General features: G+C 70.7%; 100 protein-coding genes, 3 tRNA genes and 2 pseudogenes (2 of these 105 running past the window's edge). 56 read left to right on the top strand and 49 right to left on the bottom strand.

Features of this window, described 5'->3' with window-relative positions:
* Both BIV23_RS11170 and BIV23_RS11165 read left to right on the top strand, forming a co-directional pair.
* A protein-coding gene (locus tag BIV23_RS11170) for a site-specific integrase (RefSeq protein WP_071380627.1) crosses the window boundary here: on the top strand, positions 1-647 show its 3' portion. 637 nt of this gene lie to the left of the window's left edge; only the last 647 of its 1,284 coding nucleotides appear in the window; its start codon lies beyond the left edge, outside the window; it ends in the stop codon at positions 645-647.
* 105 nt (positions 648-752) lie between these two features.
* Positions 753-947 carry a DUF1918 domain-containing protein gene (locus tag BIV23_RS11165; RefSeq protein ID WP_071380712.1) on the top strand — a complete coding sequence of 65 codons (195 nt, stop codon included), beginning with the start codon at positions 753-755 and terminating at the stop codon, positions 945-947.
* Positions 948-1,041: 94 nt separating this feature from the next.
* Here BIV23_RS11165 and BIV23_RS11160 read toward each other — a convergent pair.
* Both BIV23_RS11160 and BIV23_RS11155 read right to left on the bottom strand, forming a co-directional pair.
* A tRNA-Arg gene (locus BIV23_RS11160) sits at positions 1,042-1,114 on the bottom strand.
* A gap of 202 nt (positions 1,115-1,316) precedes the next feature.
* Positions 1,317-1,407 (bottom strand) — tRNA-Ser (locus BIV23_RS11155).
* Between the two features lie 163 nt (positions 1,408-1,570).
* On the opposite strand from BIV23_RS11155, the gene BIV23_RS11150 reads away from it, so the two are divergent.
* Together BIV23_RS11150 and BIV23_RS11145 are read left to right on the top strand one after the other, a co-directional pair.
* Positions 1,571-2,083, top strand: a complete 513-nt coding sequence (locus BIV23_RS11150) for an SSI family serine proteinase inhibitor (RefSeq protein ID WP_071380626.1) — start codon at positions 1,571-1,573, stop codon at positions 2,081-2,083.
* Positions 2,084-2,422: 339 nt separating this feature from the next.
* Complete coding sequence (locus tag BIV23_RS11145) at positions 2,423-6,598, top strand: hybrid sensor histidine kinase/response regulator (RefSeq protein WP_079173076.1); 4,176 nt, start codon at positions 2,423-2,425, stop codon at positions 6,596-6,598.
* 74 nt (positions 6,599-6,672) lie between these two features.
* Here BIV23_RS11145 and BIV23_RS11140 read toward each other — a convergent pair whose 3' ends face one another.
* The 8 genes and pseudogenes from BIV23_RS11140 to BIV23_RS11105 form a co-directional block, all read right to left on the bottom strand.
* Complete coding sequence (locus BIV23_RS11140; RefSeq protein WP_071380625.1) at positions 6,673-8,328, bottom strand: long-chain fatty acid--CoA ligase; 1,656 nt, start codon at positions 8,326-8,328, stop codon at positions 6,673-6,675.
* Between the two features lie 166 nt (positions 8,329-8,494).
* Positions 8,495-9,088 (bottom strand): SigE family RNA polymerase sigma factor, encoded by a 594-nt coding sequence (locus tag BIV23_RS11135; protein ID WP_071380624.1) that lies wholly within the window; start codon positions 9,086-9,088, stop codon positions 8,495-8,497.
* Positions 9,089-9,369: 281 nt separating this feature from the next.
* Positions 9,370-10,536, bottom strand: coding sequence for a lipid-transfer protein (locus BIV23_RS11130; protein WP_071380710.1), 1,167 nt, complete (start codon positions 10,534-10,536; stop codon positions 9,370-9,372).
* Entirely contained in the window at positions 10,533-11,036 is a 504-nt protein-coding gene (locus BIV23_RS11125; protein WP_071380623.1) for a MaoC family dehydratase, read from the bottom strand. Before BIV23_RS11125 ends, BIV23_RS11130 begins: the two co-directional genes overlap by 4 nt.
* Positions 11,026-12,060, bottom strand: coding sequence for an acyl-CoA dehydrogenase family protein (locus tag BIV23_RS11120; RefSeq protein WP_425443474.1), 1,035 nt, complete (start codon positions 12,058-12,060; stop codon positions 11,026-11,028). The genes BIV23_RS11125 and BIV23_RS11120 overlap by 11 nt, the downstream gene beginning before the upstream one ends.
* A 1-nt stretch (position 12,061) precedes the next feature.
* Positions 12,062-13,021, bottom strand: a complete 960-nt coding sequence (locus BIV23_RS11115; RefSeq protein WP_071380622.1) for a bifunctional MaoC family dehydratase N-terminal/OB-fold nucleic acid binding domain-containing protein — start codon at positions 13,019-13,021, stop codon at positions 12,062-12,064.
* Positions 13,018-13,914 (bottom strand): annotated as a pseudogene (locus BIV23_RS11110) (acyl-CoA dehydrogenase family protein). The gene BIV23_RS11115 and the pseudogene BIV23_RS11110 overlap by 4 nt, the downstream one beginning before the upstream one ends.
* Positions 13,915-14,132: 218 nt before the next feature.
* Positions 14,133-14,444 carry a hypothetical protein gene (locus BIV23_RS11105; RefSeq protein WP_071380621.1) on the bottom strand — a complete coding sequence of 104 codons (312 nt, stop codon included), beginning with the start codon at positions 14,442-14,444 and terminating at the stop codon, positions 14,133-14,135.
* Positions 14,445-14,801: 357 nt separating this feature from the next.
* On the opposite strand from BIV23_RS11105, the gene BIV23_RS11100 reads away from it, so the two are divergent.
* A complete protein-coding gene (locus BIV23_RS11100; RefSeq protein WP_071380620.1) occupies positions 14,802-15,674 on the top strand; it encodes a bifunctional DNA primase/polymerase in 873 nt (290 codons plus the stop codon).
* 67 nt (positions 15,675-15,741) lie between these two features.
* On the opposite strand, the gene BIV23_RS11095 is transcribed toward BIV23_RS11100, so the two are convergent.
* Both BIV23_RS11095 and BIV23_RS11090 read right to left on the bottom strand, forming a co-directional pair.
* Positions 15,742-15,828 (bottom strand) — tRNA-Ser (locus tag BIV23_RS11095).
* A gap of 360 nt (positions 15,829-16,188) precedes the next feature.
* Positions 16,189-17,649, bottom strand: a complete 1,461-nt coding sequence (locus tag BIV23_RS11090) for a S1C family serine protease (protein WP_071380619.1) — start codon at positions 17,647-17,649, stop codon at positions 16,189-16,191.
* 260 nt (positions 17,650-17,909) lie between these two features.
* Here BIV23_RS11090 and BIV23_RS11085 point away from each other — a divergent pair, with 260 nt between their 5' ends.
* From BIV23_RS11085 to BIV23_RS11075, 3 genes are all read left to right on the top strand, one after another.
* Positions 17,910-18,749 carry a glycerophosphodiester phosphodiesterase gene (locus tag BIV23_RS11085; protein ID WP_071380618.1) on the top strand — a complete coding sequence of 280 codons (840 nt, stop codon included), beginning with the start codon at positions 17,910-17,912 and terminating at the stop codon, positions 18,747-18,749.
* Positions 18,750-18,811: 62 nt separating this feature from the next.
* The gene (locus tag BIV23_RS11080; RefSeq protein ID WP_079173075.1) at positions 18,812-19,462 is read left to right on the top strand and encodes an ATP-binding protein; all 651 of its coding nucleotides are present in this window, start codon (positions 18,812-18,814) and stop codon (positions 19,460-19,462) included.
* Positions 19,463-19,627: 165 nt separating this feature from the next.
* Positions 19,628-20,590, top strand: coding sequence for a DUF5926 family protein (locus tag BIV23_RS11075; protein ID WP_071380616.1), 963 nt, complete (start codon positions 19,628-19,630; stop codon positions 20,588-20,590).
* 266 nt (positions 20,591-20,856) lie between these two features.
* Here the strand turns inward: BIV23_RS11075 and BIV23_RS11070 are convergent, their stop codons facing one another.
* Complete coding sequence (locus BIV23_RS11070; protein WP_071380615.1) at positions 20,857-21,498, bottom strand: hypothetical protein; 642 nt, start codon at positions 21,496-21,498, stop codon at positions 20,857-20,859.
* Positions 21,499-21,672: 174 nt separating this feature from the next.
* Positions 21,673-22,338: a bifunctional DNA primase/polymerase gene (locus tag BIV23_RS11065; protein ID WP_071380614.1), complete on the bottom strand. Its 666-nt coding sequence runs from the start codon at positions 22,336-22,338 to the stop codon at positions 21,673-21,675.
* A 488-nt stretch (positions 22,339-22,826) separates the two neighbouring features.
* Here BIV23_RS11065 and BIV23_RS11060 point away from each other — a divergent pair, with 488 nt between their 5' ends.
* From BIV23_RS11060 to pdxR, 3 genes are all read left to right on the top strand, one after another.
* Positions 22,827-24,374: a PP2C family protein-serine/threonine phosphatase gene (locus tag BIV23_RS11060; protein WP_177239842.1), complete on the top strand. Its 1,548-nt coding sequence runs from the start codon at positions 22,827-22,829 to the stop codon at positions 24,372-24,374.
* Positions 24,375-24,525: 151 nt separating this feature from the next.
* Positions 24,526-26,010 (top strand): aminopeptidase P family protein, encoded by a 1,485-nt coding sequence (locus BIV23_RS11055; protein ID WP_071380612.1) that lies wholly within the window; start codon positions 24,526-24,528, stop codon positions 26,008-26,010.
* A 67-nt stretch (positions 26,011-26,077) separates the two neighbouring features.
* Positions 26,078-27,451, top strand: a complete 1,374-nt coding sequence (gene pdxR / locus BIV23_RS11050; RefSeq protein ID WP_071380611.1) for a MocR-like pyridoxine biosynthesis transcription factor PdxR — start codon at positions 26,078-26,080, stop codon at positions 27,449-27,451.
* Between the two features lie 58 nt (positions 27,452-27,509).
* Here the strand turns inward: pdxR and BIV23_RS11045 are convergent, their stop codons facing one another.
* The gene (locus BIV23_RS11045) at positions 27,510-27,968 is read right to left on the bottom strand and encodes an ATP-binding protein (RefSeq protein ID WP_071380610.1); all 459 of its coding nucleotides are present in this window, start codon (positions 27,966-27,968) and stop codon (positions 27,510-27,512) included.
* Positions 27,969-28,203: 235 nt separating this feature from the next.
* Between BIV23_RS11045 and BIV23_RS11040 the strand changes: the two genes are divergently transcribed.
* The 9 genes from BIV23_RS11040 (at position 28,204) to BIV23_RS11000 (ending at position 38,236) form a co-directional block, all read left to right on the top strand.
* Complete coding sequence (locus BIV23_RS11040; RefSeq protein WP_071380609.1) at positions 28,204-29,067, top strand: hypothetical protein; 864 nt, start codon at positions 28,204-28,206, stop codon at positions 29,065-29,067.
* A 139-nt stretch (positions 29,068-29,206) separates the two neighbouring features.
* Positions 29,207-29,944 (top strand): YcnI family copper-binding membrane protein, encoded by a 738-nt coding sequence (locus BIV23_RS11035; protein WP_071380608.1) that lies wholly within the window; start codon positions 29,207-29,209, stop codon positions 29,942-29,944.
* A gap of 118 nt (positions 29,945-30,062) precedes the next feature.
* Positions 30,063-30,719: an SCO family protein gene (locus tag BIV23_RS11030; RefSeq protein WP_071380607.1), complete on the top strand. Its 657-nt coding sequence runs from the start codon at positions 30,063-30,065 to the stop codon at positions 30,717-30,719.
* Positions 30,716-31,207 carry a copper chaperone PCu(A)C gene (locus tag BIV23_RS11025; RefSeq protein WP_071380606.1) on the top strand — a complete coding sequence of 164 codons (492 nt, stop codon included), beginning with the start codon at positions 30,716-30,718 and terminating at the stop codon, positions 31,205-31,207. Before BIV23_RS11030 ends, BIV23_RS11025 begins: the two co-directional genes overlap by 4 nt.
* A 13-nt stretch (positions 31,208-31,220) precedes the next feature.
* Positions 31,221-33,218 (top strand): copper resistance protein CopC, encoded by a 1,998-nt coding sequence (locus BIV23_RS11020; protein WP_071380605.1) that lies wholly within the window; start codon positions 31,221-31,223, stop codon positions 33,216-33,218.
* A gap of 8 nt (positions 33,219-33,226) precedes the next feature.
* Positions 33,227-34,510 (top strand): iron uptake transporter deferrochelatase/peroxidase subunit, encoded by a 1,284-nt coding sequence (gene efeB / locus BIV23_RS11015; protein WP_071380604.1) that lies wholly within the window; start codon positions 33,227-33,229, stop codon positions 34,508-34,510.
* 126 nt (positions 34,511-34,636) lie between these two features.
* Positions 34,637-35,569 carry a prephenate dehydratase gene (gene pheA / locus BIV23_RS11010; protein WP_071380603.1) on the top strand — a complete coding sequence of 311 codons (933 nt, stop codon included), beginning with the start codon at positions 34,637-34,639 and terminating at the stop codon, positions 35,567-35,569.
* Between the two features lie 592 nt (positions 35,570-36,161).
* A complete protein-coding gene (gene serS / locus BIV23_RS11005) occupies positions 36,162-37,439 on the top strand; it encodes a serine--tRNA ligase (protein WP_071380602.1) in 1,278 nt (425 codons plus the stop codon).
* Positions 37,436-38,236 carry an HAD family hydrolase gene (locus tag BIV23_RS11000; RefSeq protein WP_071380601.1) on the top strand — a complete coding sequence of 267 codons (801 nt, stop codon included), beginning with the start codon at positions 37,436-37,438 and terminating at the stop codon, positions 38,234-38,236. Before serS ends, BIV23_RS11000 begins: the two co-directional genes overlap by 4 nt.
* 336 nt (positions 38,237-38,572) lie before the next feature.
* Here BIV23_RS11000 and BIV23_RS10995 read toward each other — a convergent pair whose 3' ends face one another.
* The 5 genes from BIV23_RS10995 to BIV23_RS10975 all read right to left on the bottom strand — a co-directional run bounded on the left by BIV23_RS10995 (position 38,573) and on the right by BIV23_RS10975 (position 42,424).
* Positions 38,573-38,824 carry an SGM_3592 family protein gene (locus BIV23_RS10995; protein ID WP_071380600.1) on the bottom strand — a complete coding sequence of 84 codons (252 nt, stop codon included), beginning with the start codon at positions 38,822-38,824 and terminating at the stop codon, positions 38,573-38,575.
* An 80-nt stretch (positions 38,825-38,904) separates the two neighbouring features.
* A complete protein-coding gene (locus BIV23_RS10990; protein WP_071374973.1) occupies positions 38,905-39,624 on the bottom strand; it encodes an ABC transporter permease subunit in 720 nt (239 codons plus the stop codon).
* Positions 39,625-39,634: 10 nt separating this feature from the next.
* A complete protein-coding gene (locus BIV23_RS10985; RefSeq protein ID WP_071380599.1) occupies positions 39,635-40,546 on the bottom strand; it encodes an ABC transporter ATP-binding protein in 912 nt (303 codons plus the stop codon).
* The gene (locus BIV23_RS10980) at positions 40,543-41,451 is read right to left on the bottom strand and encodes an ABC transporter permease subunit (RefSeq protein ID WP_071380598.1); all 909 of its coding nucleotides are present in this window, start codon (positions 41,449-41,451) and stop codon (positions 40,543-40,545) included. Before BIV23_RS10980 ends, BIV23_RS10985 begins: the two co-directional genes overlap by 4 nt.
* The gene (locus BIV23_RS10975; protein ID WP_071380709.1) at positions 41,441-42,424 is read right to left on the bottom strand and encodes an ABC transporter ATP-binding protein; all 984 of its coding nucleotides are present in this window, start codon (positions 42,422-42,424) and stop codon (positions 41,441-41,443) included. Before BIV23_RS10975 ends, BIV23_RS10980 begins: the two co-directional genes overlap by 11 nt.
* A 255-nt stretch (positions 42,425-42,679) precedes the next feature.
* On the opposite strand from BIV23_RS10975, the gene BIV23_RS10970 reads away from it, so the two are divergent.
* The 7 genes from BIV23_RS10970 (at position 42,680) to BIV23_RS10940 (ending at position 49,393) form a co-directional block, all read left to right on the top strand.
* Entirely contained in the window at positions 42,680-43,522 is an 843-nt protein-coding gene (locus BIV23_RS10970) for a M24 family metallopeptidase (protein WP_071380597.1), read from the top strand.
* A gap of 32 nt (positions 43,523-43,554) precedes the next feature.
* On the top strand, positions 43,555-45,309 hold the full coding sequence (locus BIV23_RS10965) for an SDR family oxidoreductase (protein WP_177239848.1): 1,755 nt from the start codon (positions 43,555-43,557) through the stop codon (positions 45,307-45,309).
* Between the two features lies 1 nt (position 45,310).
* Complete coding sequence (locus tag BIV23_RS10960) at positions 45,311-46,258, top strand: MerR family transcriptional regulator (protein WP_071380596.1); 948 nt, start codon at positions 45,311-45,313, stop codon at positions 46,256-46,258.
* Positions 46,259-46,379: 121 nt separating this feature from the next.
* On the top strand, positions 46,380-46,940 hold the full coding sequence (locus tag BIV23_RS10955) for an RNA 2'-phosphotransferase (protein WP_071380595.1): 561 nt from the start codon (positions 46,380-46,382) through the stop codon (positions 46,938-46,940).
* 58 nt (positions 46,941-46,998) lie between these two features.
* Positions 46,999-47,457: a hypothetical protein gene (locus BIV23_RS10950; protein WP_071380594.1), complete on the top strand. Its 459-nt coding sequence runs from the start codon at positions 46,999-47,001 to the stop codon at positions 47,455-47,457.
* Between the two features lie 42 nt (positions 47,458-47,499).
* Complete coding sequence (locus BIV23_RS10945; protein WP_071380593.1) at positions 47,500-48,411, top strand: LLM class flavin-dependent oxidoreductase; 912 nt, start codon at positions 47,500-47,502, stop codon at positions 48,409-48,411.
* A gap of 94 nt (positions 48,412-48,505) precedes the next feature.
* A complete protein-coding gene (locus BIV23_RS10940; protein WP_177239840.1) occupies positions 48,506-49,393 on the top strand; it encodes a Cof-type HAD-IIB family hydrolase in 888 nt (295 codons plus the stop codon).
* A gap of 128 nt (positions 49,394-49,521) precedes the next feature.
* Here the strand turns inward: BIV23_RS10940 and cydD are convergent, their stop codons facing one another.
* From cydD to BIV23_RS10925, 3 genes are read right to left on the bottom strand one after another with little or no spacing between them, the layout of a single operon-like run.
* On the bottom strand, positions 49,522-53,031 hold the full coding sequence (gene cydD, locus BIV23_RS10935) for a thiol reductant ABC exporter subunit CydD (protein ID WP_071380592.1): 3,510 nt from the start codon (positions 53,029-53,031) through the stop codon (positions 49,522-49,524).
* Between the two features lie 59 nt (positions 53,032-53,090).
* Positions 53,091-54,095 (bottom strand): cytochrome d ubiquinol oxidase subunit II, encoded by a 1,005-nt coding sequence (gene cydB, locus BIV23_RS10930; protein WP_071380591.1) that lies wholly within the window; start codon positions 54,093-54,095, stop codon positions 53,091-53,093.
* A 15-nt stretch (positions 54,096-54,110) separates the two neighbouring features.
* Positions 54,111-55,619 (bottom strand): cytochrome ubiquinol oxidase subunit I, encoded by a 1,509-nt coding sequence (locus tag BIV23_RS10925; protein ID WP_071380590.1) that lies wholly within the window; start codon positions 55,617-55,619, stop codon positions 54,111-54,113.
* Between the two features lie 208 nt (positions 55,620-55,827).
* On the opposite strand from BIV23_RS10925, the gene BIV23_RS10920 reads away from it, so the two are divergent.
* Positions 55,828-56,211: a cyclophilin-like fold protein gene (locus BIV23_RS10920; protein ID WP_071380589.1), complete on the top strand. Its 384-nt coding sequence runs from the start codon at positions 55,828-55,830 to the stop codon at positions 56,209-56,211.
* A 15-nt stretch (positions 56,212-56,226) separates the two neighbouring features.
* Here BIV23_RS10920 and hisC read toward each other — a convergent pair whose 3' ends face one another.
* Positions 56,227-57,306, bottom strand: a complete 1,080-nt coding sequence (hisC, locus tag BIV23_RS10915) for a histidinol-phosphate transaminase (RefSeq protein ID WP_071380588.1) — start codon at positions 57,304-57,306, stop codon at positions 56,227-56,229.
* Between the two features lie 431 nt (positions 57,307-57,737).
* On the opposite strand from hisC, the gene BIV23_RS10910 reads away from it, so the two are divergent.
* The 3 genes from BIV23_RS10910 (at position 57,738) to BIV23_RS10900 (ending at position 61,283) form a co-directional block, all read left to right on the top strand.
* Positions 57,738-58,850, top strand: coding sequence for a LacI family DNA-binding transcriptional regulator (locus BIV23_RS10910; RefSeq protein WP_079173074.1), 1,113 nt, complete (start codon positions 57,738-57,740; stop codon positions 58,848-58,850).
* Between the two features lie 284 nt (positions 58,851-59,134).
* Positions 59,135-60,238 carry a metallophosphoesterase gene (locus BIV23_RS10905; RefSeq protein ID WP_071380586.1) on the top strand — a complete coding sequence of 368 codons (1,104 nt, stop codon included), beginning with the start codon at positions 59,135-59,137 and terminating at the stop codon, positions 60,236-60,238.
* Between the two features lie 181 nt (positions 60,239-60,419).
* Positions 60,420-61,283, top strand: a complete 864-nt coding sequence (locus BIV23_RS10900) for a hypothetical protein (RefSeq protein ID WP_071380585.1) — start codon at positions 60,420-60,422, stop codon at positions 61,281-61,283.
* Positions 61,284-61,915: 632 nt separating this feature from the next.
* Here the strand turns inward: BIV23_RS10900 and BIV23_RS10895 are convergent.
* From BIV23_RS10895 to BIV23_RS10880, 4 genes and pseudogenes are all read right to left on the bottom strand, one after another.
* Positions 61,916-62,404, bottom strand: coding sequence for a hypothetical protein (locus BIV23_RS10895; protein ID WP_071380584.1), 489 nt, complete (start codon positions 62,402-62,404; stop codon positions 61,916-61,918).
* A gap of 169 nt (positions 62,405-62,573) precedes the next feature.
* Positions 62,574-63,845: a DUF4241 domain-containing protein gene (locus BIV23_RS10890; protein WP_071380583.1), complete on the bottom strand. Its 1,272-nt coding sequence runs from the start codon at positions 63,843-63,845 to the stop codon at positions 62,574-62,576.
* Positions 63,846-64,032: 187 nt separating this feature from the next.
* Positions 64,033-64,164 (bottom strand): annotated as a pseudogene (locus tag BIV23_RS53180) (thiamine biosynthesis protein ThiC); the annotation flags it as partial.
* Between the two features lie 8 nt (positions 64,165-64,172).
* On the bottom strand, positions 64,173-64,571 hold the full coding sequence (locus BIV23_RS10880; protein ID WP_071380582.1) for a winged helix-turn-helix transcriptional regulator: 399 nt from the start codon (positions 64,569-64,571) through the stop codon (positions 64,173-64,175).
* Between the two features lie 94 nt (positions 64,572-64,665).
* On the opposite strand from BIV23_RS10880, the gene BIV23_RS10875 reads away from it, so the two are divergent.
* A complete protein-coding gene (locus tag BIV23_RS10875; RefSeq protein WP_071380581.1) occupies positions 64,666-65,604 on the top strand; it encodes an NADP-dependent oxidoreductase in 939 nt (312 codons plus the stop codon).
* Positions 65,605-65,694: 90 nt separating this feature from the next.
* Here BIV23_RS10875 and thiC read toward each other — a convergent pair whose 3' ends face one another.
* Positions 65,695-67,497 (bottom strand): phosphomethylpyrimidine synthase ThiC, encoded by a 1,803-nt coding sequence (gene thiC / locus BIV23_RS10870; protein ID WP_071380580.1) that lies wholly within the window; start codon positions 67,495-67,497, stop codon positions 65,695-65,697.
* 242 nt (positions 67,498-67,739) lie between these two features.
* Here thiC and BIV23_RS10865 point away from each other — a divergent pair, with 242 nt between their 5' ends.
* Entirely contained in the window at positions 67,740-69,248 is a 1,509-nt protein-coding gene (locus BIV23_RS10865) for a YibE/F family protein (RefSeq protein ID WP_071380579.1), read from the top strand.
* Positions 69,249-69,388: 140 nt separating this feature from the next.
* Here the strand turns inward: BIV23_RS10865 and BIV23_RS10860 are convergent, their stop codons facing one another.
* The 4 genes from BIV23_RS10860 to BIV23_RS10845 form a co-directional block, all read right to left on the bottom strand.
* Positions 69,389-69,826 (bottom strand): SsgA family sporulation/cell division regulator, encoded by a 438-nt coding sequence (locus BIV23_RS10860; protein ID WP_071380578.1) that lies wholly within the window; start codon positions 69,824-69,826, stop codon positions 69,389-69,391.
* 99 nt (positions 69,827-69,925) lie between these two features.
* Positions 69,926-70,660, bottom strand: a complete 735-nt coding sequence (locus BIV23_RS10855) for an IclR family transcriptional regulator (RefSeq protein ID WP_425443476.1) — start codon at positions 70,658-70,660, stop codon at positions 69,926-69,928.
* A 529-nt stretch (positions 70,661-71,189) separates the two neighbouring features.
* On the bottom strand, positions 71,190-71,402 hold the full coding sequence (locus BIV23_RS10850; RefSeq protein ID WP_069779871.1) for a DUF5326 family protein: 213 nt from the start codon (positions 71,400-71,402) through the stop codon (positions 71,190-71,192).
* A gap of 162 nt (positions 71,403-71,564) precedes the next feature.
* Complete coding sequence (locus BIV23_RS10845; protein ID WP_071374950.1) at positions 71,565-71,882, bottom strand: cupin domain-containing protein; 318 nt, start codon at positions 71,880-71,882, stop codon at positions 71,565-71,567.
* A 59-nt stretch (positions 71,883-71,941) separates the two neighbouring features.
* On the opposite strand from BIV23_RS10845, the gene BIV23_RS10840 reads away from it, so the two are divergent.
* The 5 genes from BIV23_RS10840 to BIV23_RS10820 all read left to right on the top strand — a co-directional run bounded on the left by BIV23_RS10840 (position 71,942) and on the right by BIV23_RS10820 (position 75,654).
* Positions 71,942-72,319, top strand: coding sequence for a phage holin family protein (locus tag BIV23_RS10840; RefSeq protein WP_071374949.1), 378 nt, complete (start codon positions 71,942-71,944; stop codon positions 72,317-72,319).
* A 7-nt stretch (positions 72,320-72,326) separates the two neighbouring features.
* Positions 72,327-72,818, top strand: coding sequence for a low molecular weight protein-tyrosine-phosphatase (locus BIV23_RS10835; RefSeq protein WP_071380577.1), 492 nt, complete (start codon positions 72,327-72,329; stop codon positions 72,816-72,818).
* Positions 72,815-73,963 (top strand): cystathionine gamma-lyase, encoded by a 1,149-nt coding sequence (locus tag BIV23_RS10830; RefSeq protein ID WP_071380576.1) that lies wholly within the window; start codon positions 72,815-72,817, stop codon positions 73,961-73,963. The genes BIV23_RS10835 and BIV23_RS10830 overlap by 4 nt, the downstream gene beginning before the upstream one ends.
* A 216-nt stretch (positions 73,964-74,179) precedes the next feature.
* Positions 74,180-75,085: a LysR family transcriptional regulator gene (locus tag BIV23_RS10825; protein WP_071380575.1), complete on the top strand. Its 906-nt coding sequence runs from the start codon at positions 74,180-74,182 to the stop codon at positions 75,083-75,085.
* An 86-nt stretch (positions 75,086-75,171) separates the two neighbouring features.
* The gene (locus BIV23_RS10820; protein WP_071380574.1) at positions 75,172-75,654 is read left to right on the top strand and encodes an NUDIX domain-containing protein; all 483 of its coding nucleotides are present in this window, start codon (positions 75,172-75,174) and stop codon (positions 75,652-75,654) included.
* A 21-nt stretch (positions 75,655-75,675) separates the two neighbouring features.
* On the opposite strand, the gene BIV23_RS10815 is transcribed toward BIV23_RS10820, so the two are convergent.
* Both BIV23_RS10815 and BIV23_RS10810 read right to left on the bottom strand, forming a co-directional pair.
* On the bottom strand, positions 75,676-76,884 hold the full coding sequence (locus BIV23_RS10815; RefSeq protein WP_342746360.1) for a globin domain-containing protein: 1,209 nt from the start codon (positions 76,882-76,884) through the stop codon (positions 75,676-75,678).
* A gap of 391 nt (positions 76,885-77,275) precedes the next feature.
* Positions 77,276-77,908, bottom strand: coding sequence for an HAD family hydrolase (locus tag BIV23_RS10810; protein WP_071380573.1), 633 nt, complete (start codon positions 77,906-77,908; stop codon positions 77,276-77,278).
* Positions 77,909-78,058: 150 nt separating this feature from the next.
* On the opposite strand from BIV23_RS10810, the gene BIV23_RS10805 reads away from it, so the two are divergent.
* Positions 78,059-78,925: a GNAT family N-acetyltransferase gene (locus BIV23_RS10805; protein ID WP_071380572.1), complete on the top strand. Its 867-nt coding sequence runs from the start codon at positions 78,059-78,061 to the stop codon at positions 78,923-78,925.
* A 125-nt stretch (positions 78,926-79,050) separates the two neighbouring features.
* Here the strand turns inward: BIV23_RS10805 and BIV23_RS10800 are convergent, their stop codons facing one another.
* The gene (locus BIV23_RS10800; protein ID WP_071380571.1) at positions 79,051-79,470 is read right to left on the bottom strand and encodes a GlcG/HbpS family heme-binding protein; all 420 of its coding nucleotides are present in this window, start codon (positions 79,468-79,470) and stop codon (positions 79,051-79,053) included.
* A gap of 126 nt (positions 79,471-79,596) precedes the next feature.
* Positions 79,597-80,805, bottom strand: coding sequence for an MFS transporter (locus BIV23_RS10795; protein ID WP_071380570.1), 1,209 nt, complete (start codon positions 80,803-80,805; stop codon positions 79,597-79,599).
* A 142-nt stretch (positions 80,806-80,947) separates the two neighbouring features.
* Between BIV23_RS10795 and BIV23_RS10790 the strand changes: the two genes are divergently transcribed.
* Together BIV23_RS10790 and BIV23_RS10785 are read left to right on the top strand one after the other, a co-directional pair.
* Positions 80,948-81,406 (top strand): MarR family winged helix-turn-helix transcriptional regulator, encoded by a 459-nt coding sequence (locus tag BIV23_RS10790; RefSeq protein WP_071380569.1) that lies wholly within the window; start codon positions 80,948-80,950, stop codon positions 81,404-81,406.
* A gap of 9 nt (positions 81,407-81,415) precedes the next feature.
* A complete protein-coding gene (locus BIV23_RS10785; protein ID WP_071380568.1) occupies positions 81,416-81,868 on the top strand; it encodes a GNAT family N-acetyltransferase in 453 nt (150 codons plus the stop codon).
* Between the two features lie 69 nt (positions 81,869-81,937).
* On the opposite strand, the gene BIV23_RS10780 is transcribed toward BIV23_RS10785, so the two are convergent.
* Both BIV23_RS10780 and dnaB read right to left on the bottom strand, forming a co-directional pair.
* On the bottom strand, positions 81,938-83,323 hold the full coding sequence (locus tag BIV23_RS10780) for a serine hydrolase domain-containing protein (RefSeq protein WP_071380567.1): 1,386 nt from the start codon (positions 83,321-83,323) through the stop codon (positions 81,938-81,940).
* 356 nt (positions 83,324-83,679) lie between these two features.
* Positions 83,680-85,158, bottom strand: a complete 1,479-nt coding sequence (gene dnaB / locus BIV23_RS10775) for a replicative DNA helicase (protein WP_071380566.1) — start codon at positions 85,156-85,158, stop codon at positions 83,680-83,682.
* A 481-nt stretch (positions 85,159-85,639) separates the two neighbouring features.
* On the opposite strand from dnaB, the gene BIV23_RS10770 reads away from it, so the two are divergent.
* The gene (locus tag BIV23_RS10770; protein WP_071380704.1) at positions 85,640-86,977 is read left to right on the top strand and encodes an MATE family efflux transporter; all 1,338 of its coding nucleotides are present in this window, start codon (positions 85,640-85,642) and stop codon (positions 86,975-86,977) included.
* 143 nt (positions 86,978-87,120) lie between these two features.
* Here the strand turns inward: BIV23_RS10770 and rplI are convergent, their stop codons facing one another.
* The 4 genes from rplI to rpsF form a co-directional block, all read right to left on the bottom strand.
* Entirely contained in the window at positions 87,121-87,567 is a 447-nt protein-coding gene (gene rplI, locus BIV23_RS10765) for a 50S ribosomal protein L9 (protein WP_071380565.1), read from the bottom strand.
* A gap of 18 nt (positions 87,568-87,585) precedes the next feature.
* Positions 87,586-87,822: a 30S ribosomal protein S18 gene (rpsR, locus tag BIV23_RS10760; RefSeq protein ID WP_003949403.1), complete on the bottom strand. Its 237-nt coding sequence runs from the start codon at positions 87,820-87,822 to the stop codon at positions 87,586-87,588.
* A 42-nt stretch (positions 87,823-87,864) separates the two neighbouring features.
* Entirely contained in the window at positions 87,865-88,461 is a 597-nt protein-coding gene (locus BIV23_RS10755; RefSeq protein ID WP_071380564.1) for a single-stranded DNA-binding protein, read from the bottom strand.
* 78 nt (positions 88,462-88,539) lie between these two features.
* A complete protein-coding gene (gene rpsF, locus BIV23_RS10750; RefSeq protein WP_005482942.1) occupies positions 88,540-88,830 on the bottom strand; it encodes a 30S ribosomal protein S6 in 291 nt (96 codons plus the stop codon).
* Between the two features lie 271 nt (positions 88,831-89,101).
* Between rpsF and BIV23_RS10745 the strand changes: the two genes are divergently transcribed.
* The 3 genes from BIV23_RS10745 (at position 89,102) to BIV23_RS10735 (ending at position 91,779) form a co-directional block, all read left to right on the top strand.
* Positions 89,102-89,419, top strand: a complete 318-nt coding sequence (locus BIV23_RS10745; protein WP_071380563.1) for a hypothetical protein — start codon at positions 89,102-89,104, stop codon at positions 89,417-89,419.
* 123 nt (positions 89,420-89,542) lie between these two features.
* A complete protein-coding gene (gene femX / locus BIV23_RS10740; protein ID WP_071374928.1) occupies positions 89,543-90,664 on the top strand; it encodes a peptidoglycan bridge formation glycyltransferase FemX in 1,122 nt (373 codons plus the stop codon).
* Positions 90,665-90,747: 83 nt separating this feature from the next.
* Positions 90,748-91,779, top strand: coding sequence for an alanine racemase (locus BIV23_RS10735; protein ID WP_071374927.1), 1,032 nt, complete (start codon positions 90,748-90,750; stop codon positions 91,777-91,779).
* Between the two features lie 99 nt (positions 91,780-91,878).
* On the opposite strand, the gene BIV23_RS10730 is transcribed toward BIV23_RS10735, so the two are convergent.
* The gene (locus BIV23_RS10730) at positions 91,879-93,423 is read right to left on the bottom strand and encodes a glycosyltransferase family 87 protein (protein ID WP_177239836.1); all 1,545 of its coding nucleotides are present in this window, start codon (positions 93,421-93,423) and stop codon (positions 91,879-91,881) included.
* Positions 93,424-93,552: 129 nt separating this feature from the next.
* Positions 93,553-95,826, bottom strand: coding sequence for a transglycosylase domain-containing protein (locus tag BIV23_RS10725; protein ID WP_071380702.1), 2,274 nt, complete (start codon positions 95,824-95,826; stop codon positions 93,553-93,555).
* A gap of 786 nt (positions 95,827-96,612) precedes the next feature.
* Between BIV23_RS10725 and BIV23_RS10720 the strand changes: the two genes are divergently transcribed.
* The 4 genes from BIV23_RS10720 to BIV23_RS10705 all read left to right on the top strand — a co-directional run bounded on the left by BIV23_RS10720 (position 96,613) and on the right by BIV23_RS10705 (position 100,445).
* Positions 96,613-97,296, top strand: coding sequence for a PadR family transcriptional regulator (locus BIV23_RS10720; protein WP_071380562.1), 684 nt, complete (start codon positions 96,613-96,615; stop codon positions 97,294-97,296).
* A gap of 43 nt (positions 97,297-97,339) precedes the next feature.
* Complete coding sequence (locus BIV23_RS10715) at positions 97,340-98,422, top strand: inositol-3-phosphate synthase (protein WP_071380561.1); 1,083 nt, start codon at positions 97,340-97,342, stop codon at positions 98,420-98,422.
* Positions 98,423-98,524: 102 nt separating this feature from the next.
* Positions 98,525-99,787 carry an MFS transporter gene (locus BIV23_RS10710; RefSeq protein ID WP_071380701.1) on the top strand — a complete coding sequence of 421 codons (1,263 nt, stop codon included), beginning with the start codon at positions 98,525-98,527 and terminating at the stop codon, positions 99,785-99,787.
* A 130-nt stretch (positions 99,788-99,917) separates the two neighbouring features.
* Positions 99,918-100,445, top strand: coding sequence for an LppU/SCO3897 family protein (locus tag BIV23_RS10705; protein ID WP_071380560.1), 528 nt, complete (start codon positions 99,918-99,920; stop codon positions 100,443-100,445).
* 111 nt (positions 100,446-100,556) lie between these two features.
* On the opposite strand, the gene BIV23_RS10700 is transcribed toward BIV23_RS10705, so the two are convergent.
* A complete protein-coding gene (locus BIV23_RS10700; protein ID WP_071380559.1) occupies positions 100,557-101,999 on the bottom strand; it encodes a CCA tRNA nucleotidyltransferase in 1,443 nt (480 codons plus the stop codon).
* A gap of 295 nt (positions 102,000-102,294) precedes the next feature.
* Here BIV23_RS10700 and BIV23_RS10695 point away from each other — a divergent pair, with 295 nt between their 5' ends.
* The 7 genes from BIV23_RS10695 to trxA all read left to right on the top strand — a co-directional run bounded on the left by BIV23_RS10695 (position 102,295) and on the right by trxA (position 112,151).
* The gene (locus BIV23_RS10695; protein ID WP_071380558.1) at positions 102,295-104,676 is read left to right on the top strand and encodes a DUF6049 family protein; all 2,382 of its coding nucleotides are present in this window, start codon (positions 102,295-102,297) and stop codon (positions 104,674-104,676) included.
* 45 nt (positions 104,677-104,721) lie between these two features.
* Complete coding sequence (gene murJ / locus BIV23_RS10690; RefSeq protein WP_071380557.1) at positions 104,722-107,115, top strand: murein biosynthesis integral membrane protein MurJ; 2,394 nt, start codon at positions 104,722-104,724, stop codon at positions 107,113-107,115.
* Positions 107,116-107,233: 118 nt separating this feature from the next.
* Positions 107,234-108,955: a protein kinase family protein gene (locus BIV23_RS10685; RefSeq protein ID WP_071380556.1), complete on the top strand. Its 1,722-nt coding sequence runs from the start codon at positions 107,234-107,236 to the stop codon at positions 108,953-108,955.
* Between the two features lie 26 nt (positions 108,956-108,981).
* Positions 108,982-109,707: an RNA polymerase sigma factor SigM gene (sigM, locus tag BIV23_RS10680; protein ID WP_071380555.1), complete on the top strand. Its 726-nt coding sequence runs from the start codon at positions 108,982-108,984 to the stop codon at positions 109,705-109,707.
* Positions 109,704-110,645: an anti-sigma factor family protein gene (locus tag BIV23_RS10675; RefSeq protein WP_071380554.1), complete on the top strand. Its 942-nt coding sequence runs from the start codon at positions 109,704-109,706 to the stop codon at positions 110,643-110,645. The genes sigM and BIV23_RS10675 overlap by 4 nt, the downstream gene beginning before the upstream one ends.
* Positions 110,646-110,801: 156 nt before the next feature.
* Complete coding sequence (gene trxB / locus BIV23_RS10670; protein ID WP_071380553.1) at positions 110,802-111,770, top strand: thioredoxin-disulfide reductase; 969 nt, start codon at positions 110,802-110,804, stop codon at positions 111,768-111,770.
* Positions 111,771-111,818: 48 nt separating this feature from the next.
* Positions 111,819-112,151, top strand: coding sequence for a thioredoxin (gene trxA, locus BIV23_RS10665; RefSeq protein WP_071380552.1), 333 nt, complete (start codon positions 111,819-111,821; stop codon positions 112,149-112,151).
* Between the two features lie 74 nt (positions 112,152-112,225).
* Here trxA and BIV23_RS10660 read toward each other — a convergent pair whose 3' ends face one another.
* From BIV23_RS10660 to BIV23_RS10650, 3 genes are all read right to left on the bottom strand, one after another.
* Entirely contained in the window at positions 112,226-112,843 is a 618-nt protein-coding gene (locus BIV23_RS10660) for a GNAT family N-acetyltransferase (RefSeq protein WP_071380551.1), read from the bottom strand.
* A gap of 321 nt (positions 112,844-113,164) precedes the next feature.
* The gene (locus BIV23_RS10655) at positions 113,165-114,268 is read right to left on the bottom strand and encodes a ParB/RepB/Spo0J family partition protein (protein WP_071380550.1); all 1,104 of its coding nucleotides are present in this window, start codon (positions 114,266-114,268) and stop codon (positions 113,165-113,167) included.
* On the bottom strand, positions 114,265-114,939 hold the 3' portion of the coding sequence (locus tag BIV23_RS10650; RefSeq protein ID WP_079173073.1) for a ParA family protein. Its footprint extends 399 nt past the window's final position; 675 of the gene's 1,074 nt are visible here — the last part of the coding sequence; the start codon falls outside the window, past its right edge; its stop codon occupies positions 114,265-114,267. Before BIV23_RS10650 ends, BIV23_RS10655 begins: the two co-directional genes overlap by 4 nt.

The raw sequence follows: 114,939 nt of genomic DNA, 5'->3' as shown, positions 1-114,939 counted from the left end.
GTCAGCTCCTGTCGGCGGCCCGCGACAACCGGCTATGGGCCGCGTACGAGCTGGCTGTGCGCATCGGTCTGCGGCGGGGTGAGGTGCTGGGGCTGCGCTGGTCGGACGTGGATCTTCACGAAGGCGTCCTCACCGTCCGGCAGGCCCTACAGCGGGTCGGCGGCGAACTGCTGATCGTCGCGCCGAAAACTCAGCGATCGGCCCGCCGCGTCGCCCTGCCGGCCGAGTGCGTGACCGCGCTCCGTGCCCAGCGCGCCCAGCAGATAGCCGATCGGAAGGCCGCCAGTGTGAGCTGGAAGGGGACAGGACAAGGCCTCGTCTTCACCACGAAGAACGGGACTCCCATCGAGCCGCGCAACCTGAACCGGTCCTTCGAGGCTCTGTGCGCCCGTGCCAGCGTCCGCAAGGTCCGCTTTCACGACCTCCGCCACACCTGCGCCTCGCTCCTCCACGAACAGGGAGCCGACGCCCGCATGATCATGGAAGTCCTGGGCCACAGCTCCATCCGCGTGACCATGGACATCTACACGTTCGTACGGCTGGACTCCCAGCGCTCAGCCTTCGACCGCGTCGGGGACGCGCTCAGGGGTGACGACAGCAGGCCGGACGATGACGACGGCGCGGGCGGCGTCCTCGTAGCCGTTTGATCAACCCGCACTCACCGGTTAGGTCGAACTGACGGCGCCCCTCGTTCCGACCCGGCGATTCGTGGGAAGGGCTGTGGAGGACAGCGCGACAGAAGGGTGGAGAGCGTGCGTGCCATGGTTGGTGACAGGATTCTTGTCCATGGTCGAACGGTGGGGCAGCAAGATCGCCAGGCAGAGGTCATCGAGGTGCTCGGGCCGGATGGGACGCCTCCCTACCGGGTCCGTTTCGAGGACGGGCACGAGACACTCATGAGTCCAGGCCCGGACACCGTCGTCCGTCACATCGCAGAAGACGCCTAGGCAGCGCTCGGACCCGGCGGTTGCCGTCAAAGACTGCCGTCAAAGCAAAAGCCAGAGGCCCTGTGGATCACTCCACAGGGCCTCTGGTCTGATGTGCACTCGGCAGGATTCGAACCTGCAACCTTCTGATCCGTAGTCAGATGCTCTATCCGTTAAGCTACGAGTGCTTGTTCTTTTGTTCTTGTCTTCGTTTCGGCCCTTTCGGCCCGTCCCGGCGACAGGAAGAACATTACATGACTGCCGCCGCCATGTGAAATCCGTTCCCCGCACCCCTTCTGACCTGCGAAAACGCCAAACAGGGGCAGTGGGCGGCGATGATCCGGGAACACCGAAGCCCCGGTCCTGAGGACCGGGGCTTCGGGATCGGTGCGGAGGCGGAGGGATTTGAACCCTCGATGGGCTTTAAGGCCCAAACCGCATTAGCAGTGCGGCGCCATAGACCGGACTAGGCGACGCCTCCAGCACAACCGCTCACGCGAGCGCGCGAGTGGTGCGTGCAGATGATGACACAGCCTCGCGGCCCGTCACCAATCGAGCTCCACGGTACTAGGCACGGGGGCCGCAGGGCAAAGGGCTTCCGCGGCGGGGCGCAACGTCCTGACGACACAGCCGTTGGGCAGGGCATGGTCTTTCTCTCCCAGCGGGGGGCCGCGCGCGTCCTCCTCCGGCACGGGCGCCGCGACGGCGCGCACACCGCCCTCGCCGTGTCCTCCCTCACCGCCGTCTCGGCCCTGGTCTCCCTCGCCGCCGTACCCGCCGTCGCGGCGCCCGCGGGGCCGCCGCCCGTGCGGCCCGAGGACCGGGCCGGGGAGCATCTGACCGTCGCCGTGGCGCACACCGGGTCCGGGAAGGACGGGACGTACGAACTGTTCTGTCATCCGGACGGCGGAAGCCACCCGGACCCGGCCGGGACCTGCCGGGCGCTGGACGGGACGACGGAATGGGGGCGCGACCCCTTCGCCCCGGTGCCCCCCGGCTCCGTCTGCACCATGATCTACGGCGGTCCGGCCACCGCCCATGTCACCGGCACCTGGGCCGGCCGGCCCGTCGACGCCGTGTACGACCGCAGCAACGGGTGCGAGATCGGGCGGTGGGACCGGATGGTGCCGCTGCTGCCCGGTCTGGGACCGGCGTAGCTGCCCGCCGGCGGCCCGGCGCGCGGGCGGAACGCGGAAGTCTCCGCGGTGCCCGCCGTGCCTCCCGGCCGGATCACCCCCGCATCGCCCAGGCCGTAAAGGTCCCGCGAAGGTCTTGCGGAGCCGCGCCGGAGCCAGAGGCGGAGCCGGGGCCGGAGTCGGGGCCCCGGTCGGTGGTCGTGCACAGGTTCGATGTCACTTCCTCGTGGGACCTCCCTCTCATCCGGCGCCGCGAGCGCAACACGTGCGCATAGACTCCCTCGCGTGACACGTCGCGGGCCGGTTGGCAAGATGGCCCGAGCGGTCGGCAAGGTGCGGTAACAGGGAGGAAGGCGTCTCGTGAGCAGCAGGCCATCCCGAGGCGCTGCTCGCCTCGCAGCCATACTCGACGCTCTGCCGGACGCGTTGGTCCTGGTCAACGCCAACGGAACCGTCGTCAACGCCAACACCATCGCGCTCGAGGCATTCGAGGCGCCGGGTACGGCTCTCGTGGGGCGTGGGCTGCTCGATCTGCTGCCCGAGTTCGACTCGCGGCTGATCCCGGGTTCGATGCGGCGGCCCGATCACATGGACCCGCACGGTCGGACCAAGCCGGCCCGGATGCTCGCCCGGCGGACCGACGGCTCGTCGTTCCCCGTCGAGGTCACGAGCGCGAACCTGGAGAACGGGCAGCAGGCGTACGATGGTTACGGCTACACCGGCGACGAGCTGCTGATGATCGTCGTCCGGGACCTGTCGGGGACCGTGGACACCGAGGCGGAGCTGGCGCGCTCGCAGCGGCAGACCGAGATGATCCTGCGCGCGGCCGCGGAAGGTGTCGTCGGCACCGACACCGACGGGCGGATCGTGCTCGTCAACCCGGCCGCCGCGCAGATACTGGGTTACCGGGCCGGCGAGCTGGGCGGCAAGGAGCTGCACGGCCTCGTGCTGCACTCGCGCGGCGACGGCACCCCCTTCCCGTACGAGGAGTCGCCGCTCGCCGACACCCTGCGCTCCGGGCGCAAGCACCGGGTGCGCGGGCAGGTGCTGTGGTCCAAGGGTGACCAGAAGGTCTCCGTCGACCTCACCACCGCTCCCGTGCGCGACGGGGACCAGCTGGTCGGCGCCGTGATGACCTTCACCGACCGGCGGCCGTACGAGGCGCTGGCCGAGGAGAAGGCCGCCCAGGAGAAGGCGCACACGGAGGAGATCGAGCGGCTCTCCGAGGAGCACGCCTCCGATCTGACCGCGCTGCGCCAGAAGCACGTCACCGAGGTCGAGGAGCTGCGCGAGGCGCACGCGGAGGACGTCGCGTCGGCCGAGGAGCGGTACGCGGCGCTCGCCGAGCGCGAGAAGGACCGGTACGAGGCGCTCGCCGGGCGGCACGACCAACTGCTGACCCTGCTCGGGCAGTCGCTGCGCGGGCCGCTGGACGAACTGCGGCGCGAGCTGTCCGCGCTGGCCGCGGACGACGCCGGGCAGCTGTGGCCCGAGGCCAACCAGGTGCTGCACCACCTGTCCGCCGGGTACGCGCGCATCACCACCCTCATCGACAACGTCCTCGGCTACCAGCTGCTGGACGCCGGCAGCGAGGACATCACCCGGACGAAGGTGATGCTGGACGCCGTCGTCGCCGCCGGTGTCGACGGCGCGGTGGAGCTGATCGGCCCCGGCCGGGTGCAGTTCGCCGTGCACGCGCCGCCCATCGAGGCCGAGGTCGACCCGCGGCGGCTCGCGACCGCGCTCGCGCACCTCGTGGCGGACGTGGCCGGCGTCGACGCCACCGGCAACGCGCCCGCCTCCACGGGCGGTTACCTGGACAACACGGTCGTGGTCGCCGCCGCCCAGCGCGGTGAGGTCGTCCGCATCGAGGTGCGCGGTCCGTACTCCGGGGGAGACCCGGTGCACGAGCCGATCGTGCGCGGGATCGTGCGGGCCCACGGCGGGGTGCTCCAGACGCACGAGGTGCCGGGCATGAGCGGCAGCGCGTATGTGCTGGAGGTGCCGATCGGCGGTGGCGCCGGATCCGTGGCCGCCCTGCCGGCCGTGGCCGACACCGCCGCGGAGGAGAGCGGCGCGGCCGACGGGCACACGGTGGGCAGTGGCGGACGGCGGCGGGCCCGGCGGGCCTCCACGGACGCCTTCCTGGAGAGCGGTGACGTGCCCGGCACGGCCGACACCGGTGCGGCGGAGGCGCCCGCGCCGACCGGTCGGCGGCGCCGGCGTGCCGCCGCGCCCGCCGAGGAGACCGCCGTCGCCGTGGTCCCGGCCGAGGGCGAGCAGACGGCACCGGCATCGGTTTCGACACCGGCACTGGCATCGGCATCGGCATCGGCATCGGCATCGGCATCGGCATCGGCATCGTCCAGCGGCTCCGGACGGCGCCGTGGCCGGCCCGCCGAGAACGGCGCCGGTGACGCCGGTGACGGTGCGGGCGTCAGCGAGGGTGCCGTGGTGACCGCGGCGGAGCACGCCGCGGGCGCGGCCGCCGCCGGTACGGGACTCGGCGCCGCCGTACCGCCGCAGGGCGTGCCCGTCCGCCCCGACGCCGGGGCACCGGCGCAGGCCGCGCTGCCGGCCGCGCTCCCGGCCGGGAGCGGCACGGGGCAGCAGGCTCCTGGTGCCCCGCAGGACACCCCGGAGGACGCCCCGGGCGAGGGCGCGCAGCCGACCGGGCGGCGCCGGCGGGCGCTGGCCGCCGCGGCCGAGCGCGCCGCCGCGCAGGAGGCGGCCGGCCCGCGTCCGGTCTTCGCCCTGCCGCCGGCCGAGGCCGACCGCGCACCGCAGTCCGCCGAGCCGGTGAGCCCCAAGGCCCCGCCGCAGCCGCAGCCGCACGAGGCGGCACCCGGTGACGCCGGCCGGCACGACGCCGTACCGCTCGACCAGTCCGAGGACCACACCCCGCCGCAGCCGCACCCCACCAGTGCGCCGACCGGCCGGCGCCGCCGTGCCGTGGCCCCGCCGACCCAGGGTGCGCCCGCGCCGGAGACCGCGCAGGCCCAGCCTGTTCCCGCCCCCGTGCCTGCCCCCGTGCCGGTGCCGGCCCAGCCGGTCGCGCCGGGGAAGGCGGCGTCCGGTACGCAGCCGGGTGCGCAGGCCGCGGCACCGGTTCGGGGAGGCGCCGCCACGGCCACGCCCGCCGTACCCGGACAGCCGCTGCCCGCCCGGGCGGCCCCGGCCCCGGCGCAGACCCCGACCCCGCCCAGTGGTACCCCGGCCGTGCAGCCGCTGCCCGCCGAGGCCACCGCGGCGGCCACCGCCGGTGCCCGACAGGCTCCGGCGCCCGCGGCCGCCGTCCCTCAGCAGTGGCCCGGTGCCGACGACACGTCCGGCGCGGGTACCCCCGTGGCCGACGCGGCGCGGGCCGCGCAGCCGTTGCCCGCCGAGGACGCCGCGGCCGACGCGAACTCCACGCAGGGGCGGGCGATCAGCGTCCGCACCCTCGGCCAGGGCGTGCCGTTCGCGCGGCAGGCGGCGCAGGTGCAGCAGCCGGCGCAGACGCAGACCCCGCCGCCGCACGCGCCCGGCGGTTCCGGCCGCCGGCGCAAGCTGGGCACGCCTCCCGACCCGGCGGCCCGCCCGGAGCCGGCGGCCGAGGCGGCGACCGCGCAGCCGGCCGTGGCGCAGCCGTCGCTCGGCGGACAGTCCCGGCCCGCGCCGGGCACCGAGGGCGCCGGACGGTCGTACGCCATAGGCGCCCCGGACGCCGACGCCGCCGAGGGGCCCGAGCCGCTGGACGGTCCCGGCGGGGCCGTCGAGGTCGCGGACCCGCCGCGGCCGCAGCCGATGGACGACGAGCTGCCCCCGGAGCCGCTGGACAACCCGCGCCGGCTGCTGGTGTGGCCCGCGCCCGACGTGACGACCCAGCAGGCTCTGAGCGACCGCGGCTACCGCCCGGTGATCGTGCACTCCCGTGAGGAGGTCGACGCGCAGATCGCGGCCTTCCCCGCCGCGCTGTTCGTGGACCCGCTGACCGGGCCCATCACGCGTACGGCCCTCCAGTCGCTGCGCCAGGCCGCCGTGGCCGCCGAGGTGCCGGTGCTGGTCACGGCCGGACTCGGGCAGGCGACGCGCGAGGCGGCGTACGGCGCCGATCCCGCCGTGCTGCTGAAGGCGCTCGCGCCGCGCGACAGCGAGCAGCACCCGCCGCGCGTCCTGCTCATCGAGGAGCACGCGGAGATCGCGCTGGCGCTGACCGCGACGCTGGAGCGGCGCGGCATGCAGGTGGCGCGCGCCGCGAACGACAACGACGCGGTGACGCTCGCGGGGCAGTTCCGGCCGAACCTCGTGGTGATGGACCTGATGCAGGTGCAGCCCCGGCAGCCCGGAGCCGGGTTCGCCGGGATCATCGACTGGCTGCGGGCGAACAGCCGGCTCAACCGCACCCCGCTGGTCGTCTACACCGCCGCCGTCGACCAGGCCGACCTGCCCCGGCTGGCCTCGGGCGAGACGGTGCTGTTCCTCGCGGAGCGGTCCACGAGCGCGGACGTGCAGAGTCGGATCGTGGACCTGCTGGCGCGGATCGGCACCAACTGACGTAACGCCGGACACGTCACCGGCCGGGCAGGAACCGTTCGTTCCTGCCCGGCCGGTGTATCCGCCCCGCGGGGTCAGAGGCGGGTGACGTCGAGGGCGCCGTCCGCGTACTGCCTGCGCAGCACCTTCTTGTCGAACTTGCCCACGCTCGTCTTCGGCACCGACTCGACGATCGTCCAGCGCTCGGGGAGCTGCCACCTGGCGATGTGGCCCTCCTCGGCGAGGAACGTGCGCAGGGTCGTGAAGTCGGCGTGCGCGCCCTCCCTGAGGACGACCGTGGCCAGCGGGCGCTCGCCCCACTTCTCGTCGGGTACGGCGACCACGGCGGCCTCGGCGACGTCCGGGTGGGACATCAGCGCGTTCTCCAGCTCCACGGAGGAGATCCACTCGCCGCCGGACTTGATGACGTCCTTGGCGCGGTCGGTGAGGGTGAGGAAGCCGTCGGGGGAGATGGTGCCGACGTCGCCGGTCTTCAGCCAGCCGTCCTCGCTGAACTTGTCGGCGGGGCGCAGCGGTTCGGCGTCCGGGCCGTTGTAGTAGGCGCCGACGATCCAGTTGCCGCGCACCTCCAGCTCGCCCGCCGACTCCCCGTCCCAGGGCAGGCGCTCGCCGTCGGGGCCGCTGAGCCGGGCCTCGACGCCGGCCGGGAAGCGGCCCTGGGTGAGGCGGTAGGCGAACTCCTCGTCGGTGCCGACCGCATGGGCCGGCGGGCGGGCCACCGTGCCGAGCGGGGAGGTCTCCGTCATGCCCCAGGCGTGGCAGACCCGCATGCCGAGCCGGTCGAAGGCCGTCATCAGGGAGGGCGGACAGGCCGCGCCGCCGATGGTGACCTGGGTGAGGGCGGAGACGTCGCGGGGGCGGGCGGTCAGCTCGGCGAGCAGCCCCTGCCAGATGGTGGGCACGGCGGCCGCGTGGGTCGGCCTCTCGCCCTCGATCATCTCGGCGAGCGGGGCCGGCTGCAGGAAGCGGTCCGGCATCAGCATGTTGACGCCGGTCATGAAGGTGGCGTGCGGCAGGCCCCAGGCGTTGACGTGGAACTGGGGAACCACCACCAGGGAGGTGTCCTGGTCGGTCAGGCCCATGGACTGGGTCATGTTGACCTGCATGGAGTGCAGGTAGATCGAACGGTGGCTGTAGACCACGCCCTTGGGGTCGCCGGTCGTGCCGGAGGTGTAGCACATGGCGGCGGCCCGGCGCTCGTCCAGCTCGGGCCAGTCGAACGTGGTCGGCCGGTCCGCGATCAGTTCCTCGTACTCGTGCACCCGCGCACCGGCACCGGCGAGCGGGGAACGGTCGCCCGGACCGGAGACCACGATGTGCTCGACGGTCGGCAGCGAGGACAGCAGCGGCGCGAGCAGCGGGATCAGCGAGCCGTTGACGATGACGACCTTGTCGGCCGCGTGGTTGACGATCCACACGAGCTGCTCGGCGGGCAGCCGCAGATTGAGGGTGTGCAGCACGGCGCCCATGGACGGGACCGCGAAGTACGCCTCGACGTGCTCGGCGTTGTTCCACATCAGCGTCGCGACCCGGTCGTCGTCCCGGACGCCCAGCTCGTCCCGCAGGGCGTTCGCCAGCTGTACGGCGCGCGCGCCCGCCTCGGCGAAGGTGCGGCGCTGCGGCTCGCCCTCCCCGGTCCAGGTGGTGATCCGGGACTGCCCGTGGATCCTCATCCCGTGTTCGAGGATCCGAGTGACGGTCAGCGGTACGTCCTGCATGGTGCTCAGCACGGCGGTCCTCCCGGGGCGGCGTTGCCCTGCGCGGCAGTAGGGGTAGGGCAGATTCTGCTCACATACCGCGCGGTATGTCACTAGGGAGTACGTCACCACGAGAACGGGAACCCGACGCCGGCGGGGTGCCGGCCGGGGAGTGCGTGGGGTGCGCGTGGGGTGCCGGCTAGCGGATGAGGCCCAGCTCGGTGTTTTCCCGCAGCTTGCCGAGCGCACGGGACACCGCCGACTTCACCGTGCCCACCGATACGCCGAGCACCTCGGCGGTCTGGGCCTCGCTGAGGTCCTCGTAGTACCGCAGGACGACCATCGCCCGCTGCCGCGCCGGCAGTTTCGTGATCGCCCGCCACATGGCGTCGCGCAGTGCCTGCCGCTCGGCCGGGTCGTCGTCGCCGGGCACCGGCTCCGGCTCGGGCAGCTCCTCGCAGCAGAACTCGTCCACCCTGCGCTTGCGCCACTGCGAGGTCCGGGTGTTCAGCAGCGCACGGCGCACATAGCCGTCCAGCGCCCGCTGGTCCTCGATCCGGTCCCAGGCCACGTACGTCTTGGCGAGCGCGGTCTGCAGCAGGTCCTCGGCATCGCTCGGGTTCGCGGTCAGCGAGCGTGCGGTGCGCAGCAGGACCGGCTGGCGGGCCCGGACGTACGAGGCGAACGACGGGTACGTGGGGGCAGCGCCGCCCTGGCGCACTCGGGCGTGGGGGAGGGTCTGTCCCGCTGGTGCGGCGGCAGCCGAGGCGCTGGTGCAGACGGGTGTGGTCATGGCTCCACGCTAGGAGCGGGAGCCGCCCCGGCGGATCGCCCGCAGGTCCCGAAGCGGCGTCCCCCTCAGGTTGTAGGGGTGGGGCGGGCTCCACCTCCTGAAGGTGGAGTACGGGTCCACCCGGTCTGCGGGTTCGACCCTGAGGCGGACCCCGAGGCGGGGCGGGGGCGCTCGCACGGGTACGGCGGTCTCCGCCCGTGGCCCCCACCGTGACCTGCGGCAACCGGCCCGTGGCCGGCGGTCGCCGGCACCCCGGCCCGCGGTCACCGGCGTCCCTCGGCTCAGCCGTCCGATGTCAGGACCAGCCCCGACGTCGGGACACCTGTGCCGGCCGTCACCAGGGTGCGGGACGCGCCCGGTATCTGGTTGACCGCCGTGCCGCGCAGTTGGCGTACCGCCTCCGCGATGCCGTTCATGCCGTGCAGATACGCCTCCCCCAGCTGGCCTCCGTGCGTGTTCAGCGGCAGCCGCTCGTCGGCGACGAAGCCGGCCGCCTCCCCTCTGCCGCAGAAGCCGAACTCCTCCAGCTGCATCAGCACGAACGGCGTGAAGTGGTCGTACAGGATCCCCACGTCGATGTCGGCCGGGCCGAGGCCGGAGGACCGCCACAGCCGGCGGGCCACCACGCCCATCTCCGGCAGGCCGGTCAGCTCGTCCCGGTAGAAGCTGGTCATCTGCTCCTGCGCCCGCCCGGCGCCCTGCGCGGCCGCCGCGATCACGGCCGGGGGACGCCGCAGGTCCCGGGCCCGCTCCACCGAGGTGACGACGACCGCCTGCCCGCCGTCGGTCTCCTGACAGCAGTCGAGCAGTCGCAGCGGCTCCACGATCCAGCGGGACGCGGCGTGCTCGGCGAGGGTGAGGGGGCGGCCGTGGAAGTACGCCGCCGGGTTGGTCGCCGCGTACTTACGGTCCACCACGGCCACGTGCCCGAACACCTCGGGTGTCAGTCCGTACGCGTACAGATACCGCTGGGCCGCCATCGCGACCCAGGAGGCCGGGGTGAGCAGCCCGAACGGCAGCACCCAGCCGAGCGCCGCCCCCTCCGCCGACGGCTCCCGGTGCTGCACGCCCGCGCCGAATCTGCGGCCCGAGCGCTCGTTGAAGGCGCGGTAGCAGACCACCACCTCCGCCACGCCCGTCGCCACCGCGAGCGCCGCCTGCAGGACCGTCGCGCAGGCCGCGCCGCCGCCGTAGTGGACCCGCGAGAAGAAGGACAGCTCGCCCATCCCGCAGGCCTGGGCCACGGTGATCTCCGGGCTCGTGTCCATCGTGAACGTCACCATCCCGTCCACGTCGGCCGGCGCCAGGCCCGCGTCGTCCAGCGCGGCCCGCACCGCCTCCACCGCCAGCCGCAGCTCACTGCACCCCGAGTCCTTGGAGAACGCGGTGGCCCCGATCCCGGCGATCGCCGCGCGGCCGCCCAGGGTGTCCCGAGTCCGCGCGCTCATGACGCGCATCCGCCGGGAGAGATGTCCACGCCGGACGACGCGCCTGTGCCGGGAGACTCACCTGCGCCGGGAGACACGCCTGCGCCGGGGAGGGTGACCGTCACCGTCCCGGTCACATGCCGGCCGATGCCGTTGGCGCCGACGACCCGCACGGTCGCCGTGGCACCGTCGTCGTCTTCGACGACGTCCTCGATCCGGCCGGTCAACACCATCGTGTCCCCCGGGTAGTTGGGTGCTCCCAGCCGGATGGCGACCTTGCGCAGCACCGCCGTCGGCCCGAAGTGGTCGGTGATGTACCTGCCGACGAGGCCGTTCGTCGTCAGGATGTTCATGAAGATGTCCGGCGAGCCCTTCTGCCGGGCCAGCTCCGCGTCGTGGTGCACGTCCTGGTAGTCCCGGGACGCGATGGCCCCTGCCACGATCAGCGTGCGCGTGACCGGGATCTCCAGCGGCGGCAGCTCGGCACCCACCCTCGGCTCCGCCGCGACCTCACTCGCCATGTGCGATCAACTCCCCCAGTTCATAGAGCACTTCTGCCCCGCAGCCCGGATACGCGTCCAGCTGCCGGCCCGTGCGGCCGCACTCCCCCACTCTCGGCTTCGCCCGAGCGGGGACCTCAGCCCCGCCTCGGACGCCCACCAGGCGGCGGTCAGCGCGCGCGTGGCGTGCGGCGGCCCGGCGTGCCGCCGCCAGGCCGCCTCGCAGGCCGTCACCCGGATCGCCTCGGTGTCCATGGGGGCGTCGGCGGCGCGCAGTCGGACGGTCTGCCGGGTGGCCAGCGGGCGCCCGGGCTGCTCCCGGGCACCGATGCGCCACGGCCCGCGCCGCCGAGCCCGCGCACACCCCGGCCGGGAGCCCGGCGAAGGCCGTACGCGCGGTGGCGAGGACGTCGGTGTGGGCCTCCGGGCCGCCCACCGGCTCGGCGGGTGCCCGGTCGAGGGTCAGCCTCCCCGCCGGCCAGGGCGCCGTCAGCCCGACCGGGGTGACGGCCGTGCCCCGGCCGAGCGGGACCGGCCACAGCCCCCGGCCGGCGTCGGCGACCAGGACATGGGCGGCGTCCCGCAGCCACGGCACCACCGGGACCGTGCCGGTCAGCTCCCCGCGCGCCGGAGCCCGCGCACCCTCCCGCGCCGAGACCCGCCGCGAGCCCCGCACCGTGGCCCGCACCACGACCTGCGCGGGAAGCACCCCGGCCACCACCGCCGAGCCCTCCTCGACCGACGGGAGCAGTGCGCCGCGCTGCTCGTCGCCGCCGTGCGCGGTGAGGGCCCGCAGGCCGTACACACCCGCGTACGGCACCTGGGCCGTCGCCTGCCCCTGTTCCTCCAGGAGCAGCACCGGCCCGAGCAGGCCCAGGCCCGTCACCGCGCGGACCAGGCCCGCCGCGCACAGGGCAGCCGTCCACAGCTCCGGCGCGCTGCCGGTCCCGGCCGCCTTCAGCCGGTCGGGGCCGGCGACGTCGCCGAAGATCCGCACGGCCGGATCGCGGGCCCCGGCCCGGGCCTCGGTGGGCGTGAGGTCCATGTCAGCCCTCGCCCTCGACGACCCGGAAGACCGGCAGGACCAGCGCGCCCTCGCCGTCCCCGCCTCCCCCGTCGGCCCCGTCGGCCCCGTAGCGTCGGAACTCCACCCGGACCGGCAGCCCGATGCGCACCTTGTCGTACGGCACCCCGACCACGTTGCTCACCATCCGCACGCCCTCGGCGAGTTGGATCAGGCCGACCGCGTACGGCGGATCGAAGGCCGGGAAGGGCGGATGGTGCATCACCACGTACGAGTGGACCGTGCCCTCGCCGCTCGCCTCGACCGTGTCCCACTCCGGACAGCCGCAGGCGTTGCAGCCCGGCAGCCAGGGGTGGCGCAGGGTGCCGCACTCCGCGCAGCGCTGGATCAGCAGCCGGTGGCCGGCCACGCCCTCCCAGAAGCCCGCGTTGTCCCGGTTGACCACCGGGCGGGGGCGGCGGGGGCGCGGAGCGGGCGGTTCCCGGCGCGCGGGGGCGTACTTGAGGATGCGGAAGCGGTGCGTGCCCACCAGTTCCCCGGCGACCCGGACGTCGGTGCGGGTCGTCACGAAGTAGCCCGTGCCCAGCTTCGTCGTCTTCCGCTCCGACACCGCCTCGATCACCGTGTCGAAGGCCACCTCGTCCCCCGGGCGCAGGGGCCGCAGGTACTCCTGCTCGCAGTCGGTGGCCACGACGGACGTGCAGCCCGCCGCATCGAGCAGGCCGACCAGTTCGTCGTAGGCGCCCGTGCGCCCCACGTGTCCGGACAGGCCGCCCATCGTCCAGGCCTGGAGCATGGTGGGCGGGGCGACGGCGTCCGGGCCCGCGTACCCGGGGTTGGTGTCGCCCATCGCCTCGCACCAGTGCCGGATCATCGGCAGGTTCACCGGGTCCTTGCCCACGCCGGCGACGGCGGCCGCCCGCCCTTCGTACCCCGCGAGCCGCACACCCGGCTCGTCCGTCTCCGGAACCCCCGCGCTCACCGCCGCCCCCTTCGTGTCCCGGCCGCTCGCGCCGTCCGTGCCGTCCCGAGCCGCGTCGTCGCGACGATCTCCCGCTGCACCTCGCTCACCCCGCCCCCGAACGTGTTGATCTGCGCCGCCCTGTTCAGCCGCTCCAGCTCGCCGCCCCCGAAGACCCCCGGGGAACCCGCGCGAACCGGTCCCGCCTCGCCCGCGATCTCCTGACACATGCGATACGTCGCGACAGCCGATTCCGTTCCCGCGAATTTCACGCCGCTCGCCCCGCCGGGAGCCGGTCGGCCCGCCCCCACGTCGGCCACCAAACGTCGGCTGAGCAGGCGGTTCGCCGCGAGACGGGCATGTGCCTCGGCCGCCCGCAGGCGCACCCGGGCTCGTCGATCCGGCGGCGCAGATTCACTGGATCGGGTGTACGGGCTGCGGCGAGCGCGGCTTCGGGACACTCCTCGGCCTGCGTGCCGAGCGCGGCGAGCGCGACCCGTTCGTGGTTGAGCCGGCCGGTGATCAGCGGCCGGCCCTCGTGCTGGGTGCCGACCAGGTTCCGGGCGGGGACGCGGACACCCGGCCTCGCCGCTGAGGATCCGGGGCAGGAAGCGGGTCTTCTGCTCCTCGCCGCCGTACCGCATGAGGGTGGGCCCGACGGTGTTGGGCGTGACCATGGAGACCGGGGCGCCCGCCCGGTGGGCCTCGTCGACGAACACGAACTGCTCGTCCGCGCCCCGGCCCCGGCCGCCGTACTCGACCGGCCACCCGATCCCCAGCCTGCCGTCGGAGCCGATGCGGCGCAACAGGGCGCAGGGGTCGGCGGGTTCGCCGCGCGCAGGCAGCACGGTGCGGAAGCAGGCGCGCAGTTCGGCGCGCAGGCGCTGCTGTCGCTGCGTGGGGGCGAGGTGCACGGCGGGCCTCCCTGCCTCGCGGACCTTCCCGGGAAGATTTCTGACTGTCCGTCAGATTGCTGGAGGTGTCAAGGTCGCCGGCTCCATGACCGCGCCCCGCGTGCCGCACTGCCCGGGAAAACGCCGACGCGGCCGCACCGAAGTGCCGCCGCGCGACGTGTTACGACCCCGAAGCACACCCCACGAGGGCCCTCACCGAGAGGGACCTCGTCCCGAGCTCACCAGAGGTTGGCGAAGTTGACGGACACGTTCTCGTTGCCCTGCCGGATGGCCGTGAAGGCGGAACCGTTGACCTGAGCGGTGTTGCTCTGGTTCGACGCGCCGTTGCCGACCGCACTCTGCTGGGTGGTTGAGGAGTTGCCGAAGTTGTCGTGGCCGACACCGCTGCCGATGACGCTCGCCACACCGGCGTTCGATCCGTGACCTGCGATGGCGCCGTTGTCTGCGGCGGCGACACCGCTGAACAGGGCGGCGGCGAGCGGGAGAGCAGCGACGGCGGCGACAACGCGGGCGGTACGGATGCTTGCCATCTTGTTCCTCCAGAAAGCGGCCCGAGAGGCCGGAAGTTTGTGAACTACAGCTGATGTCAGGGCAGTTGGCCGACCGCCTCGACTTCATGGACGACGTCGCGAATCAAGAGTTGCCCACCGAATCCCCGGCGAACCACCCGGGATGCCCCGATTAGCACGCAAGTGTGAGGACAAGTCGATAAACCTCTATCGCCACGATTCGCCTTCTCTCCCCCAGGAGGCGTGTACCTGCCCATTCACCTACCAAGCGGCACAAGCGGTGAACCGTTCCGCCACGCACCCCGCCGCACGCCGGCTCATCCCGCACACCGAGCGCACCCCCTTCCCTTTTTCGAACGTACGTACGAACATAGATTCATGGCCACCACCGACCGGCAGGCCACGACCCTGGCCCTCGCACACGCGCTGTCCGCCGCCGAACGCGGCCTGGCCGTCATCCCCCTGTCCCGGACGAAACTCCCGGCCCTGCGCTCCCCTCACCGCGACGACCCCGACCCGGCGGGACCGCGCTGCCACGGCGCGTGCGGCCGCTTCGGCCACGGCGTGTACGACGCCTCGACCGACCCCGCCCGCATCCGCGAGCTGTTCGCCGCCGCCCCCTGGGCCACCGGCTACGGCATCGCCTGCGGGCTGCCCCCGTACCATCTGATCGGCGTCGACCTGGACACCAAGTCCGGCACGGACTCCTCGACCGCCCTGCGCGAACTGGCCCTGCGGCATCTGTTCACGATTCCGGAGACGGTCGTCGTACGGACTCCGAGCGGCGGCCGCCATCTGTGGCTCACCGGCCCGCCGGACGCCGTCGTACCGAACTCGGCCGGCCGTCTCGCCCCCGGCATCGACATCCGGGGCGCCGGCGGCTACCTCGTGGGCCCCGGCTCACGCACCGAGCACGGCGTCTACACCACCGCGCCGGGCACCGCACACCTGGCCCCCGCCCCCTGCCCGCCGTCCCTCCTGCGCCTGCTCCTGCCCCCGCCGCGCGCCCCGCACCCGGCCCCGGCCGGCTCCGGCGACCACGGCCGCGGCCTGGTCCAGTTCGTCCTCAGCGCCCACGAGGGCCAGCGCAACACCCGCCTGTTCTGGGCGGCCTGCCGCGCCTACGAGAACGGCCTCGGCCCCGCCCTCGCGGACGCCCTGACCGAGGCGGCCCTGGGCACCGGCCTGACCGAACGCGAGGCCCGCGCGACGATCGCCTCGGCTGCCCGGATGACGGGACACCGACCGTGAACCGGGCACGGACAAGGGGCACCCCGAACCGGGGCACCCCTTCTGACCAGCACATCCACTACCTGTGCGGAGGCGGTGGGATTTGAACCCACGGTGACATCGCTGCCACGACGGTTTTCAAGACCGTTCCCTTCGGCCGCTCGGGCACGCCTCCCCGCGCCGTCCACCTGGGACGGAGCGGGTAACAGCGTACCGGGAGCAGGCGTTCGGCGGGCGCCGTGGTCCGGTACCGGGACCGGGAGAGCGCTCACGAGCCCGCCCAGGAGCGAGCGGGGCGCCCGCCGAACGCCGAGGCCGGCATGCTCGCGGGGACGTGTCCCGGCGGCTGCGGCCGCCGACGCGACACACGCGTGCGTGCCGGGCGCCATGCCGCTCCGCGAGCCCGTGTCCCCGCGCGAAGGCCGCGCCCTGTCGTCCACATGCGAGGGCGCACCCCCGTTCTTCGTGAACGGCGAAGGGGCGCCCCTCCGTGGAGAGGCGCCCCCTGCGCGCGCGTGCCGGTGTCGGCGGTGGGTCAGCTGTCGCCCACCCGGGCGCCCAGGGTCAGGTCCACCGTGTGCTCCTGGCCGCCCCGCTTGTAGGTGACCGTCACCTTGTCGCCCGGCTTGTGGGTCCAGATGTCGCCGATCAGGGTCGGGCCGCTGTCGATCACCATGTCGTCCAGCTTGGTGATCACGTCGCCGGGCTTCAGGCCCGCCTTGTCGGCGGGGCCGCCCGACTCGACCGCGGCGGAACCGGCCGCGCCCTGGTCGGTGATCTTCGCGCCGTCGCTGGAGTCCTCCAGCGAGACGGACGCGCCGATCTTGGCGTACACCGGCTTGCCGGTCTTGATCAGCTGCTGCGCGACGTACTTGGCCTGGTTGATCGGGATGGCGAAGCCCAGGCCGATCGAGCCGGACTGCCCGGAGCCGCCGAAGCCGCCGCCGCTGTTGGTCGACTGGATCGCGGAGTTGATGCCGATGACCGCGCCCGAGCCGTCCAGCAGCGGGCCGCCGGAGTTGCCCGGGTTGATCGGCGCGTCGGTCTGCAGGGCGCTCATGTACGACGCCTTGCTGCCGGTGCTGCCGTCGCTGGAGGCCACCGGGCGGTTCTTGGCGCTGATGATGCCGGTCGTCACCGTGTTGGACAGACCGAAGGGGGCGCCGATGGCGATCGTCTCGTCGCCGACGACCACCTTGTCGGAGTCACCGAGCGGGAGGGGGTTGAGGTCCGACGGAGGGTTCTTGAGCTTGACGACCGCCACGTCGTAGCCCTGGGCGTGGCCGACGACCTCGGCGTCGTACTTCTTGCCGTTCGGGAACGTCGCGGTCAGCTTGCCGCCGCCCAGCGCGTCCGCCACCACGTGGTTGTTGGTGATGATGTGGCCCTGGGTGTCGAACACGAAGCCCGTGCCGGTGCCGCCGTTGCCGTTGGTGCCCTCGGCCTCGATGGTGACGGTGCTGGGCAGCGACTTGGCGGCCACGCTGGCGATCGTGCCGGGCGCGCGCTTGACCTGAGTGGCGCCGCCGCTGTCGGAGGCGGAGACGGTGGTGGAGCCGCTGTCGTCGTGGTTCTTGGCCAGGGTGTAGCCGAGGCCGCCGCCCAGGCCGCCCGCGACCAGCGCGGCCACCAGGACCGCGGCGACCAGACCGCCGCGCCCGCGCGGCTTCGGGGCGGGCTGCTGGTACGCCGCACCCCAGACGGGGGCGCCCGGGCCACCGGCACCGCCCACGCCCGCGTCGCCGTAGGACGGGGTCTCGGGATGCGGCGGGGCGGCGGGCCGCGGGGGCGGCCAGGAGCCGTCGGGAGCGGGGCCGGAGGGGTGGGCCGCGCCCGCTTCGGCGGCCGGGGCGTCGCCGGGGACCGGCGGGAGGGGAGTGGTCGGCGCGTTCCCGTCGGGCTCGGGGCTCTGCGGGGAAGCCGCGGAAGAGGCCACCGGCACGGGAGGTGCGGACGGGGCCGGGGGTACCTCGTTGCCCTCGTTCTCGGTGCTCACAGCTCTTCTCCTCGATCCACGGCTGTTGTTGTCGGTCGCACTCGGTCACGCTCGGCAGCTCTGCGTGGTGCTGTGGCCAGTCTTCGCTGGTCCATTTGTATGGAGACAGCTTTTCCCACGGGCCGTCAGAGCACCATAAGCGGTGGCTGTGGGTCCAGGGCCAGTCTTTATATAAGGTTTTTCCGACAAAAGTTACATAACCTGGCATCAGGGATGCCCGCGCCACCCCGAGCACCCTCCGACGGTGGCACGATGACGCGGTGACCCACGCACCACAGCGCTCCGTCCAGGTCGTCGCCCACCGGGGCGCCTCCGAGGACGCGCCCGAACACACCCTGGCCGCCTACAAGAAGGCCATCGAGGACGGCGCCGACGCCCTCGAGTGCGACGTACGACTGACCGCCGACGGCCACCTGGTCTGCGTCCACGACCGCCGGGTGAACCGTACCTCCAACGGCCGCGGCGCCGTCTCCGCCCTGGAACTGGCCGATCTCGCCACCCTCGACTTCGGCTCCCGCAGGACCCGCGAGACCTGGCGCGGCCGGACCTCCGACACCGAGGAGCCCGACTGGGAGCACCGTCCCGAGGACCGCGCGGAGACCTCCGTGCTCACCCTGGAGCGGCTGCTGGAACTGGTCTCGGACGCCGGGCGTCGGGTTGAACTGGCCATCGAGACCAAGCACCCCACACGCTGGGCCGGGCAGGTCGAGGAGCGGCTGCTGACACTGCTGAAGCGGTTCGGACTGGACGCGCCGCCCTCCGCCGCCGAGTCGCTGGTGCGGATCATGAGCTTCTCGGCACGCTCGCTCCATCGCGTGCGTGCCGCCGCCCCGACTCTGCCGACGGTCTACCTCGTGCAGTTCCTCACACCGAGGCTGCGCGACGGCAGGCTGCCCGCGGGCGTGGGGATCGCGGGCCCCTCGATCCGTATCGTGCGCAACAACCCCGCGTACGTGGAGCGACTGAAACGAGCCGGTCATCAGGTGCACGTCTGGACCGTGAACGAGCCCGAGGACGTCGACCTCTGCGTGGAGCTCGGCATCGACGCGATCATCACCAACCGTCCGCGCGCGGTGCTGCGACAGCTGAACCGCGGGTGACTCCGGACACTTTCGTCACAGGGGGTGCACCGGCGCATTCGCTCCGTGCACGAGCGTGACGAATGCGTCACCGGAAGGGGATTGGCCGGTTTCCCCTACAGGTAGAGGGGGCATCCACACCGTGGCGTGGGGCAAAGGAGGTCTCGGGGGTGGCGTTGGTGGTGGCACAGGAGGTGCCCACGTCGTCGAGCATGGCCGTACCCCATGGCCCTGCGGGCGTGGGGAAGGCGAGGCACCGGATGCGCGCACAGCTGCGGAGCGGTGGCGTGTCGGAGTCGGTCATCGACGACGCCGTACTGATCCTTTCGGAACTGCTCAGCAATGCCTGCAAACACGGGCGGCCCCTCGGTGACGCACCGGCCGGTGACGGCGACGTGCGGGCCGCGTGGCGCGTCGACCCGCGCGGGCGGCTCACCGTCGAGGTGACGGACGGCGGCGGTCCGACGCGCCCGGCACCGGCCACGCCGTCGGTGACGGCGCACGGCGGCCGCGGGCTCAACATCATCACGGCCCTCGCCGACGACTGGGGCGTGCGGGACGACATCCGGGGCGAGGTGACGGTCTGGGTGGTGGTCCACGAGGACGTCCACGATCCCGATGCCGGGTGCCGGCACGGCGGTTTCGCTACGCGCGTCACGGCCCCCGCACTCACCAGCATGGACATGGAGATGGCCGGCCTGGACCTCGCGGACGCCTTCGACGATCTGGACTGAGTTCCGGACCGCCGGGATCCGGCCCGTCAGGTCCCTTCGGCCCTCCGCGGGTTCACACCACCGGCGTCGAGCGCGCGTGCGTTGTCCACAGGTTCCCGTCGGTGACGGCCGAAGCGGCTAGGCTCGCGCCCGTACGAGAAGAGCCGTAACCGGGAGACACCCACGATGGCCAAGAAGCGACCCCAGACGAAGGCCAAGCCACAGATCACGGACGGAGAGATCCCGGTTGTCGGCGCCCGCGAGCCCTGCCCCTGCGGCAGCGGCCGACGCTACAAGGCGTGCCACGGCCGGGCCGCCGCACACGCGGTGACGGAGCTGGTGCACCGCCCCTTCGAGGGCCTCGCGGGCGAGTGCGACTGGGTCGCGCTGCGCGAGCTGGTCCCGGCCGCGACGGCCGAGCTGACCCTCAAGGACGGCCTGCCCGAGGGCGTTCCGTCGGTCACGCTCGCCACGGTGCTGCCGATGGCCTGGCCGGCGCTGCGCCGCGACGACGGCTCGATCCTGCTCGGCCTGCAGAACGACACGGCCTCCGGCGACATCAGCCGCGACCTCGCCGACACGCTCGTGCGGGCGCTCGAAGCAGAGCCGGGCACGCCCGTGCAGGGCCGCCGTGCTCCCGCCGAGGGCCCCCGGCTCCAGGACCTGCTCGTCGCCGACGCTCCGTTCGAGCCGGTCGTGCACAGTGGCTTCGAGTTCTGGGTGCCGGACGCGGAGAACGCCGCTCCGGACGTGGCCGCCTCCCTGGAGCGGGCCAACGCCGCCGCGATCCCGACGGCGAAGCTGTCCGGCGTGGACGCGGCGTACTGGTGCGAGACGCCGGAGAAGAACCATCTGCGGTGGGTGATGCCGCACCCCGAGGAGCAGCTTCTGGACGCTCTCGCGCGGCTGCACGCCGCGGGCCGCTCCAGCCTGGGCGAGGGCACCCGGCTCGTGGGCTCCTTCCGTGCTCACGGGCTCACGGTGCCGGTCTGGGACCTGCCGAGCGGGATGTCGGCCGAGGATGTGGAGAAGCCGGCCGCCGAGTTCGCCGAGCGGCTCGCCGCCGCCCTCGCCACCGCCGAACCGCTCACGCCGGACGAGCGCCGGGCCCGCGGCGGTCTGACCAACCGGCAGGTCACGCTCAGCTGAGGCCCCCCTCGCGCGCGTCACAGCTGACCGGTCGGTCAGCCGTGACGACGGCCTCCGGTGCGGGTGACTCCTGTCACAACTCACCGTCGCAGCAGGGAAATCGGTGGCCGAATGCCCCAGCCGGAATTTGCGAACCGGCGATCTCTTGTTACCGTTCCCATATCCCGGTTGCTGGTGCATCCCCCGTCGCCAGCAACCGGGTCTTTCCATGTCCGCGTGATCCCGGCCGCTCCGTCCACATGCGGTGGACGTTCCACAGCCGGGCGTCAACTCCCCTTCGGATCCCCGGAGTCGATCGCGGCGTCGCCCGTGGAACCGTCTCCGGAGTTCGCCGGATCGCTGCCCGAGCGCAACAGCAGACCGCCGTCGGCCCCGTGTTTCGCGAACTCGGTGACGGCCGTGTAGGCGTCCGCCCCGCCCCGGCTGGGCTCACGGGGTGTCTCGCAGGTGGCGGGCTCGTCGTCGGCGCCGGTGACGCAGCGCATCTCGAGACTGTGGCCGCCCGGGCCCATCAGGCTCAGCACGGAGTCGAGCGGCTTGCCGGTGGCGTTGCGGTAGTAGGTGCGCGCCCAGGTCTCCGCTCCCTGGGTCAGCACACAGGTCTGCGCCTCGATGCCGTCGGGTGAGGTGAGCGCGGGGCCGCAGCGGGCGGCGGTGGCGAGACCGAGCCCGAGCAGCCGGGGAGAGACATCGGACGAGGGGACCTTGGCGTCCCCGCCCCCTCCGCCCTGCCCGGCCCCGTCCGCACGCCCGTTCCCGGTCAGTCGCAGGGCGTCGTCCTGGCCCGTGACCGGCGCGTGTGCGGCGTCGTGCGGCTCGTCGGCCGCCGCGTGGTGGGGCTTCTCGCCCACCTGCCCGGCGGACGCCACGGCCAGCGGCAGCGCGACGGCGGCCGTCACGACGCCCATGAGGGCGAGCAGACGGAGGGTGTGCGGGTCCGGCCGGCCGCGCTGTGGCGGGCGGCGTCGGTGTTCCCCGGATGGTCGGTTTCCCCCGGATGGTCGGTTTCCCCCGGAAATTGGCAGCATGTGCGGAAGATAACGATCGAGCGCGGCCCGTCCGCCGCACCCGCGCCGACAGCCCTACAACTCGGGCGCGCTCACACCCGTACGAGTGAGGGCGTCGACCACGGCGTCGACGACCGCCTCCACATCCGGCACCCAGGGCGCGGCCGAGCCGGGCAGCGGAGCGCGCTCCCAGCGGACGGCGCCCTCGCCGGTCTCGGAGGGGGGCAGGGCGAGATACCCGCCCTCGCCGTGGAAGCGCAGGGAGCCGGGGACGAAGTCCTTCGCGTAGAGCAGCTCGCCCAGCTGCTCCATGGAGTACGGCTTGACCAGCAGCGCCCAGCGGGTGGGCGAGGCGATCACCGGGCCGAGACGCATGCCCCGGCGGTCGAGCAGGGCGAGCGCGTGCGCGGCGGCGAGCGCCGGCAGGCTCACCGCGCAGGGAGCCCTGCCCCCGGTCGCGAGGACGATCGGCGCGCTCGGCCGGTTGGTCCACCACCAGCGCACCATGCGCGCGTCGGTGGTGGCCGCGAGCAGGCCGGGGTCGAAGGGGTGCGCTCCGGGCACCGTGCACTCGGGGTCGGGGCAGCCGCAGCGGGCGCGCCCCCGCGGGGCCGGGGCCACACCCGGGAGTACCGGCCACCGCCACTCGGTCGCGAAGGTCAGGGCCGCGTCGATCAGCTCAGGTCCCCCGCCGTTCCGCCTGGACAGGAGCCTGCGTCGCCTTCCGAGGATCTCGCGCATGAGCGCTCGTTCCTTTCCGTTGCACCGCTGGCAACACCGTGGTCCACATCACACCATGTGTCGATCACTTCACTGTGCGTACCTATTGGCGCATCACACCCCCGTGCACGGCAGGGGGGTCCCCAAAGGGTCGAGCATGGGCCGCGTCCGTAGTACGTCGGGCAAAAGCACGGCTGCGGCGCGGGGGTGGCGAAGTATGGCGTTTTTGCCGTCGCGCGTATTTCTCTCCGCCTCCGCCAGGGAGGATGGGGCTCGGCCGTCGGTGGTTATGACGCCCGGGTCCGTCGCCAGGTTCCGGGTGGCCCCCAGCCACCCCTGGCCTTCTCCGAGTACGTACCCATCACGACCGCTGTGACGCTCTGTGGAGCAAGGCCAGTCGACCGCAATGAACCGATACCCGAGGCAGTTTTCAGCCAACTTGGCAGTAAGGCAAGGGGTTCGGGGGAAACCTCGTCCGACTCATGGACACCAGGAATCCTCGCAGGACAATGCTGGACATCCCCTCACGAGTGCGTGTACATGTGGAGACACTGCTAGCGGCGCAGAATGACATGGGGGTTTGCGATGCTTCTGAGCAATACGCACCGGTCTGGAAGCCGGACACCATGAGTGCCCCGCACCCTCCGAAAGTGGCTGGAATCGATTCAACGGTTCCGACGCCCACACACACTGTCGCGCCCGCTCCCCCCGCCCCTGACGCCCCCTCCGCCACGGACGCCGCTCCCGTCGCCTCACCCGACTCCGCCACCGCCGATTCCCCCGCCCCCAGCGCCCCCGCCCCGGGCACCCTCCTCCAGGACCGGCTGGCCGGCTGGGTCTCGGACCTCACCACCCTGCACGAACTGACCGAGCGCATGTCCCGCACGGACAGGCTGGAACCCGCCCTGCACGAGCTGCTGCGCGCCGGAGCGGCCCTCGTCGGCGCCCGCCGCGGGCTCGTCGTCCTGGAGCCCGCCGACGGGCTCGGCCCGCACACCTCCCTCGGCCTCGGCCTCGGCCGCGCCGACCTCGGCCACATCGAGACCGTCCCGCGCGGCGCCCTGCCCTACGACACCGGCGCGGGCACCGAGATCGCCCACCCCGACCTGCTCGCCGAGGACGGCCTCGACCCCCGTCACCGCGAGGTCGCCGCCCGCCTCGGCTACGCCGCCAGCTACGCCCTGCCCCTCGCCGGCGAGTCCGCCGGCCGCCTCGGCGCCGCCGTCTGGCTCTACGACGAACCCGCCGAGCCCGACGAGCGCCGGCGCCACCTGACCGGCCTCTACGTCCGGCACGCCACCGAGCACCTGGCCCGGCTGCTGGAGGTGGAGCGCGCACGCGCGCGCGTGGCGACCATCACCGCGGAACTGCTGCCCTCCCGGCTGCCCCGTGTGCCCGGCGTCCAGCTCGCCGCCCGGCACCGCACCGGCCCGCGCGGCGGCGGCGACTGGTACGACGCGCTGCCGCTGCCCGACGGCGCCCTCGGCCTGTCCGTCGGCTCGGTCACCGGCTCCGGCCCGAGCGCGGTCGCCGCCATGGGCCGGCTGCGCGCCTCCCTGCGCGCGTACGCCGTGATGGAGGGCGAGGACCCGGTCGCCGTCCTGTCCGACCTGGAGCTGCTGCTCAGGCTGACCGAGCCCGCCCGCTCCGCCACCGCCCTGTTCGCCTACTGCGAGCCCGCCCTGCGCAAGATCACCCTGGCCGGCGCCGGACACAGCCCGCCGCTGCTCATCGGCCGGCGGCGCACCGAGTTCGCCGAGACCTCCGTCTCCGCCCCGCTCGGCATGCTCGCGTGCTGGGAGGCGCCCAGCGTGGAGATCCAGGCCGAGGCCGGAGAGACGGTCCTGCTCTACACCGACGGGCTGCTGCACCGTACCGGCGACCCGATGGACCGCGCCTTCGCCCGGCTGCACACGGCCGCCGCGAGCGTCCCGCGCGCGCTGCGCCACGACCCCGGCGCGGTCGCCGACCACGTCCTGCGCACCGTTCTGCCGGACGGCCTGGCCGCGGCCGACAGCGAGGAGGACGTGGTCCTGCTGGCGGCCCGCTTCGACTGACCGCCCGGAATGCATGACCGGGCATAACAGGTCATCCGACCCTGGTCCGCCCGCGGTACGACCGTACGATGATGGAGGCCTCCTGCTCGGACACGATCGCGAGCGACGTGGGCCGCCGGGGGAGATCACACGCCGTACCGAGGAGGATCACGTGTCCGACGAGCTCAACCCGGCTGTTCCGGATGACGCCGCTACCGCGGCGGGCCCGGAGGAGTCCGAGGAGCCCATCAAGCAGCGGAAGAACGGCCTGTACCCGGGCGTCTCCGACGAGCTGGCCGAGAACATGCAGTCCGGCTGGGCCGACACGGAGCTGCGTGGCCTGAAGCCGATCGCGCAGGCCGCCGAGACCGCGCGCCGCCGCGCCGCGCTCTCCGCCCGCTTCCCGGGCGAGCGCCTGGTGATCCCGGCGGGCAACCTGAAGACCCGCTCGAACGACACGGAGTACTCCTTCCGCTCCTCCGTCGAGTACGCGTACCTCACCGGCAACCAGACGGAGGACGGTGTCCTCGTCCTGGAGCCCACGGCCGACGGCCACCAGGAGACGATCTACCTCCTGCCGCGCTCGAACCGCGAGAACGGCGAGTTCTGGCTCTCCGGCCAGGGCGAGCTGTGGGTCGGCCGCCGCCACTCCCTCGCCGAGTCCGAGGCGCTGTACGGCATCCCGGCCGCCGACGTGCGCGAGCTGGCGCAGAAGCTGCGCGAGGCCACCGGCCCGGTGCGCGTCGTGCGCGGCTACGACGCCGGCATCGAGGCTGCCCTGACCGACAAGGTCACCGCCGAGCGCGACGAGGAGCTGCGCGTCTTCCTCTCCGAGGCCCGGCTGGTCAAGGACGAGTTCGAGATCGGCGAGCTGCAGAAGGCCGTCGACTCGACCGTCCGCGGCTTCGAGGACGTCGTCAAGGTCCTGGACAAGGCGCAGGCCACCTCCGAGCGCTACATCGAGGGCACGTTCTTCCTCCGCGCGCGCGTGGAGGGCAACGACGTCGGCTACGGCTCCATCTGCGCCGCCGGCCCGCACGCCTGCACCCTGCACTGGGTCCGCAACGACGGCCCGGTCCGCCCCGGCGACCTGCTCCTGCTCGACGCCGGCGTGGAGACCCACACCCTCTACACCGCCGACGTCACGCGCACGCTGCCCGTCGACGGCACGTACAGCGAGATCCAGAAGACGGTCTACGACGCCGTCTACGAGGCCCAGGAGGCCGGTATCGCGGCCGTGCAGCCGGGCGCCAAGTACCGCGACTTCCACGACGCCGCCCAGCGCGTGCTCACCGAGAAGCTCGTCGAGTGGGGCCTGGTCGAGGGCCCCGTCGAGCGTGTCCTGGAGCTGGGCCTGCAGCGCCGCTGGACCCTGCACGGCACCGGCCACATGCTCGGCATGGACGTCCACGACTGCGCGGCCGCGCGGACCGAGACGTACGTGGAGGGTGTGCTGGAGCCGGGCATGGTGCTGACGGTCGAGCCCGGCCTGTACTTCCAGGCCGACGACCTGACGGTGCCCGAGGCGTACCGGGGCATCGGCGTCCGGATCGAGGACGACATCCTCGTGACCGAGGACGGCAACCGAAACCTTTCGGCCGGGCTGCCGCGCCGGTCCGACGAGGTCGAGGCGTGGATGGCCTCGCTGAAGGGCTGATCTGCGTTTCAATGGCCGGGTGCCGGGGAGGTGCCCGGCCATTGGCATGCCTAGGGGGAGGGTGTTGATGGACGACTTCTGGTCCGGTGCGGGCGTGGACCTGCATCTCGAGACCGACACGGGGGACGGCCGGCGGATCGGGCTGGAGCGGGCGCTCAGGGACGGCATCCGGGACGGACGGCTCGCGCCCGGGACACGGCTGCCGGCCACCCGGCGCCTCGCGGCCGACCTCGGCGTCTCCCGGGGCACGGCGAAGGCGGCGTACGACCAGCTGGTGGCGGAGGGCTATCTGACGGCGCGGCAGGGCTCGGGCACCCGGGTCGCCGCGCTGCCGCCCACCCCGGACGCCACGGGCCCGCAGGCCGCCGCACACGCGCGTGCGCCGCGTTTCGACCTGCGCCCGGGCAGCCCGGACGTCGGCGCGTTCCCGGCCGCGGCCTGGCTGCGCGCGCTGCGCCGCGCCATCGCGACGGCACCGTCCCTGGCGTACGACTACGGCGACCCTCGCGGCCGCGTCGAACTGCGCACGGCCCTGTCGGGCTACCTGGGCCGGGCCCGCGGCGTCGTCGCGCCCCCGGAACGGATCGTCATCACCTCCGGGTACGTCCAGGGCCTCGCGCTCCTCACGCGCGTGCTGGACGGCGCCACCGTCGCCATGGAGGACCCCGGCCTGCCGTTCCACCGGGAGGTGGTGCGGCGAGGCGGCGGGACCGTGCGCCCGGTGCCGGTCGACGCGCGCGGAGTGCGCCCCGAGGAACTGGGCGCGGCGGCCGCCGTGGTGGTCACCCCGGCGCACCAGTACCCGACCGGGGTCACCCTGCACCCCGAGCGGCGGCGGGCACTCGGCGACTGGGCACGCGCGCGTGGCGGGCTGATCGTCGAGGACGACTACGACGGCGAGTTCCGCTACGACCGCCAGCCGGTCGGCGCGCTCCAGGGCATGGCACCGGGCCAGGTGGTCTACCTGGGCACCGCCTCCAAGACCCTCGGCCCCGCACTCCGCCTCGGCTGGATGGTGCTGCCCGCCCACCTGGTCGAGGCGGTCGCCGACGCCAAGCTGCACAGCGACCACCACACCGAGACCATCGGCCAGCTCGCACTCGCCGAACTGATCGACAGCCACGCCTACGACCGGCACGTACGCGCGTGCCGGCTGCGTTACCGGCGCCGCCGCGACCAGCTGCTGGACCGGCTGGGGACGGGCCGGCGCGTGCGCGGGATCGCGGCCGGACTGCACGCCCTGATCGACGTACCCGACGAGGCCGAGGCCCTCGCCCGCGCGCAGGAGCAGGGCCTGGCCGTCGGCACCTTGGGCGACCACTGGCACACCCCCGGCGCCCCTGCCGACCGCCCCCAGGGCCTGGTCGTCGGCTACGGCACACCGCGGGAACGGGCGTATCCGGACGCGCTGGAGGCGCTGGCGAAGGTGCTGGACGGCTGACGGACGGCTGACGGACGTCCACCGGTCGGGCCGCGGGCGCGCCCCCGCCGTCGTGCCGTCACGCCGTCAGCAGTGACGGGTCCTTCGTCCACTTGAGGATCTTGTCGAAGCTGACCACCGTCCCGCCGCGGCCCGGCTTGGCGCCGATGTGGACGTGATCGGCCAGCTCCCGGATCAGACACAGCCCGCGGCCGTGCTCGGCGTCCGCGCGGGCGGGACGGATGTCCTGGGTGCGGGTGAACCCCGGGCCGAACCCGGACCCCGAGTCGGCCACTTCGATACGGCACTTCTCGCCGTCGAGGTACGCCGTCACCCGGTACGCCTCCACCGAGCCGTCCCGGGATCCGTCCCCGCCGTGCTCGACCGCGTTCGCGCAGGCCTCGCTCAGGGCGACGGACAGGTCGTAGGAGATCTCGGGGTCGACGCCCGCCGTCTCCATGGTGCCGATCAGCAACCGCCGGGCGAGCGGCACGCTCGCAGCTTCGCGACGCAGATGGAGTGACCACCAGATGCTCATGCTCCAGCCTCCTGGCCGCGGCTCGACATACCGATACCTATTGCCGTCCATAGGGGGCCGTAAGCACACCGTTGACGTGACACCGCCCATACAGCCGATGCGCGGCGGGAGGAATCGGTGTATGAGGGACGGCCCGAGCGCGCTGCCGGCGGGCCGGCTCCCGCGTCCTGCCCCTGGCCGGCTCCCACGCCCTGCCGTAGGAAGCCGATAAGGGCAGTGCGATGATGAGGCCGCCATGACTGCCCCCCACGCGCGCACGGCGCACCCCGGAGCCGGGCTCCGGATCCTGCGGGCCGCGGTGTTCGCCGCGGTCTGCGTCGTGCTGGCCGCGTGCGGACACACCCTGGCCTCCTGCGCGGGCGTGCCGCTGTGGACGCTCGGCGCCGGGTTCCTGGGCTGTCTGCTGGTCGTCGTGCCGCTCGCCGGGCGGGCCCGCTCGCTGCCCGGCATCGCCGCGCTGCTCGCGCTCGGCCAGACCGCGCTGCACGCGCTGTTCGGGCTGGGCCAGCACGGGGCCGCGATGGCCTCCGGCGGCATGGTGATGGCCACCCCGGGGGCGGCCGGCGCGCCGGGCACCACGGGTTCGTCGCTCAGCGACGCCGCGCTCGTGGAGAACGCCGCCCGACTGCTGTGCGGCTCGAACGCCGCCGCGCTCACCCCCGGACACGCCTTCCACCTGTTGCTCGACGCGCGCCTCATCGACCGCGCCGGCCGGCCCGTCGCCACCCTGGGCACCCTGTCCGGCGCGCGCGGGGCCACCGGCTCCGCCGCGGGGCTGCTGCCCTCGCTGCCGATGCTGCTCGGCCACGTCCTCGCGGCCGTCGCCGCCGGCTGGCTGCTGCGCCGCGGCGATCTGGCGCTGCTGCGGCTGATCGAGCTGTCGGCGCACGGAGTCGCCGAAGGGGCGCTCGTACGGTCCCTGCGCGCGGCGCTCGCGCTGGCGTGCGCCCTGTGCGCCGGGCTGCTGCCCGCCGCCGGCCCCTTCCCGCGCGGCCGTCGTACCGCCCGGGACGAGGCGCCCGCCCCGCACACCACCGCGCTCCGGCACGCGGTGATCCGGCGCGGCCCGCCCGCCGCCGACTTCCACCTCGCCGCCTGACGCGACGCGCGCACTCCGCCCCGGTTCCGACCGGGCACCCGGTTCCGACCGTGAAGAGGCCGCCGTCGCGCGGCACGCGCGTGTGCGCACGCGTACCTCACTTCATCACCGGAACTCTCACCAGTGGAGTGCTCCTGCCATGCAGGCTTCCCGTATCGCCTCTCGGGTCACCGCCGCCACCGCCGTCGCGGGCACGGCCGTCCTCGCCCTGTCCGCCCCCGCCTTCGCGCACGTCTCCGTGCAGCCGGAGGGGGCCGCGGCCAAGGGCGGCTACGCGGTCGTCGACTTCAAGGTCCCCAACGAACGCGACAACGCCTCGACCACCAAGGTCGAGGTCACCTTCCCCACAGACCACCCGCTCGCCTCGGTCATGCCCGAGCCGATCGCCGGATGGAACGTGAAGGTCACCAAGTCCAAGCTGGACAAGCCGCTGACCGTGCACGGCGAGAAGATCGACGAGGCCGTCTCCCAGGTCACCTGGACCGCCGCCGACGGCAAGGGCGTCCAGCCCGGCTACTTCCAGAAGTTCCCGCTCTCCATCGGCGCCCTGCCGGACAACACCGACCAGCTCGTGTTCAAGGCGCTCCAGACCTACTCCGACAACGAAGTGGTGCGCTGGATCGAGGTACCGCAGGCGGGCCAGGACGAGCCGGAGAACCCGGCCCCCGTCCTCCAGCTGTCCGCCGCGACCGACGGCCACGGCGGCTCGGCGGACGCCAAGGACACCTCCGACAAGACCGAGACCGCGGCCTCCGCCACGGACTCCGGCGCGCACGACACCGACACCACCGCGCGCGTGCTCGGCACCATCGGCATCGTCGTCGGCGCCGCGGGCGTGGCCTACGGCGTCTTCGCGGGCCGCCGCCGGACCGCCTAGCCCCCTTCCTTCCGAAGCGCGCACCGGGGTCGTACGACAGGTTCGAACGGCCCGCCCGCGGGACCCGCCCGTCCGGCCCCGGTGCGCACCGGAGTTCTTACATCTGGGACATTTCTCTATGCGCAAGAAGACGTTCGCAGCGGCCGTACTGCTCGCCGCCACCGCCGGTCTCGCCCTCTCCGCCTGCGGCAGCGGCTCCGACAGCACCGCACCGGTCACCGCGGTCTCGCAGGAGTCCGACTCCGGCAAGGCCGCCACCGTGCTCGACCAGCCCTTCGCCAAGCCGGACCTGGTCCTCACGGACACGCACGGCAAGAAGTACGACCTCCGCAAGGAGACCCAGGGCCACCCGACCCTGCTCTACTTCGGCTACACCCACTGCCCCGACATCTGCCCGACGACGATGAGCAACATCGCCGTCGCCAAGAAGGCGCTGCCCAAGGCCGAGCAGGACGACCTCCGGGTCGTGTTCGTCACCACCGACCCCGGCCGCGACACCTCCACCGAGCTGGGCAAGTGGCTCAAGGGCATCGACCCCCAGTTCATCGGCCTGACCGGTGACTTCGCCACCATCCAGGCCGGTGCCCGCTCCGTCGGCATCTCCGTGGAGCCGACGACGAAGGACAAGAACGGCAAGCTCGTCTCGGTCCACGGCACCCAGGTCATGGCGTTCTCGCCGAAGACCAACGGCGGTTACGTCCTCTACGGCGAGAACGCCACCGTCGACGACTACACCAAGGACCTGCCCAAGCTCGTCAAGGGAGCCAACCCGTGAACCGTCCCGTGACGCGCCGCTCCGCCCTGGTGAGCACGGCCGCCGCGCTCGCCGGCGTGCTGGCCCTCGCCGGCTGCTCGGACTCCGGTTCCGGGTCCGGCTCCGGTTCTTCGAAGCCCGAGCTGTCGGTGAGCGGGTCGTACATGCCGCAGCCCGTCTCCGCCGACATGGCGGCCGGCTTCCTGACGATCACCAACAAGGGAGGCGCCAAGGAGGAGCTGACCTCGGTGACGAGCGAGGCGGCCGGCCAGGTCACCATGCACAGCACCACGGGCGGCACCATGCGGGAGCAGACCTCCTTCGCCATACCCGCCCACGGTCAACTCGTGTTCAAAAGCGGTGGCAACCATCTGATGTTCGAGAGGCTGAAGCGACAGCCGAAGCAGGGCCAGACGGTCACCGTGAAACTCACGTTCGCCACGTCCGGGCCCCTCACCGTCGAGATGCCGGTGAAGTCCGCGACGTACAACCCGTCGACCGGCCACTGAGGGAGGGACCACCTTGACGCGGACCATCACCCCCAAGGGGAGGAACGGCGCCCTGCGCAGCCTGGTGCTGCTGCTGTTCGCCGTCGCCGGCGTGCTGCTCGCGGGCGCCGCCCCGGCCTCCGCGCACGCCGCGCTGACCGGCAGCGACCCGGCCCAGGGGGTGGTGGTCAAGCAGGCGCCCGGCCAGGTGGCGCTCACCTTCTCCGAGAAGGTGGCGACGAACGACGACTCCCTGCGCGTCCTCGACCCGCGCGGCAGGCCGGTGCAGACCGGCAAGCCCGCCAACCTGAGCGGGACGACGTACGGCATCAAGCTCAGGAGCGGGCTGGGCAAGGGCACCTACACGGTCACCTACCAGATCGTCTCGGCCGACAGCCACCCCGTCTCCGGCGCCTACACCTTCTCCATCGGGGCGCCCTCGCCGACGGTCGTCAGCGGCACCGGACCGACCGCGGGCGGCGGCACCGTGGGCGCGCTCTACGCGATCGGGCGGTACGCGTCGTACGCCGGCTTCATCGTGCTCGCCGGCGGCGCCGCCTTCGTGCTCGCCTGCTGGCAGCGCGGCGCGGGCGTACGGCCCGTGCAGCGCCTGGTCGTCGGCGGCTGGCTCACGCTCACCGCGGCCACCCTGTGGCTGCTGCTCCTGCGCGGCGCGTACACCACCAGCGGGAAGTTCGGCGACGTCTTCGACCTCGGGCTGCTCGGGCCGGTGCTCCAGACGAAGACCGGCGCCGCCCTGGTCTCGCGGCTGTTGCTGCTCGCCGCCGCCGCGCTCTTCATCGCCGTCCTCTTCGGCGCCTACACCAAGCGGGAAGAGGGCCAGGAGAAGCGCGACCTGACCTTCGGGCTGGCGATCGGCGGAGTGGTCGTCGCGGCCGGGCTCGCCACCAGCTGGGCCATGGCCGAGCACGCCTCGGTCGGGCTCCAGCCGGGCATCGCCATGCCCGTCGACGTCCTCCATCTGCTCGCCGCCGCCGCCTGGCTGGGCGGGCTCACCGCGCTGCTGGTCGCCCTGTACCGGGCGCCCGCCGAGACACCGGTCGAGGCCGCCGCCGTCCACCGCTTCTCCCGGCTCGCCTTCTGCTCCGTCGTCACGCTCGTCGCCACCGGCACCTACCAGTCCTGGCGCCAGCTCGGCTCCTGGTCGGCCTTCACCGACACGCGGTACGGCCAGCTGCTGCTGGTCAAGATCGGTCTGGTGGCCGTGATGGTCGCCATCGCATCGGTGTCACGGCGCTGGACCCGGCGGCTCACCGGCGTCACCGGCGCGGAGGCCGAGGCGGAGGAGGCGTCCGCCCGGGAGGCGGAGAAGGCGACGGAGGCCGAAAAGGAGCGGGTGACGACCGGCGCGGCCAAGCAGTCCGCCGACAAGAGCGCCGACAACAGCGCCGGCAAGGGCACCGGCAAGGGCCGGACCAGCGGCAACCCGCAACGGGCCGAGCAACTCGCCCGGCAGCGGGCCGCCATGGCCGCTGCCCGGCAGAAGCGGCTGCGCGACGGCGACGCCCACCGCTTCGGCCTGCGCCGCTCGGTGCTCGCCGAGGCGGGCGTCGCGGTCGTACTGCTCGCCGTGACCACCTGGCTGACCCAGACCGAGCCCGGCCGCACCGAACTGGAGGCCAAGGCCGCCACCTCCTCCTCGGCCGGTGCCGCCACCGCGCCCACGAACGGCGCGCTGACCCTGGACATGCCCTTCGACACCGGCGGCACCAACGGCAAGGGCGTTGTCAGCATCGACCTCGACCCCGCGGGCGTGGGCGCGAACGAGATGCATCTGTACGTCCAGAACGCCAGCGGCAAACCCTTCGACATCCCTGAGGTGAAGGTCGAATTCACCCTTGAGGCGAAGAAGATCGGCCCCCTCCCCGTAACCCCCGAGCACGTCACCACCGGCCACTGGTCGGCGAGCGGGGTACAGATCCCCATGGCCGGCGACTGGAAGGTCGCCGTCACCGTGCGGACCTCCGACATCGACCAGGTGACCGTCTCCAAGAACGCGCAGATCGGCTGAACCACACCATGACCGACCAGTCCGTCCCGCAGGTCCGCACCTCCGCCGAGGTGTCGCAGTCCTCCGAGTCCGCACGCGGCCACGGTGTCTCCCGGCGCGCGCTGCTCGGCACCGCCGGCGCCACCGGGCTCGTGCTCGGCACGGCCGGCGGGGCCGTGGGCTACGCCACCGCACCCGCCTCGGCCACCCCGCTCACCTCGGTGGGGTCCGACCGGGCGATGTTTCACGGGAAACATCAGCCCGGCATCACCGAGGGCCTCCAGGCGCGCGGCCATCTCGCCGCCTTCGACCTGGCGGCGGGCGCGGGCCGCAAGGAGGCGGCGGCCCTGCTGCGCCGCTGGTCGGCGACGGCCGAACGGCTGATGGCGGGCGAGGCCGCGCCGCACGACGACACCGACGTGGCCCGCGACGCCGGCCCCTCCTCGCTGACGATCACCTTCGGCTTCGGGCACGGCTTCTTCGGGAAGACCGGCCTGGACGCGCAGCGGCCGGGCGCGCTGGACCCGCTGCCGGACTTCTCCTCCGACCACCTGGACAAGGCGCGCAGTGACGGCGACCTGTGGGTGCAGATCGGCGCGAACGACGCTCTGGTCGCCTTCCACGCCCTGCGCGCGATCCAGAAGGACGCGGGCGGAGCGGCCCGGCTGCGCTGGCAGATGAACGGGTTCAACCGCAGCCCGGGCGCCACCGCGCACCCCATGACGGCCCGTAACCTCATGGGCCAGCTCGACGGCACCCGCAACCCGAAGCCGGCCGACTCCGACTTCGACCGGCGGATCTTCGTGCCCGCCTCGGGCGAGCCCGCCTGGATGGCGAACGGCTCGTACGCCGTCGTACGCCGTATCCGGATGCTCCTGGACGACTGGGAGAAGCTGTCGGTGGCCGCCCAGGAACAGGTCATCGGGCGACGCAAGGCCAACGGGGCGGCGCTGTCCGGGGGCGACGAGACGACCCCGATGGATCTGGAGAAGACCGACTCCCAGGGCAATTACGTCGTCCCGCTCAACGCGCACGCCCGGATCACCCGGCCCGACAGGAACGGCGGCGCGGCCCTGCTGCGGCGCCCGTTCTCGTACCACGACGGCTTCGACGCGGACGGTACGCCCGACGCCGGTCTTCTCTTCGTGTGCTGGCAGGCGGACCCGCTGCGCGGCTTCGTCCCGGTGCAGCGCAAGCTCGACCGGGGCGACGCGCTGTCGCAGTTCATCCGGCACGAGGCGAGCGGGCTGTTCGCGGTGCCGGGCGGTGCGGCGCGGGGCGAGTACGTGGGGCAGCGGCTGCTGGAGGGCTAGCCCGGAATTCGGCGAGGTTACGGGGTTTACCGGTTTTACTGGGCTTTCCCGGTTCAAACCATCCGGTCGAGTGGCTCTCGTGAGACGGCCGGGCCGGGGCGGCCCGCGGCCACTAGGGTGAGGGACATGCCAGCGAGCTATGCGTATCTCGGCCCCGAGGGCACCTTCACCGAAGTCGCCCTGCAGACACTCCCGGAAGCGGCCACCCGGGAGCTGATCCCGTACGTGTCGGTGCAGTCCGCGCTGGACGCGGTGCGGGCGGGCGAGGCCGAGGCCGCGTTCGTGCCGATCGAGAACTCCGTCGAGGGCGGCATCACCACCACCCTGGACGAGCTGGTCGCGGGTGAACCGCTGACCATCTACCGCGAGGTGCTGCTCTCGATCACCTTCGCGCTGCTGGTCCGGCCCGGCACGAAGCTCACCGACATCAAGACTGTCTCCGCCCACCCGGCGGCCCAGCCGCAGGTGCGCAACTGGCTGCGCACGCACCTCCCGGACGCGGTCTGGGAGTCGGCCGCCTCCAATGCGGACGCCGCCCGCCTGGTCCAGGAGGGCCGCTACGACGCCGCGTTCGCGGGCGAGTTCGCCGCCGCCCGGTACGGCCTGGTGGCCCTGGAGACCGAGATCCACGACGCGGAGAACGCGCAGACCCGGTTCGTGCTGGTCGGCCGCCCGGCCCGGCCCGCCGCGCCGACCGGTGCCGACAAGACCTCGGTGGTGCTGTGGCAGCGCGACGACCACCCCGGCGGCCTGCGCGACCTGCTCGGCGAGTTCGCCTCGCGCGGGATCAACCTCATGCTGCTCCAGTCCCGGCCGACCGGGGCCGGGATCGGCAACTACTGCTTCTGCATCGACGCGGAGGGCCATATCTCCGACCGGCGGATGGCGGAGGCGTTGATGGGGCTGAAGCGGATCTGCCTCCAGGTGCGCTTCCTGGGCTCCTACCCTCGCGCGGACATCACGTCGTCCGAGGCCCGGCCGACGCCGGCATGGGCCTCGGACGAGGAGTTCATGGCCGCTTCGGACTGGGTGGCGCGCTGCCAGGACGGCCGGTTCTGATCGGGCCGATCAGGCCGCGGGACCCGTCGTGGCCCGTTTCCAGCCAGTCCTACCTGCACATCATCGTTATCCACAGAAGTTATCCACAGGTCCGCTTCTCGACCTGGGGACAAGTCGACAGGGGCGCATGAGTCGGTCGACAAATCGTCCCTCACATCCCCGATGCGGCCATCGGTCCGCGCCTCACCCTTCGTCCACCCGTTTCCTTTGATTCATCTTTTGGAGCGACCGCTTTCCACCGAAAGTGGGTGTCACCCAGGTTTGTCCTGGGAATTCTTCACTCAGCCAGGAAGTTCCGGAGTGATCAATTCCGAAGTCCACAGATCTTCCACACAGCCTGTGGATAACTCTCGGGAGGGTGTGGATTCCTGTGGACAGCACGGCTGTGAAGTCCCGTTCTCCACAAGGGATTCCGGTCAACCCGACGCCGGAGGCGTGCTCCGTCCCAGGGAGTGAGACACTTTCCCTTGACCAGTTCCGACACGTTCCGCAATTCGTTCATAACGGAACGTAAGTGACAAATTGTGGCGCATCGGAACTCCACGGAATAGTGATTCGTGAGCGACGAGCCCGCACCGGTAGCCTTGGCCTCGTGATTGACCTTCGCCTGCTTCGTGAGGACCCCGACCGTGTGCGCGCGTCCCAGCGCGCCCGTGGAGAGGATGTCGCGCTCGTCGACTCCCTCCTGTCTGCCGACGAGCGGCGCAGGTCCTCCGGCGTCCGCTTCGACGAGCTGCGCGCCGAGCAGAAGCAGCTCGGCAAGCTGATCCCCAAGGCCACCGGCGACGAGAAGGCCGAGCTGCTGAAGAAGGCCGGCCAGCTCGCCGCCGACGTCAAGGCCGCCGACGCCGACCGCGACGCGGCCGACGCCGAGACCCAGGAGCTGCTGCTCCGGCTCGGCAACCTCGTCCACCCCGACGTGCCCGTCGGCGGCGAGGAGGACTTCGTCACGCTGGAGACGCACGGCACGATCCGCGACTTCGGTGCCGAGGGCTTCGAGCCCAAGGACCACCTGGAGCTGGGCCAGCTGCTCGGCGCGATCGACGTGGAGCGCGGCGCCAAGGTCTCCGGCTCCCGCTTCTACTTCCTCACCGGTGTCGGCGCCCTGCTGGAGCTGGCCCTGGTGAACGCGGCGATGGCCCAGGCCACGGCCGCGGGCTTCACCCCCATGCTCGTGCCGGCCCTCGTCCGCCCCCAGTCCATGGCGGGCACCGGCTTCCTCGGCCAGGCGGCCCAGGACGTCTACCACCTCGACAAGGACGACCTGTACCTGGTCGGCACCTCCGAGGTCGCGCTCGCGGCGTACCACATGGACGAGATCATCGACGCCGACCGGCTGCCGCTGCGGTACGCGGGCTTCTCGCCCTGCTTCCGCCGCGAGGCCGGCTCGCACGGAAAGGACACCCGGGGCATCTTCCGGGTGCACCAGTTCGACAAGGTCGAGATGTTCTCGTACGTCGACCCCGAGGACTCCCGCAATGAGCACCAGCGCCTGCTGGAGTGGGAGAAGCAGTGGCTGACCTCGCTGGAGCTGCCGTTCCGCGTGATCGACGTCGCCTCCGCCGACCTCGGCTCCTCGGCCGCCCGCAAGTACGACTGCGAGGCGTGGATCCCGACCCAGGGCAAGTACCGCGAGCTGACCTCGACGTCGGACTGCACCGAGTTCCAGTCCCGCCGGCTGTCGATCCGCATGCGTGACGGCAAGCAGGTCAAGCCGCTCGCCACGCTCAACGGCACGCTGTGCGCCGTACCGCGCACGATCGTGGCGATCCTGGAGAACCACCAGCTGGCCGACGGCTCCGTCCGGGTCCCCGAGGTGCTGCGCCCCTACCTGGGCGGCCGCGAGGTCCTGGAGCCGGCCGCGCAGTGACCGGCTTTGCGTACCGGCTGATCGCGACCGACCTCGACGGAACGCTCCTGCGCTCCGACGAGTCGGTCTCGCAGCGCACCCGTGACGCGCTCGCCGCGGCCACCGCGGCGGGCGCGGCCCACATCGTCGTCACCGGCCGCGCCGTCCCCTGGACCCGGCACATCCTGGACGACCTCGGCTACGACGGCCTCGCCGTCTGCGGCCAGGGCGCGCAGGTCTACGACGCCGGCGCGCACCGCCTGCTGACCTCGGTCACCCTGGACCGTCAGCTGGCGGGTGTCGCCCTGGCCAAGATCGAGGCCGAGGTGGGTCCGCTGTACCTGGCGGCGAGCCGGGACGGCCTGGACGGCGATGTGCTGGTCGGGCCGGGCTACGCGGTCACGGGCGCGCTGCCCGCGATCCCCTTCACGGACGCGTCCGACCTCTGGACGGCCCCGCTGAACAAGATCTACATACAGCACCCGACGCTGTCCGACGACGAACTGGCGCAGGCGGCCGAGCGCGCGGCCGGCGGCTTCGTCACCGTGGCCATGGCGGGCGAGGGCATCGTCGAACTGCTCCCGCTCGGCCTCTCCAAGGCCACGGGTCTGTCCCTGGCGGCCCGCCGCCTGGGCCTGAAGGCCGCGGACACGATCGCCTTCGGCGACATGCCCAACGACATCCCGATGTTCGCCTGGGCCGCCCGGGGCGTGGCCATGGCCAACGCCCATGAGGCGCTGCGCGAGGTGGCCGACGAGGTGACCACATCCAACGAGGACGACGGGATCGCGGTGGTGTTGGAGCGGTTGCTGGGCTGAAGGCCGGGGAGGCGGCCGCGTGGCCGACCGCTGTGGCCGTCGTTCCGCAGGGCGGAACGGATGGCCCAGCCTGCAACACGGGGCGCCGACATGACCAACCCCGGCTGAAGACCGGCCCTACCACAGCGGCAGCGCCTCGCGGCCGCCCCGGACAGCTCCCGTGGCTCCACGGTGGGGTAGCTACACCGGAGCCGGCCTCGGGCTGTCCTGTCGGGAGCTGGGCGCAGTGCCGTGCATGGGCATCGCCCACCTCCACTCCCGGATCACGGCGCCGGGACGATCCCGGCGGATGGGGCACAATCACTCTGCCCCGCCGCCGAGTTGGGCGCCACCGAATTACCGGCGGCGCCACCTGCGGCGCCGGGCCTTGCCGAAGAACCAGCCCGCTGGCGGCTCGTCGGAGCGCCATGGCTGCGGCTCCGGCTCCTCGGCACGCCAGCGGGCGGCGAGCATCCGGGCCCGCGCGGACGGTTCGGAGGTCTCGGCGCCGCGTATGAAGGCCTCGTCCAGGACCAGTTCGTCCGGCCCGTCCCAGACGTCGCCCCCGGACCGCCCGCGCCCGTCGCTCTCCGGTGTCTCCTCCGTCATCGACGACCTCCTCGCCCTGCATCCGCTTTGCTTGATTTTGCCCGGACCGGTGTGAAGTCCCCGTCAAGCCGCCGGGGGGCCTACTCCTCGCCCGCGAGCTTCAGCGCCCGCAGCTTCTGGCCCGCGTACCAGGTGGCCAGCACGGTGACCGCGACCAGCAGCACCGTGGCCGTCGGCAGGCCCACGGTGGAGGTCACGAGGTCCCCGCCGGCGACCTTGTGCGCGACGGCCAGCGACCACTGCTGGACGCTGAGCGTGCGCGCACCGGGCACCAGGGAGCCGAACAACGCCTCCCAGACCAGTGCGTAGACGAGCCCGAAGACCACGGCGTGCCGGGAGACCGTGCCGAGCAGCAGGAACAGCGCCGAGTAGGCGATGGACGAGACCAGCGCGGCGACCGTGTAGGCGACGGCGATCTGCTGGCCGTTGCCGTTGAGGATCAGGCCCGCGATCAGGGTCGGCAGCGCCGAGAAGACCATGGTCACGGCGATGGCGACGATCAGCTTGGTGAAGATGATCGTGGGCCGCTTCAGCGGCTTGGACAGCAGGTAGACGACGGAGCCGTCGTCGATCTCCGGGCCGATCGCTCCTGTGCCCGCGATGACGCCGATGATCGGCACCATCGTGGCGATCGCGAAGCCGCCGAGGACGTCGGCCGCGGTCTGGTCGTCGGCGCCGGTCAGGGCCCGCACGGCCACGGCGAGCACGATCAGCAGCAGCGGCAGCGCGCCGAGGATGAGGGCCCGGCGACGGCCGAGCAGGGCCCGGTAGGTGAGCCGGGCGACGGTGGGGTCGTACATCTTCGGCCTCCTACGCCGCGACCAGGTACGAAAAGACGGACTCCAGGGACTCGTCGGACGGCGAGACCGTGAGGAGCCGGATGCCGTGGTCACGGGCGACCTTCGGCAGCAGAGCGGTGAAGCGGCCGAAGTCGACGGCCTGGATGCGCAGCGCGCCCTCGCTGTGGTCCACCTCGATGCCGGACGTCGAGGGGTCGGCGATCAGCGCGGCCGCGAGGGCGCGGTCGTCGCTGGAGCGGACGAGGTAGCGGTGCGGGCGGTCGGTCATCAGGCGGCGGATCCTGCGGAAGTCGCCGCTGGCCGCGTGCCGGCCCGCGACGACGACCTCGATGTGCCGGGCGAGCTGCTCGACCTCTTCGAGGATGTGCGAGGAGAACAGCACGGTGCGGCCCTCGTCGCCCATCTTCCGCAGCAGGTCCATCAGTTGCATGCGCTGGCGCGGGTCCATGCCGTTGAACGGCTCGTCCAGCAGGAGCAGCGACGGCTCGTGGACGAGGGCGCTCGCCATCTTCACGCGCTGCCGCATGCCCTTGGAGTACGTCGAGATCCGCCGGTCCTGCGCGTACTCCATCTCGACCGTGGCCAGGGCCTTCTGGGCCGCGCTCGCTCCCAGGCCGTGCAACTCGGCGTTGGCCACGACGAATTCGCGGCCGGTGAGGAAGTCGTACATCGCCTCGCGCTCGGGGACGATGCCGATGCGCCGGTAGATGGCCTCGTTGCGCCACACCGGCTGTCCGTCGAGGGTGACCGTGCCGGTGGAGGGGGCGAGGAAGCCGCCCATCATGTTGATCAGGGTGGACTTTCCGGCGCCGTTGGGGCCGAGCAGGCCGGTGACGCCGGGGCCGATCGTCATCGTGATGTCGTTGACGGCGACCACGTTGCCGAACCAGCGGGAGACGTGGTCGATGCTGAGCGTGGTCACAATCCCACCTTCTTGTAGCGGCGCATCAGCAGGCCGTAGCTGCCGGCGATCAGGCCGAGCACGACCAGGACGTAGACCACGCCCTGTCCGGCCGACGGGTTGATCGCGCCGGGGTTGCGGGCGGTCGCGCCGAGGAAGGCCGACTGGACGCCGTCGATGAGCGTGACGGGCGAGAACAGGCCGATCCACGGGATGGCGGAGGAATGGTTCTGCACGTTGGCGATGGCCTGGAGCGTGGAGACCGCGCCGTAGGAGATGATCATCACGGCGATCACGGCGGCGATGCCGAAGCCCCGGCGCGGGGTGACGGCGGCGATGACCAGGCCGATGCCGGCGAACAGCAGGGAGAGCAGCGCCACGGAGACCAGTCCTTCGGCGAATTCCTTCGTCTGGTGGGCGAAGCCCAGCTTGGCCAGCAGCGCGCCCACATACATCACGAGCAGGGGAGTGGCGGTCAGGATGAAGATCGCCGAGGCGAGCGACGCGAACTTGGCGCGGACGTAGTCGGCGGTCTCGATGGGCCGCGAGAAGTACAGCGGCACGGTCTTGAAGCGCAGGTCGCGGGAGACGGACTGGGGTGCCTGCGCGGCGACGTACAGACTGATCACGGCCTGCATGATGATCGCGTAACGCGTGTAGGTCACGGGCAGTTCGTGTGCCTTGGTGAAGACCGTGACGGCCACCATGATGGCGGCGGGCACGCACATCACCGCGAACAGGACCATCGGCAGCACCTTGGACTTCACCGAGCGGCCGAGTCCGTAGGAGCCGCGCAGGGACTGCGCGAACAGCGAGCGGCGGGCGTAGGCGCGGCCGAGGCGGGGGCCGTCGTAGCCGCGGTAGCCGATGTCGTGGATGCGGGTCTGGTCGCCGGCCGGGGCCGGCAGGGGGTGCTCAACCGCCATGTCCGACGGCCTCCTTCCGCTGCTCGTCGCTGCTGTGTCCGTCGTCGGTGAACACCTCGGAGATGTGGTGCCGGCGCTGCTCCATGCGCACCAGGCCGAGGCCGAGGTCGGCGACGACGTCCCGGACGAGGTCGTACGTCTCCTCGCCCTCGGCGGTCAGCAGCAGGATGTGGCCCGCGCCGGGCAGTCCGGCGCCCTCGTTCCGCGTGTCCAGCCCGCGCGCGTGGAGCGCCTCGCGGACCGCGCGGGTGCCGTCGGGGTGGGTCTCGCTGTCGGTGACCTCGATCGCCAGGGTGGTCGTGGTCCGGGTGAAGTCGGTGGTGGAGCTGGAGCGCAGGAGCTTGCCGCCGTCGATGACGACGACGTGGTCGCAGGTGCGCTCCAGCTCGCCCAGCAGATGGGAGGTGACCAGGACGGAGATGCCGAAGTCGGTGTGGATGCGGCGGATCAGGCCGAGCATGTCGTCCCGCCCGACCGGGTCGAGACCGTTGGTCGGCTCGTCCAGGAAGACCAGCTCCGGATCGTGCACCAGCGCCTGGGCGAGCTTGACCCGCTGCTTCATGCCCGTGGAGTAGCCGCCGATGGGGCGGTAGCGCTCCTCGTACAGGCCGACGTGGCGCAAGGTGTCCGCGGTGCGCTCGCGCGCGGCGGCGGGCGGCAGGCCGGACATGCGCGCCATGTGGACGACGAACTCGGTGGCCGAGACGTCGGGCGGCAGGCAGTCGTGCTCCGGCATGTACCCGACGCGCTCGCGGATGGCGCGGCCCGACGACGGGGCGGCGACGTCCAGGCCGAGCACCTCGGCGCGGCCCTCCGTGGCGGGGGACAGACCCAGCAGGATCTTGATCAGGGTGGACTTGCCGGCGCCGTTGGCACCGACGAGTCCGGTCACACCGGGTCCGATGTCCACGGACAGCCGGTCGAGAGCGGTCACCCGGGGGAACCGCTTGCTCAGGCTTTCGGTCGCGATCACAGTCACGCATACGACGGTAGTGACGCGGGCCACGCCGGTCGTCAGACCTCAGAGCCGTCTTCGTGTCAGTCCCAGGTATTACGGGGCCCTAAGGGATGCCCTGCCTAAGGGTTACCGCAGGTTTTCCACAGCCTGCCGTCCCTCCTATTGACGCCGCCTCTAACAACTGTCACATTCACCAGTGTCAAGTTACGGACGCGTACCGCAGTCGACGAGGCGACGCGTCGAGTCGGCGGCACGACGGGACGGGGCGGCATGACGACGGCAGTGAGCAGCGAACTCTCCGTGGAGCTACGGGGGTTCAGGCGGGTGCAGCGCCTCGCCTACGAGTGCGCGGAGGCGGTCGCGGCGCGCCTGGAGCCGGGTGTGACGGAGCGCGAGGCGGCGCGGATGCAGCGCGAGTGGCTGCGCGAGCGCGGGGTGCGGGACTGGTTCCATCTGCCCTTCGCCTGGTTCGGCGACCGCACGGCGTTCGTGAACTTCCGCGTCCCGTTCCAGTTCTTCCCCACCGACCGCGCCCTGGCGCCCGGGATGCCGTTCATCCTGGACATGGCGCCGGTCTACGAGGGATACACGGCGGACATCGGCTACTCGGGCTCCCTCGGGGTCAACCCGGTGCAGGACCGGCTGATGGCCGACCTGGAGGCGCACCGGGAGCTGATCCTGCGCGAGGTGCGCGAGCGGCGCCCGCTGCGCGAGATCTACGAGGACGTGGACCGCCTCATGGTCCGCCAGGGCTACGCCAACCGGCATCGCGCGTACCCGTTCGGCGTGATCGCCCACAAGGTGGACCGGGTGAAGCAGCGCCGTTTCTCCCCGCACCTGTTCGGGTTCGGCACGCAGTCCCTGAAGGGGCTGGCCGCCGACGCGCTGCACGGCCACCGCGAAGGCTGGTCGCCGCTGTGGTCGCCGTACCGCTTCTCCGACCACCCGCCGCAGCCGGGCCTGTGGGCGGTCGAACCCCACCTCGGCTTCCGGGGCACGGGCGCGAAGTTCGAGGAGATCCTCGTGGTCACCGACTCCAGGGACCCCGAGCAGAGCGCGTTCTGGCTGGACGACGATCTGCCGCACGTGCGGCGCTGGGCGGAGGAGAAGTGACGGCGGACGGAGCGGGAGAGGCGAGGGCGGACGTGACGCTGAAGGGGGCGCGGGAGCGCCGGATCGCGACCGGCGGGGTCGAGCTGTGCGTGGCCGAGCTGGGAGATCCGGAGCAGCCGACGGTGGTGCTGGTGCACGGCTACCCGGACAGCAAGGAGGTCTGGTCGGAGGTGGCCGGCCGCCTCGCCGGCCGCTTCCACGTGGTGCTGTACGACGTCCGGGGCCACGGCCGCTCGACGGCGCCGCAGCCGCTGCGCGGCGGCTTCACGCTGGCCAAGCTCACCGACGACTTCCTGGCCGTGCTGGACGCGGTCAGCCCGGACCGGCCGGTGCACCTGGTCGGGCACGACTGGGGCTCGGTGCAGTCGTGGGAGTTCGTCACGGTGGGCCGCACGGAGGGCCGCATCGCCTCCTTCACCTCGATCTCCGGCCCGTCCCTGGACCACTTCGGGCACTGGATCAACGCGCGCGTGAAGCGGCCGACGCCCCGCCGGGTGGGCCAGCTCCTCGGCCAGGGCGCCAAGTCCTGGTACGTCTACATGCTGCACACGCCCGTGCTGCCCGAGCTGGCCTGGCGCGGCCCGCTCGGCAAGCGCTGGCCGCGCATCCTGGAGCGCGTCGAGCAGGTCCCCGGCGGCGACTACCCGACCGCGTCCCTCTCCTCCGACGCGGCGCACGGCGCCTGGCTCTACCGGGACAACGTCCGCGCCCGGCTGGCCAGGCCCCGCCCCGACGCGTACGCACACGCGCCCGTGCAGCTCATCACGCCGCAGGGGGACGCGTTCCTGTCCGAGCGGCTCTACGACGGCCTGGAGCGGTGGGCGCCACAGCTGACCCGCCGCACGCTCCCGGCCAAGCACTGGGTGCCGCGCACCCGGCCCGACCAAGTCGCCTCCTGGATCGAGGAATTCATCATGTCCGTCGACGGCGGCCGCCCGGAACCGAAGGCCACCGGCCGCCACGCCGCCCGGTTCGGCGGGCAGTTGGTGCTGGTCACCGGCGCGGGCAGCGGCATCGGCCGGGCCACGGCCTTCGCCTTCGCGGAGGCCGGCGCGCGCGTGGTCGCCGTCGACCGCGACGCCGAGTCCGCCGCGCGCACCGCCGAGCTGTCCCGGCTCGTCGGCGCGCCCGAGGCCTGGGGGGAGACGGCCGACGTCTCCGACGAGCAGGCCATGGAGAAGCTGGCCGAGAAGGTGCACCGCGAGTACGGCGTGCTGGACGTGCTGGTCAACAACGCGGGCATCGGCCTGTCCGGCTCCTTCTTCGCCACCACGACCGACGACTGGCGCAAGGTCCTGGACGTCAACCTGTGGGGCGTGATCCACGGCTGCCGGCTCTTCGGCGCGCGGATGAGCGAGCGCGGCCAGGGCGGCCACATCGTCAACATCGCCTCGGCGGCGGCCTTCCAGCCCTCCCGGGCCCTGCCCGCCTACAGCACCTCCAAGGCGGCGGTGCTGATGCTCTCCGAGTGCCTGCGGGCCGAACTCACCGGTCAGGGCATCGGGGTGAGCGCGATCTGCCCCGGCATCGTCAACACCAACATCACCTCCACGGCCCGCTTCGCCGGGGTCGACGAGACGGAGGAGAAGCGCCGGCAGAAGAACTCGGCCCGGCTGTACGGCAAGCGCAACTACCCGCCGGAGAAGGTGGCCGAGGCGATCCTGGACGCGGTGATCGGTGACAAGGCGGTCGTCCCGGTGACCCCGGAGGCGCGCGGCGCCCACCTCATGTCCCGTTTCCTGCCCGGGGCGCTGCGGCGCATCGCGCGCGTGGAGCCGAGGCTGTGACGTGACCGGGCCGCCGCCCGCGCGGACGTACCGCATCGAGGACCTGGCACACCACACGGCCACGACGGTGCGGACCATCCGCGCCTACCAGGACCGCGGTCTGCTCCCCCGGCCCGAGCGCCGGGGCCGTGCCAACCTCTACTCCGAGGCGCACGTCACCCGGCTGCGCCAGATCGCCCATCTCCTCGACCGTGGCTACACGCTGGCGTCGATCAAGGAGTTGCTGGAGGCCTGGGACACCGGCCGGGGCCTCGGCGGGGTGCTCGGTCTGGTCACCGAGGTGGAGGGCCCGTGGACGGACGAGCGCCCCGACCGGGTCACCCGGGCCGAGCTCGACGCCCGCTTCGGCGCCGTGCCCGACGACGACGCCGTGGCGGAGGCGGTCGAGCTGGGCGTGCTGGAGCGGATCGAGGGCGACCCGGACACGTTCGCGGTACCGAGCCCGCAAGAGCTGGCCGTGGCCGTCGAGTTGCACGCGGCCGGGGTTCCGCTGTCGGCGATCTCGGACCATCTGCGGGAGTTGAGAGGTCAGGTCGAGCACATCGCCGCCCGTTTCCTGGAGTTCACCACCGAGTACGTCTTCGCGCGCTACCTGAACGATCCCGGGCGGCGCACGGACGCGCACGCCGCGGAGGCGGCCTCCCTCGTGCGCCGGCTGCGGCCGCTGGCCCAGCAGACGGTGGAGGCCGAACTGGCGCGGGCCATGCGCACGTTGGCCACCAGGCATCTGCGTACCCACCTCGTCGCCGAGAAGCCGGCGGAGGGAACGTCCGGCACCCGCTCCGTGCCCTTGCCCGCCGAGACGATCTCCGCCGTGGAAAGGCTCGTTGGACCGGCGCATGTCGCCGATTTCATCGCACTGGCAGCCGAACGGGAGGTGAGGGGACGGGTGTTGGACAGGATGGCCTCAGCTTCCTCTGTGGGCAAGGAACTTCACGAACCACCCTAAATCGCCCGTCACTTATCCACAGTTTCACCAATTCCACTGTGGATAACCACAGTTGGTTGTGGATCAAACCTGGGGACAAAAAAGACCTGCGTGATCCGCGTCTCTCGCGCACGCTGGACACATGAAGGACGAGCATGACGAAAGACGCACCGTGAAGGTGTCGAAATACCTCTCCAGACACCTGCGCCACCAGCCGGAGCGGATCGGGCTCACCCCGGACCCGGCCGGCTGGGTGGAGATCGACGCGCTGATCGCCGCGGCCGCCGCGCACGGGTTCCCGGTCACGCGCGAGGAGCTGGACCACGTGGTGGCCGCCAACGACAAACAGCGCTTCGCGGTCGACGGCGACAGGATCCGCGCCAGCCAGGGCCACAGCATCGAGGTCGACCTCGGCCTGCCCGCGGCGACCCCGCCGCCGTACCTCTACCACGGGACCGTCGCCCGCGCCCTGGACGCGATCCGCGCGCAGGGGCTGCGGCCCATGAACCGGCACGACGTGCACCTGTCCGCCGATCGCGAGACCGCCACCCGGGTCGGTGCCCGCCGCGGACGCCCCGTCGTGCTCGCCGTGGACGCCGGCGCCATGCACCGCGACGGCCACGTGTTCCACGTCAGCGCCAACGGCGTCTGGCTGACGAAGGCCGTACCGCCGCGATACCTGCGCTTCCCCGGCCCCCGCTGACCTGCGCTCTCCCCTCCTCTCGGGGAACCTCCGCGCGCATGCCACCGTCCTCGGTGGTATGGACCACTCGCCCGGACACCTGCCGACCACCCAGGCCGCCGTCGACGCCCTGCGCGCCCTCGCCGCCCGCTACGCGCGCGAGATCGAGGTGAGCGACGACATCGGCGCCGACCGCACCTCCCGCCGCGGCGCCGCGGGCATCGGGGTGACCACGGACCCCGACGGCTCCCTGCCGCACGAGGCGTACGTCGAGTTCGGCGGCCTGCCCCGGGTGAGCGTGCGGCTCTATCCGGACGACGACGCGCTGATCACCGTCGAGGGCGTCGAGTGCCCCGACATCGCGCGCGACGACGTGCCGGCCTTCGTCCGCTCCGTCTTCGACGGCCTCGCCCACGTCAAGGTGCGCCGCTTCCCGCCCGGCTACCGCCTGGTCGTCCCGCTGCCCGGCGACCGCACGCACACCGAGTACGTCCCGATGATCCTGCTGAGCCCGTGGCTGAGCCGGAACATCCGCTGATCGTTTGGGTCGTTGTCCGTGGGGCCGCTTACTCTCGAACGCATGAGCCTGCGTCTGAGCACCGTGATCCTGCCCTACCGCCGCTGGAACGAAGGCGGGCGTTCGACCTGGACACGGGCCGAACAGCTGGGCTTCCACACCGCGTACACCTACGACCACCTGTCCTGGCGCACCTTCCGTGACGGACCCTGGTTCGGCGCGGTCCCGACCCTGACCGCGGCCGCCGGCGTCACCGAGACCCTGCGCCTCGGCACGCTGGTGACCTCGCCGAACTTCCGCCATCCGGTGACCCTCGCCAAGGAGCTGATCTCCCTCGACGACATCTCCGGCGGCCGGATCACCCTCGGCGTCGGCGCCGGCGGCACCGGCTTCGACGCGACGGCGCTTTTGAACAGCGGCCAGGAGCCGTGGAGCCCGCGCGAGCGCGCCGACCGCTTCGCCGAGTTCGTGCCGCTGCTCGACCGGCTGCTCACCGAGGACGCGGTGACCCAGGAGGGCCGGTTCTACTCGGCGAACGAGGCGCGCAACATCCCCGGCTGCGTGCAGCGGCCCCGGCTGCCGTTCGCGGTCGCGGCCACCGGTCCGCGCGGCCTCAAGCTCGCCGCGCGGTACGGACAGGCCTGGGTGACCACGGGCGACCCGAAGCTCTACGAGACCGGCACCCCGGAGCAGTCCGTCGAGGCCCTGCGCGGCCAGCTGGGCAAGCTGTCCGAGGTCTGCGCGGCCGCCGGGCGGGACGTTGCCGAGCTGGACAAGGTCCTGCTCACCGGCTTCACTCCGGACCGTTCCCGGCCCCTCCGGTCCGTGGACGCCTTCGTGGACTTCGCCGGCCGGCACCGGGAGCTGGGTTTCACCGAGATCGTGATCCACTGGCCCATCCCGGACTCCGACTTCGCCGCGGACGAGAAGGTCTTCGAGAAGATCGCCATGGAAGGGCTCGCTCAACTGGGCTGACGCGGAAGGCGGTCCGGCGCACCGGATGCCGTCCGTGTCGCTGAGCGTCATCTGCGTCTCATCTGTGCGGAGTCCCGCACGGGCGTGCGGGCATATGCGCGAGAATGGCCGGGTGACCTCAGCGACCAGACAGCCCGGGACCCCGTCCGCCGCCGTACGACCGCGGCTGATCGCCACCGACCTCGACGGCACGCTGCTGCGCGACGACAAATCGGTCTCCCCGCGGACCGTCACCGCGCTGGCCGCCGCCGAGGAGGCGGGCATCGAGGTCTTCTTCGTCACCGGCCGCCCGGCACGCTGGATGAACGTCGTCAGCGACCACGTCCACGGCCACGGCCTGGCGATCTGCGGCAACGGCGCCGCCGTGGTCGACCTGCACGGCGGCGCCGGCGCCCACCGGTTCGTGAAGGTGCGCGAACTGGCCCGCGCGAACGCCCTGGACGCCGTACGGCTGCTGCGCGAGGCGGCGCCCGGCACGGTGTTCGCGGTCGAGCAGACCTACGGCTTCCACCAGGAGCCCGACTATCCCAAGCTGCACCTGGAGATACCGGACAACCTCCAGCCCGCCGAGCGGCTCCTCGCCCCCGACGGTCCGGACGCCGACCAGCCCGTGCTCAAGATCCTGGCCTACCACCCGGATCTCGATCCCGACGCCTTCCTCACCCTCGCCCGGATCGCGATCGGCGACCGCGCCAACGTCACCCGCTCCAGCCCCAGCGCCCTGCTGGAACTGAGCGGCCCCGACGTCTCCAAGGCCAGCACGCTCGCCCTGTGCTGCGCCGAGCGCGGCATCGCGCACGACGAGGTCGTCGCCTTCGGGGACATGCCCAACGACGTCGAGATGCTGACCTGGGCCGGCCGCTCGTACGCGATGGGCAACGCCCACCCCGATGTCGTCGCCGCCGCGTCGGGCCGCACGGTCGCCAACAACGAGGACGGCGTGGCGGTCGTGATCGAACAGCTGCTGGCGGACCGTTTCTAGGGTCGGCCTGACCTCCCAACGAGCCGAGAGACGCCTCGGTGGGACGCCACCGCCACGACCGTCGCCGGCCCGGCGTACCAGGTTCCGCCGGCCGCTGCGCCAGGCCTCACGCACGGGCCGGGTGCCGGTCACCGCGCCGCCACCAGCGTCTCCGCCGCCTCCTCCCGCAGCGCCGTCGCCCGCAGCGGCCCGTCCACCGCGACGAGCTCCGCGTACCCGCCCCGCTGCACCACCCGGCCCGCGTCGAGGACGATCACCTCGTCCACCGCGTCCAGCCCCGCCAGCCGGTGCGTGATCAGCAGCGTCGTACGGCCCTCGGTGGCGGCCAGCAGATCGGCGGTGAGCGCGTCGGCCGTCGGCAGGTCCAGATGCTCGGCGGGCTCGTCGAGGATCAGGACGGGGAAGTCGGCCAACAGGGCACGGGCCAGCGCGAGCCGCTGGCGCTGACCGCCGGACAGCCGCGCCCCGTGCTCGCCGACCAGCGTGTCCAGTCCGTCCGGCAGCGAGTCCGCCCAGTCCAGCAACCGGGCCCGGGCCAGTGCCCGGCGAAGCTCGTCCTCGGTGGCGTCCTTCCTGGCCAGCAAGAGGTTCTCGCGCACCGAACTGTCGAAGAGATGCGCGTCCTGCGCACACAGCCCGACGAGCCGCCGTACGTCGTCACCGGCCAGCGCGTACGCGTCCACACCGCCGAGCGTGTATGCGCCCTCCTCCGGGTCGAGGAACCGCAGCAGCACCTGCGCGAGGGTCGTCTTGCCGGAACCGGAAGCCCCGACCACGGCGATCCGCCTGCCCTGCTCCAGCGTGAGGTCGAACCCGGCCAGCGCCTCCCGCCGCTGCCCCTCGTACCGCGCGGCGAGCCCCTTGACCGCCAGCGGGAACGGCGAGGCCGGCGCCTGACGCGGCCGCTCCGGCTCGCGCACGGGCTCCGTGGCGTCCAGCACCTCGTACACCCGCTCCGCGCTGCGCCGCACCCGCTGCCGGTGGCGCACGGCGAGCGGCAGCCCCAGGACCGCCTCGAAGGCGGCCAGCGGGGTGAGGACGAGCACGGCCATCGCCACGCCGCCGAGCCGGCCCGCCGCCACCGCCTGCGCGCCGAACAACGCGGTGGCGGCGACGGTCAGGCCGCAGATCAACGCGGTGAGGCCGTCGCCGAGCGCGGTGGCCACGGCGGCGCGCGAAGCGATCCGGGTGAGGCTGCCGTCGGCGCGCCGGGCCGCGTCCTTACGGGCGGGCAGCGCACCGGCGACGGTCAGTTCGGCGGTGCCGGTGAGCAGATCGGTGACGCGCGTGGCGAGCACACCCCGCGCGGGCGCCAGCCGCGTCTCGGCACGCCGGGCCACGGAGGCGGTGACGAAGGGAACACCGACACCGGCCGCCGCCAGACCGACCGCGAGGGCGGCTCCGGCCTCGGGCAGCAGCCACGCCGTGAAGCCGACGGAGCCGACCGAGACGAGGACGGCGACCGAGGCGGGCAACAGCCAGCGCAGCCAGTAGTCCTGGAACGCGTCCACGTCCACGACCAGCCGTGTGAGCAGATCACCGCGCCGGGGGCTGCGCAGTCCGGCAGGCGCGAGCCGCTCCAGACGTCGGTGGACCGCGACCCGGGTGTCGGCCAGCATCCGCAGCACGGCGTCGTGCGACACCAGCCGCTCGGCGTACCGGAACACGGCCCGCCCGATCCCGAAGGCCCGCGTCGCCGTCACGGCCACCATCAGATAGAGCACGGGCGGCTGCTGCGAGGCCCGCGAAATGAGCCACCCGGACGTCGCCATCAGCCCGACGGCACTGCCGAGCGCCAGCGCCCCGAGCACCAGCGCGAGCACGAGCCGCCCGCGCAGGGGCCGGGCAAGCCCGCGAACCCGGGCAAGCGGGCTGCGGGGCCGGGCAGGGGTCTGCACCGGCAGATCTACCGCGTCTGTCGCCTCTGCCGGGTCACTCTCCAGCCGAGAGTTGCGGATGGTGGGCAGGCAAGGGCGGGGGTCCAGGGGACGGAACTCCCCGGCAGGGCCGCGGCCGGTCAGCCGCACGACCCTGTCGGCCACATCCAGCAGCGCAGGCCGATGCACCACAAGCAGCACGGTCCGGCCCACCGCCAGCCGCCGTACCGCCGCCACGACCTCCGCCTCGGTCTCCCCGTCCAGCGCGGCCGTCGGCTCATCCAGCAACAGCACAGGCCGGTCGGCGAGAAACGCCCGAGCCAGCGCCAGCCGCTGCCGCTGCCCTGCCGACAGCCCGGCCCCGTCCTCGCCGAGCACGGTCTGTGCCCCTTCGGGCAGCGCGTCCACGAACTCCAGCGCGCCCGCGTCCCGCAGGGCCCGCCGTACGGCACCGTCGTCCGCGTCGGGCCGGGCCAGCCGTACGTTCTCCGCGATGGTCCCCGCGTACAGGTGCGGCCGCTGCGGCACCCAGGCGATCCGCGAGCGCCACTCCTCCAGGTCCAGGCCGGCCAGCTCCGCGCCACCGATCCGCACCCGGCCCTCGGCGGGCTCCACGAAGCCCAGCAGCACGTTCAACAGCGTCGTCTTGCCCACACCGCTCGGCCCGACCAGCGCCACGGTCTCGCCGGGCTCGACGGTGAACGACACGTCGGTCACCGCGTCCGCCGAACGGCCGGGGTAGCGCACGGTGACCCCGTCGAAGACCATCGCACCCTCGGGCACCGCACCCGTGCCGGACGCCGGGACCGGCGTCTCCAGCACCGCGAAGATCTCCTCCGCGGCGGCCAGCCCCTCGGCCGCCGCGTGGAACTGTGCCCCGACCTGGCGCAGCGGGAGGTAGGCCTCGGGCGCCAGCACCAGGATCACGAGACCGATGTACAGGTCCATGTCGCCGTGGACGAGCCGCATGCCGACCGTCACCGCCACCAGGGCCACCGACAGCGTGGCGAGCAGTTCCAGCGCGAAGGAGGAGAGGAAGGCGATCCGCAGGGTCTGCATGGTCGCCTGCCGGTACTCGCCGGTGATCCGCCGGATGGACTCGGCCTGTGCCTTGGCCCGGCCGAACACCTTCAGGGTGGGCAGACCCGCGACCACGTCCAGGAAATGGCCGGACAGCCGAGACAGCAGCCGCCACTGACGGTCCGTCCGGGACTGCGTGGCCCAGCCGATCAGGACCATGAAGAGCGGGATGAGCGGCAGGGTACCGACGATGATCGCCGCCGAGACCCAGTCCTCGGTGACGATCCGCGCCAGCACCGCCACCGGCACCACCACCGCGAGCCCCAACTGCGGCAGATACCGCGAGAAGTAGTCGTCCAGGGCGTCCACGCCCCGCGTGGCCAGGGTGACCAACGAGCCGGTCCGCTGACCGCTCAGCCATCCAGGACCGAGCGCCGCCGCCCGGTCCAGAAGGCGACCGCGCAGTTCGGACTTCACCGCCGCGCTCGCCCGATGGGCGGCGAGTTCGGTCAGCCAGGCGACGACCGAACGACCCGCCGCCACGGCCACCAACAACAGCAGGGGAGTGCGCAGTTCGGCGACGGACCGCTCGTGCTGGAAGGCGCCGACGACGACCTCGGCGATGAGCGTCGCCTGGGCGATGACCAGCCCCGCGCCGACGGCTCCCAGGCCGACGACCGCCACAAGGAAGAGCCGTGTGGCGTGTGCGTAGCGCAACAGACGCGGATCGATTGGTTTCACGTGAAACGTGCCCTTCGGTCCAGCGGGTGTGTTTCACGTGAAACACACCCTTGGCGGACTCAGTGCGCGATATCGGCGATGTGCTGCGTGCCGATCCGCTTGCGGAACACCCAGTACGTCCAGCCCTGGTAGAGCATGACGAGCGGGGTGGCGATCGCCGCACACCAGGTCATGATCTTCAAGGTGTACGGGGTCGACGAGGCGTTGGTGACCGTCAGGCTCCAGTCCGCGTTCAGGGTGGACGGCATGACGTTCGGGAAGAGCGACAGGAAGAGCATCGCCACGGCGGCCACGATGGTGAGACCGGACAGGGCGAACGACCATCCCTCGCGCCCGGCCTGGTTGGCCGCCAGAGCGGCGACCAACGCGGCGACCGCCGCGATCAGGGCCACCAGACTCCTGCCGTTACCGCTGTGGGCCTGCGTCCACAGCAGGAAGGCGAGCGCCACGACGGCCGCGACGAGACCGACCCGCAGGGCCAGCTTCCGCGCCCGCACCCGGATGTGCCCCACGGTCTTGAGCGCAGTGAACACCGCGCCGTGGAAGGTGAAGAGCGTGAGCGTGACCAGACCACCGAGCAGGGCATAGGGGTTGAGCAGGTCCCAGACGCTGCCGACGTACTCGAAGTGCTGGTCGATCTTCACGCCCCGCACGATGTTCCCGAAGGCCACGCCCCACAGGAACGCCGGGATCAGCGAGGTCCAGAAGATCGCGTGCTCCCAGTTGCGCTGCCAGTTCTCCTCGGGCCGCTTCGCGCGGTACTCGAAGGCGACACCCCGGACGATCAGGCAGACCAGGATGACCAGCAGGGGCAGATAGAAGCCGGAGAAGAGGGTGGCGTACCAGTCCGGGAAGGCGGCGAAGGTCGCGCCGCCGGCCGTGAGCAACCACACCTCGTTGCCGTCCCAGACGGGCCCGATGGTGTTGATCAGTACCCGGCGCTCCGGCCGGTCGCGGGCCAGCAGCTTGGTGAGGATGCCGATCCCGAAGTCGAAGCCCTCCAGGAAGAAGTAGCCGGTCCACAGGACGGCGATCAGGACGAACCAGACGTCGTGAAGATGCATGACTGTTCCCCCGGCCTAGTAAGAGAAGGCCATCGGCTTGTCGGCGTCACGGGTGTCGCCGCCGATCTTCGTGGGCGGGTTGAGGTCGGCCTCGGTCAGCTCGGGCGGACCGGCCTTGATGTACTTCGCGAGCAGCTTGACCTCGACCACGGCGAGGATCGCGTACAGCGACGTAAAGACGATCATTGAGGTGAGGACCTCGGCCTGGGAGACCCCGGGGGAGACCGCGTCGCGCGTCTGGAGGACGCCGTAGACGACCCACGGCTGGCGGCCCGTCTCGGTGAAGATCCAGCCCCAGGAGTTGGCGATCAGCGGGAAGGCCATGGTCCAGGTCGCGATGCGCCAGTACCAGGGGGACAGCTTCGAGCCGAGCGCCTGGTTCTTGAACAGCACCAGGTGGGGCACCTCGTCCTCACCGACCCGCAGATGCCGGGGCAGCATGAACTTCTTGCGGGTCAGCCACAGCCCGGCCAGGCCGATCGCGAAGGAGGCCATGCCGAAGCCGATCATCCAGCGGAAGCCCCAGAAGGCGACCGGGATGTTGGGCCGGTAGTCGCCCGGGCCGAACTTCTGCTGCTCGGCCTTGTTGACGTCGTTGATGCCGGGGACGTACGAGGTGAAGTTGTCGTCGGCCAGGAACGACAGCAGGCCCGGGATCTCTATCGCCACGGTGTTGTGGCCCTTCTCCACGTTGCCGTAGGCGAAGATCGAGAAGGGCGCCGGCTTCTGGCCGTCCCACAGCGCTTCGGCGGACGCCATCTTCATCGGCTGCTGCTTGTACATGACCTTGCCGAGGGTGTCGCCGCTGATCGCGGTGAGCATGCCGGCGATGACCACGGTGATCAGGCCCAGCCGCAGCGTGGTCTTCATCTCGCGGATGTGCTTCTTGCGGGCCAGGTGGTAGGCGGAGATGCCGACCATGAAGGCGCCACCGGTCAGGAAGGCCGCCGTCAGGGTGTGGAAAGCCTGGCTGAGGGCGGTGTTCTGGGTCAGCACGGCCCAGAAGTCGGTCAGCTCGGCGCGCCCCCTGGCCTTGTCGATCTTGTAGCCGACCGGGTGCTGCATCCAGGAGTTGGCGGCGAGGATGAAGTACGCCGACAGGATCGTGCCGATCGAGACCATCCATATGCAGGCCAGATGGATCTTCTTGGGGAGCTTGTCCCAGCCGAAGATCCACAGGCCGATGAAGGTGGACTCGAAGAAGAACGCGATCAGCGCCTCGAAGGCGAGCGGCGCACCGAAGATGTCACCGACGAAGCGCGAGTAGTCGGACCAGTTCATGCCGAACTGGAACTCCTGCACGATGCCGGTGACCACGCCCATGGCGATGTTGATCAGGAAGAGCTTGCCCCAGAACTTGGTCGCCCTGAGGTACTTCTCCTTCTCCGTGCGCACCCAGGCCGTCTGGAGCCCGGCCGTGAGGGCGGCCAGGGAGATCGTCAGCGGGACGAACAGGAAGTGGTAGACGGTGGTGATGCCGAACTGCCATCGCGCCAGTGTCTCCGGCGCCAAAGCCAATTCCACGTCGTCAGCTCCTTACTTCGCCGTGGTAGCGGCAGTTTGCCCCTTTTGCCGTACACATCATGGGAGCAATCGGGGCGCGCTTGTGAACGCGTTCACATTCACAAGCCATTATGACGCACTGATTTTCAGCCTGGGGAGGCGGGGTGGCTCTACTGCCACGAAGTCAAGACCTTGGCAGCGACTTCAACATATTGTTGAATTGCACGCCATGCAGATACGGATCTCCTGGCCCGCGGGGCACATCACCGCGACCCTCGACGCAGACACGCCGACCACGCAGGCCCTCGCCAAGGCACTGCCGTTCTCCTCCAGCGCCCACACCTGGGGCGAGGAGGTGTATTTCGACACAGGTGTCTCTGTTTCACGTGAAACGGACGCCCGACAGGTCGTGGAAGCGGGCACCGTGGCCTTCTGGACGGACGGCGACGCGCTCGCCCTCCCCTACGGCCCCACGCCGATCTCGCGAGGCGACGAGTGCCGCCTCGCGAGTCCGTGCAACATCCTGGGGCGCCTCGACGGAGACCCCCGGGCCCTGGCGACCGTACGGGACGGCGACCCCGTCCGCGTGGAGCTGACCGGCGACCAGGACTGACCCTCGTACCGAGGGCTACAGCTCCTTGCGGAACGACTCCGCCACCTTCAAGAAGATGTCGTTCGCCTCGGTCTCGCCGACCGTCACCCGCACACCCTCGCCGGGGAACGGCCGAACCACCACTCCGTGCTGCTCACAAGCCTGCGCGAACGCGACCGTACGCTCCCCCAGCCGCAGCCAGACGAAATTGGCCTGCGTCTCCGGCACCGTCCAGCCCTGGCCGCGCAGCGCGTCGACCACGCGCGTGCGCTCGCACACCAGCGAGCCCACCCGGCCCAGCAACTCGTCCTCGGCCCGCAGCGAGGCGATGGCCGCCTCCTGCGCGATCTGGCTGACGCCGAACGGCACCGCCGTCTTGCGCAGCGCCGCCGCCACCGGCTCATGGGCGATCGCGAAACCGACGCGCAGCCCGGCAAGCCCATAGGCCTTGGAGAACGTGCGCAGGACGCAGACGTTGGGGCGGTTCCGGTAGATGTCGACGCCGTCGGGCACTTCGAGGTCGCGGATGAACTCCCGGTAGGCCTCGTCCAGCACCACCAGCACGTCGCCGGGCACCCGGTCGAGGAACCGCTCCAGCTCGGCCCGCCGCACCACCGTGCCGGTCGGGTTGTTGGGGTTGCAGACGAAGATCAGCCGTGTCCGGTCGGTGATCGCCTCCGCCATCGCGTCCAGGTCGTGCACATCGCCGGGCGTGAGCGGCACCTGCACCGACCGGGCGCCACTGACCTGCGTGATGATCGGGTACGCCTCGAAGGACCGCCAGGCGTAGATCACCTCGTCGCCGGGCTCGCAGGTGGCCTGGACGAGCTGCTGGGCGACGCCCACGGAGCCGGTGCCGGTGGCCAGGTGGGAGAGCGGAACACCGAAGCGCTCCGACAGCTCGTTCATCAGCCCGGTGCAGGCCATGTCCGGGTAGCGGTTGAAGTCGGCCGCGGCTGCCGTCACGCTCTCCATCACGCCGGGCAGCGGCGGGTACGGGTTCTCGTTGGAGGACAGCTTGTAGGCGACCGGCCCCTCGGCCGCGGCGGGCTTGCCCGGCTTGTAGGTGGGGATGCCCTCCAGCTCGGCGCGCAACTTCGGGCTCGTCTCGCTCACCGCAGTCCTCCTCGCAACCCCGGCGGACCGTCGACGCCGCCGGCTTCCAATACTCCACACCTTATGAGGATTCGGCGCCCGTGCGTACAGGTTCCGGGGACGGCAACAGGAGAACCTCGCCGCTCCTCGGCCGCATCGCGGGCATCCCCGCACGAAGGCGTACGTTTCCGGGGGCGCGCCGTACATATATCTATGCGCCGGTGGCTCGCGCCGTGGCGCGCATCCCCCGTGCAGGTGAGTTGAGACCTCTTCGAAACATCAGGCACTTGGCAGGTCCACACGCGTCGCCACGTCATGTCCTACCCCTGGATCGTTCAACTGTCTTTCTTTCTAAGGCAGTTGACCCTGTATGACCATGCAGAAACGTGCCTGTCAACGCGTGCATATGCGTCCGCACTACCCCACCGCATGAGCCCTACTATCGGCTCGCCATGACAGCAGCAGGGAAGCACCAGGTGAGCCGCGCGGAAACCTCACGTCGAGGCAGTCGGCCGGGCCGGGCGGGCATCAGAGACGTGGCCGCCGCCGCCGGAGTCTCCATCACGACCGTGTCCGACGCCCTCAACGGCAAGGGCCGGCTCCCGGATGCCACCCGGCGCCATGTCCGCGAGGTCGCCGACCGTCTCGGATACCGCCCTTCGGCCGCCGCCCGCACCCTCCGTACCGGCAAGTCGGGTCTCATCGGCCTGACCGTGACGACGTACGGGGATGAACCTTTCACCTTCACGGAGTTCGCCTACTTCGCGGAGATGGCCCGGGCCGCCACGTCGGCGGCGCTCGCCCGCGGCTACGCCCTCGTCATCCTGCCCGCGACCTCCCGCCACGACGTGTGGTCCAACGTCGCCCTGGACGGCACGGTCGTCATCGACCCCTCCGACCAGGACCCGGTGGTCAGCGAGCTGGTCCGGCAGGGGCTCCCGGTCGTCTCCGACGGCCGCCCGGCCGGCGCGCTGCCCGTCACCGCCTGGGTCGACAACGACCACGAGGCCGCCGTACTCGGCATCCTCGACCATCTCGCCGACGCCGGTGCCCGCCGTATCGGCCTGCTCACGGGCACCTCGACGGACACGTACACGCACCTGTCGACCACCGCCTATCTGCGCTGGTGCGAACGGGTCGGCCAGACCCCGGTCTACGAGGCCTATCCCGCGCACGACCCGTGCGCGGGCGCCGTCGCCGCGGACCGGCTCCTCGCCCGCCCCGACCGGCCCGACGCGGTCTACGGCCTGTTCGACCCCAACGGCACCGACCTGCTCGCCGCCGCCCGGCGCTACGGGCTGCGCGTCCCTGACGATCTGCTGCTGGTGTGCTGCAGCGAGTCCACGGTGTACGCCAGCACCGAGCCGCCCGTCACCACGCTCTCCCTGAAGCCCCGCCGCATCGGCACCGCGGTGATCCAGCTCCTGATCGACGCCATCGAGGGCGTCGAGTCGGACCACCCGGTCGAGCAGGTGATACCGACCGAGCTGATCGTGCGCACCTCCTCCCAGCGGCGTCCCCCGCGCACGACGGTGAGTCCGCCGCGGTCACCGGACAGGGCGTAAGGCCGCACAGAGCGGGGCGCGCGCCCCGTACTCTCGGCGGCCGGTGGAGGGGACCCGGCGGCCCGGACCCCCAGTCGGCCGGGGGTCCGGTCGGCGTGAACCACGCCGAACACCTGCCGAAACGGGGCGAAAGCGGCGGTGAACTGGACTCCTGTTCCGATTCACCACCCCTGGGTCATCACACGGCGCGACGCGCATTCCTATGATGGGCCCACGACACCGCGGACCGCTGCGACCAGGCAGTCCGAAGCGGTGCAGCTGCGGCGCGATGGTGGAGGGGTCTGATGACTCAGGGGGCCGGTCAGGGACCCGAGGTGGAGCGGACGGCGACGTTGCGCGACTTCCGGGTACCGGCGTACGTCCACGAGACCGGTCCGTACGTCCGCACCGCCGACCCCGGCGACGCTCCGCAGCCCCACCCGGGCGAGGCCGTGCCGCCCGCCGGCGAGGCGTACCCCGACGGCTACACGCCCACCCGGCGCGACCTGCCGGTCATCACCCGCACCGACACCGTCCAGGTCCACGTCGAACCGGCGCCCGCGCCCCCGGCGCCGCAGCCCGCGTCCGGCTCCGGACCGCTGTTCGTCGTCGGCGACGTCCACGGATACCTCGACGAACTGATGACCGCACTCCAGGAGCAGGGGCTCGTCGACGCCTCGGGCCAGTGGTGCGCGGGCGACGCCCGGCTGTGGTTCCTCGGCGACTTCACCGACCGCGGGCCCGACGGCATCGGCGTCATCGACCTCGTGATGCGGCTGTCCGCCGAGGCGGCCGCGGCGGGCGGCTACTGCAAGGCCCTCATGGGCAACCACGAGCTCCTGCTGCTCGGCGCCAAGCGGTTCGGCGACACCCCCGTCAACTCCGGCGCCGGCACCGCCACCTTCCAGGCGGCCTGGCTGCTCAACGGCGGCCAGAAGACCGACATGGACCGCCTCCAGGACCACCACCTCCAGTGGATGGCACGCCTCGACGCCGTCGAGGAGGTCGACGGCTATCTGCTGGTGCACTCGGACACCACCGCCTACCTCGACTACGGCGACTCGATCGAGGCGGTCAACGACACGGTCCGCGAGACCCTCACCCGCAATGACGCGGACGAATGCTGGGATCTGTTCCGCAAGTTCACCAAGCGCTTCTCCTTCCGTGACGAGGGGGGTGCAGACGCCGTCCGTTCCCTCCTCGATACGTACGGCGGTACCCGCATCGTTCACGGCCACAGCCCGATCCCCTACCTCCTCGGCGAAGTCGGCTCCGAGGACGGCGAGGAAGGCAGCGGCCCGGTCGTGGAGGGACCGCACGTGTACGCCGACGGGCTCGCCATCGCGATGGACGGCGGAGTGACCATGGCCGGAAAGCTACTGGTCCGACAACTTCCTCTGGATAACTGACCGTTCTCCGGGAAGGCGTCCCCCCGGCGGAGTACGCGCAGGCCGGAACGCAATTTCCGCAACCCCCTGTCACCGCGCACCGTCACGGCTCTACCATCGGCTTATCCGTAGCAGGCTCCCCTCCGTTTCTGCCCGACGGCTCGCCGGCGTGCGAGCCCCAAGCCCTACGGAGCATCGGGGGATGCACATGAACAGCGTTCCGCAGCACCTGCTGAGCGAGGACCGCCAGGAATTCGAGCGGCTCCTCGACGAGGCGCTGCGCTCCGCACCACACCGACCGGAACTGGCCGCTGTCGGACAGCGGCTCAACTCCGAACAGCTGCGCACCATGGCGCTCAACGCCACCGCCCTGATCACGGAGGCCGCCGCAAGCGAGTACGAGCACTACATCGAGGTCCGCGACGAACTGCGCCACCCGGCGATGGCCCCCGCCCTCAGCGGCGATTCCGGTTCCGCGGAGCCGGGTCCGGCCGCGACCGGACTCGCCACCGCCTTCGGCGAGTCGGCCGAGAACACCGGCGCGGGCGCCATCGCGGTCGTCGCCGTGCTGGCTCCCGTCCTGTCCGGGACCGCCGCGGCGATCTTCCTCCTCATCGGCTACATCCTGAAGACGCTGAATCCCGGCCAGACCTTCGGCGACACGATGCTCACCGCCGGCTGGGTGTTCGGCGCCGTGACCGCGGCCGCGATCCTCGTCGCCGCCGTCGGACTGCTCCTCACCGCCCTGCGCAACAGCTCCTCGGCCCAGGCCCAGACGCTGAACGCGGCGCACAAGGAACTGGACCGGGCCAGAGAGGCCTGGCGCAGCGCCCTGCTGGAGCGCGGGATCCTGCCGTTTCTGCGCGAGGCGCTCGCCGAGCCCGGACCGGCCCCCGCACGGCTGCGCACGACCCCGTCCGCCCCGACCGGCCGGATGCCCCGCCTGGGCTACGACCGCCCCGGCTTCAGCAGCCCCGACAACGGCACCGAGTCCGGCCATACGGGTTTCACCAGCCCCGACTACACAAGCCCGGACTTCGGCGGCCCGGACCACCGTCCGGAATGACCCACGACAGCCGACAGCCGACAGCCCAGGCGACCCCGGGGCGGCCGGCGAACCGGGGGCTGCGCGACGCCGGGTGGCCGGGGGCCTCGGCGCGGCCGACGGCCCCCAGGGGGCCCACGATGCCCGGTGGCCAGGTGAACCCGGTGACCTCAGAGCGGTCTGCGTCCCGGCGCCCTACGGCGACCCGTGGACCGAGTGACTCCACGGCGGCCCGCGCCCGTTGTGGCCCGGTCGGCCTGGTCTGTTCGGCGCGGGCCCAGTCAGCGAGAGCCCGTTCGGCGTGGGTCCGGTCAGCCGGAGCATGGCGGATGGGAGCCAGGCCGGGGCGGGGCGGGACCAGCCGGTGTGGTGTGGGCTCGCGCGGGCGGTCGGCCGGTCGCGCGCCGGTCTCCGCGGCGGCTGCGGCTTCGTGACGGCGTACCGCACCGGTGCCTCGTCATGTTTCAGCGCACCCATGCCCTCGGCGCATCCCGGCGTGCGGGCTCCTCGCCCTGCCCGGCCGCACGGCCGCCTCGGCATGCCCCGCAGTCCCGCAGCCCTGCAGCCCCACGCCCCGAACGAGCCACGCGCGGCGGCAAGTCCACCGGGGTTGCGTCTCCGCTGTGCCGTACGCGGGCGGCGGCGTGTGCCGTTCAGTACCAGCGGCTGAACGCGGGGACGCCCAGCCCGGCGCCGGCCGCATGGCGCAGTACGTCGAGCAGGCCGTTCAGCCGGTCCGCCGCGGCGAACTCCGGTGCGTCGCGCATGCCGGTCGTCCAGTCGCCGATGCGTCTCAGCATCCTGGCCCGCCGCTCGCCGTCGATACCCAGGGCCCGCTCGGCGTCGGGTGGAGCGGTGCACATTCCGTCGGCGGGGGGGCAGGAAGTGCCGAACCGGCCCGGCAGGAGAGCGGCCGCCCCGGCCTCCAGGGCGTAGTACAGCGCGGCAGCCGGACTCGCCTTGCGGGCGACCGCGCAGGAAACCCCGTCCGCGCCCTCACCCGGCATCAGCTCCAGGCTCGCGTGCCGTATCGCCTCCGTCGCTTCGGTCTCCGGATGGGCACCGCGGACGAAGTCCGCGCAGCGGCTGCCCGCCGCGGACGGCCGCAGGGCCGCCGGGTCGTTCCCTCTCCGTGCGAACAAGGGCTCGTCGTCACAGGCCCGGCGCCACCAGGCCGGCGTCTCCGCGAAGCCGTCAGGCTGCGGACACCACCCTCCGCCACGAGGCGGCCGAACTCTCCCGGCGGCGCGGCCACCGCCCGGTCGGGCACGGCGCCGACGACCCACGTTCCGGTCGCACTCATCGCATGGCTCACAGAATCCTGAGTTCCAGGAGATAGACGCACACGACCACGACGGAGACCAGCTTCCCGGACGCCGAACGGCCCAGCCAGACCGGCCACACCCCGTCTCCTCCGGTGGCGAACTGGATGAGGTCAGCGCCGGTCGCGCTGTCCGCGGTGCGCACACCGTAGCTGTCGCCGACCCGCTCGCCCGCGTGCTCCTCGCCGTCCATGCTGTAGCGCCGGTACCTGTCCGCGAGGGCGTCCCACGCGGCGGAGTCGGCGAAGCTGCCCAGCGCGGCATCCGTGGCGAAGCCATAGGCCTCGTGGTCCCGCAGCAGCCTGGGATCCTCGCCCTCGGCGAGCGCCGGCTCCCAGGTGACCGCCGGTTCGGCGTCGACCAGGAGCCGCACGGCGGCGCTCTCCTCCGTCGGGAACACCTCGCCGTCGTACTCCAACTCGTAGCTGAGCACGGTCTCCTGCACCGGGTACGCGCCCGGCGGGATGCGCTCCAGCAGTTCGCGCTGCCCGCCGTCGTCCGTCGTCAGGGGGCAGTCGACGGCGAGTCTGCCGCTCGGCACCCGCAACACGGCGATCTCCCGCACGGCGGCGACGGTCATCTCCGGCTCGTCCTTCGTGGCCAGCCGCGTACCGGGCCGGAACAACTCGCCGAGGTGGGACGGTGCGGTCGGGCGCGGCGGCAGCCAGGGGGACGGCGTCGCGGCCGCGCCGTCCGCAGCGGTGGCGGGCGCCGCCGGGTCGTCCGCTTGCCGGCCGCGCAGGGACGGTGCGGCCAGGAGCGGGCTTCCGACGCCGCCCACGCCGAACTGCGCCCGGTCCCGCCGGCGCTCGGCCTCCGGCACGTCCGGGCGTCCGTGCCGTGACGGGCCCAGGACGCCCTGCGGCTCGGACACCGTGCGCCCCCTGCCGTCCGGGTAGAGGTCCGTCGTCGTGCGCCAGGCGTCCTGCGCGAACTCGGCCTGCTCCGGGGAGTCGTAGCGCCACTGCGACCGGTGGCGCAGGAAGAGGCGTTCCGGTTCGAGCAGGCGCCAGTCCAGCTCCTGCGTACGGCGGCCCCGCTCGTCGTACGCCCACACCCCCACGTAGTGGTCGGCCCACGCCACGAGATGGACCTCGACCGGTACGGTCCGCCCCGGCACCCGGTGGACCATCACATACGGCTGCTCCGCCCGGTCCCGCGCCTCGGCCTCGGCCCGCGTGAGCGGTTCCAGGGCTCCGTACGAGGACAGATCCCACCCCTTGGCGTACGACACCAGCACGGTACGTCCGTCGTCGGCCATGTCGATTCCCCCTCCACGCCTGACAGGTTGCTGCGCTGGAATCGACCGTAGCGTCCGCCTCTGACAACGGGCCGGGGACCGAGCGGCGGGCGCGTCGCAGCTCTGCGTGCGGTACGCCCGAGCACCTGTGAGCGCGGCCGGGGCGGTGCTCACGGCCTTCGTCTGTGAGCACCGCCCCGGGGAGCCGTCAGTCGGCGATCGGCAGGTACACCCTGTTGCCGCTCGCCGCGAACTCCTTCGACTTCTGGGCCATGCCCTCCTCGATCTCGACCCGGCTGCCGCCGTGTTCGCGGCGGATCTCCTGCGAGATCTTCATGCTGGACATGATCAGCCCTGAGTCTCACGCTCGTCGAATGTCTTCCTGGCCGCCTGGAATGCGGCGATATTCGCCTGCGACCAGTCGGTGATGCTCTGCACCAGCCCACCTGCCTCCTGGCCCAGTTTGGTCAGCTGGTACTCCACGCGCGGCGGCACGGTCGGGAACACAGTCCGTGTCAGCAGGCCTTCGCGTTCCAGCGCGCGCAGGGTCTGCGTCAGCACCTTCGGGGTCACGCCATCCAGCCGCCGCCGCAGTTCCGCGAACCGCATGGGTCGGCCGTCCTCAAGTGCCACCAGTACCAGCATGGTCCACTTGCTGGCGATCAGCTCCAGCACGGCACGCGTGGGGCAGTCACGCAGGAAGACGTCCACGCCACCGTGTTTCCTCAGGTCGAAGCCGGTATCCATGAGGAACCTCGATATCAGATAAGTGCCTTCTTCCGTACTGTTATCACTCGGGCCGACCATGGGACGCACCGCGACCCACTGACAAGGAGTTCTGATGTCCGCCCGCATGCATGCCATCGTCCAGTCCGCGTTCGGCGGCCCCGAGGAGCTCACCTACACCGAGACCGACGTGCCCGAGCCCGGCCCCGCTGAGGTATTGCTGCGGGTCGCCGGTGCGGGAGTCAACCCGGGTGACGCGGTACTCCGCGCTGGTCGTGTGCCGGAGCTCGTCACCCTGCCGTGGACGCCGGGCAACGACGTGGCCGGTGTCGTCGAGCAGGTCGGTGAAGGCGTTACGCGGTTCGCACCGGGCGACAAGGTGTACGGCATGCTGTCGGTCACCCGACACGGCGCGTACGCCGAGTTCACTGCCGTGCCGGCCGACGCGCTGGCTCTCGCGCCCAAGAACCTCGGCCTGGTGCACGCGGGGGCTGTGCCTCTGGCCGCGTTCACCGCTTGGCAGGCGCTGGCCGTGCTGGCCCGTGTTCAGCCCGGCGACCGTGTACTGATCCACGCGGCGGCGGGCGGCGTCGGTCACGTCGCGGTGCAGCTCGCCAAGGAGTTGGGGGCGCACGTCATCGGTACCGCACGGGCGGCCCGCCATGACCTCCTTCGCGAACTGGGTGCCGACGAACTGATCGACTACACCACCACCGACTTCCGGACGGCCGTGGCTCCGGTCGACGCGGTCCTGGACCTGGTCGGCGGTTCCTACGGGCCGCGCTCTCTCGATGTGCTCCGGCCGGATGGTCTGCTCATCGGCGCGTCGATCGACCCGGGTACGGACGAGCGGCAGGCAGCCGCCCGCGGACTGCGCTATGCATGGGTCGCGTCCGAGCCCTCCGGTGAGTTGCTGGATCGGATCACCGAACGCATCGAGGCAGGTCGGCTACGGGTCACGGTGCAGCAGACCTACCCGCTAGCCGAAGCATCGGAGGCCCACCGCACCATCGAGGCCAAGCGCACCATGGGCAAGATCGTCCTTGTGCCGTGACCGACTGGATCACCAAGCAACCGGCATGGTCCGCGCTTCGCGTGACGCCCTCACGTCGACTCGGAAACGCGGACCGCTTGCAGCCGGAACTCAGTCCGCGATCGGCAGATACACCCGGTTCCCCGCCTCGGCGAACTCCTTCGACTTCTGGAGCATCCCCTCAGCGACCTCCTCCGCCGACGCCCCCTCAGCCGCCGCGCCACCGAACCGCTCTGTGATGCTTTGGCTAATCTTCATGCTGCAGAACTTCGGCCCGCACATGGAGCAGAAGTGGGCCGTCTTCGCGGGCTCGGCCGGCAGGGTCTCGTCGTGGAACTCCCGTGCCGTGTCCGGGTCCAGCGCGAGGTTGAACTGGTCCTCCCACCGGAACTCGAAGCGGGCGTCGGACAGCGCGTCGTCCCATTCCTGCGCGCCCGGGTGTCCCTTGGCGAGGTCGGCCGCGTGGGCGGCGATCTTGTAGGTGATGACGCCGGTCTTGACGTCGTCCCGGTTGGGCAGGCCCAGGTGCTCCTTGGGCGTGACGTAGCAGAGCATCGCCGTGCCCCACCAGGCGATCATCGCGGCACCGATGCCGGAGGTGATGTGGTCGTACGCCGGGGCGACGTCCGTGGTCAGCGGGCCGAGCGTATAGAACGGAGCCTCATCGCAGATCTCCTGCTGAAGGTCGATGTTCTCCTTGATCTTGTGCATCGGGACGTGTCCCGGGCCCTCGATCATGGTCTGTACGTTGAAACGCTTGGCGATCCGGTTGAGTTCCCCGAGCGTCCGCAACTCCGCGAACTGCGCCTCGTCGTTGGCGTCCGCGATCGAGCCCGGCCGGAGGCCGTCGCCCAGCGAGTACGTGACGTCGTAGGCGGCGAGGATCTCGCACAGCTCCTCGAAGTTCTCGTACAGGAACGACTCCTTGTGGTGCGCGAGGCACCACGCGGCCATGATCGAGCCGCCGCGCGAGACGATGCCGGTCTTGCGGTTGGCGGTGAGCGGCACGTACGGCAGCCGGACGCCCGCGTGGACGGTCATGTAGTCCACGCCCTGCTCGGCCTGCTCGATGACCGTGTCCTTGTAGATCTCCCAGGTCAGCTCCTCGGCCCTGCCGTCGACCTTCTCCAGGGCCTGGTAGAGCGGCACCGTGCCGATGGGAACGGGGGAGTTGCGCAGCACCCACTCGCGCGTCGTGTGGATGTTGCGGCCGGTGGACAGGTCCATGACCGTGTCGGCGCCCCAACGGGTCGCCCAGGTCATCTTCTCCACCTCCTCCTCGATGGAGGAGGTCACCGCGGAGTTGCCGATGTTGGCGTTGACCTTCACCAGGAACCGCTTGCCGATGATCATCGGCTCGATCTCCGGGTGGTTGACGTTGGCCGGCAGCACCGCGCGGCCGGCCGCGATCTCGTCGCGGACCACCTCGGGCGAAACGTTCTCCCGGATGGCCACGTACTCCATCTCCGGAGTGATGTCGCCCTGGCGCGCGTACGCGAGCTGCGTCACCGCCTGGCCGCTGCGGCCCCGGCGCGGCTGGCGCGGCCGCCCCGGGAAGACCGCGTCGAGGTTGCGCAGCCCGCCGCGGGGCGACGTGTGCTTGATCCCGTCGTCCTCGGGGCGGACGGGACGACCCGCGTACTCCTCGGTGTCGCCGCGGGCGATGATCCAGTTCTCCCGCAGCGGCGGCAGGCCCCTGCGGACGTCGGTGTCGACGTCTGGATCGGTGTACGGGCCCGACGTGTCGTACAGCGTGACCGACTGCCCGTTGGTGAGGTGCACCTGGCGGACCGGCACGCGCAGGTCGGGGCGCGAGCCCTCGACATACGCCTTGTGCCAGCCGATGGACTTCCCGGTCTCCTGGGACTTCTCGTCCTGAACGGAGACAGGCGTGCGTGCGTCCTTGTTGGTCATGAGACCTACTCCCTACGCCGGCATTACCCGGTAACAGGTTCGGCGGTCGACGCAGCGGTGTCCGTCTGCCGGTGCTTCCTGTGGAACAGGCTTCGTTCCACGTGAAACATCGCGAATACGGAGGTCAGCGCCCTCTCAGCCCGGTGCTCCGAGCTCCCGCGTGTGCAAAGGTGCCTCCACGCTAGCGTCATATGTGGCGTACTGAACAGTGGGCCCCCGGGCGTTCTTGCAATGATCGGGCGATGACCAGGATGGAGCAGTACCCGTACCAGCCCCCCGAGCCGCGCCACCGGGACGGCTCAGCGGCAGGCGACGGCCACGGCCGGGCCGCCACCGCGCCGGGCCCCGGGCACGGTTCCGGGCGGGGATCCGGCGAGGATGACGACCACCGTCACGACCGCGGCCACGCGCACGGGCATGGGCACGGGCAGCCGCAAGCTCCTGGTCACGGACACGGTCACGGTCACAGCCATGGGCCCGCCGCGCCGGTATCCCGGCACCTGCGCAAGGTCATCGCGGCGATCCTGATCCCTTTCACCGCCGCCGTCGTAGTGGGGCTCGTGGTGCTGTGGCCGGGCGGTGCGCCGCCGCACAAGCGCACCGGCGTCGGCTTCGACCAGCAGACCCAGCAGGCCACGGTCACCCAGGTCGTCGAGGTCAGCTGCAAGTCGGTGAACGCCTCCGGCGAGACCCCCACCGGCGACACCACCACCGCCGAGGGCAACTCGGCCCAGCAGGAGGCGAGCGGCACCTGCCACAAGGCCGTCATCCGGATCGACACCGGCAAGGACAAGGGCCGCACCTTCACCGAGATCGTGCAGCCCGACCAGCCACGGCAGCTGCACCAGGGCGAGAGCGTCGTCGTCGCATACGAACCCTCAGCGCCCAAGGACCTGCAGTACTCCGTCACCGACGTCAACCGCCGCTTCCCGATGGGCCTGCTGGCCGGGATCTTCGCGCTCGCCGTCGTGATCGTGGGCCGGCTGCGCGGCGTCATGGCACTCGTCGCGCTGGCGATCAGCTTCATGGTGCTGAACTTCTTCATCCTGCCCGCGATCCTGCAGGGCTCGAACCCGCTCCTCGTGGCGGTGATCGGGTCCAGCACGATCATGCTGATCGCCCTCTACATGTGCCACGGCCTGTCCGCCCGCACATCGGTGGCCGTGCTCGGCACGCTCGCCTCACTGGCACTGATCGGCATCCTCGGTTCACAGTTCATCGACTGGGCCGCGCTCACCGGCAACACCGACGACCAAACCGGCCTGATCCACGGCCTCTACCCGAAGATCGACATGAGCGGTCTGCTGCTCGCCGGCGTCATCATCGGCTCGCTCGGCGTCCTGGACGACGTGACCGTGACGCAGACGTCGGCCGTCTGGGAGCTGCACGAGGCGAACCCCTCGCTGGGCTGGCGCGCGCTGTACCGGGCGGGCATCCGCATCGGCCGCGACCACATCGCGTCCGTGGTCAACACTCTCGTCCTTGCCTATGCCGGTGCGGCCCTGCCGTTGCTGCTGCTGTTCTCGATCGCGCAGAGCAGTGTCGGAACGGTGGCCAACAGCGAGCTGGTGGCCGAGGAGATCGTGCGCACCCTGGTGGGCTCGATCGGGCTGGTCGCCTCTGTCCCGGTCACCACCGCGCTCGCCGCGCTGGTGGTCTCCGCCGACCGCCCCGGCCCGCATGCCCTGGCCGACAACGGCGCGCAGCTCGCCCCGGCTCGCGGCGGCCGGGGCCGACGCCGCAAGCGGTGAGCGTCCGCCCCGGCGGAGGTGAGTCAGCGGCCGCCGCCGGATGTCCCGCAGCGGGTGAGGAACATCCCTACGGATCAAAGAAGCGTTCCTGCACAGCTCCACGCATCAGATGGAGGACCTGAGCCCCCTGCCGTAACGCTTCAGCCGGCGCTCTGTTCCTCGGCCAGGATGCGGTCCAGGGCCTCCTCCAGATGCGCGTCGAAATCGGCGAGCGCACCCTCCTGCCCGAGTGGCACCAGCTTGTCGGTGCGGTCCAGGAAGGCTACGAGCGGTGGCGTCGACGAGCGGAACAGCGCCTGGTCACCGCCGACCTGAAGCCTGATCAGCACTTCACCGAGCGCCTCGGAATCCACGGGGGCGATGTGCACATCCCCTTCCCCGCATGGCCGGCCGACGCCATCGATCAGCAGCTCGCGCCCGAAAGCCCAGGTCACCGGGGCATCACCGGGCAGATGGAAGGTGAGCCGCACGGCATAGGGATCATCGGTCTCGTAGCGCAACTCCACCGGAATACGGAAGGAGAGCTCCTCCGAAACGAGAAAGCTCATGATGACTTCTGCCTGTACGGACTCGCGCATCGTCTACCCCGTCATATGACATCGACTGGCTGGGAGTGGCCCTCTAAGCGTGGGTCAAATCTTGCTGAACGTACACAGCACATCACAAGGAGTAAGTTTTCAGATACTGATAGAGAGACTGAGGGTCCCCAGGTGGCGCCCGATCTCCGACTGAAGCCGATGAGCCGCGGGCAGCAGCCTGTCGGCCTGGCTCACGGGCATAGACATGGCCATCGTGGCCACGGTGGTGCCGACCGTGATCGGGACCGCGGCACAGACCGTCCCGAGCACGTACTCCTGGCGCTCCACCACCGGCTCCATCCGCCGCGTGCGGGCCAGCCGCCGCAGCAGGGCGTCGTTGTCCCGCACCGTGTACGGCGTGATGGGCTGCACGGGATAGCGGGCGAGGTGGTCGCGGCGGGCGTCCTCGTCCAGCTGGGAGAGCAGACACTGCCCGATCGCGTGCGCGTGGCCGGTCGCCCGGAAGTCCGCCCACTCCTCGACCGCGGGCACCTCGGGGGAGTCGGAGACGCACATGACCTCGATCTCGCCGTCCCGGTACATCGCGTAGTACACCGGCACACCGATGGCATCACGCCAGTGCGCGAGCGTCTCCGCGACCGCGCTGCGACGTTTCTGCTGTGCTCCGCTGCTGCCCAGCCGCTCGGCCGCGTCGCCGAGGAAGAACAGCCCCTTCTCACGGCGCAGGTAGCCCTCGTGGACCAGGGTGCGCAGCAGGTGGTACGTCGTCGGCAGGGCGAGGCCGGTCTCGCGCGCCAGTTGTTTGGCGGGAGCGCCGTAGGCATGCCCGGCGACCGTCTCCAGCAGGCGCATCGCGCGCTGGACCGACCCGATGAGCGTCGCGGCGGCCGCGGGCTCCGGGGCGTCCGCGGAGTGCGGCTGGACGAGCAGGGCCGAGGAGGGGCGTGGGCCGGAACCGGCCACGGAACGCGGCCGGTTCGAGTCGCCGGGCGGCGGTGGTCCGGCGGCGTCCGGGGAGCGGGAAGGACGGGACGCGTCAGCGGGAAGGGCGGCGGAGTCGATGTCCGCCGAGTGCGGCTGTCCGGGGACGGCCACGGTGGGCGCGCGCCGTGTGGGAGGTACGCAGGGACGCGGCGGGGTGGGGGGTACGTGGGATTCTGCCGGTGCGGTGTCGACCGTGGCCAAGAGGTACTCCCGGAGCGCGATGGGCAGCCCGTGCCGGGGAAGAGCACGGAGGGGTCTGCGCCGCCCACGGGGCCGGACCCCGCGGGGAGTTCCGGACTTTAACCGTCCGCCACCGCGTGCAGACGGCCTCGCGGGGAAACTTCCCTCCCCCGAGGGAACCCGTCACCCTGGCCGGGACCGGTGATCTCGTGGTTCGCTCACCAGTCCCCGCGTTCCGTCACCAGTCGCTGCGCGACGAGGAGTTCGACAGGAACTTGCGCACGATGTAGATCAGTCCGCCGACCAGCGCGACGAAGACCAGCGCCTTGAACAGCAGGCCGATCACGAACCCGACGACGGTCGCTATCAGGCCGCCGAACACGACCAGGGCGATGACCGGCACCGCGACCCACTTCACCCACCACGGCAGTCCCGCGAAGATCTCTCGCATCGCCTTTGTCCTTTGCGTTGTCGTATGCGTAGTCGTACGTCTGCGTTCTCGTACGCCCTTGGTGTTCCGCATTCGATGCTAGAGCCGCGAGGGGGCTCTGCGGGTGTCCGGCGTCCCTTGTCCTCCCCTGACCCGTCCCCTAGGGAACCCCGAGGCCCGGTCTCACGCCTCGGGCGGAGAGAAGACGACGAGCACCCTCAGATCCTCGCTGATGTGGTGGAACTTGTGGGCGACGCCGGCCGGGACGTACACGACGCTGCCCCGTGCCACCTCGGTCGTCTCCATGCCGACCGTGATCGACGCCCGGCCGCTCACCACGAAGTACACCTCGTCCTGGTTGTGCGGCTTCTGCGGGTCGTGCTCGCCCGCGTTGAGCGCGTACAGACCGACCGACATGTTCCGCTCCCGCAGGAACTGAAGGTAGGCCCCCTCGTTGGCGGCGCGCTCCGCCTCCAGTTCGTCCAGCCGGAATGCCTTCATCGCCGCTGTCGCCCTCGCCTCACTGCTCGGTTCCGATCCGGTCTGCCACGATCAGACACATGAAGAATTTCGTAGTCAAGACGATCGCCAACGCAGGCGCCCTCGCAGTAGCCGTCTGGCTGCTCGACAAGATCACCCTGACCGGTGACAACACCGCCAAGAAGGCCGGCACGCTGATCGTGGTCGCGCTGATCTTCGGTCTGGTCAACTGGCTGGTCAAGCCCATCGTGAAGGTGCTCACCTTCCCGCTGTTCATCCTCACCCTGGGCCTGATCACCCTGGTCGTGAACGCGCTGATGCTGCTGTTGACCTCCTGGGTGTGCGGCAAGCTCTCGCTGAGCTTCCATGTGGAGGGCTTCTGGACCGCCGTTCTCGGCGGCCTGATCATCTCCGTCGTCTCCTGGGCCCTGCACATGGTCCTGCCGGACGAGGACTGAGCACGCCATGACCTACCGCGTCTGCTTCGTGTGCACCGGCAACATCTGCCGCTCACCGATGGCCGAATCCGTCTTCCGCGCGCGGGTGGCCGAGGCCGGGCTGGAGGACCGGGTCGAGGTCGACAGCGCCGGTACCGGCGGCTGGCACGAGGGCGATCCCGCCGACCCGCGCACCGTCTCGGTGCTCGAGGAGCACGGCTACGACGGCGAACACGTCGCGCGGCAGTTCCAGCCGTCGTGGTTCGCCCGCCTCGACCTCGTGATCGCCCTCGACAGCGGCCACCTCAAGGCCCTGCGCCGCCTCGCCCCCACCGAGGAGGACGCCCTGAAGGTACGCCTGCTGCGCTCGTACGACCCCGCCGCGGGCGACGACCTCGACGTACCCGATCCGTACTACGGGCACCGCGACGGCTTCGAGGAATGTCTTGACATGGTGGAGGTGGCGAGCACCGGGCTGCTCGCCGCCGTACAGGAGCGCCTGGAAGGGCGGGCGGCATGAGCGAGGCCGCCGAGGACCCGGGCCGGGCCGGCGAGAGCACGCGCGCGGTGCGCGCGGGACTGCCCGAGCCGGTCAAGCACGAACCGACCCTGCCCGGGCCGGTGTTCGCGGCGCACTTCCACCTGCCCGGCGAGGCGACGGGCCCCTATCGGTACGGCCGTGACGAGAACCCGACCTGGACGCTGCTGGAGCGGGCCGTCGGCGAGCTGGAGGCGCCCGGGCAGGACGACGTCGAGACGCTCGTCTTCGCCTCCGGCATGGCGGCGATCTCCTCCGTGCTGTTCTCCCAGCTGCGCGCCGGGGACGCGGTGGTGCTGCCCTCCGACGGCTACCAGGTGCTGCCGCTGGTCCGCGCCCAGCTGGAGGCGTACGGCATCGAGGTGCGCACGGCGCCCACCGGCGGGGACCGCCAGCTGGAGGTCCTCGACGGCGCCCGGCTGCTGTGGATCGAGTCCCCGTCGAACCCGGGGCTGGACGTGTGCGACATCCGGCGGCTGGTGGCGGCGGCCCACGCACAGGGCACCCTTGTGGCGGTCGACAACACCCTCGCCACCCCGCTCGGCCAGCGCCCGCTGGAGCTGGGCGCCGACTTCTCCGTGGCCAGCGGCACCAAGCAGCTCACCGGGCACGGGGACGTGCTGCTCGGCTACGTCGCCGGCCGGGGTGCCGAGGCCATGGCCGCCGTACGTCGCTGGCGCAAGATCGTCGGGGCGATCTCCGGGCCCATGGAGGCCTGGCTCGCGCACCGGTCCATCGCCACGCTCGCCTTGCGCGTCGAGCGGCAGAACACCACCGCCCTCGCGCTCGCCGAGGCCCTGAAGCAGCGGCCCGAGGTGTCCGGCCTGCGCCATCCCGGGCTGCCCGACGACCCGGCGCACGAGGTCGCCGCGCGACAGATGCGCCGCTACGGCTGCGTCGTCTCCTTCACGCTGCCCACGCGCACGCGTGCCGAGCGTTTTCTCGAATCCCTGCGGCTGGTGGAGGACGCGACGAGCTTCGGCGGGGTGCGCTCGACGGCCGAGCGGCGGCGCCGCTGGGGCGGGGACGACGTGCCGGAGGGCTTCATCCGGATGTCCGTCGGCGCCGAGGACCCCGAGGACCTGATCGCGGACGTGCTGCGGGCCCTGGACGAGTCCGCCGAGTGAGGCACCCGCATCACATCCCCTGAACCGCACGACGGTCCGAGCCTCCCCCCTCGTGGCTCGGACCGTCTACGGTTCTCCGCGCGAAGAACCGCGCGAACAAGGCTAGTTGACTCTCTGTCAGTGTCCAATCACGCTAGCGACAGCGGCGTATCGACATATTTATAGTTGGTGCCTGCCTGGGCGCCGGAGGAGGGCAGGGACAGGAGAGGGGAAACCGTGGATCTGGCCTTGCTGCGCACCTTCGTCACCGTGCACCGGGCCGGCTCCTTCACCCGCGCCGCGGCCCTGCTCGGCCTCTCCCAGCCCGCCGTCACCGCACAGATCCGCACGCTGGAACGCCAGCTGGGCAAGCCGCTCTTCCTGCGGCAGGCACGCGGGGTGACGCCGACGACCATCGGCGAGGAACTCGCGCACAAGGCAGCGCCCCACCTCGACGCCCTGGTGGAGATAGCCGAGAGCGGCCTGGACGACGACTCCGCGCTGAGAACCCTGCATCTCGCCGGCCCGCCCGAGTTCACCGCCGAACGCGCTCTGCCCGCCCTTACCGAGCTGACCGGCGACGACGGCCAGGGCTTCGCGCTGCGCGCCTCTTTCGGCACGGCCGAGGAAACCCTGGAGGGCTTGGCCGCGGGACACCATGATCTGGCCATCAGCACGGCCCGGCCGCGCGGTGCTCTGCTCACCGCGACTCCGCTCTGCGACGAGGAACACGTGCTGGTCGCCGCTCCTCGCTGGGCGGAGCGGATCGGTGCGGAGGAGCTGCGCCTGAAGGGGGCGCCGGCGCTGGAGGACCTGCCCGTCGTCGAGGTCCACGAGTCGCTGCCCCTGGTCTCGCACTACTGGGCCTCTGTTTTCGACTCCCGCCCTGCCGCCTCGGGCGCGGTCGTCGTCCCGGATCTGCGGGCCGTGCTCGCCTGCGCGGTCGCTGGCGCCGGGCTGGCGGTGCTGCCCCGCTATCTGTGCGCGCCGGCCCTGGCCGAGGGCACGATCGTGACGCTGTACGAACCGGCGGTACCGCCCCTGCGCACGTACTTCCTGGCGGTGCGCACCGGAACCCTCGCCATGCCCCATGTGGCACGGGCCCACGAGTGGCTCCAGCGGGCGGCCACGCGCTGGGGCTGACCTGTGCGCCAAGGCTTTCGTGCGGTCAGAGGTTTCACGTGGAAGCCGGATGTTTCACGTGGAACCAGCTGGGCCACATTTCTCCCATGACCGTCCGACCCGTGGTCAAGCGCACCGCCCGTGCCGTCCTCCTCGACGGTGACGACCTGATCCTGATCAAGCGCACCAAGCCCGGTGTCGATCCCTACTGGGTCACTCCCGGCGGCGGGGTCGAGCCCGGGGATCCCACCGTCGTGGACGCCTTGCACCGCGAGGTGTACGAGGAACTCGGCGCCAAGATCACCGATGTCGTGCCGTGCTTCGTGGACACGGTGGAACACATCGGCGAGGACGGCGGCGCGACCGGCGTGAAGGTGCAGCACTTCTTCGTCTGCCGCCTGGGGTCCATGAATCCGTCCCTGCGGCACGGCCCCGAAGTGGACGAGCCCGCCGGCGAGTACGAGATCGTGCGCGTCCCGTTCACCCGCGTCGGCATCGCCTCCGTCCATCTCGTCCCGCTGTCGCTGCGCCACTACCTGGACGGCAATATCGAGGGCGTACGGGCCATGCACGCTCCCGACCTCGGCTAGCGCGCCCCATTCCCCGATTCCTCAGCTCCCGGCGGTGAGCAGTTCCTCCACGGAGTCGTGCCGTATGCGGCTCGACGGGAGGCCGACGTCGCGCAGTACGCCGACGCCGCTGCGGATCATTCCGGGTGGTCCTGAGAGATAGGCGTCGTACCCGTTCCAGGGGCCGTACTCCCGGACGGCGTCCGGGAACCGAAGAGGGGTCTGTTGGTCTGTGACCGTCCGGACAGCGAGCCAGGGGTGGGTCTGCCGGAGGCCGAGCAGGGTGTCGATGGCGTACAGGTCGTGGTCGGTGCGGGCGCCGTAGAACACCTCGACCGGCCGCCGCACCCCGTGCTCGACGACGTCCTCGACCAGAGCTTTGATGGGCGCGATGCCGGTGCCGCCGCCCAGGCAGAGCAGTCCGCTGTCGGTCGTGTGGTCGATGGTCATCGAGCCGACCGGGGCGCCGAGCCGTACGACGTCTCCGGGCCGGGCGCGGTGCACCAGCGCGTTGGAGACCCAGCCGGCCGGTACGGCCTTCACATGGAACGTCAGCAGCCCGTCCGAACGGGGCGCCGAGGCGAAGGAGTAGTGCCGCCATACGCGCGGCCACCAGGGTGTCTCCATGCTCGTGTACTGGCCCGCCAGGAAAGGGTAGGGCTGGTCGGGGCGGACGGTGAGGACCGCGACGTCGGAGGTTCTGAGCTCGTGCGAGACCACCTCGGCATGCCACCAGGCCGGGGCCCTCAGCTCGTCCATCGCGGCTGCGTCGATCATGGCCTGGGAGATCTTCGTGTACGCCCGCACCCAGGCAGCCTCGGTCTCGGGGGTCCAGACGGCGGCGGCGTACGCGCTCAGCGCGCCGAGGAGGCATTCCCCCAGGGCCGGATAGTGCTCCGCGCGCGTCCCGTACTTGCGGTGGCCCAGGCCCAGGTTCCGCAGGTAGTCGGTGAGGACCGCGGTGTCGTCCACGTGCTCGGCCACCTTGAGCAGGGACTTCAGCAGGCGTTCCCGCTGGACGTCCATCGCGGCCGGGAACATCTCGCGGAGCTCGGGGTGGCGGACAAAGAGCAGAGCGTAGAAGTAGGAGGTGACCTCGTCGGCGATCGGGGCTATCTCGGCCATCGTGCGCCGTATGAGCAGGGCGTCCGGAGAACTCTGCTCGGCCGTTGGCCCCGACCTCCGCACCGGCACCCGCTCGACGTCCGTCGACGGCCAGGCGAGTGGGTCCGCGACCGGCGTGGCGGGCATGTCCGGTGCGGGCCCGGCAAGTGGCTCCGCGGCTCGCCCGGCCGGTACCTCCGCCGAGGGTCGGGCAAAGCCGTCCCCGACGCTGCCGTCAACGGCCGGATCCCGGGCATCGTCCGGCGGCTGAGCCGAGGACGTCTTGCGCGGTATGAACCAGCCGTCCCTGTCCGACGTGCCGTTCTCCCCCGGCGTGGTGGTCGGAGCGTCCATGGTGTGCCCTCGCCTCGAACGTCTTGCGGTCGGTCTGCGCACCTCCTCTGGGAAGATGCATGTTCCCCCGGCGGGCGGCCAGCCGTAGCACCCGCCTCGACCCTACCGGCCGTCGTCCCACACACAAATCCCCTCTTCCGCCCGCGTGCACCAGGCAGGACGGGAGATTCGCCGGGCCCGACAACTACCGTGCGGAGGCCACCAGTTCATAGGCGTCCCACAGATCCCGCCCCGTATAACGGTGGGTCGCGAGCCCGGCCAGGCGGGCGTCCGCGTTGACCGCCACAGAGAGCGGTACGGCCGCAAACAGGTCCCTGTCCGAGGACGAGTCGCCGTATGCGACGCAGTCCGCCCGCGCCAGCCCGAACTCCGCACAGAGCCGGTCCGCGACGGTGACCTTGGCCGCCGCGCTGAGTACCCCGGCCGGGTCGACCGGCTCGGTGAACGGCACAGCGGGGAAACGCGACCCATGAGCCGCATGAGCACCCCAGTCGAGCAGGCGCTCCACGAAGAAGGACGGCGAGAGGGACACCACCGCGCAGTACTCGCCCGCGTTTCGGATCTCCGCCCAGACCTCGCGGATCCGGGCCAGCCAAGGTGCCGCCCGGAACGCGGCATCGACATGCGCGTCGGTCAGATCACCCCACAGCTCGTACACCCGCGCCGCATACTCCGGCGGGCCGATCCGCCCCTGAGAGATCGCCCGGTCCAGCGCCAACGTCTCCACCTCCCGCCCCAGCTGGCGGGAAATCTCCACCGGGGCGGTCGTGCCGTGCAGCAACGTGCCGTCAAGATCGAAGAGATGCAGTCTCGCCATGGCCCGAGGCTAACGGGCTGCCGATGTTTCACGTGAAACACTCCCTGGCCGCCCAGCAGCGGTACGCGGGCTCACGTCATGGCCAAAAGCACGTACGTCTCCGTCGAAACAGGTGGACGCCAGGGGTGCCCGTCGGACAGCCTGACCTGCGTGCCGACTCCTTCCCTCGCCGCATTGCCCATTCGCCGTCTGACGCTTCGCGATCTCACCGCCTGCGCCGACTTGTCCGAAGACCGGGGGTGGCCACGCGAGGAACACAAGTGGGGCTTTCTCCTCACGGCCGGAAACGGCTTCGGCATCGACGACCCACAGGGCGGCCTCGTCGCCGCGTGCGTCGTCACGCAGTACGGCTCGTGGGGGCGTCCGGACCTCGGCGCCATCGGCATGGTCCTGGTCGCCGAACGCCATGCACGCCAGGGCGTAGGGCGCCGCCTGATGCGCCATGTCGTGTCGACCATGGGGGCCGCTCCGCTGACTCTGCACGCCACGGAGAACGGTCGCCCCCTGTACGAGGAACTGGGCTTCAAGGTGACGGGCCGGGCCGAGATGCTCAGAGGCCGCTTCACTCCCGACGGGCCGGATTCCGGGGTCCTCACCAGGGCCGCCACCGCGGAAGACCTTCCCTCGATCCTGCGGCTCGACGAGGAGGTGTTCGGCAGCGACCGCACTCCGATCCTCGCCCGGCTGCCCGCCTTCGCCGACCAACTCCGGGTGGCCGAGGAGGACGGCACGCTCACCGGATACGCGGCCGCGTGGCCCAACATGGACACACATGTCGTCGGCCCGCTGATCGCCCGCGACGCCGAGACCGCCAAGGCACTTATCGCCTCACTGGCGGACGGTACCGACCGACCGCTGCGTACCGACATCGACGTACGCCACGAAGAGCTGCTGGCCTGGGCGAAGACGCACGGGCTGGCCTCCGTGGCGTTCAACTCCGTGATGACGTACGGCATCCCGGACCTCCCGGGTGACTGGACCCGGAGGTTCGCCCCGCTGACCGTGGCGGCGGGCTGAGACTCGTACCCCGGACGGGCCTGAGGCTGGTTGTGGAACACGCCGACACACAAAGGACGCCGACCCCGCCGATGATGTGGCGGGGCCGGCGTCCGTGCGTCGGGGACGGTGCGTGCGGGCCGTGATCAGACGAGCGTCCGCGCAGCCTCCGTGGCGAAACCGTGGTCCTGCTCCGGGGCACCACCACCGACACCGACGGCACCGATCAACCGGCCGTCCCGGTGCACGGGCACACCGCCCGCGATGAACAGCAGGGGCCGGTCGAGGGCGGTGGGCAGGGTGTGGAAGAGGGCGCCCGGCTGGACGGCGTCGACCAGGTCGGCGGTGGGCGCGTTCAGCTGGAGCGCGGTGTAGGCCTTGCGTGTGCTGGTCTCACCGGAGATCAGCACGGCCCGGTCGTCCCGGCGGAAGGCGAGCAGGTGCCCGCCGACGTCCAGGACGGTCACGCTGACGCTGACTCCGGCCGCCTCGGCCGCACGACGGGCCGTGGCAACGAGCAGCTCGGCGTCCTCGATGGACAGCGGGGCGACGGAGGTGGTGCTCATGGGGTGTTCTCCTAGGGGGGTGCTGAGACCTCGGGACGTACTGCGGTCCTGGATGTAGTTGGGTTCTTGGTGGTCACGGGTCCGGCCGCCGGTTCGGTCCGGCGGGCGGGGCCGTGGTCCGGGTGCTCAGTGATGGACGGGGGTCTGCTGCCCGGTGGGCGTTCCGGCCGCGATCACGGTGCTCAGCGTGCCGCCGCGGCGTTCCAGGACCGACGAGAGGACGGCGAGGACCAGGGCGGCCGCAGCGAGGGTGGCGCCGACCCAGTTCGGGGCCGTGTAGCCGAAGCCGGCCGCGATCACGATGCCGCCGAGCCAGGCGGACAGGGCGTTGCCCAGGTTGAAGGCGCCGATGTTCACGGCCGACGCCAGGGTCGGGGCGCCGTGGGCCTGGTCGAGGACGCGCTTCTGCAGCGGCGGGACGGTCGCGAAGCCGAGGGCGCCGATCAGGGCGATGGTCACGGCTGCGGCGATCTTGTTGTGCGCGGTGAGCGTGAAGAGGGCCAGGACGACGGCCAGGGCGCCGAGGGATACGTACAGCATCGGCATCAGGGCGCGATCGGCGAACTTTCCGCCGATGAGGTTGCCTCCGACCATGCCGAGGCCGAACAGGACCAGCAGCCAGGTGACCGAGCCGTCGGCGAAGCCCGCGATGTGGGTCATCATCGGCGCGATGTAGGTGATGGCCGCGAAGACACCGCCGAAACCGAGGACCGTCATCGCCATGGCGAGGAGGACCTGGGCGTTCTTGAAGGCGGCCAGTTCGTGCCGCAGGTGGACATCCTCCGGCTTCGGCAGCTCGGGCACCAGCTTCGCGATGCCCGCGAGGCCGACGACACCGAGGGCGGCGACGACACCGAAGGTGACGCGCCAGCCGACGTGCTGGCCGATGAGGGTGCCCAGCGGAACGCCGACGACATTGGCGACGGTCAGGCCGGTGAACATCATGGCGATGGCCCCGGCCTTCTTGTGGGGCGCCACCAGTTCGGCCGCGACGACGGAGCCGATGCCGAAGAAGGCACCGTGGGCGAGCGAGGCGATCACCCGCCCGATCACCATGACGGCGAAGACGGGGGCCACCGCGGAGACCAGGTTCCCGATGATGAAGAGGCCCATCAGCAGCATCAGCATCCGCTTGCGCGGGACCTTGGTGCCGAGCACGGTCATCAGCGGCGCGCCGATGACCACGCCGAGCGCGTAGCCGGTCACGAGCAGGCCCGCCGTGGGGACGGAGACCCCGAAGTCGCTCGCGACCTCGGGCAGCAGTCCCATGATCACGAACTCGGTCGTTCCGATTCCGAAGGCCCCGATCGCGAGGGCCAGAAGCGCGAGAGGCATAAGGAGGTGAGCCTTCCCAGACGATTGCAGGAGCGCTTTGCGTGCGTCCACAATAATTGCATACGCGGGTTAATTGCAACCGCAGGCTATTGCGATGCTGCTCTATCCTTGACGCAGCTGCTCCGGGACGGAGGAAACCCCAATGACAGCGACGGATCCCGCGCTCACCGCCCTCGCCCAGGGCTGGTGTGCCCTCTCTGCCCTGCACGGCAGGATCGAGGCGCACATCGAGCGCGCCCTCCAGGCACAGCACGATCTGAGCGTGCGCGAGTACTCCCTGCTGGACGTGCTCAGCCGGCAGCACGACGGAGAGGGCGGCCATCTTCAGATGAAGCAGGTCGCCGACGCGGTCGTCCTCAGCCAGAGCGCCACCACCCGCCTGGTGACCCGGCTGGAGGACCGCGGGCTGCTGGAGCGCTACCTGTGCCCCACCGACCGACGTGGCATCTACACCAACGTCACCGAGGCGGGCCTGCGGCTGCTGGAGGAGGCGCGGCCCACCAACGACGCCGCCCTGCGCGAGGCCCTGGACGACGCCTCCAAGAACCCCGAACTGACGCCCTTGGTCCGGGTCGTGGAGTCCCTGAACGTGCCCGCATAGGGTGCGAACATGGGAGATCTTGAGATACGCCACGCGACCGCCGACGACCTTCCGGCGATCGTCGCCATGCTCGCCGACGACCCGCTGGGTGCCCAGCGCGAATCACCGGACGACCTGACCCCGTATCTGGCCGCGCTGGAACGCCTCACGGCCGATCCGAACCAGCACTTGGTCGTCGCCGTGCGCGAGGACCGCGTGATCGGCACCCTCCAGCTCACAGTCGTCCCCGGCCTCTCCCACAAGGGGGCGACCCGCGCGCTCGTCGAGGCCGTACGCATCCACGCCGACGAGCGGGGCAGCGGGCTGGGCACCGTCCTGATCCAGTGGGCGATCGACACCTCCCGGCAGCTCGGGTGCGCGATGGTACAGCTGACGTCCGACAAGAGCCGTACTGACGCCCACCGCTTCTACGCGCGGTTGGGGTTCAACGCCTCACACGAAGGCTTCAAGCTGAAGCTCTGACGGCAGAGGACGACCAGACGGACGGTGGGGGTGTGTTTCACGTGAAACACACCCCCGCCGTCCGTTCGCCTAGCCGATGCCCCGCCAGCCGTCGGGGTCCACTCCGCCCGGCACCGGTGCCTCCGTGTCGTACGGCTGCCGCGTGAAGACGAACGATCCGAGGTCGAGGTGGCTCACGGATCCGTCCGGGCGTCGCATGGGCCGCAACAGCTCTCCGGCGAAGTAGCCCTCCAGACCCGTCCAGGTGCCGTCACCGTTGGACCGGAAGCGGGCTCGCCGCCCGTTGCCGGTCAGCGGGCCCAGGGCGAGCCGTCCGTCAGCGGTCACCCGCAGGCCGTAGGCATAAGTCCCCCAGTACCACTGCCCCGCGAGGTCCAGGATCGCCTGATCGACCTCGCGCAGCGGTCGCCAGGGCTCGGGGATCCGCGGTTCCGCCTCGGCGACGATACGGACGAGATCGGCTCCTACCGCTCCCAGCAGCGGCCCACTGGTGCAGTTCGCCAGCACCACCGCGGCCACATCGTCCTCCACGCCGATGGTGAGGTTCGCCAAAAAGCCCGGGAGCGAGCCGGAGTGGCCGACGAGGAGCCGGCCGTCTCGGGACTGAAGCTGCATCCCGAGGCCGTAGGTGACCCCGTCCAATACGTCCGACACCTCGGCGGGCGTCGCCGGGGTCCGCATCTCGCGGACCGACTCCGCGCTCAGGACCCGGTCGTCCCCTGCGGCCAGAAACGCGGCGAACAGTGCGAGGTCCCCCGTGGTCGACCACAGTTGCCCGGCCGGCGCCATCCGGCCCAGGTCCTCCAGCGGCTCGGGCAGCAGCGCGTCCGCCCACGGATGAACCGCCCATCCGCCCGCGTGCGGGGGCTGCGGCTGCCCAGACGTGCGGTGCAGTCCGAGCGGCTCGAGGATCTCGCCGCGCAGCACCTCCTCCCACGGCGCGCCGCGCAGCTCCTCCACCAGTGCGCCAAGCAGGGTGTAGCCGGGGTTGGAGTAGTGGTGCCGGCGGCCCACAGGGTGCAGCAGCGGCTGCTCACCCAGCACATCGCTCAGCTCGGGACGCAGTGAGCCGGGGGTCCGCTCCCACCAGGGCGCGGGTGACTCGGCCGCCAACCCGGCACTGTGCGCGAGCAGTTCGGCGATCGTCGCTTCGCCCACCCCGGTACCCGGCAGATGCTTCTCCAGCGGATCACCGAGATCGAGCAGGCCCTCGTCGCGCAGTCGCATCACCAGGACTGCGGTGAAGGTCTTGGTGATGGACCCGATCCGGTACTGCACGGTCTCGTCCGGGGCATGCCCGTCCACCGAGGTCCGCGCCCCGTGCCACACGGTCCGCCCGCCCCGTACGACGGCCGCGACCAGCGACGGCGCCCGCCCTTCCGCCTGCGCGACGGCGATCCGGTGCAGCAGGGCCCGCCGGGTGGCGGGGAGCAGGTCTTCCTGAGGTGTCGTCATGGGGTCAGTCCACCCGGTCCGGTGGCGGGCGTCGAATCCATTTCCCCACCTTCCCGGACTTCCCGGCTTCCCGGCCTTCGCCCTGACAAGCACCACGGGCCCGGCCCCTGCCGTAGCGCCGCGAGCAGCGGGAGTCCGTGTTCTCCTCGACGAGGGAACAGCCGCTCATCCAGGCAGCGCCGTCGATCGATGCCGATCGGTGCGCGACGCCACTTGCCGGCAACGCCGTCACCCAGTCCGAGTCGTAACCGCATCCCCTCGTCGACGACCTGCTGGATCTGGCCTTCTTCGCCGATGTGCAGCGATCTCTCGCCTGGCGCATGGCGAACAGTTCCCGACCAGATCACTCACATTGATCAGGTCTGGGCCATGTCCACGAAGCGAGAGTAGTGGCCCTGGAAAGCGACCGTGATCGTGGCTGTCGGGCCGTTTCGGTGCTTGGCCACGATCAGGTCGGCCTCACCCGCGCGCGGGGACTCCTTCTCGTAGGCGTCCTCGCGGTGGAGCAGGATGACCATGTCGGCGTCCTGCTCGATGGAGCCGGACTCACGCAGGTCGGAGACCATCGGCTTCTTGTCCGTGCGCTGCTCGGGGCCACGGTTGAGCTGCGACAGCGCGATGACCGGGATCTCCAGCTCCTTGGCGAGGAGCTTGAGGTTACGGGACATGTCCGAGACCTCCTGCTGACGGCTCTCGGCGCGCTTGGAACCGCCGGACTGCATCAGCTGGAGGTAGTCGATGACGACCAGTCTGATGTCGTTGCGCTGTTTGAGACGGCGGCACTTGGCGCGGATCTCCATCATCGACAGGTTCGGCGAGTCGTCGATGAACAGCGGCGCGGCCGAGACGTCCGGCATACGGCGGGCGAGCCGGGTCCAGTCCTCGTCGGTCATCGTGCCGGAGCGCATGTGGTGCAGCGCGACGCGAGCCTCCGCGGACAGCAGACGCATCGCGATCTCGTTGCGGCCCATTTCGAGCGAGAAGATGACGCTCGGCAGATTGTGCTTGATCGAGGCGGCCCGCGCGAAGTCCAGCGCGAGCGTCGACTTACCCATGGCGGGGCGAGCCGCGATGACGATCATCTGGCCTGGATGCAAGCCGTTCGTCAGCGAGTCGAAGTCGGTGAACCCGGTCGGCACACCGGTCATCTCGCCGCTGCGCGAGCCGATCGCCTCGATCTCGTCGAGGGCGCCCTCCATGATGTCGCCGAGCGGCAGGTAGTCCTCACTGGTGCGCTGCTCGGTGACGGCGTAGATCTCGGCCTGGGCGCGGTTGACGATCTCGTCGACGTCGTCGTCGGCCGCGTATCCCATCTGCGTGATACGGGTGCCGGCCTCGACCAGGCGGCGCAGGACGGCGCGCTCGTGGACGATCTCCGCGTAGTACTCGGCGTTCGCCGCCGTCGGTACCGTCTGGACGAGCGTGTGCAGATACGACGCCCCGCCGACCTTGTTGATCTCGCCGCGCTTGGTGAGCTCGGCGGCGATGGTGATTGGGTCCGCCGGCTCGCCCTTGGCATAGATGTCCAGGATCGCCTGGTAGATCGTCTCGTGCGCGGGCTTGTAGAAATCGTGGCCCTTGAGGATCTCGACGACATCGGCGATGGCGTCCTTGGACAGCAGCATGCCGCCCAGCACCGACTGCTCGGCGTCCAGATCCTGCGGCGGCACCCGCTCGAAGGACGATCCGCCGCCGTCCCAGTCGCCGTTCTCCCGGCCCCGGTCGTGTTGTTCGCCACGACCCCGGCCTCCGTCGCTGCGGCGGCGCGAGGCGGGCAGACGATCACTGGGCCCGCTGTCGGCCCACGGATCGTCCAAGGGCTCGGAAATGCTCACCGAGCCACCTCCTCCCGTCCGCAGGGCGGACCTCGCCGTGTCCTCTTTTGTACGGCACGACACTGACAAATGAGAGGCCCAACTCCGGTTCTGATGCGTCGGGTTTGTGACGATTCCAGGGCCGCGGGAAAGACGCTTCCCAGGCCGAGAGAAGGAGCGGGCGCCGGACCACGGTAGGCCCCTCGGCACCGTCAGCCAATCTGGTTATCCACAGGCCATGTGGACGACAGCCCCGATGCTGTGGAGAACTCCCTGAAACCTGTGCACGACTCGGTGGACAGCTCTGTGAAAAAGCCCTCCAGTTCCTCGGGCAGAAGGCCGTGACCTGCACGTTTAGCATCCACCGGCTGTGCAGAAGAAAAACTTCCCCAGTCGGACCAAGATCGCTTCGAACACCGAACGAAAGGGCACGCCCCACCACGATGAGTAAGGGTCACAGCTGGATTGCATCTCTTACCTGTGGACGATTAGATTGGTGGTCATGACACAGGCTCCCGCGATACCCAGGGTCACCCGCCGCCGGCACGACCGAGAGATCATCGCGCTGGCCGTCCCGGCCTTCGGTGCACTCGTCGCCGAGCCTCTGTTCGTCATGGCGGACAGTGCGATCGTCGGCCACCTCGGCACCGTCCAGCTCGCCGGACTCGGCGTCGCCTCCGCCCTCCTCAGCACCGCCGTGAGCGTCTTCGTCTTCCTCGCCTACGCCACCACGGCCGCCGTGTCCCGGCGCGTAGGCTCGGGCGATCTATCGGCGGCCATTCGGCAGGGCATGGACGGCATCTGGCTGGCACTGCTGCTCGGTATCGGCGTCATCGCCATCGTCCTTCCCTTGGCACCCGGCATCGTGGACCTCTTCGGCGCTTCCACGACAGCGGCCCCGTACGCCACGACGTATCTGCGTATCTCCGCACTGGGTATCCCGGCCATGCTCATCGTCCTCGCCGCCACGGGTGTGCTCCGCGGACTCCAGGACACCAGGACCCCGCTCTACGTCGCCGTCGCCGGTTTCGTCGCCAACGGCGCCCTCAACGCGGGGCTCGTCTATGGCGCCGGGCTCGGCATCGCCGGTTCGGCCTGGGGAACCGTCATCGCCCAGTGTGGGATGGCGGCTGTCTATCTGGCCGTCGTCGTACGCGGGGCCCGTCGGCACGGCGCCTCCCTCCGCCCGGACGCCGTCGGCATCCGGTCCTCGGCCCAGGCCGGCGTGCCTCTTCTCATCCGCACGCTGTCCCTGCGGGCGATCCTCATGATCGCTACGGCGGTCGCGGCCCGCCTGGGCGACGCCGACATCGCCGCGCATCAGATCGTCCTGTCGCTGTGGAGCCTGCTCGCCTTCGCTCTGGACGCGATAGCGATCGCGGGACAGGCGATCATCGGCCGCTATCTCGGTGCGGACGATGCGCAGGGCGCGCGTGAGGCCTGCCGCCGCATGGTGCACTGGGGCATCGCGACCGGGGTCGTGCTCGGTGCTCTCGTGGTGGCCGCCCGTCCGCTCTTCCTCCCGCTGTTCACCGGCGACTCCGTGGTCAAGGACGCGGCACTGCCCGCGCTGTTGATGGTGGCGCTCTCGCAGCCGATCTGCGGGATCGTCTTCGTCCTGGACGGTGTCCTGATGGGCGCAGGGGACGGGCCGTATCTGGCAGGGGCCATGGTCGTCACCCTCACCGTGTTCGCTCCGGTGGCCCTGCTTGTCCCGGCGTTCGGCGGCGGTCTCACCGCGCTGTGGACGGCGATGACGCTGATGATGACGATCCGGCTGCTGACCCTGTGGCTGCGCTCCCGGTCGGGCCGCTGGATCGTGACGGGCGCGACCCGCTGACCTCGGACTGCCGCCCTCGGAGCAGCGACGGTTTCACGTGAAACATGACCCGGTGACCGTTCCGGACAGCGGAAAGGGGCCGCACCCCCGCGGGGGTGCGGCCCCTTTCACCGGCTCGAACGAGCGCAGCGATCACTCGGTGATCAGGCCGAGACGACCTCGATGTTGACCTTGGCGGCAACCTCGGGGTGCAGACGCACGGACGTCTCGTGGGCGCCCAGGGTCTTGATCGGGGAGGTCAGCTCGATACGACGCTTGTCGACCTCGGGGCCACCGGACGCCTTGATCGCGGAAGCGATATCGGCCGGGGTGACGGAACCGAAGAGACGACCGGAGTCGCCGGAGCGGACGGCCAGACGGACCTTGACGCCCTCGAGCTGGCCCTTGACCTGGTTGGCCTGCTCGATGGTCTGGATCTCGTGGATCTTGCGGGCGCGGCGGATCTGCTCGACGTCCTTCTCGCCACCCTTGGTCCAGCGGATCGCGAAGTTCCGCGGGATCAGGTAGTTGCGAGCGTAACCGTCCTTGACGTCGACGACGTCGCCAGCGGCACCGAGGCCAGAGACCTCGTGGGTGAGGATGATCTTCATGTGTCGGTCACCCTTCCCTTAGCGCGCGGTGGACGTGTAGGGCAGCAGCGCCATCTCACGGCTGTTCTTCACGGCCGTGGCGACGTCACGCTGGTGCTGGGTGCAGTTGCCGGTCACGCGGCGGGCACGGATCTTGCCGCGGTCGGAAATGAACTTCCGCAGCATGTTCGTGTCCTTGTAGTCCACGTACGTGACCTTGTCCTTGCAGAAAGCGCAGACCTTCTTCTTAGGCTTGCGCACAGGCGGCTTCGCCATGGTGTTTCTCCTGTGTGATCAAGAAGTGTGGATACGAGCCCTTTAGAAGGGGGGCTCGTCCGAGTAGCCGCCACCGCCGCCGGAGCCGGAGCCGGAACCACCGCCCCAGCCGCCGCCACCCTGCTGGTTGCCACCAGCGGGAGCGCCGGACGCCCACGGGTCGTCGGCCGGAGCGCCACCGCCCTGCTGACCGCCACCGGGGCCACCGCCCCAGCCGCCGCCCTGCTGGCCGCCACCGCCGCCGTAACCGCCCTGGCCACCGCGCCCGCCACCGCCGGAGGTCTTGGTGACCTTGGCCGTCGCGTTGCGCAGGCTGGGGCCGACTTCCTCGACGTCCAGCTCGTAGACCGTGCGCTTGACGCCGTCCCGGTCCTCGTAGGACCGCTGCTTCAGCCGGCCCTGCACGAGCACGCGCATGCCTCGCTGGAGCGACTCGGCGACGTTCTCCGCCGCCTGACGCCAGACCGAGCAGGTCAGGAAGAGGCTCTCGCCGTCCTTCCACTCGTTCGTCTGGCGGTCGAAGGTGCGGGGAGTGGACGCGACACGGAACTTCGCGACCGCCGCACCGGACGGGGTGAAGCGCAGCTCGGGGTCGTCGACAAGATTGCCGATGACCGTGATGACGGTCTCGCCTGCCATGGGGGAACCTCTCGGCGGGTTTGCTGCTCTGGCTGCTTGCTTGCTACTCGGATCCCGAGATCAGCTGAGCGGAAGGGCTCAGTGGGTCTCGGGGCGGAGGACCTTGGTCCGGAGGACCGACTCGTTCAGGTTCATCTGGCGGTCGAGCTCCTTGACGACCGCAGGCTCGGCCTGAAGGTCGATGACCGAGTAGATGCCCTCGGGCTTCTTCTTGATCTCGTACGAGAGACGACGACGGCCCCAGGTGTCGACCTTCTCCACCTTGCCGTTGCCCTCACGGACGACGGAGAGGAAGTTCTCGATCAGGGGGGCGACAGCGCGCTCCTCCAGATCGGGGTCGAGGATGACCATCACCTCGTAGTGACGCATGTGGAACCCACCTCCTTTGGACTCAGCGGCCACGGTCGTTCCGTGGCAGGAGGGTTGTGATGCGTACGCAACGGTATCGGCGACCACTGACAATCGGGGGCGCTGAGGCTCCCGCAGTGTTACCTGAACAGGCAGTGGGCAGACACCGGTGCAGACGGTACAGACTACCCGCACACCCGCTTCCGGTTGAAATCCGGGCGTGGAGGCCGTCACTCTGTACACGTCGGGTGTGTACGGCGCTACTATGCGCCGCCTTCCGCAGGAGGTGCCCATGGCACAGGTAATGCATCCCAACGTCGCCGGTTCCCTCTTCGCCACGGACGGCAAGACCCGTCCGCTCCAGGACGCACTGGCGGCGACCACGCTCGTCCTGGGTCTGCTGTCCTTCATCACGTCCTTCTTCCACAGCCTCCATCTGCTGACGTCGTGGGCAGGCCTCGTGGGCCTGCTCGTCGGCATCTACGGACAGTGGATCTCCGTGACCACGCGTGAGCGCTTCGCCCTGATCCTGGGGCTCGGCGCCTCCGGGATCGGTTTCCTGATCGGCATGGCACACGGCGGTCTCTTCGGCGGAGTCATCGGCAGCTGAGGCGGCCCGCCGGGATTAAGGTCCGTACGCCCAGTCGGGGCGCTCGCACGGCGCAGTAGGCTTCGGCGCGAGAGCCGGAGCCCCTGTACCCATGGGGACACACCAGCCCGAGGAGCGCCCCGAATGAGCCTGACCCTGAGGACCATCAGCCGCGAGCAGCATCTGGCATACATCCAGAGCCTGCCGGCGGCGAGCCACATGCAGGTCCCGGCCTGGGCCGACGTCAAGGCGGAGTGGCGCTCGGAGAACCTCGGCTGGTTCGACGAGCGCACGGGCGAGATGGTCGGCGCGGGCCTGGTCCTCTACCGACAGCTCCCCAAGATCAAGCGCTACCTCGCCTACCTGCCCGAGGGACCGGTCATCAACTGGTTCGCGCCGAATCTGGACGACTGGATCCAGCCGATGCTGGCGCACCTGAAGCAGCAGGGCGCGTTCTCGGTGAAGATGGGCCCGCCGGTGATCATCCGCCGCTGGAACGCGGAGACCATCAAGAAGGGCATCCAGGACCAGGACGTCAAGCGGCTGCGCGACATGGAGGCCGACTTCATCGAGCCGCGTGCCTTCGAGGTGGCCGACAAGCTGCGCCGTATGGGCTGGCAGCAGGGCGAGGACGGCGGCGCCGGCTTCGGTGACGTCCAGCCCCGCTACGTCTTCCAGGTGCCGTTGGCGAATCGTTCCCTGGAAGAGGTCCACAAGAACTTCAACCAGCTGTGGCGGCGCAACATCAAGAAGGCCGAGAAGGCCGGTGTCGAGGTGGTCCAGGGCGGCTACCAGGACCTGGCCGAGTGGCAGCGGCTGTACGAGATCACGGCCGTGCGCGACCACTTCCGGCCGCGCCCGCTGTCGTACTTCCAGCGCATGTGGTCGGCCCTCAACACCGAGGACCCGAACCGGATGCGGCTGTACTTCGCCCGGCACAACGGCGTGAACCTCTCCGCCGCGACGATGCTGATCGTCGGCGGGCACGTCTGGTACTCCTACGGCGCCTCCGACAACATCGGCCGTGAGGTCCGGCCCTCGAACGCGATGCAGTGGACGATGCTGCGCGACGCCTACGCGCTCGGCGCCACCGTCTACGACCTGCGCGGCATCTCGGACTCGCTGGACGAGACGGACCACCTGTTCGGCCTGATCCAGTTCAAGGTCGGCACGGGCGGGCAGGCCGCCGAGTACCTCGGCGAGTGGGACTTCCCGCTGAACAAGCTGCTCCACAAGGCGCTCGACATCTACATGTCGCGCCGTTGAGCCGCGGCCGTCTGATTCCATAGCCTTCACAGCTCAGACACCTCTGATCCACCGCAGCCACGAGAAAGGTCCCGGGTCCGGCCATGGCGCTCACGCTCTACGTCGACACCGCGCGCTGGCGGGCGCACCACAAGCACGTGCAGGAGCAGTTCCCGGGACTCGTCCCGGTCTGCAAGGGCAACGGCTACGGCTTCGGGCACGAGCGGCTGTCCGAGGAGGCCACGCGGCTGGGCTCCGATCTGCTCGCGGTCGGCACGACCTACGAGGCCGCACGCATCAAGGACTTCTTCGGCGGGGACCTGCTGGTGCTGACGCCGTACCGGCGCGGCGAGGAGCCGGTGCCGCTGCCCGACCGGGTGGTGCGCTCGGTGTCGTCGATCGACGGCGTGTACGGCCTCGTCGGCGCCCGTGTCGTCATCGAGGTGATGTCCTCGATGAAGCGGCACGGCATCAGCGAGCAGGACCTGCCGCAGCTGCACCAGGCCATAGAGAACGTCCGGCTGGAGGGCTTCGCCATCCATCTGCCGCTGGACCGCACCGACGGCTCGGACGCCGTCGAGGAGGTCATCGGCTGGATGGACCGGCTGCGCGCGGCCCGGCTGCCGTTGCACACGATGTTCGTCAGCCACCTCAAGGCCGACGAACTCGTCCGGCTCCAGCAGCAGTTCCCGCAGACCCGGTTCCGCGCCCGCATCGGCACGCGGCTGTGGCTGGGGGACCACGAGGCCACTGAGTACCGCGGTGCCGTCCTGGATGTCACGCGCGTGGCCAAGGGCGACCGGTTCGGCTACCGCCAGCAGAAGGCAGCCTCGGACGGCTACCTGGTGGTCGTGGCGGGCGGTACGTCGCACGGGGTGGGCCTGGAGGCCCCGAAGGCGCTGCACGGCGTCATGCCGCGCGCCAAGGGCGTCGCACGGGCCGGCCTCGCCACCGTCAACCGGAACCTTTCTCCGTTCGTCTGGGGCGGCAAGCAGCGCTGGTTCGCCGAGCCGCCGCACATGCAGGTGTCGATCCTGTTCGTGCCCTCGGACGCCCCGGAGCCAAAGGTCGGGGACGAGCTGGTGGCCCATCTGCGGCACACCACGACCCAGTTCGACCGCATCATGGACCGCTGAGCCCGGTCCCGGGACACCGAATCCCTTTCAGGACAGCGAGAGGGCCGTACCCGGCACCCGGGTACGGCCTGTTGCGTCAGCCCTTGACGGTGAGTTCGCTCAGAGCGAACGGCTCTCGGGGGAGGGCGGCACCGGCCTGCCCCAGTCCACCTGGGGCCCCTCGAAGTGAGCGGCGTGACGCGGCTCGTAGGCCGCCGCTCCGAGCACGAAGACGTCCTCCGCGCCGTCGAGCACCCCGCCCGAGGGATCGTCGTCACCGGACCGGCGCACCACGTCCCGCTCCGGCATGAGAATGTCCCGTACGACGACGGCGCACAGGTACAGCGTGCCCGCCAGGTGCAGCACGATCGCCCAGTGGTAGCCGAGCGTCGGCAGTCCCTTGTGGGCGTCTCCGCTGGTCGTGTACGCGAGGTACATCCAGATGCCCAGGAAGTACGCCGTCTCGCACGCCTGCCAGATCAGGAAGTCGCGCCACTTGGGCCGGGCGAGGACCGCCAGCGGCACCAGCCACAGGACGTACTGCGGGGAGTAGACCTTGTTGGTGACGATGAACACCGCCACCACCAGGAAGGCCAGTTGCGCGAAGCGCGGCCGGCGCGGGGCGGTGAACGTCAGCACGGCGATACCCAGGCAGCACAGCACCACCAGCACGGTGGCGGCGGTGTTCACGAAGCCCGTGGAGGGCGGGTTGCTGGAGTTCTGCGCCCAGATCAGCCAGAAGGAGCCGAAGTCGACGCCCCGTTCCTGGCTGAACGTGTAGAACTTCGACCAGCCCTCGAAGGCGAACAGCATCACCGGCAGGTTCACCACGAGCCAGGCGAGCACCGTGCTGATCGTGGCCTGGACGAACTCCCGCCACTTGCCGGCCCGCCAGCACAGCACGAACAGGGGACCGAGCAGGAAGATCGGATAGAGCTTGGCGGCCGTGGCGAGGCCCAGGAGGACACCGAAGGCGACGGGACGGCTGCGGGACCACATCAGCATCGCGGCGGCCGTGAGCGCCACCGCCAGCAGGTCCCAGTTGACGGTGGCGGTCAGCAGGACGGCGGGCGCCAGGGCGACCAGAAGGCCGTCCCAGGGCCGCCGGCGGTGGGTGCGGGCCACGCAGACGGCGATGACGACCGCGCACACCAGCAGCATCCCGGCGTTGACGAACCAGTACCACTGCTCCTGGTACTGAATGGTGCCGCTGTGCGGGGTGAGCCAGGAGGCCACCTCCATGAACACGCCTGTCAGCACCGGGTACTCGAGGTAGCCCATGCCGCCGGACATGTCGTCCGGGAGCTTGTCGAAGTACGGCACGAGATGGTCGGCGAACCCGCGCCCCTGGTAGAGGTGCGGGATGTCCGAATAGCAGGCCTTCGTGTACTGGCTGCTCGCGCCGAAGAACCAGGCACTGTGGTAACAGGGCGCCTTCTGGACCAGGCCGAGGGCGAACATGCCGATCGCCACGAGCGCGACGACTCGTACGGGCGTCCACCAGGACACGCCGAGCAGGGCCCGCCGTCCGATGGGGCCGCCGATCAGCTCGCTGCCGGCCGCGGCGACCTCGTCCTCCCTGGTCGGCGGCACCAGTTCCGCCGTGGCGGGCCGCACCGGCTCGGGCTCGTGCACGCCCGCGGGCGTCATCTCTGCACTGGGCATGGGGCACATCCTGCCGTACCTGCCTAGGAAAAAACCGAGGGCCGCCGCACCTCGTGGGTGCGGCGGCCCATGTTTCACGTGAAACACCCGTGGTGGACGAAATGGCCACCAACCGGTCCGGGTCGACTGCTAGCCATTGGGGCCGGCGAAGATGCCTCCGTTGCCGTTGCCTCGCGTGTTGCCGTTGCCGGTCGTATCGGTGGGTGTGGGGGACGGAGAGGTTCCTCCGGTGGTGCCACCCGTGTCCGTGCCGCCGGTGCCGTTGCTATTGCCGTCACAGGGGTTGCCCCAGTTCCACTGGCAGGTGTCGCTCGCCGACGGAGACGGGGAGGTGTTCGTCGCGCTCGGCGTCGGGCTCGGCGACTGGGTCGCGCTCGGGCTCGGCGTGATGCTCGGGCTCGGAGTCGGAGTCGGGGCGCCCGCCTCGTCCTGGACCTTGCCGATCTCGGTGGCGTTCGGGAAGCCGTTGTCGTTGGCGTTCTTCAACGCTGTCTTCATGTACTCGGTCCACACCGACGTGGGGATGTCACCACCGTGGATCGACTCGACCCCGGCTGTGCCGTTCATGGACAGCAGCTCATGGTCCTTCGGGTTCTCACGGAACATCGCCACCGAGGTGGACAGCTGCTGGGTGTAGCCGACGAACCAGGCCGACTTGTTGCTGTCGGTGGTACCGGTCTTGCCTGCCGCCGTCCGGCCCAGGGCCTTGGCGTTCTCACCCGTACCGTTCTGGATCACGTTCTGGAGGACATCCGTGACGTTGTTCGCCACGTTCTCGGGCATCGCCGTGCTGACCTTCGGTTTGGTGAAGCCCTGCAGCTCCTGGCCGTCCTTCTTCACGGCGGTCACCGAGTACGGATCAACGTGCTGCCCCGAGGCGGCGAACGTCGAGTAGGCGTCGGCCATGCGGATCGCGCTCGGGGTCGACGTACCGATGGAGAAGGACGGGTTGAGGGTGGAGAAGCTGTCCCTGAGGATGCCGGAAGCCTGCGCGACGTCCCGGACATGCGTCAGCCCCACATCCATACCGAGCTGGACGAACGGAGTGTTGACGGACTGCTCCATCGCCTTGCGCAGCGAGATGTAGCCCCACTTGTAGTCACTCTCGTTGCGCTGGTAGAAGACCGAGTTGTCCTTCGTCAGCACCGGGCTGCCGTCGTTGTTGAGCACCTTGAGATGGTCGTTGCCGTTGTACTTGCTCAGCGGCGAGAGACCCTCCCCACCGGTCCGGTACGTGCCGTACTCCATCGCCGCGGCGAGCACGAACGGCTTCCACGTCGAACCGACCGGGACGCCGGAGGTGTCGGCGTTGTTCGTGAAGTGGCCGTTCTCGTAGCCGTCACCGCCGTACAGGGCGACGATCGCGCCGTCCTTGGGCTTCACCGACGCCGCACCGAACTGGACGTACTTGTCCAGATCACGCTTCTTCGGGTCGATGCGCTCTTTCTGGACCTTTTTCACGGCCGCTGCCAGCGCGTTGACCTTGTCCTTCTCGAAGGTCGTCTGGATCTGGTAGCCACCCTGGTCGAACTGCGTCTCGGTGATGTCGGAGTGCGCGAGGACGTACTTCTTCGCCGTGTCCACCAGGTAGCTGATCTGGCCGGTCATGCCCTTGGTCGCCTTGCGGCCGTCGGGCACGGGGTACTGCTTGGTGGCCTGCTGGAACTGCGCGTCGGTGAGGTGGTGGTCGTTGTGCATCTGCTCGAGGATCCACCCCCAGCGGTCCTTCGAACGCTGCGTGTTCGCCTGCTGGGTCGCCGACGGGTCGAGGTCCGCGTTGCCGGCCGGGTCGAAGTACGTCGGGCCCTTCAGCAGCGCCGCGAGTACCGCGCACTCGCCCGGCGTCAGGTCCTTCGCATCCTTGCCGTAGTACGTCTGCGCCGCCGCCTGAATGCCGTAGGCGCCACGGCCGAAGTACGAGGTGTTCAGGTAGCCCTGAAGGATCTGCTGCTTGGAGAGCTTCGTCCCCACCTTGATGGAGATGAACATCTCCTTGAACTTGCGGGTGATGGTCTGCTGCTGGCTCAGGTAGGTGTTCTTCACGTACTGCTGGGTGATCGTCGAGCCGCCCTGGGTCTGGCCGCCCCGCGCCATGTTGACCACGGCGCGCAGGAGTCCCTGGGGGTCGACGCCCGAGTCCTGGTAGAAGCTCTTGTTCTCGGCCGAGATCACGGCCCACTGCATCGCTTCGGGAATCTGGGCGATGTTGACGTTCTGCCGGTTGACGCCGGTGCCCGTGGCCACCATCTGCGTGCCGTCGGCCCAGTAGTAGACGTTGTTCTGGGACTTGGCCGCCGCGTTCTCGTCGGGCACGGAGACCATCGCGTAGCCGACGCCTACCAGCGCGACCAGGCTGCCGACGAAGCCGATGAACATCCCGGTGACAAGCTTCCAGGAGGGCATCCAGCGGCGCCATCCGTACTTGCCGGACCGGGGGTAGTCGATGAATCTCTTCTTGCCGGGCGCGGTCGACACGCGGCCCCTGCCGCGCCCCGGACCGCTGGGACCACCGGGGCCGCCGCCCCGGCCGCCCGGGCCTGTGTTGTCGGCGCCTCTGCGGCGGCTGCCTCTCTGCGCCGCGCGACGGGCCTCGGCCCGACCGCCGTAGGAACGCTCCTCACCTCCCGGGCCGCTGTCCGACCCATAGGAACCAGACTCGTAGGAGTCGGCAGGAGACCCGGTGGCGCCACGCGGTGCCGCACGGCGGCCGGGGGACGAGCCGGACTGACCACGTCGGGCCGCGGCACGTCCGCCTCCCTGCGGCTGCGGCGGTTTGCGACGGTGCTCGCTCATCGAACGATTACTCCTCGGGCAGGCGCACCCGTGCGCGCCTGGAACGGCGGCTGGTTTCCGGTCCCCCCGGAGTACGGATGTGGTCGGTCCTGCATTCACCCGTACCGCACCGGGGACGACGACGCTCCCCAGACGTCACTCGGTTCCCGGCGATGTGCATGCCGCACAGACTACGCACCGCCAAAACCCGCTGAGCCCTGAAGTTCACCCCAAAACAGGCAACCTGCATCGGATGAATCGGTGATGTGATCCCGTTCACCGTCGTCCCTCTTGTCGCCTGCCGAAGGCCGTTCTATCGTCATGATGTATCGAGTCGATACATCAGCGCGAGATAAAGATGCTGAGAGGCACTGCGAGACCCGCGGGAGCGAGCTGCGGGACCGAGAGGAGGCGACGATGAGCCGACGTTCCGGCATCCTCGAGTTCGCCGTGCTCGGCCTGCTGCGCGAGTCCCCAATGCACGGCTACGAGCTGCGCAAACGCCTCAACACGTCCCTTGGGGTGTTCCGTGCGTTCAGCTACGGGACCCTGTATCCGTGCCTCAAGACGCTGGTCGCGAGCGGCTGGTTGATCGAGGAACCGGGCAACACCCATGAGGACGCGCTCACCGCTCCGCTCGCCGGACGCCGCGCCAAGATCGTCTATCGGCTGACGGCGGAGGGGAAGGAACACTTCGAGGAGCTGCTCTCGCAGACCGGCCCCGACGCCTACGAGGACGAGCACTTCGCCGCACGGTTCGCCTTCTTCGGGCAGACGTCGCGCGATGTGCGCATGCGCGTGCTGGAAGGTCGGCGCAGCCGCCTGGAGGAGCGCCTGGAGAAGATGCGCGCCTCCCTGGCGCGCACGCGGGAGCGCCTCGACGACTACACACTTGAGCTCCAGCGCCACGGGATGGAGTCCGTGGAGCGCGAAGTGCGCTGGCTGAACGAGCTCATCGAGAGCGAGCGGGCGGGGCGGGACCTGAAGGGTTCCACGTCCCGGGGAGCCGCTCCGCAGGACACCACCACTGGATCGACGGGCGGCCTGCCCCGTGCCGGGGACACCCCCCGGACGGATACGCCCGGCGACACCGCCACGTGAGTCCCAGTCAGGGCCTCACTCGTACACACAGGGAGCAACCGGAATGGGTTCGGTTCGCGTAGCCGTCGTCGGCGTGGGCAACTGCGCCGCGTCGCTGGTGCAGGGAGTCGAGTACTACAAGGACGCCGACGCGGCGTCCAAGGTCCCCGGCCTGATGCATGTGCAGTTCGGTGACTACCACGTGCGCGACATCGAGTTCGTCGCCGCGTTCGACGTCGACGCCAAGAAGGTCGGCCTCGACCTCGCGGACGCGATCGGCGCCTCCGAGAACAACACCATCAAGATCTGCGACGTGCCCACGTCCGGTGTCACCGTCCAGCGCGGCCACACCCTCGACGGCCTCGGCAAGTACTACCGCCAGACCATCGAGGAGTCCGAGGCCGAGCCGGTCGACGTCGTTCAGATCCTGAAGGACAAGCAGGTCGACGTCCTGGTCTGCTACCTGCCCGTGGGCTCCGAGGACGCGGCGAAGTTCTACGCCCAGTGCGCCATCGACGCCAAGGTCGCCTTCGTCAACGCCCTCCCGGTCTTCATCGCCGGCACCAAGGAGTGGGCGGACAAGTTCACCGAGGCCGGTGTGCCGATCGTCGGTGACGACATCAAGTCCCAGGTCGGCGCCACCATCACGCACCGCGTCATGGCGAAGCTGTTCGAGGACCGCGGTGTCATCCTGGACCGCACCATGCAGCTGAACGTCGGCGGCAACATGGACTTCAAGAACATGCTCGAACGCGAGCGCCTGGAGTCCAAGAAGATCTCCAAGACGCAGGCCGTCACCTCCCAGATCCCCGACCGGGACCTCGGCGAGAAGAACGTCCACATCGGCCCGTCCGACTACGTGGCCTGGCTGGACGACCGCAAGTGGGCCTACGTCCGCCTCGAGGGCCGCGCCTTCGGTGACGTCCCGCTGAACCTGGAGTACAAGCTCGAGGTGTGGGACTCCCCGAACTCCGCAGGTGTCATCATCGACGCCCTGCGGGCCGCGAAGATCGCCAAGGACCGCGGCATCGGCGGCCCGATCCTGTCGGCGTCCTCGTACTTCATGAAGTCCCCGCCGGTCCAGTACTTCGACGACGAGGCCCGCGAGAACGTCGAGAAGTTCATCCGCGGCGAGGTCGAGCGCTAGAGCGCCGACGCGACCGCTCGCACGCAAACGCTCCTGCCAGGGCTGTGAAGGTCCCCGGGTTTACCGACCCGGGGACCTTCCGCATATGTGAGGCTGGGCAGCATGCCCGTCGTGCGTGACCTGCGCGTCCTGCTGTGTCTTCGGTACTTCCGACGCCTGCTGTACGTCCGCCTGCTCTCCCAGGGTGCCGACGGCGTCTATCAGGTGGCGCTCGCCGCGTACGTCGTCTTCTCGCCGGAGAAACAGACCTCGGCCACGGCGATCGCCTCGGCGATGGCCGTGCTGCTGCTCCCCTATTCACTGGTCGGCCCGTTCGCGGGTGTCCTGCTGGACCGCTGGCGGCGCCGGCAGGTCTTCGTGTACGGCAATCTGCTGCGCTCGCTGCTGGCCGCGATCACCGCCGTGCTGATGCTCGGCCATGTCCCGGACTGGCTCTTCTATGTCTCCGCGCTGTGCGTCACGGCCGTCAACCGCTTCGTCCTCGCCGGGCTGTCCGCGTCCCTGCCCCGCGTGGTGGACACCGAGCGCCTGGTGCTGGCCAACTCCATCTCCCCGACGGCCGGAACACTCGCCGCGACGGCAGGCGCCGGCCTGGCCTTCGCCGTACGGCTCGTGGCGTCGGACTCCGACGCCGCGGTGGTCCTGCTGGGCGCACTCCTCTATCTCTGTGCGGGCCTGACCTCCCTGAGTCTGCCCCGGGCACTTCTCGGGCCCGACCGGCATCCGGCACGGCCACGGCTGCGCAGCGCGCTGGCCGACACGGCACGGGATCTGGTGGCGGCCGTCCGGCACCTCGCCGCACCCCGGCGCAGAGAAGCCGCCTGGGCACTGGCCGCGATGACGCTGATGCGCTTCTGCTACGGCGCCCTGCTGGTCCTGCTGCTCATGCTCTGCCGGTACGCCCTCTCCAGCAGTCCCGAGGAGGGGCTGCGGCTGCTCGGGCTGGTGCTCGCGGTTTCAGGGGCGGGATTCTTCGCGGCGGCCGTGGTGACCCCCGTGGCGGCGGGACGGCTCGGCCCCGGTCGCTGGATCGTGGCATGCTCCGCCGCGGCGGCAGTGCTGGTACCGGCCCTCGGCCTGCCCTTCGCCATCTGGCCGCTCCTGGTCGCCGCCTTCATGCTGGGCCTGATCACCCAGGGCGCCAAGATCGCCACGGACACGATCGTGCAGTCCTCGGTGGACGACGGCTTCCGCGGACGCGTGTTCTCCGTGTACGACGTGCTGTTCAACGTGGCCTTCGTCGGGGCGGCCGGGGTGGCTGCCCTGATGCTGCCCCCGGACGGCCGCTCGGCGACGCTGGTCGTCACAGTCGCTCTCCTCTACGGAGCGGTTGCTGTCGCTATGGGGCGCTTTGAACGCCGGTGAGTGTCACATCAGGGCCACAGAGTTCCCCTGGGCTACAGGAGTGTCAATGCGGCCCGGTAGCTTACGTGCGTCTTACGCGCCACTTATGTGCGCTGCTCACTCATCTCTTTCTTCATAGGGGGACCCACACGTGACGACTCCGCCGCCCCAGGGCCAGAACCCGTTCGCACAGGGCCAGCAGGCGTACGGCCAGCCCCAGGCGCCGTACCCGCCGCAGGGCGGCCAGCCTCAGGCGCCGTACCCGCCGCAGGGCGGCTACCCGCAGCAGCCGGGCCAGCCCGGATTCCCCCAGCAGGGCATGGCGCCGTACGCGCCGGTGCCTCCCCAGCGGCCGAAGCGCAGCGCCCGGCAGTACATCCGCATCATCGGCGGCGTCGTCGGCCTCATCGTCATCGTCGGCGGCTGGTACTTCAACAAGCCCGACGACACCCAGAAGCTGGCTGTCGGTGACTGCCTGACGAACAAGGGAAGCGACAAAGACCCGAAGATCGAGAAGCTGGGTTGCAGCGACCCGAAGGCGGACTACAAGGTGCTCAAGAAGGACGGCAGCACCAGCATGGCCATGCTCGCCTGCCAGTCGGTTCAGGGGACGACCGCGGCCATCGAGTGGAAGGAAGGCAGCGACTCCTTCGTCCTCTGCCTGGGAGACAACAAGTAAGCGCGTGAACGTGCGAAGGGGCGGTGTTTCACGTGAAACACCGCCCCACACCGTTCTCCGAAGGCCGTGCGGGGTCATGTTTCACGTGAAACATGACCCCGCACGGCTCCCTCAGCCCTGCTCGATCCACCACTTCTTGAGCGCCGCCACCGCCGCGTCGTGCTCCATCGGGCCGTTGTCCAGGCGCAGCTCCAGCAGGTATTTGTACGCCTTGCCGATGGCCGGGCCAGGGCCGACGCCCAGGATCTCCATGATCTGGTTGCCGTCCAGGTCGGGGCGGATCGCGTCCAGCTCCTCCTGCTTCTGAAGCTGGGCGATGCGCTCCTCGAGACCGTCGTAGGCCCGGGACAGCGCGGACGCCTTCCGCTTGTTACGGGTGGTGCAGTCCGATCGGGTCAGCTTGTGCAGACGGTCCAGCAGCGGTCCCGCATCACGGACATAGCGACGGACCGCGGAGTCCGTCCACTCGCCGGTGCCGTAGCCGTGGAAGCGCAGATGCAGCTCGACCAGCCGCGAGACGTCCTTCACCAGCTCATTGGAGTACTTCAGGGCAGCCATGCGCTTCTTGGTCATCTTGGCGCCGACCACCTCGTGATGGTGGAACGAGACCCGGCCGTCCTTCTCGAAGCGGCGGGTGCGCGGCTTGCCGATGTCGTGCAGCAGAGCGGCAAGCCGGAGCGTGAGATCGGGCCCCTCATGCTCCAGCGCGATCGCCTGCTCCAGGACGATCAGCGTGTGCTCGTAGACGTCCTTGTGCCGGTGGTGCTCGTCCCGCTCCAGGCGCAGCGCCGGCAGCTCGGGCAGCACATGGTCGGCCAGCCCGGTATCGACGAGCAGGGCCAGGCCCTCGCGGGGGTGCGCGGAGAGGATCAGCTTGTTCAGCTCGTCCCGGACCCGCTCGGCCGAGACGATCTCGATACGCTCGGCCATGTCCGTCATCGCGGCGACGACCTCGGGGGCGACCGCGAAATCCAGCTGCGCGGCGAAGCGGGCGGCCCGCATCATCCGCAGCGGATCGTCCGAGAACGACTCCTCGGGCGTGCCCGGCGTCCGCAGCACCCGTGCGGCCAGGTCCTCCAGGCCGCCGTGCGGGTCGACGAACTCCTTCTGTGGCAGCGCCACGGCCATCGCGTTGACCGTGAAGTCCCGGCGGACCAGGTCCTCCTCGATGGAGTCGCCGTACGACACCTCGGGCTTGCGCGAGGTGCGGTCGTACGCCTCCGACCGATAGGTGGTCACCTCGATCTGGTAGCCGTCCTTCTGCGCACCGACCGTGCCGAAGGCGATGCCCACCTCCCAGACGGCGTCCGCCCAGGGCCGGACGATCTTCAGTACGTCCTCGGGGCGGGCGTCGGTGGTGAAGTCCAGGTCGTTGCCGAGCCGGCCGAGCAGCGCGTCGCGCACCGACCCGCCGACCAGGGCGAGGGAGAACCCCGCTTCCTGGAATCGGCGGGCGAGATCGTCGGCGACGGGGGCCACCCGCAGCAGTTCGGCGACCGCGCGCTGCTGCGCCTGGCTCAGGGCGGAGGGAGTGTCTTCGTTGGGGTTCGGCACAACAGAAGAGGGTACGTGCCCCGGCGACCAGGGGGGTCCTCGATTTCATCCAGGGGCGCCCCGGTGAAGATCGCAGGACCGACCGGTGAAAGCGGCCCGGACAGCTTCCGGCATACCTGCGCAAGGACCACTCTTGCGGCGTTCAGAAGCTGTCCACTCGATACTGGATATAGAGGACAGGTCGCCGGAGTTCTTCGATCTTGTGACGGGCACCGCGGCACTTCCGCTCTCCACGCCTCGTTACCATGCGTGGACGCACATTCCGACGACCACTGACGACGAGGGACGGGCGAGCGTGGCCGAGGCGGCTGACTTCCAGGCAACCAGTGCCTCCCCTGCCCGCCGCTGGGTGCGGCGCGCCGGAGCGCTGCTCGCCGGAGCGCCGCTGCTGGCCGGTCTGCTCCAGCTGCCCGTCGCTGCGCCCGCCCAGGCCGCTTCCTCGGGCACGGTGTCCGTCGCCCTGGACACGCTCACCCCGAGCGCCCCCAGCGACAGCGACACGCTGACCGTGTCCGGCACGGTCACCAACAACGGCAAGCAGTCCGTCACCGATGCCCACGTGGGCCTGCGGGTAGGCCCCATGGTGACCACCCGCTCGGAGATCGACAGCATCGCCCAGCACTCCGCCGACCCGCTGAGTGCCACCGGGGCCGAGGTCGGCGGGAAGTACGTGGAGAAGTTCGCCAAGCTGGACCCGGGCGTCGCCGAGCACTTCAGCATCTCCGTCCCGGTGAACAAGCTCGACCTCGGCGCGGACGGTGTCTACGAATTCGGGGTCTCCCTGTCCGGCCAGACCCCCGCCCAGCCCTGGGACCAGGTGCTCGGCGTCCAGCAGACATTCCTGCCGTGGCAGCCGTCCGACGCCGGCACCAAGACGAAGACGACGCTCCTGTGGCCGCTGATCTCCACGGTCCACATGACGGCCAAGACGGGCGCCGGCGAACTGCAGACGCCGGTGTTCCTCAACGACGACCTGGTCAAGGAGCTGGCTCCGGGCGGCCGGCTGGCCCAGATGGTGGATCTCGGCAAAGATCTCGACGTCACCTGGGTGATCGACCCAGACCTGCTGGCCTCCGTGGACGCGATGGCGACCGGCAACTACCGGCTCCCCGGGGGCAACGGCACGACCACACCCGGCCCGAAGGCACACCAAGCGGTCGCCAAGCAGTGGCTGGCGGACCTCCAGAACGCGGTGGCGGGCAAGGAGGTTGTAGCGCTGCCGTTCGGCGACCCGGATCTGGCGTCCCTCGCGCACAACGGCACCAGCGTCACCGGCTCGCTCAGCCACCTCAAGGACGCTACCGACGTGGCCGCCACCACCGTCAAGACCGTGCTTCACGTCACACCGAGCACGGACTTCGCCTGGCCGGCTGAGGGCGCCGTGGACCCGTCGATCATGAAGGTCGCGACGTCCGCGGGAGCCGACCGGGTGATCGCCCGCAGCGACAGCCTCCAGGAGACCGCCGGGCTGTCGTACACGCCCTCCGCCGCCCGCCCGGTCGGCGGCGGCACCACCGCGGTGGTCTCCGACGCCCGGCTGTCCACGGCCTTCGAGGGCGACCTGACCAAGGCCGACACCTCGACGCTGGCCGTGCAGCAGTTCCTGGCACAGAGCCTTGAGGTGAACGCCCAGACCGACGAGCAGCGCAGCATCGTCGTCGCCCCGCAGCGGATGCCCACGGCGAGCCAGGCCCAGGCTATGGCGACGGCGCTGAAGGCGCTCGACGGTGCGACCTGGTCACAGTCCCAGGACCTCACCTCGGCGGCGAAGGCCAAGCCGGACCCGAACGCCACCACGCAGATCCCCTCCACGCAGTCCTACCCGTCCTCGCTGCGCAAGCAGGAACTGCCTGTGTCGGCGTTCCAGCAGATCGCGCGCACCCAGGACGAGCTCGACAACTTCCAGGTGGTCCTCACCGACCGTTCCCGCGTCGTCACGCCCTTCGGGCGGGCCATAAACCGTGAGATGTCCACGTCGTGGCGTGGCAGGAGCGGGGACGCGGACAGCTTCCGCGGCGGCGTGGAGGGATGGCTCGACGATCTGGCCGCCCAGGTCAAACTGATCGACAAGTCGGAGACCAAGCTCTCCGGCCGCAGCGCCACGATCCCGGTAACCGTCCAGAACAATCTCGTCCAGCCCGTCGGCCACCTGATCCTGCGCCTCACCTCGTCCAACCCCACGCGTCTGAAGATCGGCGGCAAGGCCTACTCCGAACAGCCGGTGGAGATCTCCGGCGGGCACAGCCAGTCCGTGAAGTTCGCCACCGCGGCCAACGCCAACGGCCGGGTCACGGTCGTCGCCCAGCTGTACACCGAGGACGGCCAGGAGTACGGCGACGCCGTCAGCTTCGACGTGAAGGTCACCGAGGTCACGCCCACCGTGATGCTGGTCATCGGCGGCGGCGTGCTGCTCCTCGTCCTCGCGGGATTCCGTATGTACACCCAGCGCAAGCGCGCGGCCGCCCGGCAGGCCGACGAGGACGGGCCGGACGCGGCAGGGGAGGCCGGCGACGGACCCGGGAACCCCGACGCGCCCTCGGATCGTCTCCCGCAGGAACCCGGTGATTCCGGCCCCGCCACGAGGGCGGGCGACCCGGAGCAGCCGAGTGACCCTGCGCCGGACACCGCTCCGGAAAACGCCGACCCGTCCGGGACGGGTGAGAGAGTGGACCGTTGAGCGATGTCGTGGCCGGTGGGCCCGGGACGATGAGGTGGGGTAAGCATGAACGCGCCGTACGACGGTGATCGCGGCCAGGGCGCGGCCGGCTCGGGCTACCCCGAGACGCCGCCGGAGCCCGGCCAGGTACCGCCGCAGCACGCGGCGGACATGTACCTCCAGGACGCCTACGACCAGGACCCCTACCGGGCTCAGGACCTGGCCGCCCAGGACCCGGTCGCCGAGGCGCTCTACGACCGTGCCGCGCACCCGCCGCCCCCGCCGGGCAGCTATGGTCAGCAGCACACGTACGCCACGCCCAACCAGTCGCCGCCCGCCCCCGACCCTCGGGTATGGGCGCAGACCCCGGCGCCGGAGCCGGAGGGCGCGGGCCCACACCTGCTCTACGGCGACGACCCGCGCACGACCCGGTTCGTGGGGGTGGACGACCTGGTCACGCATTCCGGCGAGCAGCACCACGAGCCGGACGCCTTCGCGCATCTCTTCAAGGACCAGCAGCAGGGCGGTGGCCACGTGCCCGCCGATCCCTCGCCCTACCCCGGGCCGGCCGCGGCGCCGGGCGCCGGGTACGGACAGGCCGGCCAGTACCCGCAGGGGTACGGGCAGAGCCCGCAGCAGGGCAGTCCGTACGCCGGAACCGCCTACCCGGGCGTGCCCGGGAACCCCGCGCAGCCCCAGGTGCCCACCCCTGCCGCTGCGCCGGCTCCTGCAGGGCCGCACGGCGGCGCGGATCCCGAGGCCTCCGCGTCCACCATGGCCCTGACCGCCGTCCCCGCTTCCGAGGCGCCCGCCGCGCCCGCGAAGAAGGGCGGCAAGGCGGCCAACCTGATGAAGTCCAGTGCCGTGATGGCGGCGGGCACGTTGGTCTCCCGCCTCACCGGCTTCGTCCGCTCCGCGCTGATCGCCGCGGCGCTGGGACTCGGCTTCCTCGCCGACTCCTTCCAGGTGGCGTACCAGTTGCCGACGATGATCTACATCCTGACCGTCGGCGGTGGCCTCAACTCCGTCTTCGTGCCCCAACTGGTGCGATCCATGAAGGAGGACGAGGACGGCGGCGAGGCGTTCGCCAACCGGCTGCTGACCCTGGTGATGGTGGCTCTGGCCGCGCTCACCGGCCTCGCGATGTTCGCGGCGCCGCTGCTGGTGCGGCTGCTGTCGCCCACCATCGCGAACAATCCCGACGCCAACCATGTCGCGGTCACCTTCACCCGCTACTTCCTGCCCTCGATCTTCTTCATGGGCATCCACGTGGTGATGGGGCAGATCCTCAACGCGCGCGGGAAGTTCGGCGCGATGATGTGGACTCCGGTCCTGAACAACGTCGTCATCATCGTGTCGCTCGGCATGTTCATCTGGGTCTACGGCACCGCCGACCACTCCCACTTGGCGGTCACGAACATCCCCGTGGAGGGCCAGCGCCTGCTCGGCGTCGGTGTGCTGCTCGGTCTGGTCGTCCAGGCACTGGCGATGATCCCGTACCTGCGCGAGACCGGCTTCCGGATCCGGCTGCGGTTCGACTGGAAGGGCCACGGCCTCGGCAAGGCCGCGATGCTCGCCAAGTGGACGGTTCTGTTCGTACTGGCCAACCAGGCCGGCGCCATGGTCGTGACCCAGCTGTCCACCGCCGCCGGCGAGCACTCCGGCGTCAAGGGCACCGGCTTCGCCGCCTACGCCAACGCCCAGCTGATCTGGGGCCTGCCGCAGGCCATTGTCACGGTGTCCCTGATGGCCGCCCTGCTGCCGCGCATCTCGCGCTCGGCCGCGGAAGGCGACGAGGGTGCCGTCCGCGACGACATCTCCCACGGTCTGCGCACCACGGCCGTCGCCATCGTCCCGATCGCCTTCGGCTTCCTCGCGCTCGGCATCCCGATGTGCACCCTGGTCTTCGGTTCCGCAGGCACGGACTCGGCCACCAACATGGGCTACATGCTGATGGCCTTCGCCCTCGGCCTGATCCCGTACTCGGTGCAGTACGTCGTCCTGCGCGCCTTCTACGCCTATGAAGACACCCGCACCCCCTTCTACAACACGGTCATCGTCGCCGTCGTCAACGCGAGCGTCTCGGTGCTGTGCTACTTCGTCCTGCCTGCCCGCTGGGCGGTAGCCGGCATGGCCGCCGCCTACGGCCTGGCCTACGCGATCGGTGTGGGCGTGGCCTGGCGGCGTCTGCGCAAGCGGCTCGGCGGCGACCTGGACGGCTCCCGGGTGCTGCGGACGTACGCGAGGCTGTGCATCGCCTCCGTACCGGCCGCCCTCCTCAGCGGCGCGGCCTGCTACGGCATCGGCCACAGCCTCGGCCAGGGCGTCGTCGGCTCCTTCGCCGCGCTGCTCGTCGGCGGTGCCGTCCTGCTCGGCGTCTTCTTCGTCGCCGCCCGGCGCATGCGCATCGAGGAACTCAACTCGCTCGTGGGCATGGTCCGCGGACGTCTGGGCCGCTGAAGCGGGGGTAGGCGCACAACCATCGTCCGCCGCCGCGTGTCGTGCATAGCGGCGGACTGTGGGCACAATTGGTTTCGGCGTCGGACAGCGTGCAACGGATGGGGAGGCAGGGACGACGGTGGCGGAACGGAGCACGGCTGCCGTCGACGTGGCAGACAACAGCGGCGAGCAGCCGCTGACCGCCAAGGCGGACCAGTCCACGGCCGACGGGGTGGCCAAGAACCCGGAGCGGGACAAGGGCAGCGACAAGGCGCAGGGGAGCAGCGGAATCGACGGTCCTGGAGAGAAGACGTCGCCTCCCGAACTGCACAGCGGCCACAAGCTCGCCAGACGGTACCGACTGGAGGAGTGCGTCACCCGTCTGGACGGATTCAGCAGTTGGCGTGCGGTCGACGAGAAACTCCGCCGTGCCGTCGGCGTCCACATCCTGCCCGCGGCGCACACCCGGGCCCGTTCCGTCCTGGCAGCCGCCCGCTCCTCCGCCCTGCTCGGCGACCCTCGCTTCGTCCAGGTCCTGGACGCCGTCGAGGAGAACGACCTCGTCTACGTCGTGCACGAGTGGCTGCCCGACGCCATCGAGCTGACCACACTGCTCGCGGCCGCACCGCTGGAACCGCACGACGCCTACCAGATGGTCAGTCAGATCGCCTCGGCCATGGCCGCCGCACACCGCGAGGGTCTCGCCCATCTGCGGCTGAACCCGAACGCCGTACTGCGTGCCTCAACCGGGCAGTGGCGTATCCGCGGCCTCGCGGTCAACGCCGCGCTGCGCGGCATCAGCTCCGACACCCCGCAGCGCACGGACACCGAGGCGATCGGCGCGCTGCTGTACGCGGCGCTGACCCAGCGCTGGCCGTATGAGAGCGACGCGTACGGCCTGTCCGGGCTGCCCAAGGGCGTCGGTCTCATCGCACCCGACCAAGTGCGTGCCGGTGTCCACCGGGGCCTCTCGGAGCTGGCCATGCGCGCGCTCGCCAACGACGGGGCCACCGCGTCCCGGCACGAGGCCGCGTGCACCACGCCGGAGGAGCTGGTGAAGGCGATCGGTGAGATGCCTCGCATCCGCCCGCCGGAGCCGGCGTTCGCCGCTCCGCCGCAGTACCAGCGCACGACCTACCAGCAGGGCACCTACGGCCGCCCGGCACCGCACCCCGGCGCCACCCAGCCGATCGCGGCCCCGCCGCCCCCGCTCCAGAGCCGCACCGGCAAGGCCCTGAAGTGGGCGGTGTCGGCACTGCTCATCGCGGCCCTGGGCCTGGGCAGCTGGCAGCTGGCGGACGCACTGATGGACCAGGGCGGCAAGTCCGACGGCACCAACAAGAGCCAGCAGACGGACGACGGCGACAAGGGCGCCGCGAAGCCGAAGCCGACGCCGATAAAGATCCAGGGCGGCCAGGAGTTCGTCGCCAAGGGTGATCCCCAGCACCCCGACGATGTCCCCAAGACCTACGACGGCGACAAGAACACGTACTGGAGGACCAGGACCTTCAACTCGGGTCCGGCCATCGCCCCGTACAAGCCGGGCGTCGGCATCGTCTACGACCTGGGTTCGGCCAAGCAGCTCAGCACGGCCACGATCGATCTGCGCTACGGCGGTGACCACACGACGGTCCAGCTCTACGCGGCCGACTCGCTGACGCCGGCGTCTCTGGACTCGATGACCCGGATCGGCAACGTCACGACGACGGGCAACACAGCTACGGTGAAGGTGACCAAGTCGGTGAAGACGCAGTACGTCCTCGTCTGGCTGACAGCCGTACCGAACTCGGGGTACGACTCCACCCTGTACTCCGGTGCTGGCTTCAAGCAGGCCATCGGCGAAGTGCAGTTCACGGGCTGACGTCTCACCCGGACCGGAGGGGGCAGATGGCGGAGGGCGCCGGATACGACGGGGTGAGCGACAAGGACCTGCTCGCCCGCCACGTGGAGGGCGATCCCGAGGCCTTCGGCGAGCTCGTGCGGCGGCATCGGGACCGGCTCTGGGCGGTCGCGCTGCGGACGCTCGGGGACCGTGAGGAGGCCGCCGACGCGGTCCAGGACGCCCTGGTGTCGGCCTACCGGGCCGCCCATACCTTTCGGGGGCAGTCGGCTGTCACGACCTGGCTGCACCGGATCACGGTGAACGCCTGTGTGGACCGTACCCGCAAGGCCGCCTCCCGGAAGACGTCACCGGTCGACGACACCGAGCGGCTGGAGCAGCTGCTGGAGCCGCACGAGTCGGCGTCGGCGCCAGCCGAACGCAACGACGTGCAACGCCAGCTGCTCGAGGCGCTCGGCACGCTTCCGCAGGAGCAGCGGGCGGCGCTCGTCCTGGTCGACATGCAGGGCTATCCCGTGGCCGAGGCGGCCCGGATTCTCGATGTGCCCACGGGGACCGTGAAGAGCCGCTGCGCCCGAGGCAGAGCGAGACTCCTGCCGTTGCTCACCCATCTACGGCCCGAAAGCGGCGGAGGCGGAAAAGAACCCGGGCCGGGACGGAACCGGGTGCAGGGGACATCCGTCCCACCGGCAACGGGGTCTGTGAACGAGAGCCCCACGGACACGGGACCGAGCGATTCAGCCGTAGTGAAGGGCGGAGGTGGGCGAGCGTGACTTCCACGACCGACACGGCCGGACACCCGGACGTCGAGGAGATCTCTGACCTCACCGAAGGCCTGCTCCCTCCGGACCGCAGCACGGATATACGACGGCACCTGAACACGTGCGAACCGTGTGCGGATGTCCACGCCTCGCTGGAGGGGATCCGCGGACTGCTGGGGTCCGTGCCGGACGTCGAGCCGATGCCGGCCGATGTGGCCACCCGGATCGATGCCGCTCTCGCCGTCGAGGCACTCCTCGCCTTCTCCGGTGAGGACACCGAGTCCTCCGGTACTGAGACCGGCACGCCTGGTGACGCCATCGACGCGCATGTTTCACGTGAAACATCGGTCGCCACCGAACGCCCGGCCGACCGCCCCGCTGGGCGCCCGCAAGCAACGACAGGCCCCGGACGCAAGAAGAGCGGCCGCGGCCGACGCCGCAGGACCCTCGTGTTGGGTACGGTGCTCACGGCCGCTGTCCTGGGAGCCGGGACCCTGGTGATCCAATCGTTCACCGGCGGCAGCTCCACCACGACGGCGCACGGCACGCCGAGCCCGTCCATCAGCTCGTTCTCCGGCACCAGCGTCCAGAACCAGGTGCACGACCTGCTCGCCGCGAAGAAGCCGGAGCAGCCGGGCTACAAGAGCCAGCACCCGCGGTCCGGGGTCACGGAAAACCAGAGCACGCCGACAGGCACCGAGAGCGCGAACACTCTGCTGCAGACAGAGGTCCCCATCCCCGACTGTGTGCGGCGGGCAATCCTGCGTAGTGATCAGGCACTGGCGGCGAAGACCGGCAACTACAGCGGGAAGAGCGCCTATCTGGTCGTCCTGCCCGATCCCGGTGACAGCACCCGTGTCACGGCCTACGTGGTCGACGCGGCCTGCATTCGCCAGCAGCCCGGCACCGCCGGGACCGTGCTTCTCAAGGACTCCTTCGCCCGGCCCTGAGTCTGCCGGTACGGTCCATCGGTCACCCCCACCCGGTATGCGTGTGCCCCGACACACTGGGAATGCGCGCCCCGTAGGATCCGTTGGGTGGGGTGAGAGTTCTGAAAGGCGCTCCCACCGGTCGACTGACACAGACCAGAGACGAGGAATCAAGCCGTGAGCGACGTCCGTAACGTGATCATCATCGGCTCCGGGCCCGCAGGGTACACGGCGGCGCTCTACACCGCGCGCGCGTCGCTGAAGCCCCTGGTGTTCGAGGGCGCCGTCACCGCCGGTGGCGCCCTGATGAACACCACCGAGGTGGAGAACTTCCCCGGCTTCCAGGACGGGATCATGGGTCCCGAGCTCATGGACAACATGCGGGCGCAGGCCGAGCGCTTCGGCGCCGAGCTGATCCCCGACGACATCGTCTCCGTCGATCTGACCGGTGAGATCAAGACCGTCACCGACACCGCCGGCACGGTCCACCAGGCGAAGGCCGTCATCGTCGCCACCGGCTCCCAGCACCGCAAGCTGGGCCTGCCGAACGAGGACGCCCTCTCCGGCCGCGGTGTCTCCTGGTGCGCCACGTGTGACGGGTTCTTCTTCAAGGACCAGGACATCGCCGTGATCGGCGGCGGCGACACCGCGATGGAGGAGGCCACCTTCCTCTCGCGCTTCGCCAAGTCCGTGACGATCGTCCACCGCCGGGACAGCCTGCGCGCCTCCAAGGCGATGCAAGAGCGCGCCTTCAACGACCCGAAGATCAAGTTCGTCTGGGACAGCGAGGTCGCCGAGGTACAGGGCGAGCAGAAGCTCTCGGGCCTGAAGCTGCGCAACGTCAAGACCGGCGAGCTCTCCGACCTGGCCGTGACGGGTCTGTTCATCGCGATCGGTCACGACCCCCGCACCGAGCTGTTCAAGGGCCAGCTGGACCTGGACGAGGAGGGCTACCTGAAGGTTGCGGCGCCCTCCACCCGCACCAATGTCACCGGTGTCTTCGCCGCCGGTGACGTGGTCGACCACACCTATCGCCAGGCGATCACCGCGGCCGGCACCGGCTGCTCCTCCGCCCTGGACGCCGAGCGCTTCCTGTCCGCCCTCGCGGACGAGGACCAGGCGGAGTCCGAGACGGCCTCCGTCTGACCTTCCCCTTCCCCCGCCCCACCCCACGAACGAGTTAAGGAGCCCGCCGTGGCCGGCACTCTGAAGAACGTGACCGATGCTTCCTTCGAGAAGGACGTCCTCAAGAGCGACAAGCCCGTCCTGGTGGACTTCTGGGCCGCCTGGTGCGGTCCGTGCCGCCAGATCGCCCCGTCCCTCGAGGCGATCGCCGCTGAACACGGCGACAAAATCGAGGTCGTCAAGCTCAACATCGACGAGAACCCGGCCACGGCCGCCAAGTACGGTGTCATGTCGATCCCGACCCTGAACGTCTACCAGGGCGGCGAGGTCGCCAAGACCATCGTCGGCGCCAAGCCCAAGGCCGCGATCGTCCGCGACCTCGAGGACTTCATCGCCGAGTGACGTTTCACGTGAAACACGAATGGGCCGCCCCCGAGGGGCGGCCCATTCGCTTATGTCCCGCCGCTGACGCGCCACTACAACGGCCTGAGCGCCGGCTCCTTCTGGACCGCCCCCAGCAGCCGATCGAGCGCCATCTCCACGTCTTCCTTCCAGGAGAGCGTCGAGCGCAGCTCCAGCCGCAGTCGGGGATGCGTCGGATGCTGCCGCACCGTCTTGAAGCCCACGGCCAGCAGATGATCTGCCGGCAACAGGCAGGCGGGTTCCTTCCAGCGGGCGTCACCGAAGGCCTCTATCGCCCTGAAGCCCCGGCGCAGCAGATCCTTGGCAACCGTCTGCACCAGCACCCGTCCCAGCCCTTGGCCCTGGTAGCCCGGCAGGACGTAGGCCGTGATCAGTTGGACGGCGTCAGGTGAGACCGGGCTCGTGGGAAAGGCCGTAGAGCGCGGGACATAAGCGGGAGGTGCGTAGAGCACGAAGCCCACCGGCAGATCGTCGATGTACACCACGCGGCCGCAGGACCCCCAGTCCAGCAGAACGGCGGAGATCCAGGACTCCTTCTCCAGCGCGGAAGTGCCCGCCTTTACCGCCGCTTCTCCGCTGACGGGGTCCAGCTCCCAGAAGACACAGGAGCGGCAACGTGAGGGAACGTCTTGAAGGTTGTCCAGCGTGAGCGGCACGAGCCGACGCCCCATGAAGGCTGATCCTCGCTTCCTTCGCCCGCCGCATCACGTGCGGCTGTCAGAGCGCTCCGTTCCCTGAGCAGGCTGCCGACGAATCCGCCGACCACTCCGAGACCCAGACCCGCGCTCACCAGTCCGGTGCGGCTCATCGATCGCATGGCCCCGTCTCCCCACTCAGAGATGCACGTGCTGTCCGGTGGATGTGCCATAGCATTTCGCATCGTATCCACGAAGCGATTCACTCGATACCGCCTCAAAGCAAAAGAGCGGGCCGTGTCCGGTACACACCGGACACGGCCCGCTTCCCGCACGGCCGAGAGGGCCGGACGGAGATCAGTCCTCCTGGTCCTCCGCGTCCTCCGCCGCGTTCTCCTGGAGCTCGTGCTGGAGCACCGGCCCCTCGTCCGGGGCAAGAGTGCTCAAGATCCTTTGGAGATCGTCCACAGAGGCGAACTCGACGGTGATCTTGCCCTTCTTCTGACCGAGATCGACCTTCACCCGGGTCTCGAAGCGGTCCGACAGCCGCGTCGCCAGCTCGTCCAGCGCCGGTGAGAGCCGGGAGCCGGCACGCGGGCCCTTGGGACGTTGGGGCTTCTGGGGACGCGAGCCCATGAGGGTCACGATCTCCTCGACGGCACGCACCGACAGCCCTTCGGCGACGATGCGATGCGCCAGCCGGTCCTGCTCCTCAGGATCCGTTACCGACAGCAGTGCCCGGGCGTGACCGGCGGAGAGCACTCCGGCGGCGACCCGCTTCTGGACCGTCGGCGAGAGCTTCAGCAGCCGCAGCGTGTTGGAGACCTGGGGGCGGGACCGCCCGATCCGGTCGGCCAGCTGGTCGTGCGTGCAGTTGAAGTCCTTGAGCAACTGGTCGTAGGCGGCCGCCTCTTCCAGCGGGTTCAGTTGTGCGCGGTGCAGGTTCTCCAGCAGGGCGTCAAGGAGGAGCTTCTCGTCGTCGGTGGCCCGGACGATCGCCGGGATAGCTTCCAGGCCGGCCTCACGGCAGGCCCGCCAACGACGCTCACCCATGATCAGCTCATAGCGGGTGGGCCCCAACTGCCGTACCACGACAGGCTGGAGCAGACCGACCTCCTTGATGGAGGTGACCAGCTCGTGGAGGGCATCCTCGTCGAAGACATCACGCGGCTGACGCGGGTTGGGAGAGATGGCGTCGAGAGGGATCTCGGCGAAGTGGGCGCCCATGGGGGCAGCCGGCAGCTCTGCGGCCGGGGGCTCCACGACGGTCTCCTGCGCGACGGGCGGCAGCGTGGCCACCTTCGCCGCAGCCACCCCACGGTCAGTCGTCAGCACCGGAACGGCCCCCGGGGAGGCGGATGCCCCGCCTCCCAGCGTGGCCGGGGCCGGCGTCTTCTCGGTCGGGGCAGCGGGGATCAGTGCGCCAAGACCACGACCCAGCCCCCTCCGTCGTTCACTCACTGGATCCCCTCCACCATGCTCGGGTCGTTCTGAGCGCCGAGATGAGCCTGGCTCGCGTCGTAGCTGATGCCGATGCCCTTCAGCGCGATTTCTCGGGCCGCCTCAAGATAGGACAGGGCGCCGCTCGATCCGGGATCGTAGGTCAGCACCGTCTGTCCGTAACTCGGCGCCTCGGAGATACGGACGGAGCGGGGAATGCTCGTCCGCAGCACCTCGTCACCGAAGTGCGTGCGCACCTCGTCCGCGACCTGGGAGGCGAGACGCGTCCGGCCGTCGTACATGGTGAGCAGGATGGTCGACACGTGCAGCGTGGGGTTGAGGTGCCCCCGCACCAGGTCGACGTTGCGGAGCAGCTGGCCCAGCCCCTCCAGCGCGTAGTACTCGCACTGGATCGGGATGAGGACCTCCTGGCCCGCCACCAGTGCGTTGACCGTCAGCAGACCGAGTGAGGGCGGACAGTCGATGAGGATGTAGTCCAGCGGCTGCTCGTAGGCCTGGATCGCCCGCTGAAGGCGGCTTTCCCGGGCCACGAGAGAGACCAACTCGATCTCCGCACCGGCGAGATCGATGGTGGCGGGAGCGCAGAAGAGGCCCTCGACATCCGGGACGGGCTGGACGACTTCGGCGAGCGGCTTACTCTCCACCAACACGTCATAGATGGAAGGAACTTC

This window comes from Streptomyces monashensis, assembly GCF_001866665.1.
GTDB classification, from domain to species: Bacteria; Actinomycetota; Actinomycetes; order Streptomycetales; family Streptomycetaceae; genus Streptomyces; species Streptomyces monashensis.
The sequence above is the reverse complement of the archived record's forward strand: the minus strand, read 5'-3'. Positions and strand labels throughout refer to the sequence as shown.

Excerpts from the sequence above, each read along its gene's own strand:
- BIV23_RS11150 (WP_071380626.1), top strand. The coding sequence starts at position 1,571 with ATGGTCTTTCTCTCCCAGCGGGGGGCCGCGCGCGTCCTCCTCCGGCAC.
- BIV23_RS11135 (WP_071380624.1), bottom strand. The coding sequence starts at position 9,088 with ATGACCACACCCGTCTGCACCAGCGCCTCGGCTGCCGCCGCACCAGCG.
- BIV23_RS11130 (WP_071380710.1), bottom strand. The coding sequence starts at position 10,536 with ATGAGCGCGCGGACTCGGGACACCCTGGGCGGCCGCGCGGCGATCGCC.
- BIV23_RS11125 (WP_071380623.1), bottom strand. The coding sequence starts at position 11,036 with ATGGCGAGTGAGGTCGCGGCGGAGCCGAGGGTGGGTGCCGAGCTGCCG.
- BIV23_RS11120 (WP_425443474.1), bottom strand. The coding sequence starts at position 12,060 with ATGGACCTCACGCCCACCGAGGCCCGGGCCGGGGCCCGCGATCCGGCC.
- BIV23_RS11105 (WP_071380621.1), bottom strand. The coding sequence starts at position 14,444 with ATGGCAAGCATCCGTACCGCCCGCGTTGTCGCCGCCGTCGCTGCTCTC.
- BIV23_RS11100 (WP_071380620.1), top strand. The coding sequence starts at position 14,802 with ATGGCCACCACCGACCGGCAGGCCACGACCCTGGCCCTCGCACACGCG.
- BIV23_RS11080 (WP_079173075.1), top strand. The coding sequence starts at position 18,812 with ATGCGTCACCGGAAGGGGATTGGCCGGTTTCCCCTACAGGTAGAGGGG.
- BIV23_RS11075 (WP_071380616.1), top strand. The coding sequence starts at position 19,628 with ATGGCCAAGAAGCGACCCCAGACGAAGGCCAAGCCACAGATCACGGAC.
- BIV23_RS11070 (WP_071380615.1), bottom strand. The coding sequence starts at position 21,498 with ATGGGCGTCGTGACGGCCGCCGTCGCGCTGCCGCTGGCCGTGGCGTCC.
- BIV23_RS11065 (WP_071380614.1), bottom strand. The coding sequence starts at position 22,338 with ATGCGCGAGATCCTCGGAAGGCGACGCAGGCTCCTGTCCAGGCGGAAC.
- BIV23_RS11060 (WP_177239842.1), top strand. The coding sequence starts at position 22,827 with ATGCTGGACATCCCCTCACGAGTGCGTGTACATGTGGAGACACTGCTA.
- pdxR (WP_071380611.1), top strand. The coding sequence starts at position 26,078 with ATGGACGACTTCTGGTCCGGTGCGGGCGTGGACCTGCATCTCGAGACC.
- BIV23_RS11045 (WP_071380610.1), bottom strand. The coding sequence starts at position 27,968 with ATGAGCATCTGGTGGTCACTCCATCTGCGTCGCGAAGCTGCGAGCGTG.
- BIV23_RS11040 (WP_071380609.1), top strand. The coding sequence starts at position 28,204 with ATGACTGCCCCCCACGCGCGCACGGCGCACCCCGGAGCCGGGCTCCGG.
- BIV23_RS11035 (WP_071380608.1), top strand. The coding sequence starts at position 29,207 with ATGCAGGCTTCCCGTATCGCCTCTCGGGTCACCGCCGCCACCGCCGTC.
- BIV23_RS11030 (WP_071380607.1), top strand. The coding sequence starts at position 30,063 with ATGCGCAAGAAGACGTTCGCAGCGGCCGTACTGCTCGCCGCCACCGCC.
- efeB (WP_071380604.1), top strand. The coding sequence starts at position 33,227 with ATGACCGACCAGTCCGTCCCGCAGGTCCGCACCTCCGCCGAGGTGTCG.
- pheA (WP_071380603.1), top strand. The coding sequence starts at position 34,637 with ATGCCAGCGAGCTATGCGTATCTCGGCCCCGAGGGCACCTTCACCGAA.
- BIV23_RS10995 (WP_071380600.1), bottom strand. The coding sequence starts at position 38,824 with ATGACGGAGGAGACACCGGAGAGCGACGGGCGCGGGCGGTCCGGGGGC.
- BIV23_RS10990 (WP_071374973.1), bottom strand. The coding sequence starts at position 39,624 with ATGTACGACCCCACCGTCGCCCGGCTCACCTACCGGGCCCTGCTCGGC.
- BIV23_RS10980 (WP_071380598.1), bottom strand. The coding sequence starts at position 41,451 with ATGGCGGTTGAGCACCCCCTGCCGGCCCCGGCCGGCGACCAGACCCGC.
- BIV23_RS10970 (WP_071380597.1), top strand. The coding sequence starts at position 42,680 with ATGACGACGGCAGTGAGCAGCGAACTCTCCGTGGAGCTACGGGGGTTC.
- BIV23_RS10955 (WP_071380595.1), top strand. The coding sequence starts at position 46,380 with ATGAAGGACGAGCATGACGAAAGACGCACCGTGAAGGTGTCGAAATAC.
- BIV23_RS10950 (WP_071380594.1), top strand. The coding sequence starts at position 46,999 with ATGGACCACTCGCCCGGACACCTGCCGACCACCCAGGCCGCCGTCGAC.
- BIV23_RS10945 (WP_071380593.1), top strand. The coding sequence starts at position 47,500 with ATGAGCCTGCGTCTGAGCACCGTGATCCTGCCCTACCGCCGCTGGAAC.
- BIV23_RS10940 (WP_177239840.1), top strand. The coding sequence starts at position 48,506 with ATGCGCGAGAATGGCCGGGTGACCTCAGCGACCAGACAGCCCGGGACC.
- cydB (WP_071380591.1), bottom strand. The coding sequence starts at position 54,095 with ATGCATCTTCACGACGTCTGGTTCGTCCTGATCGCCGTCCTGTGGACC.
- BIV23_RS10920 (WP_071380589.1), top strand. The coding sequence starts at position 55,828 with ATGCAGATACGGATCTCCTGGCCCGCGGGGCACATCACCGCGACCCTC.
- BIV23_RS10910 (WP_079173074.1), top strand. The coding sequence starts at position 57,738 with ATGACAGCAGCAGGGAAGCACCAGGTGAGCCGCGCGGAAACCTCACGT.
- BIV23_RS10905 (WP_071380586.1), top strand. The coding sequence starts at position 59,135 with ATGACTCAGGGGGCCGGTCAGGGACCCGAGGTGGAGCGGACGGCGACG.
- BIV23_RS10900 (WP_071380585.1), top strand. The coding sequence starts at position 60,420 with ATGCACATGAACAGCGTTCCGCAGCACCTGCTGAGCGAGGACCGCCAG.
- BIV23_RS10890 (WP_071380583.1), bottom strand. The coding sequence starts at position 63,845 with ATGGCCGACGACGGACGTACCGTGCTGGTGTCGTACGCCAAGGGGTGG.
- BIV23_RS10880 (WP_071380582.1), bottom strand. The coding sequence starts at position 64,571 with ATGGATACCGGCTTCGACCTGAGGAAACACGGTGGCGTGGACGTCTTC.
- BIV23_RS10875 (WP_071380581.1), top strand. The coding sequence starts at position 64,666 with ATGTCCGCCCGCATGCATGCCATCGTCCAGTCCGCGTTCGGCGGCCCC.
- thiC (WP_071380580.1), bottom strand. The coding sequence starts at position 67,497 with ATGACCAACAAGGACGCACGCACGCCTGTCTCCGTTCAGGACGAGAAG.
- BIV23_RS10865 (WP_071380579.1), top strand. The coding sequence starts at position 67,740 with ATGACCAGGATGGAGCAGTACCCGTACCAGCCCCCCGAGCCGCGCCAC.
- BIV23_RS10860 (WP_071380578.1), bottom strand. The coding sequence starts at position 69,826 with ATGCGCGAGTCCGTACAGGCAGAAGTCATCATGAGCTTTCTCGTTTCG.
- BIV23_RS10850 (WP_069779871.1), bottom strand. The coding sequence starts at position 71,402 with ATGCGAGAGATCTTCGCGGGACTGCCGTGGTGGGTGAAGTGGGTCGCG.
- BIV23_RS10845 (WP_071374950.1), bottom strand. The coding sequence starts at position 71,882 with ATGAAGGCATTCCGGCTGGACGAACTGGAGGCGGAGCGCGCCGCCAAC.
- BIV23_RS10840 (WP_071374949.1), top strand. The coding sequence starts at position 71,942 with ATGAAGAATTTCGTAGTCAAGACGATCGCCAACGCAGGCGCCCTCGCA.
- BIV23_RS10835 (WP_071380577.1), top strand. The coding sequence starts at position 72,327 with ATGACCTACCGCGTCTGCTTCGTGTGCACCGGCAACATCTGCCGCTCA.
- BIV23_RS10830 (WP_071380576.1), top strand. The coding sequence starts at position 72,815 with ATGAGCGAGGCCGCCGAGGACCCGGGCCGGGCCGGCGAGAGCACGCGC.
- BIV23_RS10820 (WP_071380574.1), top strand. The coding sequence starts at position 75,172 with ATGACCGTCCGACCCGTGGTCAAGCGCACCGCCCGTGCCGTCCTCCTC.
- BIV23_RS10815 (WP_342746360.1), bottom strand. The coding sequence starts at position 76,884 with ATGCCCGCCACGCCGGTCGCGGACCCACTCGCCTGGCCGTCGACGGAC.
- BIV23_RS10810 (WP_071380573.1), bottom strand. The coding sequence starts at position 77,908 with ATGGCGAGACTGCATCTCTTCGATCTTGACGGCACGTTGCTGCACGGC.
- BIV23_RS10800 (WP_071380571.1), bottom strand. The coding sequence starts at position 79,470 with ATGAGCACCACCTCCGTCGCCCCGCTGTCCATCGAGGACGCCGAGCTG.
- BIV23_RS10795 (WP_071380570.1), bottom strand. The coding sequence starts at position 80,805 with ATGCCTCTCGCGCTTCTGGCCCTCGCGATCGGGGCCTTCGGAATCGGA.
- BIV23_RS10790 (WP_071380569.1), top strand. The coding sequence starts at position 80,948 with ATGACAGCGACGGATCCCGCGCTCACCGCCCTCGCCCAGGGCTGGTGT.
- BIV23_RS10785 (WP_071380568.1), top strand. The coding sequence starts at position 81,416 with ATGGGAGATCTTGAGATACGCCACGCGACCGCCGACGACCTTCCGGCG.
- BIV23_RS10780 (WP_071380567.1), bottom strand. The coding sequence starts at position 83,323 with ATGACGACACCTCAGGAAGACCTGCTCCCCGCCACCCGGCGGGCCCTG.
- BIV23_RS10770 (WP_071380704.1), top strand. The coding sequence starts at position 85,640 with ATGACACAGGCTCCCGCGATACCCAGGGTCACCCGCCGCCGGCACGAC.
- rplI (WP_071380565.1), bottom strand. The coding sequence starts at position 87,567 with ATGAAGATCATCCTCACCCACGAGGTCTCTGGCCTCGGTGCCGCTGGC.
- rpsR (WP_003949403.1), bottom strand. The coding sequence starts at position 87,822 with ATGGCGAAGCCGCCTGTGCGCAAGCCTAAGAAGAAGGTCTGCGCTTTC.
- BIV23_RS10755 (WP_071380564.1), bottom strand. The coding sequence starts at position 88,461 with ATGGCAGGCGAGACCGTCATCACGGTCATCGGCAATCTTGTCGACGAC.
- rpsF (WP_005482942.1), bottom strand. The coding sequence starts at position 88,830 with ATGCGTCACTACGAGGTGATGGTCATCCTCGACCCCGATCTGGAGGAG.
- BIV23_RS10745 (WP_071380563.1), top strand. The coding sequence starts at position 89,102 with ATGGCACAGGTAATGCATCCCAACGTCGCCGGTTCCCTCTTCGCCACG.
- femX (WP_071374928.1), top strand. The coding sequence starts at position 89,543 with ATGAGCCTGACCCTGAGGACCATCAGCCGCGAGCAGCATCTGGCATAC.
- BIV23_RS10735 (WP_071374927.1), top strand. The coding sequence starts at position 90,748 with ATGGCGCTCACGCTCTACGTCGACACCGCGCGCTGGCGGGCGCACCAC.
- BIV23_RS10730 (WP_177239836.1), bottom strand. The coding sequence starts at position 93,423 with ATGCCCAGTGCAGAGATGACGCCCGCGGGCGTGCACGAGCCCGAGCCG.
- BIV23_RS10725 (WP_071380702.1), bottom strand. The coding sequence starts at position 95,826 with ATGCCCTCCTGGAAGCTTGTCACCGGGATGTTCATCGGCTTCGTCGGC.
- BIV23_RS10720 (WP_071380562.1), top strand. The coding sequence starts at position 96,613 with ATGAGCCGACGTTCCGGCATCCTCGAGTTCGCCGTGCTCGGCCTGCTG.
- BIV23_RS10715 (WP_071380561.1), top strand. The coding sequence starts at position 97,340 with ATGGGTTCGGTTCGCGTAGCCGTCGTCGGCGTGGGCAACTGCGCCGCG.
- BIV23_RS10710 (WP_071380701.1), top strand. The coding sequence starts at position 98,525 with ATGCCCGTCGTGCGTGACCTGCGCGTCCTGCTGTGTCTTCGGTACTTC.
- murJ (WP_071380557.1), top strand. The coding sequence starts at position 104,722 with ATGAACGCGCCGTACGACGGTGATCGCGGCCAGGGCGCGGCCGGCTCG.
- sigM (WP_071380555.1), top strand. The coding sequence starts at position 108,982 with ATGGCGGAGGGCGCCGGATACGACGGGGTGAGCGACAAGGACCTGCTC.
- BIV23_RS10660 (WP_071380551.1), bottom strand. The coding sequence starts at position 112,843 with ATGGGGCGTCGGCTCGTGCCGCTCACGCTGGACAACCTTCAAGACGTT.